This window comes from Pseudomarimonas arenosa, from assembly GCF_014841215.1.
GTDB classification, from domain to species: domain Bacteria; phylum Pseudomonadota; class Gammaproteobacteria; order Xanthomonadales; family Xanthomonadaceae; genus Pseudomarimonas; species Pseudomarimonas arenosa.
In genome coordinates this window covers 1-115,343 of record NZ_JACYTR010000009.1, presented here as the reverse complement: position 1 = coordinate 115,343, position 115,343 = coordinate 1, and the positions used below count along the sequence as shown (strand labels likewise).

Here is a 115,343-nt window from a genome sequence, read left to right as displayed (position 1 = left end):
CGTTCTTGACCCGCTTCTCCCATACCTTGTCCAGCGCGTCGCTGGTCTGTTCCCAAGGCAGATCTTCGCGTTTGAACACGTAGCTATCGTCGGACTCAAATTCAAACGGCTTGTTCAAGCGGGCACTGACGTAGTCGGTGCGCTCGGCGACCCGCTTGCGATACAGGTTGAAGATGTCGAACGCAGGCTGCAGATCGCCGCGCAGCAGCGCGTCATCCAGCTGCAGGCGCCAGGGCCGGAAGCGCTCGATGTCGCTGGCCAGGAAGAACAGCCGATCGCCATCAAGGGATTCCAGGTAGGCGTCGTAGATTTCCTTCGAAAGCTCATCGTCCAGCGCGCGCGGGCTGTAATGAAAGCGTGAGTTGCTGAGGAACTCGCGCACCCATCCGGCAGCAAAGCTCTGCCGGGCCTCGGGTTGCAGTCCAAGCTGGGAGATCGGCTCGGGCTTGGCCAGCACCGCCTGAGCCAATGCCAGACCAAATACGCTCAAGGCCACGACCCCGGCGCGCACGCTGCGATTGCTTTGCATTCTCTTCATTCTGCTGCCTCTGCCATGCTGCTGCATTGAGACCGCGACGACGGCCCCAGGTTCCACCATGCCGCGAATTGCCTCCGCTGACCAGTGACTTTGGTAGCAGACAGGCTCGTTACGGCGTGATGTAGCCAGCGTCTGCCGCCATGCGGTCGGCGTGATAGGACGACCGGACCAGCGGGCCCGAGGCGACATGGGTAAAGCCCATGGCCAGGCCCTGCTGTTCCAGCTCGGCAAACTCCTCCGGCGTCCAATAGCGCAGCACCGGATGATGCGCCGCCGAGGGCTGCAGGTATTGGCCGATGGTGATCATGTCGACCTGATGGTCGCGCAGATCGCGCATCGCGCTCAGCACCTGCTCCATCGACTCGCCCAGACCCAGCATGATGCCGGACTTGGTCGGCACCTTGGGGTGCGCCTGTTTGAACTCGGCCAGCAAGCGCAATGACCAGTCGTAGTCAGCGCCGGGGCGAACATTGCGATACAGCTCGCGCACGGTCTCAAGATTGTGGTTGAAGACATCGGGCGGCTGCCGCGCCAGCGCCTCCAGCGCCCGCTCCATTCGACCCTTGCCGCGAAAATCCGGGGTCAGAATCTCGATCCGCACCGCTGGCGACGCAGCCCGCACGGCGCGAATGCACTCGGCAAAGTGGCCGGCGCCGCCGTCACGCAAATCATCTCGATCGACCGAGGTGATCACCACATACTTCAGCCGCATGTCGCGAATGGTCTCCGCCAGCTGCGCAGGCTCGCTGGCATCAGGCGGCTTCGGTCGGCCGTGGGCGACATCGCAGAAACTGCAGCGCCGCGTGCAGACCTCACCCAGAATCATGAAGGTGGCCGTACCGTGGCTGAAGCATTCGTGGATATTCGGGCAGCTGGCCTCCTCGCACACCGTCACCAGCCGATTGGCGCGCAGCCGCTGCTTCAGCTCGGCCACCTGATTGCCCGAGGGGATACGCACCCGAATCCAGGATGGCTTGCGCAGGGTCGGCACCGCCTCGAACTGCACCGGGCTACGGCCGATCTTGTCGGCAGCGACCTGCTTCTCGCCCATCACCAGGGGGATCTGTTTCGCACTCGGGGTATCAGTCATGAAGCGCTTCTAGGGTAGAAATGGCGGGCACGTTCGGGTCGGCAGGCAGCACGCTCAGACCGAGCTGTCGCGATAGCTGCTCAATCAGCCGATCCTCGACGTCGGACAGCCGCAGGCCGGGCTGAAAGTCTAGCAGTTGGCAGACCTGCAGGCCCTGATAGCCGCAAGGATTGATTCTGGCAAACGGCTCCAGGTCCATGTCGATATTGAAGGCCAGGCCATGGAAGCTGCAGCCGCGCCGCACCCGCAGACCGAGCGCGGCGATCTTCTTCTCGCCAACATAGACGCCCGGCGCACCGCTGCGTCGATCAGCAGACACCGAATAACTGGCCAAGGTATCGATGATCGCCTGCTCGATGCGGCATACCAGCTCGCGAACCCCGAGCCCCAGCCGGCGCAGATCAATCAGCGGATAGGCGACGATCTGACCGGGGCCGTGATAGGTCACCTGACCGCCGCGATCGACCGGCACCACCTCGATATCACCGGGCGCCAGCACATGCTCCCAGCGCCCGGCCTGACCGAGGGTGAACACCGGCGGGTGCTGCAAAAGCCACAACTCGTCGGCACGGTCAGCGCCACGAGCATCGGTGTAGGCCTGCATGGCCTGCCAGATGCTGCGGTAAGGCTGCAGACCGAGTCGACGCACATGCCACTGCCGCGCCGCGGGCGCAGCGGTCTCTACAGCGTCCACTTCACATCCGGACAGGCACGCAGACAGCTATGTGCCAGCTCGTACTGCTGTCGATCATCGGCATGAAAGCTGATATGCACGGACACGTAGTTGCCCTTGCTGGAGGGTCGCTGACGCAGTGAATCGGCAACCAGACGCAGGCCGGCCGCCGACAGCAAAGCCGGCACGCGCAGTTCCAGGTCGGCATCGGCCGGGCCCATGGCGGAAATCTCAAACACGCCAGGAAACCGGAACCCGCGGTTGTCTTCGCTCTGCTCTGCCATGACTCAATCCGACTCCCACCACATCCAGAACCCATCATTCATGCGGCTGAAGAAGCCTGCCTCTTCCACTGCATTGCCGGCCAACAGCGGCACGTCGGCGACTTCCTTACCGTCAAACTGCAGGCTGAGCCAGCCGATTTCAACACCTTGCGAGATCGGTGCCACGACCTGATCCGGCAAGCTGATGCTCGCCTTGACCTCGCCGTAGCGCCCGCGTGGCAGCGTCAGCTTGAGCGGCTCGGCAACCACCAGAGGCAGGGCTTCGCTGACCCCTTTCCAGACCTTGGCTTCGCTGACCTTTCCACCGGCCGGATAGATCACATGGGTCTCGAAGAAGCGGAAGCCCCAGTTAAGCAGGGCAAGATTGCCCTCTTCACGCTGACGAAAGCCCTCCTTGCGCGAGCCTTCGATGCCCATCACCACCGAAACCAGGCGCTGCTCGCCGCGCTTGGCCGAAGCGGCCAGACAGTAGCCGGCCGCTGAAGTGTGGCCGGTCTTGATGCCATCCACGGTGGCATCCTTCCATAGCAGACCGTTGCGGTTGTACTGCTTGATGCCGTTGTAGGTGTACTCCTTGACCGAGTACAGCGCGTAATGCTCAGGAAACTGCTGGATCAGGGCCCGGCTCAACAAGGCCACATCGCGAGCGCTCATCCGGTGCCCATCGGCGGTCAGGCCGTGGGAGTTGACGAAGTGCGAGTTGTGCATGCCCAGCTTGTTCGCGTAGGCATTCATCAGATCCGCGAATGCCGCCTCGCTGCCGGCCACGTGTTCGGCCAGCGCAATTGCCGCATCGTTACCGGACTGGATCACCAGACCGCGCAGCACATCATCGAGTTTCACCTGGCTATTGACCGCCAGGGCACTGAACGAGCCATCGGTGCCGGCACCGCCCTGTCGCCAGGCGTTCTCGCTGATCAGCACCTGATCGTCGCCCGACACCTTGCCGGCGGCGATCTCGGCTGCCACCACATAGCCGGTCATGACCTTGGTCAGGGATGCCGGGTCCAGCGGCTCCTGCTCGTTCTGCCCGGCCAGAACCTGGCCGGTCTCGGCGTCCATCAGCACGTAGGCCCGGCCGGCAACAGCTGGGGCAGCGGGAATCGGCGTAGCCGCTGGCGCCGGCGTCGCCGGCATCGGAACCGGCTGAGCCACTGCCAGCGATGAAACAAGAACCAGGCCGCAGACCATCCAGCCGCACCATCCGGCACGTCGCCGAGAATTACTCACACCACCACTCCTTGCAACGAAAAGCATAAAAAACGAAACGATGAGTTAGCGCTGACCGCTGGACAAATCATGCGACAAGCGCTGCCCGGTTTGCTTACTGTGATCAAAACGCATGGACCTCACTCGGGAACCAGCTGCGGCTCGCCCAGACCCATGCCGCGCAGCGCCTGTTTGGCCTGCTCGATTTCAGACCATGCCTGATACGGCCCCAGGCGCACCCGCCAGACGCGTTGGTTGCCGACCCGCGCCGCCACCAGCTTCACGCCGTCGACGCCAGCATCCTGCAGTCGTTGCTGCAAGCGCTTGGCATTGTCTTTCTCGGCGAAACTGGCGATCTGCAGAAAGCGCCTGTCGCTGCCGCCCGCGCTGTTTGACCCGTGCCCTCCGCCCCGACTCGGTGCCGGCATGGCGGAACGATGCAAGGGAGGCGCCTGCTGCGCCATGCGCCGATCGCTCGGATCGATGGCTTCGACTTCGACGCTGGCGGTGCCCTTCAAATGCATGCCGAGGCGCACCGCTGCCGCGTAGGAGAGATCGATGATCCTGCCATCATGAAAAGGGCCGCGGTCATTGACCCGCACCACCACGCTGCGGCCGTTGTCGAGATTCACCACCCGCACAAAACTGGGCAAGGGCAGCGTCTTGTGCGCCGCGGTGAACTTGTACATGTCGTACGGCTCGAAGCTTGAGGTCGGCCGGCCATGAAACTTGTTGCCATACCAGGAGGCGATGCCGCGCTCACGATAGCCTTTGGCGGAGTCCATCACCCGGTAGGTCTTGCCCAGCACAGTGTAGGGTGATCGATTGCCGTAGCGAGCGCGCGGTTCCGGCACCGGAATCGGCTCGGGAATGCGCGAGATCTCCGGCGGCACCGGCGGCCCGCCATCGCGAATATGCGGCGCGTAGAGCTCGCCCGAGCGCGGCGGTTTGTTCGGCAGCGGGTGCGAGGCGCGCTTGGGTTGACCTGAACAGGCGATCAGCACCAGGCAGATCAGTGCGATCAGCCCCCGGGTGGTGCCCTTATTCAACACCCGACAAGACTCAGGGAACCTGGGCCAGCTGACCTTGATCGGCCAGGGCCTGGGCCAGCTGCAATACCGCCATCGAATACAAGGGTGATCGGTTGTACCGCGAAATCACGTAGAAGTTGTCAAAGGTCAACCAGTACTCGGGGCCGTCCTTGCCGTCCAGAGTGAGCACGGTCGCCGGCATTTCATCCGACAGCTCGCCCTGCCAGGCAACGCCGGCATCACGCAAAGCGGCAACGGTGAATTCCGGCTTCAAACCGGATGACTTCGGCGGTGCCTGTTCGCCTGGCCACTGCGCCGGCAGGGCCACTGGCTGACCGCTTTGCCAGCCGTGAGCTACGAAGTAATTCGCCACCGACGCGAAAATATCGGGCAGGGAACCAAAAAGATCGCGACGACCATCGCCGTCGCCATCCTTGGCATAGTGCCGGTAACTGGAGGGCATGAACTGGCCCCAACCCATGGCGCCCGCGTAGCTGCCCTTGATTTCGTCCAGGCTCAGCTGTTCTTCATTGGCCAACACAAACACGTGCGCCAGCTCACTGCGGAAGAACGTTTGCCGCGGCGGATAATGCGCGCCCAGCGTATACAGGGCGTCGAGCACCCGATAGCTGCCGGTGATCTTGCCGTAGTTGGTTTCGACGCCGATGATCGCGGCGATAAGTTCGGCGGGCACGCCAGTCTCGGTTTCGACCGCCGCCAGCGCCTGCTGGTGCTCAGCCAGGAATCGGCGACCGTCGCGAATCCGCGCCTCGGTCATGAAGATCGGGCGATAGGCGGACCAGGGCTTGGCCTCGGCCGGGCGAGTGATCGCATCGATGATGCTTTGCTGATACTTGGCCTTGCTCAGCAGGGGCAGGATCTGCTCGCTGCTGAGGCCGTTCTGAGCGGCAAGTTCGGCAGCCAGGGCGGCGCGATCAACGGTATCGGACGAATCTGCCAGCGCCGGTGCATTCACACCAAGCGCCAGCAACGGCAGGAAAAACAGCTTTGAAGTCAGCACAGGCATTGCAGATCAGAGCTAGGAAACCGGCGCAAGTGTACACGCCCAGGGACCAAGCTCGCGCGACAACGGTTCAGCCTGGCGCGGACTTACGCCGTCGGCGTAGCGTTTGAGAGCGCCCGCGGCGCCCGCGCAGACCGGCGGCCGGCAAGGACGCCCCTGACAGGGTAAGCGCAGCCGTGCGCATGACCAGCCGGCGTCGCGCACCTGGCTCGGCGGGCGCCATCCTGCGCCTACCGCCACCTACGTGCAGACCCAACAGGGTCAATAAAGGCATCCAAAGCCCATACACCGCCAGCGCGGCCTGCGTGTCGGCGGCGTCACTGGCTAGGGCAAGCAGCAGCGTGCCGCTGAGCAGCCACAGCCAGGCGAATGCCTGCGGCCCGGTCAGATACCACTCGCGTGTGCCGGGGCCTGGATCGTGCGACGCGGATTGCCAGTGCAGGACCGTCATGACCAACTCCTAAGCTGGGGTGTGTGGTCCAGACTGGCGAGCACTCGTCTCAGCGACTGCGACCGCTCGTTGCTGGGCGACTCAGTCGCGGCAACCGTGATCGGCGCACAATCAACTGCGACCGTTTCTGCTCCGACTCCGCTCGTTGGCCTGTGCCAGCGCCCGTTCGCCAGCCTCACGGCCGATCACAATAAGCTCCTCGGCCCGCCAGAACTCATAGAACAGGCAGGCATCCCGCGGCACCCGGATCAACAGGTCCGGCGGATCCATGGCCAGCTGCACGCGCGAAATCTGCGCCTGCACGGTATCCAGCGAGCGCGCCATCAGGTCGAGCAGTCCGGGCTGGGCCGGCTGTGCCGGACGGTCCGGAAACAGGCTCTCGAACCAGGCAGCCACACGCTCCTTCAGGCCGGGCTCGCCGTTCTCTGCCGACAGCGGATCGGTTGCCTGCGCCGCTTCTGCCGCGTGCGGTAGATCACGCAGGGCAGCCGGCACCCGATCATTGACATCCACCGCCACTACCAGATCAGCCTTATAGCGCCGCGTTGCGGCGATCGGCATCGGCGCCAGCAGGCCGCCGTCGACCAACTCCCGCCCGTGCAGGGTATGCGGGGTAAACACCATCGGAATGGCGATCGAGGCCCGAATGGCGTCAAACAGCGGCCCTTCGGTGATCCACACCTCGCGCTGACCTTCCAGGTCAGTGGCCACCGCGGTGAATGGCATCGACAACTCTTCGATGCAGTGCTCACCGACCAATTCCTTCATCGCACCGATCACCCGTTCACCCTTGATCAAGCCTGGGTGCCCAAAGGCGAAATCGAGCAGACGCAACACGTCACGCCGTTCCAACGCACAGACCCAGTCGCGATATTCGGCGAGACGGCCAGCCGCGTGGATGCCGCCGACCAAGGCGCCAATCGAGGTGCCGGCAATCGAATTGATCCGATACCCAGCCGCCTCGATCGCTTCGATTGCGCCGATATGGGCCAGTCCGCGCGCACCGCCGGAGCCCAGCACCAAGGCGACGGTAGGTTTGTCCTCTGTTGTGTTGGCCGACTTGCTCATGCGCTGTAGTTGGCTAGCGCCAGCTGCAGGGTGATCTTGGCCTCCGAGCGCAGGCTGGCCGGCTCGACGATCTCGGCATCCGGTCCGTAGCGCATCACATCCATGAGCAGTTCCTTCGGATTGGAGTAGGGCAGCCGCAACTCATAGCTACCATCGGCCAGCAGCTGACCCTGTTGCTTGGAATGCCAGTGTTCATCAGCCACCCAGCGTGCTGCATGGGGCGAGAAGCGAATCATCGCCCATCCCTTGGCGGCGCCGGAGAAGATGCCGTAGCTGCTAGCAAAGTGACTGTTAAGTTCGTCCTCAGCCAGATCGATCGCAGGCACTTCCTCACAGCGTGGCTGTCGCATGCGGTCGACGGCAAAGCTGCGCAGTGCTTCGCGGTCGTGATCGAAAGCGTCGAGATACCAGTTATCGCGATAATGGGTAAGCCGCTGCGGCGAAACGCGACGCGTGCTATTGGCGTCGGTCGAGCGCGCACGGTACTCGAAGCTGAGTCGCCGACGCTCCAGCACGCCGGTGGCGATGGCGCGGAAAGCGGCCTCGTCCAGATCGCGGGTTGCCGCGCCGATCACCCGCACACGCTCGACCGGAAAACGCTTGCCGCCGGCCTGCTCTGCCAGCAGGGCATCGATACGCGATTTCAACGGTGCCAGGGCAGAGGACAACACCCCGGGCCCGGTTCGCGCCAACAATTGATGCGCTGCCAGCAGGGCGTGTAGCTCGTCCGAGGTCAGCCACAGCCCGGGCAGTTCGAAGCGCTGCCCACCATCGTGCTGATAGTAGAACCCCTCGGGCTCAGTGCTTTTCTCGATCGGCGCCCCCAGCGCGTCGCGCAGGTGGGCCACATCGCGGTACACCGTGGCACGCGAGCATTCCAGCTCTTCCATCAGGCGCTGCAGCGACACCGGGTAGCGCGCCGCCGACAGCAGGCGGTGCAGAGACAATATGCGTTCGTAGCGATCCATCCACGCCGACTCCAGTTCATCTGCAGCCATTCTGCGCAGCCACGCGCCCGGTTGCCAGTGTAGAGTGAGGCGGCACCCGGTGGACTGAGTCAACAAAGCGATATTGGGACCTGCGGATTGAAGTCTTGGCGCTCGGAAACGCCGTAGCCTGACAGGCGTCCGCGAGTCGGGGCCGGCCTGGCGTTAGCCTGTTCAACGCCAGCGCACCCGCGTGACCTGAAGTTGAACAGGATGTTCAACGCCATCACACTGGATCAACAAGAGTGCGAGTTCGACCACAACTTCGACCACATGGAGTCACGTTGGCATGCCCATCGAAGCGTTGTTGACCTTGACAGTGTTGCTGGCAACGGTGCTGCTGTTTGTCAGCGAGCGGCTGCCGGTGGATGTGGTCGCTCTGCTTTCGCTCAGCGCCCTGCTTCTGCTGGGCCTGGTGAAACCGGAGCAGGCGCTGTCTGGCTTTGCCAGCGAGGCCACGGTCACCGTGGCGGCGATGTTCGTGCTCAGTGCGGCCCTGTCACGCAACGGCGCCTTGCGGGTGGTGTCGCGGCTGCTGTCGCGGTTGCAGAACGCCTCCATGTTTACCCTGGTCACCATGCTATGCCTGGCCGCGATGTCGGCCTTCGTCAACAACACGGCTGCGGTGGCGGTATTCCTGCCGGTGGTACTGATGGTGGCGGCACGCAACCGCTTTTCAGCCTCGAAAGTGCTGATTCCGATGTCCTATGCCGCGCAGATGGGCGGCGTCTGCACCTTGATCGGCACCTCCACCAACCTGCTGGTCAATTCGATTGCGCACGACCTCGGGCATCCGGGATTCACCCTGTTCGAGTTTGCGCCGTTGGGCCTGGCCTGCGCGGTTGCAGGCGTCGTCTACATCATGACGATTGGCCGCTGGCTGCTGCCCTCACACCGACAGGCTGAGCTGACCGACACCTATGGCCTGGCCAAGTACATCACTGAACTGCGTGTTCAGGAGGGCTCACCACTGATCGGACAATCGGTATCCGACGCCAAGCTGGGTGAGCGCTTCGGCGTGTATGTGCTGGAGCTGCTGCGCGGCGAGGAGGAGGTCTGGTCTCCGCGGGCGCAGAAACTGCAGGAAGGCGACACTCTGCTGGCACGCGGCGACTGGCCCAACCTCACCCAGATGCGCGAGGAGTACAAGCTCGACCTGCAGCCTGAGTTCAGGCTGCGCGATTCCAGTTTTGCCAGCAGCGAGTTGGTGCTGACCGAAACCATGGTGGCGCCGGGTTCGCGCTTCGCCGGCCATTCCTTGGGCGAGCTCGATTTTCAATGGCACTACAACGCCAGCGTGCTGGCCATTCAGCGCCGCAGCGGCATCGTCCGCAGCAAGCTGCGCGACGTGCGCCTGCAACTGGGCGACATTCTGCTGATGCTGGCGCCGGCCAGCGAAATGCCGTTTCTGCGCAGCAATGCCAATCTGATCGTTCTATCCGAGCGCGAGGACGAAGCGTCGAGCTCACGCCGCGCCTGGTGGTCGATCGCGGTGATGGCCGGGGTGGTCGGCGCCGCCGCCCTGCTCGACATGCCGATCGTGGTGTCCGCCCTGATTGGCTGCGTGGCCCTGATGCTGCTGCGTTGCATCGATCCGGAAGACGCCTACGAGGCAATTGACTGGCGGGTGATCATGCTATTGGCCGGCGTCCTGCCGCTGGGTATCGCATTGCAGCAAAGTGGTGCCGCCAGCATCCTGGTCGGCGCAGTGCTTGATGTGCTGGGTCGCGAGGATCCGCTGATCGTGCTGGCCGGCATCTACCTGCTGACTGCGGTGCTGACCGAAGCGATGAGCAATAACGCCGCCGCTGTGCTGCTAGCACCCATCGCCTTCGCCAGCGCAGTCTCGCTAGGGGTCAGCCCGACACCGTTTCTGATCGCCGTCGCATTCGCCGCCTCAACCAGCTTTGCCACGCCGGTGGGCTACCAGACCAACACCATGGTCTACAACGTTGGCGGCTATCGCTTCAGTGACTTCCTGCGCATCGGTCTGCCGCTGAACCTGCTGTTCTGGGGTCTGGCGGTGTGGCTGATCCCGAAGATTTTCCCGTTTTGAGCGCTGTGCTGCCCTGGTTGCGCCCTTTCGGCCACCATTTGTTCACTTGAGGCAGTCCGTATCGGGGTATCCTCCGGCCCGTTCGGCTCCGCGCTCGGCGGGCCATGGCATCGGCTGCCTCAGCGGCGCGTAGCGATGCCCTTTCCCATTGTCCTACTGAGAGAATCCTATGCGCATATCCTTGATTCCCTTTGCTCTCCTGCTGGCCGGTGGCGTCAGCGCGGCTGAAGAAACGGGTGGTTGGTCGGGCACCGGCGAGCTCGGCCTTGCGGTTGCCCGCGGCAATGCTCGCTCGGAGAACCTTAACACCAAACTCAATCTTGAGAACGAAGACGAGCGCTGGAAGCACAAGTTTCATCTGGCAGCGTTGCGCTCGAAAGGCGAGGTGAAGGGTGATTTCGATAACGATGGCGTACCGGACGAGCGTTTCGACCTGACCGCCAATCGCTACGAGCTCGGCGCATCCAGCGCGATCAAGATGAACCAGCGCGCCTACTGGGTTGGCGCAGTGCGCTACGAGCAGGACGACTTCGCCTCGTACGAGAACCAGACCACATTTGCTCTGAGCTACGGCTATCAGGCGATCGACAACGAGACCACCCAGCTGTCGGCCGAAGTCGGTCCAGGCTATCGCCGCGCCAAGGTGGCCAGCAGCGGTGAAACCGAGACCGGTGCGATTCTGCGCGGCCAGATCGACTACAAGCACCAGCTGACGGAAACCACCTCGATCGGCAATCTGTTGCTGGTGGAAAGCGGCGATGACAACACCTTCGCCCAGAACGACCTCGGTGTCAGCGTTGCCATCAACAGCCGCTTTGCCCTGAAGGCCGGCATTCAATGGCGCTACAACTCCGAGACCGACCCCGGCGTGCAGAGCAGCGACACCCTGACCACGGTGAATCTGGTCTACAACATCAAGTAATGCACCGGCAGATCAGCCGCCGAGCAATCGGCGGCCACCCTGCGCCAACAAGTGCTCGGCGACCTCGACACCAAGCGCCTCGGCCTGGGTCAACTCCTTGACCACGGCACCGGCGGCGGCCCGGACCAGTTCGCCGCTACCGGCATCGCCGACCAGCCCACGCAGTATGAAACGCTCGCCATCGCGTTCGGCATAGGCCGCCACCGGCACCTGGCAGCTGCCGTGCAGGCGGCGGTTCATGGCTCGCTCAGCGCTGACCTGCAGCCGGGTCTCGGCGTGATCCAGCTCCCTTAACAAGTCGATCCAGCGGACTGCGCTGTGATGGCATTCGATGGCGATCGCCCCTTGCGCCGGCGCCGGCAGCCAGTCGGGAGCGGCCAGGGTCTGGCGGATGCGCTCATCCATCCCCAATCGCTGCAATCCGGCGCAGGCCAGAACGATGGCCTGATACTGTCCTTCATCGAGTTTGGCCAGCCGGGTATTGACGTTGCCGCGCAGGTCACGCACCTCGACATCGGGGCGGCGGGCTTTCAGCTGTGCCTGGCGACGCAATGATGAACTACCGACCACGGCGCCGGCCGGCAAGGCCTGCAGGTCAGCAAATTCCGCGCTGACCCAGGCATCAAAGGGGTTGGCGCGCTGCAGGATGGCGGGCATCTCGAAGCCCGGTTCCAGCTCCATCGGTACATCCTTCAGCGAGTGCACCGCACAGTCGGCCTCGCCACGCTCCATGGCCAGTTCCAGTTCCTTCAGGAACAGGCCCTTGCCGCCTATGGCGGCCAGCGATCGATCCAGCACCTCGTCACCGCGGGTCGACAGCGGGACCAGCTCAACCTGCAATCCCGGCTCGATCGCTCGCAGGCGCGCGGCCACGTGTTCGGTCTGCCAGAGCGCCAGGGCGCTCTTGCGCGTTGCGATGCGCAGCGACCTCACAACTCAACCACACGTTTGCGCAGCTGGGGCAGACAGCGACGACTGACATCGAGCAACTCATTGACATGGCGAAGCCGCGCCCGGGTATGACCATCTGGGCCACGACGCAACTCCTGTAGTTCGTCCATCGCCACCAGGCAGTTGCGATGAATGCGCAGAAACCGGTCGGCAAATTCAGATTCCAGCGACTTCAGCGAATCTTCGATCAGATCCTCGCCATTGGCATGGTGGATCACCACGTACTTCTCGTCGGCCTGCAAGTAATAGATCTCTTCAATCGGGATCAAGCGCATGCTGCCGCGCAGGCGGGCGCACAGATGGCTGCGCCGCTTGTCCTGACCATCGGCCTTTTGCAACTGATCCAGGGCGGCAGGTGCCAACCGACGCGCCCGACCGAGCGATTCGCTGAGTCGCTCGGCGCGCACCGGTTTCATCAAGTAGTCGACCGCGCCGGCATCAAAGGCGGCCAGTGCGTGCTCGTCATAGGCGGTGCAGAACACCACGGCCGGGGCCGGATTGAGCGTGGCCATATGCCGCGCAGCTTCCAGCCCGTCCATCACCGGCATCGACACATCCATCAGCACCAGATCCACATTGCCCGCCATGACCCGTTCGCAGGCTTCGCGGCCGTTCTCCGCCTCCCCCACCAGTTCGATCTCGGGATGATCGGCCAGCAAATCGGCCAAGCGGTCGCGTGCCAGCGGTTCATCATCAACGATCAGCACCCGCATGAAATCTGTCCTCCCTCGGCCGGGCCCTCGCGGGCTGGAGCCACACCTGTGCCGATAATGCCACCATTGATCCGACAACTTGAAGTTTGAACGTCCTGTTCAAGCTCGAATCCGGCATCTTCGCCACCTGACCCGACCGCCCAACGCCGCGTCACTCGCGAGCAACCGCACCATGGCCCGACGCTGCCTGGCAATCGAGTCATCGTGAGCCGGACGACTCGCTCACCAGCGGAATCAGCAAGACACAATGATAGCTCCCGGATTCTTCATAACGCCGCAATGCTGCCTGATCGGCAAAATGGTACGCCAGTCGCTGCTCGATGTTCGACACGGCGTGCTGACTGCCGGTCGAGGCTTCGCGCTTGTCCGGCAACGGATTCTGAATGTGCACCTGCAACTGCTTGCCCTTCAGCGACAGCGCGATATGCAGCAGTCCGCCCTCGGGCAGTTTGGAAATACCATGATGTACCGCGTTCTCCACCAGCGGCTGCACGGTCAGCCGCGGCAACTGCATGTCCATTGGCACATCGGCGTCGATCTGCCATTCGACCTTCAGCCGGTGGGTGAGCCGCAATTGCTCGATTGCCAGATAGCGCCGACACAACGACAGTTCTTCCTCCAGCGAGGCAGTGCCCTGGCCGGCACCGAGGGCCGCACGGAACAGGTCGGAAAGATCCTCGATCGCCCACTCGGCGCTGACCGGGTCGCGGCGCAGCAGGCTGAGGATGCTGTTCAGGCTATTGAACAGAAAGTGCGGCCGGATACGGGCCTGCAAGGCATCAACCGCCGCCCGGGCCTGGGCGCGTTCGTTCTGCAGCCATTGCTCCTGCACGTAGTAGTAGCGCATCAGCGCCGCTGACAGGACCGCGGCCACCGCGCTTACCCGCCCGGCGAAGCCGCCACCGCCAGGAAAGGACTTCTCCAGATGAAAGCCAAACACCGGGTCGAGCAGGTACACCAGATAAGCGGCCAGAGCCGACAAACCCACCGGCAGGGCCCAGGCCAGACCGGCACCCAAGGGGGTCCATAGTCTGGCCAACCAGGGTCGCGCCTTGCACAGCACCAGGATCGACAACAACATCAACCACAGTGCCCAGGTACTGGCAGCGACGAACTCTTCCAAGGTCCAGGGGTCGGAGCGCCGTGGTGCCAGGGCCAGCACCACCACTACCAGTTGCGCCGCCACCAGACTGGTGAACAGCAGCGGTAGTCGACAGAAATCAGGCGGACGAAAGGTCGATCTCGCAGGCATGGCGCGAAGTGTGCGCTGCCGGCTCGATTCGCGCCAGTCGGCAACGACAGCCAGCAGCACAGCCGCGATCAGCGGTGCTCAGTCGGGGCGAGAATACTGGCGCCAGACGCAGCACGCCCGGCGCGAGGCCGGGCGTGCGATCAACGGCGAGCCCCAGTTCGGACTATTCGAACCAGGTCACGTCTGCAGACAGGGTGAACAGGAATCGACCGTCGGCCTGCGGCGTATCGTCGAGGTCGGTATCGGAGTAGCCGAGATAGGCACTGAACGGCCCCAGCGGATGAGAAACACCAATCTGGCCGTGGAAGAAATCCTCGTCAAGATCGGTCTTGTCGGTGTAGGTGCCTTCAAGATCCAGCGACCAGTCGTTGCCCAGGTCGAAGCTGTGCTTGCCTTTCACCCGATAGGCCTGGCCGGCGAAGACGTCATCGTCATCGGTATACCACAGCGAGAGCTCGGTACCCGAGGTCAGCGTGACGCCGACGGTGAACTCGGTGTAGTCATAGCCCTCGGACGGCGCACCGGCATAGGTGTAGTGGGCAAAGCCGACATTCCAGCCGAAGCCACTTTCGGTTTCAGCGGCGTAGCCGCCGTAGAAATCGACCTCCAGGTCTGCAGGATCGTCATCGCCGAAATCGACATTGGAGGCCCAGGTACCGACATACAATCCATTGTCCCAGGCATAGTCGAGACTGACCTGCAAGGCGGGATTGAAGTCGCCGTTGTCATCACCTTGCGTTTGGCTGACACCATCAAACAGGTAGTCAGAGGCGACAGTCACGGTGGAGGTCAAAGAACCAGCAGATGCGCTGCCGGCAAAGCCTGCAAGGGCGAGAAACAAAAGGGTCTTGCGCATACTTCCCCCTAACGGTTGGACTGGCAGTTTAAGTTGGGTGGTGCCTGTATCCGCCCGGCTCGGTGGCCTGCTCCCTACCCCCGACGGACACGGATCGGTGGACCGGCGGATCGATCTTGGCCCGCCGCAAACTCGTTTGCAATTCGTTAAACATCCCCCGCCTGGTGCAGTTTGCACCAAGTCTGGAAGGATTTCATCCAAACAATTGCCGCGCCAGTTCGTCAGCCGGCATCGGCTTGCCGAAGAAGTATCCCTGCCCGTCATCGCAGCCCATGGCCAGCAGTCGATCGCGCTGCTCGGCGGTCTCAACGCCCTCGGCGATCACCTGCAGATGCAGCAGATGCCCCATATTGATGACCAGGGCAGCAATCACCTGATCTTCGGCATTCTGGTTCAGGCCTGTGATGAAGGCACGATCGATCTTCAGCCGGTCGATCGGCAGTCGCTGCAAGTGACTCAAGGACGAATAGCCGGTGCCGAAGTCGTCGATCGCCACGCCAATGCCCATATCGCGCACCTGCTGCAGAATCGCGCTGAGCCCAAGGGTGTCTTCCATCATCAGACTTTCGGTCACTTCCAACTCTAGATGCTGGGGATTGATCGAGGTCTGTGCCACCACCTCGCGCACCATGCCGAGGAAATCCGGATCCTTCAGCTGCCGCATCGACACGTTCACTGCCATGCGCAGATCACGGCCATAGCGCTTGGCCCAGACCTGCTGCTGGATACAGCTTTGGCGCAGGATCCATTCGCCGATGGTGACGATGTGACCCGAGTCCTCGGCGGCCGGGATGAACAGCAGTGGCGAGACCAGTTCGCCCGGCGTGCGCTGCCAGCGCACCAGGGCTTCGACGCCGAATACTTCGCCCGAGGCCAAGCGCACCTGCGGCTGGTAGTACAAGCGCAGACACTTGCGCTCCACCGAGTAACGCAGCTCACGAATCGTTTGCAGGCGGGTCTGCAGCTCGCGCTCAAAGCGATTGTCGAAGAACTGGAACGATGAGCGACTGACCTGCTTGGCCTGCTTCAGCGCGATGCCGGCATTGCGGAACACCGCGCTGGCGCGATCGCCATGATCGGGGTACATCGCCACGCCCACCGACAAGGTCAGCGGAATATCGTTGCCCTCAACACTCACATTGTGTTCGAGTCGCTTGGACAGGTTGCGCAGGTCGGACTCCAGCTCACTGCCGCCGCCGAGGTAGACCATGGCGAAGGTGTCAGCCGAGGTGCGGGCCAGGAAGCAGTCGGTGCCAAATACTTCGCGCAAGATTCGCCCAGCCGCGCGCAAGGTGTGGTCGCCCACCTCGTGGCCCAGGCCATCGTTGACCGCCTGAAAGTTGTCGATGTCGGCCACCACCACATGAAACGAATCGTGCTCGCTGACGCGACGTTCGATCTCGCGCTCGAAGGCAGCTCGATTGGGCAGGCGGGTCAGACGATCCCAGTAGGCCAGGTCCTCCAGCGCCTCGAACAGATGCGCATTGTCGAAACCGACAGCGATATTGATCGAGAACACCTCCAGCAGTTTGCGATCGAGCTCGCTCAGTGGACGACGGGTGGTGATATGCACCGCCAGGCGCTCGCCGCGCGGCGAGCAGATGTAGAGCACGGTGCGATCGGGCTCGAACATATTGCGCTGCTCGCGCAGCACCTTCTCTATATCGTCGTGCAGAACACTGACGCCCAGTTCAGCCACGGCACGACCACGGAAATCAGCGAATCGTCCCGAGGCTGCGACCACCGTGGCCGGCTCTTCCGGCAGGCCCCCTGACTGCGCGCACAGCACGCCGTCCTCCGGCACATGCAGCAGCGAGCAGATCTGAATCAGCACACCGGCAGAGAAGCGCTCCACCGCCTGCACCGCCATCAGGTTGGACGCAGCGCCAACAATCTCTTCCAGACCGCGGCGACTCGCCTCGATGGTGCAGATCTGCTGATAGGAACGCAGCGCCGATGCCAGCGCGGTAATCAGTCGGGTCGAGGTCAACTCGGACTTCGACTTGTAGTCATTGATATCGTACTTCTGCACCACCTCAAGCTCAGGCGCATAACCCGGCTGTCCGGTTCGCAGTACGATGCGCACGGCTTCATCACACAGGGTTTCACGAATGAACCCGACCAGCCTGAGGCCGGCATCATCGGCTTCCATCACCACGTCCAACAGCACACAGCTGTAGCGCTTGTTGCGCAACTTCTGCCGCGCCTCTTCGGCCGTCATCGCCGAGTCGAACTCCAGCGGTCGATCAAACAAGGTGACGCCGCGCAGCGCAAACACCGTGGCGCGATGAATCTCTTCGTCGTCGTCAACAATCAGTATGGGCCAGGGCTCGGCTTCGGCCAGGCGCGCGGGAGCGACTTCGACTTCGTCGGCAAACTCCAGCAGATCCTCGTCATGCATGGGCGCCACGTTCCCCTCTAGTCCGAGCTCGGCAACGGCGCCACGCGCGGTATGGTGATGGTAAAGCAGCTGCCCTTGCCAAGTTCGCTGCTTACCGCAATTGTGCCGCCCAACACCGTTGTCACCGTAGTGTAGACCAAATTCAGGCCCAGTCCGGTACCCCCTCGGCCCAACTTAGTTGTGAAGAATGGGTCAAAGATTCGCGATTGATGCTGCTCCGGAATGCCGTTGCCATCGTCAATGAAGCGCAATTCAATGCTGTCCTCAGCGCTGCGCCCACCCTCGATGCGCAGCAATCCATGGCTGCGATCCTCGAACGCGTGATTGACCGCGTTGGTGAACAGGTTGGTGACCACGCCACCAAGAGGTCCGGGGTAGCTGTCCATCACGATATCAGCGGGAATCGCCAACTCAATCTGGATCGAGGTTCGGCGCAGACTGGGCCGCAGCACGCTGATCACTTCTTCGATCGTTTCCTGCAAGTCAAACTCGCGCCGCTGCGACGAGGTCTGATCAGCGGCGACCTGTTTGAAGCGGGCGATCTGAGCCGCTGCGCGTTGCAATCCCTTCAGCATCAGTTGACAGCCTTCATCCACCTCGGCAACGAAGCGATCCAAGGTAGAGCGGCGCAGGCCGCCTTCATGCAAGGCCTGACGAAAATCGATCAATTTGTCGGATAGCGCGCTGGCCACCGTCAGGCTACTGCCCACTGGCGTGTTCACCTCATGTGCAATACCGGCCACCACCTGCCCGAGTGCTGCCAGCTTCTCTGCACGCAGCAGGCTGTCCTGCGCGTGCTGCAGCTCATCCAGCGCTCGCTGCGTGTCCTGATAGGCAGCGGCCAATCTACGGTTGTTCTCGATGCGACTGCTGATGTCCTGAAACACCAGCAGCCAGCCGCCGCCGCATTCCGCCGGCAGGCGTGCCGAGTGCACGATAAAGGCCCGACAGCGCTCGCCCTGGGTAATCTCAATTTCCTCTGCAGCGCCTTCGTGACTGGGTGCCATCAAGGATGCCAAGGCCGGACAGGACAGACTTTCGATCAGCCGTTGTCCAGGTGAGCTGGCGCGCGGCCCGAAGGTCTGAATGAAGGCCGAGTTGCGCTCGGCAATCTGCTGCTGCGGATCGACCACCACTAGCGGAAGCGGCAACAATGCGTTAAGAGTGGAGTGCAGTAACAGTTGTGCATTGAGGTCGCGCTCGGCGGTCTGTTGTCGCTCCAGACCGGCATTGAACTCGCGAATGAATGCCCCGAGTTCGTCGTGCGCGGCATGCGTGACGGGAAGATACTGGCGCCTCTCGCGATAGGCGCGCACCGAATGCTCGGCACGGCGCAGCGGGGTGATGATCAGCCAGCGGAACGCCAGCATCACGCAGGCGATCAGAGCGATCAGCAGACCGCCGAGCATCCACAGCTGCGGCTCCATTTCACGCAGCAGGCTCCACGTGCCCAGTCGCTCGGCCACCGCCAGATGCAGACGACCGACTGGCGTCTCGCCCGGGGGCCCGGCCACATCCACCTCGACCCACTCAAGATCGGCGCCGGCACAGTCTCCTGCCTGCAGTGGACGATCCCGCCCGAGCACGTGCGTCAATTGCGCGCATTCGATCCGGCCGCCGCGCAGCGACTGCTCCAGCACCACCTCAGCCGAGGCCAGGTCGAGATTCCACAGCGGCAGGGACAAGAGGCGCGCATCACTCAGCAGATACTGCTGCAGTTCGGCCGCATGCAGCTGACTCAGCTCATTGGACCGTTGGCGCGCCAGCGCACCGATAATGACCGCCGCCAGCAGCAGCATGACCGGCAAGGTGAGCCAGAGAAACTTTGCACGTAGGCTGTTTATTCTCAGCACACCCGGGCTCCGTGTGATCGGCTGCCGTCGATCAGACCGATAGTTGAGCGTAGCAGTCGGCGCGACAAACAGCACCTCCCGCATAGGCTGAGAGGTTCCACAGGTCGGCACTCAGGGGCAGGCGCCCGCCAACGCTGGCGCTATTCCACGGCAACCGGTAGTTTTGGTACTGCTCGCCGGGTCGCTGGGCCCGGCGCATCAGCCAACAGGGGGAAGCCGTGGAAAAGATCTGGCTCAAGCATTACCCGGCGGGCGTACCGGCCACGGTGGCGGAAGATCAGTACCGGTCGGTGGTCGAACTGCTCGAAGAAAGCTTTCACCGCTACCGCCATCAGCCTGCCTACATCTGCATGGGACGACGTCTGAGCTTCGACCAGCTCGACCAGCTTTCCACCCGTTTCGCCGCTTTCCTGCAAAGTCGCGGCCTGCAACGCGGTGATCGTGTCGCGGTGATGTTGCCGAATGTCCTGCAATATCCGGTGGTAGCCGCGGCGGTACTGCGCGCCGGTCTGGTCTTGGTCAACGTCAACCCACTGTATACCGCACGTGAGCTGCGCCATCAGCTGCAGGACAGTGGAGCCCGCGCCATCGTGGTACTGGAGAACTTCGCCGAGACCGTGCAGAAAGCCGATCAGCCGCTGGACCTGGTAGTGGTGACCGGCGTCGGCGATCTGCTCGGCTTTCCCAAGGGGGCTATCACCAACTTTGCCGTGCGACGGATCAAGAAGCTGGTGCCCGCTTATTCGATACCCGGTCACGTGCGTTTCGGCTCGGCCCTTTCACAAGGCAGCGGGCAGCCACTCAGCAAAGTTGAATTGAAGCCAGACGACATCGCGGTGCTGCAGTACACCGGAGGCACCACCGGCGTCGCCAAGGGCGCCGTCCTGTTGCACAGCTCATTGATTGCCGCGCTGCTGGCATCGGAAGCCTGGATGCAGCCTGGCCTGAAGCGACGCCCGATGAGCGGCCAACTGACCATTGTCTGCGCCTTGCCGCTCTATCATGTGTTTGCCTTTGTCACTTGCGGCCTGCTGGGCATGCGCACCGGCGCGCTTAACATACTGATTCCGAATCCGCGTGATATCGGTGGCTTGATCGACACCATCAAGCCCTACAAGATCAATGTGTTCCCGGCGGTTAACACCCTGTTCAACGCGGTCGCCAATCACCCCAAGGCCAGCGAACTGGACTTCTCCGAGCTGCTGATCTCGAACGGCGGCGGCACGGCGATTCAAGAGCCGGTGGCCAAGCGCTGGCTTGAGCTGACCGGCTGCCCGGTGGTCGAGGGCTATGGCCTGAGCGAATCCTCCTCGGGTATCACCTGCAATCCGACCGATTCCGACACCTACACCGGCACCATCGGCATGCCCATGCCGAACGCCGAGGTGCGCTTGCTGGACGATGACGGCAACGATGTCGAGTTCGGTCAGCCGGGCGAAATTGCCCTGAAGAGTCCGCAGATGATGGCCGGCTATTGGCAGCGACCGGATGAAACCGCCAACTCGATGACCGCCGACGGCTTCTTCAAGACTGGCGACGTCGGCGTCATCGACGAACGCGGCTATCTGAAGATCGTCGACCGCAAGAAAGACATGATCCTGGTCTCGGGCTTCAATGTGTACCCGAATGAGATCGAAGCGGTAGCGGCCGGCTGCCCGGGTGTGCTGGAGGCGGCTGCGATCGGCATTCCCGACAAATCATGCGGCGAGGCAGTGAAACTGTTCGTCGTGAAGAAGGACCCGAACCTGAGCATCGACACGGTCAAGAGCTATCTGGCCGAGCACCTGACCGGCTACAAGAAGCCCAAGCACATCGAATTTCGCGATGAGCTACCAAAGACCAATGTCGGCAAGATCTTGCGCCGCGAGTTGCGTGATGCCGAGTTGAAGCGAGGGTAATTCGAGACCGCTGGCGATGCCATAGGGTGCGTCTTGGGCGCACCGTTACGATCTTGACCGATGCACGGTGGTGCGCCCAAGACGCACCCTATACATGCCATTTCACCTGGGCGTCTGGCTTAAAACTCAATCCGAGCACCCAGACTCCAGTACGCCTGTTCGGTATCGGCCAGTCCGAACAACCGTCGATAGCTGAGAAACGCCGACCAGCCGCCGGTGAACTGCATCGCCAGCGATGCCGATGCTTCGCCGTAGTCGGCGTCAATGGTCGACGTCGGCAGCAGAAAGTCCAGCGACTGCGGATCGTTGACGAAGCGCCCACGCAGGGATTCCGAGGTATCCTCAAACTGGTGCACCCAGGACGCTTCCAACTGCGGCAGCAGGATGCCATTGCGGGTTGAGACGGCCCATTGCGCGCCGAATCCCAATCGACCGATGAAGGACTGGATCTCCTGAGCATCCAGTTCCACTGCGAATGCATCAGATCCCTCGACCGCAGTTTCGGCGAAACGATCGACTTCCAGCTCGGCATACTCAATCGCCAGACGCGGGCCGAAGCTGGCATTTCGATACTGCCAGTCATAGCCACCCGACACGGTAGCGGTGAACAGGTCGACGTCGGGCGCGGCGCGCAGCACGTCGCGATTGTCGAAGTTCTCTTCGTCGGTGCTGCCTGAGAAGCTGGCGACGCGCGTCTGCACGATCTCGCCCCGTCCAAAGCCCAGGCTGCCATCGATCCAACCGCGCTCGAAGCTACGACTGAGATAGGCGACCAAGGTATTCTGGTCGAGTTCCAGCTGACCCGAGTCGCCCTCCAGATCGATATCCAGGGCGGTACGCGAATACGCCAGACCGGCCACCCAGTGAGCGCCGAAACGCTTGTCGACGCCGGCAAACAGGGTGTCGGAATCGCTGCCGTAGCCGCTTTCAAGATCGGTTGAATCGCGCTCGCCGCGCCCCACGATGATGCTGGCAAAGACGCCGATACCGCGACCGAGCAGTTCATCATCTTCGGCGGCCGCAGCCAGCGGCAGGAAGCCGTGGCGGGTCTGCAGACCGGAGTCGACCAAGGCCAGTCCAGCACCGCCGCCGCTACGCACTGCCTCCAGACGCCGCCCCACCGCACCAAGCTGGGTGCCGGCCAACATGCGGAAGCCACGGCGCTGACTGGAGAACTCTTCGCTGACCACGCCGCGCAGACTGGCAATCAATTGCTGCGCCGCCGACGGGTCGCGCAGTGCCAGACGCAGCAGCTGGCAACGCCGATCCAGTTCGCTGCCCGGCGGTGGGCGATCGGTGGCACACAGTCGGCCCAGCGAATCGATTTGCGAGGCCAGCAACGGATCCCCGACGGAATCGAGCAGCGCGCGCATACGATCGGCCAAGGCCCCCGGATCATCATCATCGTCGCGGATCAGCAAGGTGAATTCGCCTGGCATGCCGACCTCATAACAGTCGGACTGGGCGATTCGAATACGCAGGGTTTCGTCCTGCTCGGCCACGTTGTCGTCAATGATCCGAATCTCGACAAAGGCGTTCCGCGCACCCTCCGGAATTCTGGGTATCTGACTGTTAAGTACGAAATCCTCACCGGGCCGGGCGCTGCCGCCCGCCAGATCGACGTCGATACAGACGCCGCCGGAAGGCGCCGGCTGATCGAGCGACAGATCGACGCGCACCGGGCGCGTGCTGCCCTCTTCTGCGACGCCACGATCGACCGCCAGGCTGAGTACCGGCCGCGGCGTGGTCTGAGCGAGCCCGATCGCCGGCAAGCCAGCCAGCAGGAGTATCACCACACTGCGCGCCAGGGCGCAAAACGGCGTCTGCATCGTGCGTTCTCCCAACCCTCCCCCGAGGGTGCGAAGCTCGATCCTACGCCGTTCCGGCCGATCCCCCAAGCCCGCGGACCGTGGGTGAAACGGCGGGCTCAGGTATCACCGCTTTCATGGCAGCGGCCAGAATGCGCGAATCGCGGCAACCCCCTGCGCGCCATGGCGACGGGCCGTGGTCAGATCATCGGCGCAGAGGCCGCCGATGGCATAGATTGGAAGGCTGGAACAGGCGCGCAGCTGGGCGAATCCGGCCCAGCCCAGGGCGGCGCGGCCTGGATGAGTGGCGGTCGACATCACCGCACCCAACACCACGCAATCCACCCGCAGGGCCTCGGCCCGAGCGAGATCGGCAAGATCATGACAGGCAGCGGACAAGATCTGTCCGGACGCCAGTCGTGGTCGGGTCTGCTGCAGTTGCGCCGAGCGCAGATGCAGTCCGCAGCCCAGTCGTTCGGCTCCCTCGATGTCCCCATTCAGCAGCAGATCGGCAGCAAACTTGCGAACGTCAGGTAGCAAGGCGGCAGCCAGTTCTCGCTGTGCCGATGCATCGAGCTGCGGGCAACGCAACTGAATCAAGCGATGACCGGCCCGCAGCAGGCCAATCACGCCTTCAGCGACCGAGGGCGCAGCGATTCCTTCCGGGGTCACCGCCATGCGATCAGGCCGACTCAAGGCAGCCGCCGCAGGGCGATCGGCCTGTGGCAGCGGGTACTGGGCCAACGCCCGCCGCTCGACCCAGTGCAAGGCCTGATGCTCCAGCGCGACGGGAACACCGGCAAATCGGCTCACCTGGTAAACGTCAAGCTCGATCGGCCGTTGGCCTAGATCGAACGGGATGCAAATCAGCGGCTCGGCCGACTGCACCTCGATGCCCAGTTCCTCATGCAGCTCGCGACGCAGGGCCTGCAGGGGCGACTCATGCTGTTCGCGCTTGCCGCCGGGAAACTCCCACAGGCCGGCGTGATGATGGGTAGACGGCCGTTGTGCAAGCAGCACCCGTCCATCGGCATCGGTGAGTGCCGCGGCGACCACTGACAAGCGGCTTGCAGTCAGTGGCGCGTTCACAATCAAACCTCATCTCAGGGCAGCGAACCAGCCGGTGCTCGTTCGCGCTCGACTCAACCCAGCTGACCGTGGCAGTGCTTGAACTTCTTGCCGCTGCCGCAGGGGCAGGGTTCGTTGCGGCCGACTTTCGGCATATCGCGGGTCACCGGCTGTGCTCCGCCCTGCGCTGCCGCCACCTGTGCGGCCTCTTCGTCAGCACTGTAGCCACCGGCATCCTGGTGCTGGAACTGCATGTTCTGGGCACGTGCAAGCTGGCGGCGACGCTCCTCTTCCTCCAGTCGCGCCACTTCCTCTTCACTGCGGACCCGTACCCGGGCCAGCATGATCACCACCTCACGCTTCACCTTGTCGAGCATCTCGGCAAACAGCTCGAAACTCTCGCGCTTGTACTCCTGCTTCGGCTGCTTTTGCGCATAGCCGCGCAGATAGATGCCCTGTCGCAGATAGTCCATACGCGCCAGATGCTCTTTCCAGCTCTGATCCAGCACGTGCAACATCAGGTGCCGCTCCAGCTGGCGCATCATCTCGCCGCCGATCTGCTCTTCCTTGGCCTTGAACACCGAGGCGCCCAGCTCGGCGATGTTGTCGGCAATCTGTTCTGCGGTCAGCTCATGGTTGTCCGCGATCATCTGCTTTATATCCACGTGCAGGCCGAACTCCGACTCCAGTTCGCGCTGCAGGCCGTCGACATCCCATTGCTCGTCGACCGAGCCCGGGGGCACAAAGCGCTGCGCCGTCTCGATCATCACGTCCTGGCAGATGGCACTGATGGTGGCGTGCACATCCTCAGCTTCCAGCAGGTCATTGCGCTGCTCGTAGATGACCTTGCGCTGATCATTCGACACGTCGTCGAAATCGAGCAGGTTCTTACGCATGTCGAAATTGTGCGCCTCAACCTTACGCTGGGCCTTTTCGATTTGCCGGGTAACCAGACGATCTTCGATTGCATCGTCTTCCTTCATGCCGAGGAAGGCCATCGCCTTCTGCACCCAGTCGGCAGCGAAGATGCGCATCAGGTTGTCTTCCAGCGACAGATAGAAGCGCGACGAGCCGGGGTCACCCTGGCGACCGGAACGGCCACGCAGCTGATTGTCGATGCGGCGGCTTTCGTGACGCTCGGTGCCGATGATGTGCAGACCACCGGCGGCCAGCACCTGCTCGTGCGTCTTGTTCCAGTCGGCCCTGATCTGTTCGACCTGCTTTGGATCTGCCTCGGGCCCCAGCGCTTCCAGTGCTACTTCCAGATTGCCGCCGAGCACGATGTCGGTACCGCGACCGGCCATGTTGGTGGCAATGGTGACCGCACCCGGACGGCCGGCCTGCGCCACGATGTGCGCCTCGCGCTCATGCTGCTTGGCATTCAGCACTTCGTGCGCGATCTTTTCGTTCTTCAGAATGGTGGCAATCAGCTCGGAGATTTCGATCGAGGTGGTACCCACCAGCACCGGCTGCCCGCGCTTGTGGCAGTCACGAATATCATCGACCACGGCGCGGAACTTGGCTTCCCGCTTGAGGAAGACGAGATCGGGGTGATCCTTGCGCACCATCGGTCGGTGAGTCGGAATCACCGTCACTTCCAGGCCGTAGATCTGCTGGAATTCGTAGGCTTCAGTATCGGCTGTACCGGTCATGCCGGCCAGCTTCTTGTACATGCGGAAGTAGTTCTGGAAGGTGATCGAGGCCAGAGTCTGGTTTTCGCGCTGGATCGGCACGCCTTCCTTGGCTTCCACCGCCTGATGCAGACCATCGGACCAACGCCGACCGGCCAGCGTACGGCCGGTGAACTCGTCAACGATCACCACCTCGCCGTCGCGCACGATGTAATCGACGTCGCGCTGATACAGGTTGTGCGCACGCAGCGCTGCGTTCAGGTGATGAACCACGGCGATGTGCTGACCATCGTACAGACCATCGTCTTCACCGATGATGCCGGCACCGCGCAGCAGCTCTTCGACATGCACCATGCCCTGCTCGGACAGATGCACCTGTTTGCCTTTCTCATCGACGAAGAAGTCGCCTTCGCCCTCTTCGGTGGCCTGCCGGGTCAACTTGGGAACGATTCGATTGACCCGGATGTACAGCTCCGGAGACTCATCAGCCGGACCGGAAATGATCAACGGCGTGCGCGCTTCGTCGATCAGGATCGAGTCGACTTCGTCGACGATGGCAAAGTTAAGTCCGCGCTGGAAGCGGTCATCCTTGGCCAACGCCATGTTGTCGCGCAGATAGTCAAAACCAAACTCGTTGTTGGTGCCGTAGGTGATGTCAGCGGCGTAGGCGCCTTTTTTCTCGCCATGCGGCATGCCGGGGTAGACCACGCCAACGCTCAGACCAAGCCAGCTGTATACCTTGCCCATCCAGGCACTATCGCGCTTGGCCAGATAGTCGTTCACCGTCACTACATGCACGCCCTTACCGGCGATGGCGTTCAGATACACCGGCAGGGTGGCCACCAGGGTCTTGCCTTCACCGGTACGCATTTCGGCAATCTTGCCGCTGTGCAGCACCATGCCGCCGATCAGCTGCACATCGTAATGACGCATGCCAAGCACGCGCTTGGCCGCCTCGCGCATGGTGGCAAACGCCTCGGGCAGCAAGGCATCGAGCGATTCGCCGTCGGCATGGCGTTGCTTGAACTCACCGGTCTTGGCTTTCAGCGCCTCGTCGCTCAGCTGGCTGAGCTCCGCCTCCAGCCCATTGATGCGAGCGACGGTCTTGGACAACTGTTTCAGCTGGCGCTCGTTGCGACTGCCAAAAATACTGGTGAGAACTTTGTTGAGCATGAGGGGATTCCGAGTCGCCCGTGGGGCGCCGATTGCGAGACAAGCGAAAAGGCCGCCCAAGGCGGCCAGCTGTGCATTGTAACCTTGGGGCGCGATCGGAGCGAATCAAGCCCCGTTCGGCGGGCGGCGCCGGGCGCCGCCAGGTCGGCAAAGACCGCGGCTCAGCCGCGCGCTTTGGCGTTCTTCAGATAGGACGCTGGGTTGACCGGGCGGTCGTTCAACCAGACCTCGAAATGCACGTGCACCCCAGTGGCGCGGCCGGTCTTGCCCATTTTGGCGACCACATCGCCGGCGCGAACGCGGGTACCCGGCTCGACCAGATTCTTGTCGTTGTGGGCGTAGCGGGTCATATAGCCATTGCCATGGTCGATATCGACCATATTGCCGTAACCGGCGTAACGGCCCGAGAAGGTGACCACGCCATCGGCGACGGCCAGGATTTCGGAACCATGGGCACCGTTGAAATCCATGCCACGGTGAAATTCGCTGCGGGCAGTAAACGGATCGCTGCGCATGCCGAAGCCCGACGAGGCATAACCGGCGCGAATCGGAAGACCCGCCGGCAAATGGGCCGTTTCAACGTCACGGTCGAGCAACAAGGTTTCCAGCACATCGAGTTGGCGCGACTGCGATTCCAGCTTGACCGACAGCGCTTCCAGCGAGGCGCGCACACTGCGGTCGGCCGGCGCCCCCATGATATCCAGCGCTTCCGGTCCGCCCATGGCAGGCAGCACACCGAAATCGAACTCGCCATCCTCAAGCTGAGCCAGTCGAGTCAGACGGTCGCCGAGCGCGTTGAGACGGGTCGCTTGCGCCTGCAGCTCACCGAGGCGGACACCGAATGCGTTCAGCTCCATGTCAACCTGCTGTTTGGCGCGATCCAGATCCTGGGCCTGACCATTCAACTGGTCACGCATCGCCGCTACTTCCTGCAGGGCGCTGGCGCGCCCGTCGCGCAGCCAGAAGCCCACGCCAACGCCAATCCCCACCAAGAACACCACGAAACCGAACGTAGCAGCTAGCACTCGCGGATCCGTCAGCGAGAGTTTGCGCGGTGTTCGCAGCGATTTAGCTACGATAATGACATTCATCAACCGGCCATCCTGTCGTTAGCCCATGCAGCCTGCTGGACCTCATCACAAGCACCGCAACATCTCGGCCCTGGATCAGCTCCCGCAGAACCTGATCCAGCGCGCCCAATGGCTCAGTGCGCTCGATCATTTGCTGCGTCAGTCCCTGCCGCCGACGCTAAGAGACCAATGTCAGTTGGCCAATGTGCGCGGCAGCAGGCTTGTCTTTTTGGTTCGCAGTCCGGCCGTGGGCCCGAAATTGCGGTTGTTGAGCGCAAACCTGCTCTCAACAGCCCAACAGCTCGGGCTCACAGTCGACCAACTCACCGTAAAAGTGGCAACGATGGAGCCCGTTCCCCAGGACTCTACATCGCGAACACCCCTTTCCCCCGCCGCCCGCGAGAACCTGCGTGCAGCGGCTTTGACAGTCAGCGACCCGGAACTCCGCGATCAACTGCTGCGTATGGCCTCCATGGCCGATTCGTTCTTCCCGTGATGCCGCAGCCCTAAGACTGCAGCGGTAACGCTCAAAATCAAATCAAACCGAGGCCTGCGCCGGATGGGCGTAGGAGATCGGCGCATCGCCCGGATCGGTAAACGTGACCTCTTCCCAGGCCGACGTTTGCGCCCGCAGCTCGCGAAGCAACTGGTTGTTCAGCTGATGCCCTGACTTGTAGCCATAGAACGCGCCGATCAGGCTATGTCCCAGCAGATACAGGTCACCGATGGCATCGAGAATCTTGTGCTTGACGAACTCGTCTTCATAACGCAGCCCGTCTTCGTTCAGCACGCGATAATCGTCCAGCACGATGGCGTTGTCCATCGAACCACCCAAGGCGAGATTGCGCTCGCGCAGGTATTCGATGTCCTTCATGAAGCCGAAGGTACGCGCCCGGCTCACTTCTTTCACGAATGACGTAGTGGAGAAGTCGATCTCGGCACTTGAAGTCGACGAGGTGAACAGCGGATGGTTGAAGTCGATCGAGAAGCCGACCTTGAAACCATCGAAGGGCTCAAAACGGGCCCACTTGTCACCATCGCGTACCACTACCGGCTGCTTGATGCGAACAAAGCGCTTCGGCATGCTTTGCTCTTCAATGCCAGCGGACTGCACCAGGAAAACGAAAGGGCCTGCTGACCCATCCATGATCGGCACTTCCGCCGCCGACAAGTCCACGTAGGCATTGTCGATACCGAGTCCGGCCAGGGCCGACAGCAGATGCTCGACGGTGGCGACGCGTACGCCGTCCTGAATCAGGGTGGTTGAGAGACTGGTGTCTCCCACTTTTTCCGCGCAAGCGCGTATGTCCACCGGTTCGTCAAGATCGACCCGTCGGAAAACGATGCCAGTATCGACCGCCGCCGGACGCAAGGTCATGTAGACCTTTTCTCCGGAGTGCAGGCCGACGCCTGTTGCGCGAATTGTGTTCTTTAATGTTCTCTGTCTGATCATTCTTGTGCGTTCTCCGGGGCTGGAGCGCGACAAAAGCGACCGGAGAATAGCACACGCGTTTCAGAGAGCAACAGCAAAAACGACAAACCGGAACCGGTTTGTCGTTTTTTTGCAACACGAGTCATGCATTCTGAGTGATACCGCGCAATTCGGGCCGAGCCTGCCCGACTGTGCACGCTCAATCGGCCTGTCGACGCAGGAAAGCAGGGATATCCAGATAGTCCAAAGATCCGTCCGTGGCCGGAGTCACGTCGGCGCGCGCCGCTCGCGAGGGCACTGGTGCGGGCTCGGCGACCATGGCGGCTCCGGCATTCGCCATGGCGGCCATGTCGACCATGCCCGTGGTGGCATTGCGCACCAATTTCACCTGAGGTCGCTGCACCGCTTCCACTCGGGTTTCGTTGCGTACCGGCGCTCGCTGCGCCATCCGATTGAGTCCGGTGGCGACCACGGTGACCCGCACCTCGTCCTTCATCTCGGCATCCAGCACGGTGCCGATCACCACGGTGGCATCTTCCGAGGCGAACTCTTCGATGGTGCGACCGACTTCGTCGAATTCACGCATGGTGAAGTCGGGACCGGCGGTGATATTGACCAGGATGCCGCAGGCACCGGACAGATTGATGTCGTCCAGCAGCGGATTGCTGACCGCCGCTTCGGCAGCCGCCATGGCGCGGTCGTCGCCGCGGGCGTGACCGCTGCCCATCATGGCCATGCCCATCTCGCTCATCACCGTACGCACGTCGGCAAAGTCGACATTGATCAGGCCGGGTCGGACGATCAGGTCAGCGATGCCTTGCACGGCGCCCTGCAGCACATCGTTGGCAGCACGGAAGGCCTGCATCATGGTCGCATCGCGACCGAGCACGGTAATCAGCTTTTCGTTGGGAATGGTAATCAGTGAATCGCAGTGTTGGGCCAGCTCGTCAATGCCCTTCAAGGCAACCTGCATGCGGCGGCGGCCTTCAAACGGAAAGGGCTTGGTCACCACGGCGACGGTGAGAATGCCCATCTCCTTGGCCAGCTGCGCCACTACCGGCGCCGCGCCGGTACCGGTTCCGCCGCCCATGCCGGCGGTGATGAACACCATGTCGGCGCCATCCAACATCTCGACAATGCGCTCGCGGTCTTCCAGCGCCGCCTGTCGGCCGACCTCCGGATTCGCACCGGCGCCCAGACCCTTGGTGACATTGGCGCCGAGCTGCAGGATCTGTTTGGCTCCGACCCCCTTGATGGCCTGCGCATCGGTGTTGGCGCAAACGAAATCCACGCCTTCCAGCTGGCTGCTGACCATGTGGGCCACCGCATTGCCGCCGCCCCCGCCGACGCCGATCACCTTGATTACGGCGCTAGGTGCCGCTCTCTCAACAAACTCAAACATTGCTCTCTCCTCGCGACTCGTGTTGGTTCGTGTTTTCTTGTTGTTGGCTCGATGACTTGCAAACGCGGGACCGGTAACCGGCGCGATGATTGTCGCCGTTTTTCCGCCCGCGCGTAACGTCAAATTGTCCGAACGGCGACCTCCTGTCGCCGTTCGGACAGATCGATTGCACAGGCGATGCAACCGACCGTTGGCGAATCAACTGCTTAGACAATCGATTCACCCGCAACCGTTCCTCGGTTGCGAAAAACGTCGCTTCTGGTCGATCAAGCGACACTTAAAACTCCCCTCGATACCAGTTCTGGAAGCGCGACCACATGGTGCCGACTCGGCTGGCCGGTACGCTGGGACGGCGCGGAAACTCGGCCTGCGCCCCCCACAGCAGCAGACCAACACCTGTGGTGTAGACCGGGCTGCTGACCACTTCGCCAAGCCCGGTCACGTACTGCGGCACGGCAACACGCACCGGCATGTGCAGCATCTCTTCAGCCAGCTCGGCGACACCTTCCATGCGGGCAGCACCTCCGGTGAGCACCATGCCGGCGCGGACCAATTCCTCGAAACCGGCCCGGCGCAGTTCGGCCTGCACCATTTCGAAAATTTCTTCGTAACGGTTCTGCACCGCTTCGGCCAAGGCCTGACGGGCCAGACGCCGGGGCGGGCGGTCACCCACCGAGGGCACCTGGATTGACTCTTCGGCCGTGGCCAGCTGAGCCAGAGCGCAGGCGTAGCGCACCTTGATCTCTTCGGCGTGCGGCGTCGGTGTCCGCAACAAGTGAGCGATATCGTTGGTCACCTGATCGCCGGCAATCGGCAGAGAGGCCGAGTGGCGAATCGCACCCTGCACGAACACCGCGATATCCGTGGTGCCCGCCCCCATGTCGACCAGCACAACACCCAGTTCCTTCTCATCGGCGGTCAGAGCGGCGGCACTGGAGGCAATGGAGCTCAATACCAGATCATCGACCTGCAAGCCGCAGCGATTGATGCACTTGCTGATATTGGCTGCCGCAGATTGCGCTCCTACGATCAGATGGGCTCGCACTTCCAGTCGAACACCTGACATGCCGACCGGATGTCGAATGCCTTCCTGCGAATTGTCGACGATGTACTCCTGCGGAATCGCGTGCAGAATCTTCTGATCCGATGGAATGGCCACCGCCTTGGCCGCTTCCAGCACCCGCTCCATGTCACCGTAGGTGACCTCGCCGTCCTTGATCGGCACGATCCCCGGCGAGTTCTTGCACTGCACGTGGCTGCCGGCAATCGAGGCGTATACCGAGCGGATCTCGCAGCCAGCCATTAGCTCGGCTTCCTCCACGGCGCGCTGAATCGAGTTGACCGTGGACTCGATGTCCACCACCACGCCCCGTTTCAGTCCATGCGCACTGTGCGAGCCCATGCCGATGATTTCGATCGGATTGTCCGCGCTGTACTCGCCGACCAGGGCGACCACCTTGGAGGTGCCGATATCGAGGCCAACGATCAGCGATTTATCACCCTTGCGATTCATGTACCTGTTCCAGTTCCGGCATCGACATGTTCGGGTGTCGACGCCTCGCCCCAATGCAGGGCGAATCCATTGCCATAGCGAAAATCTGCACGAAGCAGAGGCCGTGCGTCGGCCTGGACCACCTTGACCAACAGCGGCCAGACTTCCTGCAAGCGGGCCATCGGTTCCACCCGCCCCAACATCAGTCGCGCATCACCCAGTCGCAGACTCCAACTGCCTCGTGCGGACAGTCGAACGCTGTCAAGCGGCAACCCGAGTTCCGCTACCAGAGGTTTGGCCTGCTGATAGAAGCGCAGGGTTTCCGCCAGGCGCGGGCGCGGGGAATCCAGGGTTGGCAAGCCTTCAGGCGCACCGCGCTTGGGCTCCTCGAATAGCTGTCCGTCCAGCGACACCAGGTAGCCCTCGCCCCAACGAGCAATCGGCTGGTGTTCGCGGATGCTGAGCTCCAATGCATTGGGCCAGCGCTTGCGCACATCAACCGAAGCCACCCAGGCCAGCGAGGCCACCGAGGCCCGCACCGCCTCCAGATCCACCGCAAAGAAGCCGCGCGCCACATGCGGCAGAACCGCTTGCCGAATGGCCTGTTCGTCAACGCGGCGATATTCGGCTTCGACGCTGAGGTGCTCGATTGGCCAGCGATCATTGGCGAACCAACCGTTAAGTACCGCCACCACCGGTAACAGGGCCAGGCCCAGGGCCAGGGTCCAGGCCAATGCGCGCAGGGCCAGGCTCATGGCGCAGCCACCGCAGCCAGCGTCTGACGCAGGATGCGCAGACACAGTTCCGAGAAATCGATGCCGAGCTGGCTGGCCGCTTTCGGCACCAGCGAATGACTGGTCATGCCCGGCGCCGTATTCACCTCTAACAGATAGTTCCGCCCGGAGCGGTCACGCATCACATCGACCCGGCCCCAACCGCGACAGCCGACCGCACGAAAGGCGGCCAGGGCCAGCTCGCCGAGCTCTGCATCGTCCTGCTGCCTCAGACCGGGACAGATGTACTGGGTATCCTCGGCGACGTACTTGGCGTGATAGTCGTAGTACTCGCCAGCCGGCACGATGCGAATGCTGGGCAGGGCCTGTTCGCCAAGGATGCCGACGGTCAGCTCATCGCCGACGATCAGTCGCTCAAGCAACAGCTCACCGGGATAGCGCTTGGCCAACGCCACCGCGGCGGCCAGATCCTCAGGCTTGAACACTCGACTGATGCCGACACTGGAGCCTTCACAGGCCGGCTTGACGATCAATGGATAACCCAGCGCTTCGGCCTTCTCCTGCAGATCCTCGCCTGGCCGCAAGACGCAGAACTCGGCAGTCGACAGCCCAAGGCTTTGCCACACTTGCTTGCTGCGCACCTTGTCCATGGCCAAGGCCGAGCCGAGCACGTCCGAGCCGGTGCAGGGAATGCCGTAGGCCTCCAGCAGCCCCTGCAGCACACCATCCTCGCCACCACCGCGACTGCCGTGCAGGATATTGAACACGCGGTCGACCGTGCCGGCCTGCAATTCTTTGATCAAGGCCGGCACGCCATCGATCGGTCGCGCATCGACGCCGGCAGCGACCAGCGACTCCAGCACATTGCGTCCGGAATCGAGCGACACCTCGCGCTCGCTGGAACTGCCACCGAGCAGAACCGCCACGCGACCAAACAACTGGCGCACATCCTGTGAATGGGCGGTCATGGCGCAGCTCCCGCGGCGGCAGCATTCAGGCCGTCGGCAATCAGCTGTTGTGCATAACGCCCAATATCACCAGCACCCAGCACAATCAGCAAATCGCCGTCCTGCAGTACGTTCGGCAGCACGTCATTGAACTCCTGGCATTGCCCCACCACCACCGGCTCCACCCGGCCTCGACTGCGAATGGCGCGCGCAAGAGCCTTGGCGTCGGCACCGGCAATCGGCGCCTCTCCGGCGGCATAGACCTCACTAAGCAGGACGCTGTCAGCCTGCGACAGCACAGCGGCAAAGTCGTCCAGAAGATCGCGCGTGCGGCTGTAGCGATGTGGCTGGAAAGCCACCACCAGGCGCCGCTCGGGCCAACCATCGCGGGCGGCCGAGAACACCGCCTCCAGTTCGCGCGGATGATGGCCGTAGTCATCCACCAGCAAGGCGTGTCCACCCTCGACGGCGAGTTCGCCCAACACATTGAATCGTCGACCGACACCCTGGAAGCTGGCCAGTGCCTTGGCAATGGCGGTAGCAGGCACACCGAGCTGCCAGCCAATGGCGGCAGCAGCCAAGGCGTTCAGCACATTGTGCTTGCCAGGCAGGTTGAGCTCGATATGTTGCTTTGGCTCATCAGGCAAGCACAGATCAAACGCAGTGACCGGGCCGCTCTGGCGCAGATTCTGCGCACGTACTTCAGCCTGATCACCCAGACCATAGGTGATCAGGTGGCGGGGCATCTCCTCGGCCAGCTTGGCCACCCAGGGATCATCGATGCACAGCACGGCCAGACCATAGAACGGCAAGCGATGGAGGAACTCCGAGAACGCCTGCTGCACACGTCCAAAGTCGTTGTCGTAGTTCTCCAGGTGGTCGGCATCGATATTGGTGACCACGGCGACCAGCGGCGTCAGGCGCAGGAAGCTGCCGTCGCTCTCGTCGGCCTCGGCCACCAGCCATTCACCCGCGCCCAATCTGGCATGCGTTCCCGCGGCCAACAGTTGGCCGCCGATGACGAAGGTGGGATCAAGACCGCCTTCGCTCAGCACACTGGCCACCAAACTGGTAGTTGTGGTCTTGCCGTGGGTGCCGGCAATGGCGATGCCGCGACGAAAGCGCATCAGCTCGGCCAGCATTTCGGCCCGTGGTACCACCGGGATCCGGCGCTTGCGCGCTTCCACCCACTCGGGGTTGTCACGCTTGATGGCACTCGACACCACCACCACGTCGACATCCTGCACATGACCGGCGGCATGACCGATCTCAACCCGCGCGCCGGCCTTGCGCAAACGTTGCACCACGGCCGATTCGCCCAGATCCGAGCCACTCACGGTATAGCCCAGTGTGCATAGCACCTCGGCAATGCCGCTCATGCCGGCGCCGCCAATGCCAATGAAATGCACCCGGCGAAACAAGGTGGCGAGATCTCCGCTGTGCTGCAGGCGCTTCATCGCTGCCCCTCCTTCAAACAGGCATCAGCGACCTTCTCAGCCGCCTGCGGCAGGAAGCGACTCCGCGCCGCCTCGGCCATCCGCAGCAGCTCGTTGCGATCTTGCAAATCGTTCAAAGTACGGGCCAGTTCCTGATGCAACTCAGCACCTTCGCGATGCAAACGGGCGGCACCGGCCTCACGCAGAAATTCGGCATTGGTGGTCTGGTGGTCATCGACCGCGAACGGAAATGGCACCAGAATCGAGGCCAGACCCACGGCCGTGAGTTCGGCCACGGTCAAGGCGCCGGATCGGCACACCACCAGATCCGCCCAGGCGTAGGCAGCGGCCATATCGTCAATAAAGGCATCGACCTGTGCCTCGATGCCGGCACGTTGATATTCGGCACGGGTTTCGTCCAGTCCGCTGACGCCGCTCTGGTGGCGCACCTCGAAGCGAGGCGCAAGCTCAGCCAGCGCCTTGGGCAGGGCTCGGTTCAGCGCTCGCGCACCCTGGCTACCGCCCAGAACCAGCAATCGCAGCGGGCCCTCACGACGGGCCAGACGCTCAGCCGGCGGCGGCAGTGCGGCGATTTCAGCTCGCACCGGGTTGCCCACCGCTTCGACGCAACGCAAGGTGCGGAACACGCCTGGAAAGCCGGTCAGCACGCGACGCGCCAGCCGCGCCAGCACCTTGTTGGTCAGGCCAGGCAGGGTGTTCTGTTCGTGCACCAGCAAAGGCGTACGTCGCAACCAGGCCACCAGCCCACCTGGCCCCGCGGCGTAGCCGCCCATCGACAGCACCGAGCGCGGCCGATAACGTGAGAACAATCGCCACGCGCTGATCGATGCGTTAAGCAGGCGCCAGGGCGTTGCCAGCCGCTGCTTCCAACCCTTGCCGCGCAGGCCGCCGATATCCAGTACTTCCAGCGGCAAGCCGGCCGCTGGCACCAGTCGATTTTCCAGTCCGCCGCTGGCACCGAGCCAGATCACCGGCACATCGCGCGCCTGCAGCACGCGAGCCACCGCCAACCCGGGGAAAATATGGCCGCCGGTGCCACCGGCCATGATCATGACCGGCGCATTCATGCGATCTCTCCCAGGCTGGGCTCGATCCGCAGACGACCGCGTGACCCCAGGCGCAACGGCTGTGGTGCCGGCCCGACGACGATCGGCTCGTCCATGACTACCGGCTCCGGCAAGGCGCGTGATTCCTTGTGCCTCGCCACCTGCCGCTCGCTGCGATCGAGCTCATAGCTCACCCGCAGCAGCAAGCCGAGAGCAGCACAGGACATCAGCACGCTGGAGCCCCCCGATGACACCAGGGGCAGGGTCAGTCCCTTGGTTGGCAACAGGCCGAGGTTGACGCCAATCGACACCACCGACTGCAAGGCCAGCCACAGGCCGACGCCCAGGGCGCAGAAGCCAGCGAATCCGCGCCCCATTTCCACCGCCCGCAGCCCGAGCCGAAACGCACGCCAGACCAGCAGACCAATCATCGCCAGCAAGCCGAGGATGCCGACGAAGCCAAGCTCCTCAGCCATTACCGAGAAAATGAAGTCGGTGTGCGCCTCGGGCAGATAGAACAGCTTCTGCACGCTGCCGCCCAAGCCCACTCCAGCCCATTCACCGCGGCCGATCGCAATCAGGGCCTGGGTCAGCTGGAAGCCATCATTGAACGGATCTTTCCACGGATCCATGAACGAAGTCAGGCGGCGTACGCGGTAGGACTCCGACATCGCCACCATCACCATCAAGGGCGCGATTACCGCTGTCGGCACCAGCACGTGCAACAGGCGCACGCCACCCAACCAGATCAGGCACAGGGTGATGCCAATCAGCAAGGCCGCTGAACCGAAGTCTGGCTGGGCGAGCAGCAGCAGCACCATCGCACCGACCACCAGGAACGGCTTGAACGCGGCGATCCACTCGCTTTGCACCTGATCGCGGTAGCGCGCCAGATAGCTTGCCATCCAGACGATCAGAAACAGCTTGACCGCTTCCACTGCCTGAAAGCCGGTAATGCCGAGATTGAGCCAGCGCCGAGCGCCATTCACGGTGCGACCGATGCCCGGAATGAACACCGCCAGCAACAGCAGGATGCCGATCAGCACCAGCAAGTGACTGTGCCGCTCCAGCTCGCGCAACTCGACTCGGGTGATCACCGCCGCCAGCACCGCGCCCAGCCCGAGGAACACCGCATGCCTGATCAGGAAATGGAATGGACCGACGTTCAAGCCCTCGGCCACCGCGATCGAGCTGGAGCCGACCATCACCAGACCGAAGGCCGCCAGCAGCACGCTGAGCCAGAGAATCGGCTGATCGAAGCGCCCCTCGATCTCATCAATCCGGGTTGCCTGCCGCGGCCCTTCATGCTGGCGATTGAACTCCATGTTCATCAGCGCACCTTCAAGGTGGCAAGGCCGATCAACACCAGCACCACGGTGATGATCCAGAAACGGACAATGACCCGCGGCTCGGGCCAGCCTTTGAGCTCGAAGTGGTGGTGAATCGGTGCCATGCGGAAGATGCGGCGACCGGTGAGCTTGAAGCTGGCCACCTGCAACATCACCGACAAGGTTTCGATCACGAAGATGCCACCCATGATCACCAGCACCAGTTCCTGGCGGACGATCACTGCGATGGCACCCAGGGCCGCGCCCAGCGCCAATGCGCCGATATCGCCCATGAATACCTGCGCGGGATAAGTGTTGAACCAGAGGAAGCCAAGGCCGGCGCCGGCGATGGCGGCGCAGATGATGGTCAACTCACCAGCACCGGGCACGGCAGGAATCTGCAGATAGTCGGCAAATACGGCGTGACCGGAGGCATAGGCGAAAATGCCCATGGCGCCGGCGACCAGTACGCAGGGCATGATGGCCAGCCCATCCAGACCGTCGGTGAGATTGACTGCATTGGAGAAGCCGACAATCCAGAAATAGCCCACCACGATGAACATCGCGCCCAGGGGGATGGCGACATCCTTGAACACCGGAATGAACAAGGTCGTTTCGACCGCGCTCTCGGCAGTCATGAACAAGGCCACGGCAGCGCCGGCGCCGAACACTGATTGCAGGAAATACTTGTGTCTGGCCGGTAAGCCCTTGGGATCGCGACGCACCACCTTGCGCCAGTCGTCGAGCCAGCCGATCGCGCCAAAACTCAGCAGCACACCCAGTACCACCCAGATAAAGCGGTTGCTGAGGTCGGCCCAAAGCAGGGTCGACAGAGTCACCGCCAGCAGAATCAGCGCCCCGCCCATAGTCGGTGTGCCGGCCTTGGAAAGATGCGACTGCGGCCCGTCGCTGCGGATCGGCTGGCCTTGCCCGCCTTTCAACCGGCGCAGCTGGCCAATCACCCGCGGCCCCAGCAGCAGCGACAGCATGAGGGCGGTCAAGGCGCTCAGGATGGCGCGAAACGTGATGTAACCGAACAGGGCGAATGCCCGATCCAGGCCTTTCAACCAATCCGCAAGTTCAAGCAGCATGTCCGTCCTCCCCGCGACCGAGCAAGGCGTCGACCACGCGCTCCATCCTGGAGCCTCTTGAGCCTTTCACCAGCACCACGGCATCGGCCGGCAAGGCCGAGCGCAGCGTCTCAATCAACACAGCCTGTTCGGCAAAGTGACGTGCGCCCTGGCCAAACGCCTCGGCTGCCGCCAGCATGTCGTCCCCCACCACCCATAGATGTTCGATGCCAGCGCGCTTGGCACGCTCGCCAACTCCGCGATGCAGCTCTCGGCTATCGGGACCCAGTTCGCGCATGTCGCCCAGCACCAACCAACGACTGCCGCCATGGCCGGCCAACCGATCGATCGCCGCCGCCACCGAAGCCGGGTTGGCGTTGTAGCTGTCATCGATCAAGCGACCACCAGCCGGCAGGGCAAAGCTCTGTTGCCGCCCGGCGACCGGTTGACTGCTGCACAGGCCTTCGACGATGGCGGCCAGCGGTGCACCCACCGCATGCGCCATGGCGGCCGCCGCCAAGGCATTGCTGACATTGTGGCGGCCGGGAAGCGGCAGCTCGACCTTGGCCGCTCCGGCCGGGGTCTGCAGCAGGAAACGGCTGCTGAATTCGGCCAGCTCAATAGCTTGCGCGCGGAACGGGGCATTGGCCTGCAGGGCGAACCGCAGCGTCTTCACACCATCGTGCAGCTTTTCGCTCTCGAACCAGGGCGCAAAGGCATCGTCGGCGTTGAGCACCGCCACGCCACCCGGTTGCAGCGCCTGATAGATTGCTCCCTTGGTGTCAGCGATGCCGAGCAGGCTGCCCATCCGCTCGAGGTGAGCCGGGCCGATGTTATTGACCAGGGCGACCTCGGGCAAAGCGATGTCAGCCAGATACTCGATATCGCCGGGCTGCCCGGCGCCCATCTCGTAGACCGCGAACTCAGCGTCTTCGGGCTGAGCGATCAGCGCCAAGGGCATACCCAACTCGTTGTTATGGTTGCCCGGATTGCAGTAAGCCGGCGCCACCCGCAGCAGAATGGCGTGTAACAGGGTCTTCACCGTGGTCTTGCCGTTGCTGCCGGTCAGGGCCAACACCCGGGTGCGGCGCTGCGCGGCGACCTGCCGGGCAATCCGACCGATCGCCAACAGCGGGCTGTCGACGATCAGCTGCGGCAGCGGCGACTCGACCGGATGCGCCACCAGGGCGGCCTGGGCACCTTGTTGTCGAGCGCGCTCCACAAAGTCGTGCCCATCGACGCGCTCGCCGGACAGTGCGACGAACAGATCGCCGGGAGTGACGCGCCGCGAATCGGCCACCACGCCACGGATCTCGCGCGCTTCGAGCGGCGGCGGCAGGCCCAGCCACTCAGCGATCGTGCTCAGCGTCGTCGGCTTCATGCAGCACGCTCCGCCAATGCCCGGCGCGCCACCACTCGATCATCGAACGGACGCCGCTGACCCTGCTCGTCTTGATACGTCTCATGACCCTTGCCGGCAATCAGCACGGTGTCGTTGGCAGCCGCCGCGCCGATCGCCTCGGCGATCGCCAACTCGCGGCGGCGCTGTACGCTGACCCGCTGCGGCAAGCGAAAGCCATGCATGATCTCAGCCACGATATGGTCGCCGCTCTCTGAGCGCGGATTGTCATCGGTTACCCAGAGCCGATCGGCCAGTTGCTCGGCGACTGCCGCCATCAACGGCCGCTTGCCTCGATCGCGGTCGCCGCCGCAACCGAACACGCAGATCAACTGCCCCTCGGTGTGGGCGCGCAGACTGCGCAAGGTCTGCTCCAGGGCGTCTGGTGTGTGGGCGTAGTCGACCACCACCAATGGTTGCGTGGTGGAAACCCGCTCCATTCGGCCCGGCACCGGCCGCAGTGCCGACAGGCGCCGCGCGATGTTCTCTGCCGACATACCCAGCGCCCGCAACGCGCCGGCAACGGCCAGCAAGTTGTCGACGTTGAAGCGACCAAGCAAGCCGCTGCTCACCGCATGCCTCTCGCCATCACAATGCAACTGAAAACTCAGGCCCTCGACATTGAGATCAATCCGGTCGGCGAACAGATCGGCCCGCGAATCACTGCTCGACAAGCGCAACAGGGGCAGCTGACTGGCCACCCGGCGGGCAAGATTGGCGCCGAATGGATCGTCGACATTGATCACCGCGGCGAGGCTGCGACCTTCGAGAAACAGGCGCGCCTTGGCGTCGCCGTAGGCATCCATGCTGCCGTGGTAGTCAAGATGGTCGCGGGTCAGATTGGTGAATACCGCCACCGCAAACTGCAGCCCATCGACCCGTCCCTGATCGAGGGCATGCGAGGACACCTCCATCGCCACATGGTCCGCACCACGCTGAGCCAGCTCGTCGAGCAGGCGATGCACCGACAGCACATCGGGCGTGGTCCGCTCGCCTTCGCGATGCCATTCACCCATGCCTACGCCGAGCGTGCCGATGTGGCCACAGTGAGCTGCAGAATCGAAATCCAGCGCCTGAGCCAGCAGTTGCACCGTCGAGGTCTTGCCATTGGTGCCGGTCACACCGATCAGACGCAGCCGACGACTGACATCGGCATAGCGCCGTCGGGCGATCCGACCCAGATCGGCGCGCAGATCGGCGATCGGCAGCAGATCCGCAGCGTCTTCGATCGAAGCCGGCAGCGGCGGTTCGTAGAGACAGGCGATGGCGCCGTTCTGTCGCGCCATAGACAGGTGCGACAGGCCATGCGTGCTGCGCCCGGCCAGCGCCACGAATACATCGCCTGGTTGCAGCGCGCGACTGTCGAGATGCAGATCGCCTACCGGGCGCTGGGCCAGGTCGGCCGGCAACACGGTCTGCGGCAGCAGTTCGCGCAAGTTCATCGCGGTGCTCATCGTGGCGCCACCGCACGCAGCAAATCATCGGGCACACCGTCAGCGGCGATGGTCTGATCGACGCCCGGCTCCGGCGGTACCGCCGCCAGCCACTGCTGCAGATTGTCCGGCGGCACGTCCATCACTCGCAGCGCGGCCTCCATCATTCGGCCAAACACCGGTGCCGCAACCTGGCCACCGTAGTAATTGGAACCGGTCGGGTCATTGATCATGACCACCACCGCAAAGCGCGGATCGCTGGCCGGTACCAGGCCGGCAAACAGACTGATGTAGCGCTTCTGATAACCGCCAGCCACCGCTTGCCGGGAAGTGCCGGTCTTGCCAGCGACGCGAAAGCCCGTCACCCGTGCGGTCTTGGCCGAGCCCTCGGGACCGGTGACCGTTTCCAGCATGGCCATCAACTGCTTGGCCAGGTGCGGGTCGATCACCGTGCGTTGCTCACCGCGATTGCCGTGCACGAAGCTCGGGCTGACCATCACCCCCTGGTTGCCGATCGCAGCATAGGCCTGGGCCAGTTGCAGAGCAGTCACCGACACACCGTAGCCAAAGGCAATGGTGGCCTTTTCCAGCGTGCCCCAGCTTTGCGGGCTGTTAAGTACACCGGCAGCTTCACCCGGGAACCCTGAACCTGTCGTTCGACCGAAACCGAAGCGGTACAACACATCGTGCATATGTTCGGCTGACATCTCAGCGGCCAGCTTGATTGACGCCACATTGGAAGACTTGGTCAGCAATCGCGTCGGACTGACGGTGCCGAAATACGAGATATCGTGCACCGTGTGGCCGCCGACAGTGATGTAACCGGGCGCGGTTTCAATCGGCGTATCGGGGCTGAACTTGCCGGTCTCCAAGGCGGCCGTGACCGTGAACGCCTTGATCACCGAGCCCGGCTCGAACACGTCGGTGACGGCACGATTGCGGCGCGCCGCCGGCTCGCCGCCATCACGGGCATTCGGATTGAACGACGGCTGGTTCACCATCGCCAGGATTTCGCCGGTCTTGATGTCGAGCGCCACCACCGAACCGCTGCTGGCCGAATTTTCCAGGATCGCCGTCTTCAGCTCGCGATAGGCCAGGTACTGCAGCCGTCGGTCGATACTGAGAGTCAAGTCGTGACCGGGCTCGGCCGGACGGATCAAGTCGACGTTCTCGACGATGCGACCGCGGCGGTCGCGAATCACCCGCTTCAGCCCGGGCTCGCCGGCCAGCCAATCATCAAAGGCCAGTTCCAGGCCTTCCTGGCCTTGATCGTCGATATTGGTAAAGCCCAGCACGTGGGCCATCACCTCGCCCTGCGGATAAAAGCGGCGAAACTCGCGCTGGCTGTAAACCCCAGGAATTTCCAGCGCCAGAATGCTGTCGGCCTCATCCGGATTCATATGCCGACGCAGGTAGACGAACTCACGATCAGCGCGTTGCGAGATGCGCGCTTCGAGTACCGCCTGATCGATGTTCAGTGCCGTCGCCAGCTCGGCGAAACGCGACCGACTGGCCATCAGCTCTTTCGGATTGACCCAGATCGACTCCACTGGCGAGGACACCGCCAGCGGCTCGCCGTTGCGATCGGTGATGGTGCCACGCGAGGTGGCAATCGGCAGGTCACGCAGGAAGCGGGCGTCGCCCTGCTGCTGATAGAACTGGCTGTCGACAAACTGCAGATCGACCGCACGCACCACCAAGGCGGCGCCGCACAGGCCGAGCGCCGCCGCCAGCGCGTACAGTCGCGGCCGGGTGTCGGTACGGTGAGTACGCGGCTTCATTGGCCCACCACCCGCAATTCCTCAGCACTCGGATACTTCATGCCGAGCTTGTTCAAGGCCAGATTCTCGATCCGGGCCGGATCAGCCCAGGTCGCCTGCTCGAGCTGCATTCGCCCAAACTCGATGTTGAGATCGTCGCGCTCCTGCTCAAGATCACTCAGCGCAACGAACAGTTGGCGATGCTGATGACGGGTCTGCACCACGGCCACCGCAGAGATCACCACCGCAATCAGCAAGGCGAGAATCAGGAAAGCACGCAGGCTCATGGCAGCTTCTCCGCCACGCGCAGCACGGCGCTGCGGGCACGTGGGTTGGCCTTCAGCTCAGCCTCCCCGGCCGTTTGCGCGCCACCAATCGCTTTCAGGCTGGGCCTGAACTCCTCGCTCGGGGGCAAGCGGCGGTCTGCCGGCGGCGGCTTGGCGTGGCGGGCGATGAATTGCTTCACGCGTCGATCTTCGAGCGAGTGAAAGCTGATCACCGCCAGGCGCCCTCCCGGCTTGAGACGCTGATGAGCCGCCGCAAGTCCGGCATCAAGATCATCCAGTTCGCGATTGATGAAGATGCGCAGGGCCTGAAAGCTGCGCGTGGCCGGATGCTTGCCCGGCTCGCCGCGGCCGACCACCGAGGCAATCAGATCGGCCAGCTCGGCCGTTCGGCCGATCGGCTGCCCCTGGCGCCGCGCCACGATGGCGCGGGCGATACGTCGGCTTTGGCGCTCTTCGCCGTAGCCGAACAGGACATCGGCGATCTCGCGCTCATCGGCGCTCGCCAGCCACTCAGCCACACTCTGACCTGAGTCCGGGTCCATGCGCATGTCCAGCGGGCCATCCTGCATGAAGCTGAAACCACGCTCGGCCACATCGAGCTGCGGCGAGGACACACCAAGATCCAGCAGCACGCCGTCCAGCCCCGCAGCCGTGGCATCCCAGTCGGCCAGGCTGGCAAAGCTGCCACGGCGCAGCGACACCCGGGCGTCGCTTGCTGCCAAGCGCTCGGCCTCACCAATCGCCTCTGGGTCCTTGTCCATTACTAGCAGTCGCCCTGCCGTCCCCAACCGCGCCAATACGCCACGGGCATGCCCGCCGCGCCCGAAGGTGCCGTCCAGATACGTTCCCTGTTCCACCACCCGCAAACCATCCAGGGTTTGCTCGAACATCACTGGGATGTGGGCCGGGGCTGTGCTCTCAGCGCCCATCCCCGGACCTACAGCGCGAGATCGAGCATGTCCTCACTGACATCTTCATCGCCTACGGTTTGGCGAATCTGAGCCAGATGCGACTGCTCGCTCCAAAGTTCGAATTTGTTGCCCATGCCCAGCAGCACCGCCTTTTTTTCCAGTCCGGCTGCATTGCGATGACTGGTCGGCAACAACACTCGGCCATTGCCATCGGCTTCGATGAAGGTGGCGCTGCCGACCAGTTTCAGTTGCAAGGTGCGATGCACTCGCTTGGCCATCGGCAGGGCATTCACCTGGTCTCGCACTTCCTCCCAGACCTTCACCGGGTACAGCCATAGGCAACCGGATTCGTAGGGGTTGTAGGTCACCACCAGGCGGCTTTCGCATTCACGGGCAACAAGCTCCCGGTAGGCGGTGGGAATCGCCAGCCGGCCCTTGTCATCAATCGTGATAGCGGTTTCGCCCTGGAACATAAGACACCACGGGGACCCACTTTTTCCCCTATTTTTCTACAGGAGCCCACCTTATGACTGCCCCTTTGCAGTGTCAAGGAAAACTATTCACTTAAGGAGTTCAGCTAACTTGCTGCCCCGCTTGGAGTTTTTGCCCAAAACGCCCGTCTTTCTGATTACCTGTTGCAATACAGCAAGTTATTGAATTTTGCTCATGCAATGTCTTCAGATCGGCCAGAAAATGCCCGCACCGCGGTTAGTAGGCTGCTGAGGCTTGTTTCAGCGGCCTGTCCAGGCGCGCCAAGGATGGCGCGCACCAGCATCGAACACGACCAGTGTTTGATTCTCGGCACACCATTCGACAGGCTCACGGCGAAATCGGCTTTGAAAGCGAACTGGGCCAAGGCACCACGTTCTGGTTCTGGGTGCCGTTGGCAGGCTGCTGAGAGCAGTTTTTCGGCTGCCCGGCAACTGAACAGGTGGATTGACGTAGCGAGGTCACAAGGATCTAATCGACCGCGTCGCAGTCCACAACCATCCGGTTCCCCTGACATGCCCTTTCGCCACCATCGGTTTCCTCTATTGGCCGCCGCAGTTCTGGCAGCAGGCTCGACCTGGGCCAACGAGCACCTGCTGCTGATCGATGCCGAAGTGACTGTGGCAGCCGATGGAACGGTGAGCGAAGCCAGGCTGAGCGGTCCGCAGCTGCCGCAAGCCATAGCGACAGCTGCGCTCGACAATATCCATAACCTGCACTTCAAGCCCATCGAAGTGAATGGCGCAGCGGCCACGGTCACCTCACAACTGCGCTTTCACACCTGCCTGCGCGCCAGTGAGCAAGCGGCCGCGCTGCAGTTCGCCATGCAGCTCAAGGCGATCGGACCGCAGCGGATTGATCGAGCGCCGCCGCCCATCACACCCGCTCTGTTGCACGGCGCCGAACGCACCGAACTGAACATCAAGTTCGCGGTCAACCCAGACGGCAGCGCCAGCTTTCATGGCCTGGACATGGACCCGGCTCGACTAGGCCGCCGCGATCGAGCAGCAGTGGAAAAACAGTACCGCCGCTGGATCGAATCGGCACGCTACACCCCGGAACGGGTCAATGGCCTGCCTGTGGCGACTCATATGGAGTGGCCCATCACCGTCACCGTGAGCCGATCGCTCAGCCCGCCTGAGCCAGAGAGCGTGCAGACTGCCTGCGATCTGGCCGAACCAGCCGACAGCGCGCCGCGCGTAGCCGGTGAGCAGGCACGTCTGCGTCTTTTATCGGAGGCCGGCTGACGCCGGATCGGCTCCTGGCCTATCCGGCCGGCAGATTTCCAACCTGCCCGGATCGACCGTACAACAGCGGACCTACATGTTCTGATAGTTCGGCCCGGCACCGCCTTCCGGCGTCACCCAATTGATGATCTCGTACGGGTCCTTGATGTCGCAGGTCTTGCAGTGCACGCAATTGGCGGCATTGATCTGAAGGCGCTTGACGCCCTCCTCTTCGACCATTTCGTACACGCCCGCCGGACAGAAGCGGGTGCAGGGATTGCCGTATTCTTCGGCGCAGCGGCTGACGCAGATCGAGGTATCGGCCACCTTCAGGTGCACGGGCTGATCTTCATCGTGCTCGGTGGCGGCGAAGTACACGCCCGCCAATCTATCACGCGGAGCGAGATCGCGCTCGACGTAGTCGCGCTTGGGCGATTCCTGATCGGCCAGCTTGTTCAATGATGCGTAGTCGGGCTTGTTGCGCCAGGTCCACGGCAGCGCCCCGCCAAACAGCGTTTCCAGCCCCGCATTGATCAGGCCGAACCACAGGCCCTTCTTGAAGCCGGGCTTGATATTGCGCACCTTCTTCAGCTCAGCCATCGCCGGTGAAGCACGCAGCCTAGCATCCCAGCCGACCGAGCTCAGCGACTGAGCAATGTGTTCAGCGGCCAGCATGCCGGAGCGAATTGCCTGGTGTGTGCCCTTGATCTTCGGCACATTGAGCAAGCCGGCAGTGTCACCGATCAGCAGGGCGCCCGGCATCTCTGCCTTGGGCAGGCTTTGCCAGCCGCCGGTGACGATGGCGCGGGCGCCGGCCGAGAGGATGGTGCCGCCTTCCAGCAGGGGTTTGACCGTGGGATGGTGTTTCCACTGCTGGAACGCTTCGTAGGGCTGATAGTTCGGATCGCGGTAATCGAGACCGGAGACATAGCCCAGGGCGACCTGATCGTTCTCCAGGTGATAGAGAAAGCTGCCGCCATAAGTGCGGCTGTCAGCCGGCCAGCCCAGGCTATGCACGATCTTGCCCGGCGACACCCGTCCCGCCGGCACCTGCCACAGCTCCTTGATGCCGATCGAGTAGCTCTGCGGATCGGATTCAGCGTCGAGGTTGAACTTCTTAACTAGTTGCTTGGTGAGATGTCCGCGCGCACCTTCGGCCAGCACGGTGAGTTTGGCCCTGATATCGATGCCCTGGGTGTAACCCGGCTTGTGACTGCCATCCTTGGCGATGCCCATATCGCCAATACGCACCCCACCAACCGAGCCATCTTCATTGAGATAAGGCTCGGCGGCGGCAAAGCCGGGATAGATTTCCACCCCCAGCGCCTCGGCCTGCGGCGCCAGCCAGGCGCACAGCGCGCCCAAGCTGACGATGAAGTTGCCGTGGTTGTTCATCTGCGGCGGCACGATCGGAAACTTGAACCCGCCGGTCTTGCTCAGGTACCAGAACTCATCGTCCTTGGCGGCCACGCAGATCGGCGGCGGGTTGTCGCGCCAGCCCGGCAGCAGCGCATCCAGAGGCTGTGGCTCGATCACCGCACCGGAAAGAATGTGTGCGCCAATGGTGGACGCCTTTTCGATCACGCAGACCGACAGCTCCGGATTGACCTGCTTCAAGCGAATCGCGAAAGCCAGGCCGGCCGGGCCAGCGCCAACCGTGACCACGTCATATTCCATGAATTCGCGTTCGCTCATTTCCAACGTCCTTGGGCTAGGTGGCTAAGGAGATTATAGAAGGTGCGGGATGATTGACTTCTCGGCTCAGGTCATAATGCCTCGGCGGAGCCCACACGATGCGGAACTGAGGCCCAGCCTCACTGACTCAAAGGAACGAAGCTGGATGAAGCACGACCCGCAGAACCTGCGCCACTCCTCGATCTGCCGCCAGCTGGCCTTGCTGGCCTGCGGCGAGATCAGCTCGCAGCAGCTGACCGAGATCTATCTCGATGCCGCCGAAGCGGAGAATGCGCACAGCCGAGCCTATATCTGGATCGACCGAGTCGGTGCTCTACGTGCCGCCAAGGCCTCCGACGAGCGCCGCGCCAGCGGCCGTGCGCTGGGCCGGCTCGATGGCATTCCGCTAGCGGTCAAGGATAGTCTCGACGTCCAGGGACTGGTGACCACGGCCGGTCTGGCCGGTCGCAGCAAGCGCGTGGCATTGCGTGATGCCGCGGTGGTCAGCCGGCTGCGCGGCGCCGGCGCGGTGATTCTCGGCAAGACCAGTCTGGACGAGGGCTCGCTGGGCGCCATGGGGCGCACCGCCCATCAAGGCGATGTGCCCAATCCACGCCATCCGGGCAAGGTTGCTGGTGGCTCCTCGGCCGGTTCAGCCGTGGCGGTAGCCCTGGGCCTGGCCAGTGCCGCGATTGGCAGCGATACCATGGGTTCGGTGCGCATTCCAGCAGCGTTTTGCGGCGTGTTCGGCCTGCGCCCAACCATGGGCGAAGTCTCCAGTGCCGGGCTTTGGCCCTGCCTGCCGCGGCTTGACTGCATCGGCCCGATCACCCGCTCGCTGGACGACCTCACCCTGCTGCTGCAGACCCTCAGCGGCTATGACCCGAATGATCCGCGCACCCGTCAACGGCGAGTGCCGTTTGCTGCACCGGACTGGGAGCCTGGCCGGCTGCGCAGCGGCATGGTGCGCGATCTCGACCGTCTTGGCGCCAGTGCTGCGGTGCTGAAGAGCTTCGAGCAGGCGATCGCCGCCGCCGCTCCGGCCCTGGGCCACACCCAGCCGGTGTTGCTCAGTGATTTCGAACTCAGCCGCGCGCGTCGCGCCGCCCTGTTGATGATGGAAGCCGGCATCGCCCTGGCCGACCCTGAAGACCTGGCCGATTGCTCGCAACGGCTGCGCGCCATGCTCGACTTCGCCGAGCGGAAAAGCGCAGTCGACTACGCCCGCGCCGAACGCCGTCTCGACAATGCGGTGGTGGCCACCCGACGCCTGTTCGACAGCATCGACGTATTGCTGCTGCCGACCACACCGGATCTGCCGCCGGCGATCGATAGCGAAGAACCCGACCATCTGGCCGATTTCACCGCTTTCGCCAGCCTCGCCGGCTGTCCAGCACTGAGCATTCCGCTCGACGGCGGCGCCGGCCTGCAATTGATCGGGCCACGCGGCAGCGATCTGCGCCTGTTGGAGCTGGGTGAGATCGTGCATTCGCTGATCGGCTGAACTGAGTGATACTCGGGCCTGGCCGGCCGCGGGCGAGCTTCGCGCTGAAAGCAGCCGTGACCGACGATCTGTTCGCGCCCGCCGTCGACTTTGAGCCGGTGCCACTGACGTCAGCCCATGTCTGGCTGATGCGACAGTTCATTGCAGCCGACCGAGCCGAATCGCTGCTCGCACAGCTGACCGCCGACACGCCATGGCGTGCCGACACCCTCACCCTGTTCGGCAAGCAACATGCTCAGCCGCGCTTAACTGCTTGGTACGGCGACCCGGGCTGCAACTACAGCTATTCCGGACTTGCCATGCGGCCACTGCTCTGGACTGGACTGTTGCAGCGGCTACGGGCAGAGGTCGAGCACGCCTGCAGACAGCAGTTCAACAGCGTGCTGCTGAATTACTACCGCAACCAGCGTGACAGCATGGGCATGCACAGTGATGATGAACCTGAACTCGGCCCCGCCCCGGTCATCGCCTCGCTCAGTCTGGGCGAACAGCGGACCCTGAAATTCGCGCCCCGCAACAACCCTCAGCTCAGAGCCATCGGCCTGCCGCTACCCTCGGGCAGCCTGTTGCTGATGCAGGGCGATACCCAACGCAACTGGAAGCACGGCATTGCAAAATCCACTCGCCCGATGGGTCCTCGGATTAGCCTGACGTTTCGCTGGATTGGCAAACCTGGAAAAATCTGATCTGGCTGGCACAGCATGAGCCGACCCGAAGCGGACGATGGCTTGCCCTGTTCGCACTGGGAGACAGCCCGAAGGGCGGATGAGAGTCCGAGCGCGGTAGCGATGGAATCGCCTTGACGCACCCTGAGCCTGTCGAAGGGTGCCTCCACCGAAGCGAGCCCTGAAGGTGCCCACGCGAGCATTGAGGTTGCAGTGCTGGGTCGGCTGGCTTCGACAAGCTCAGCCAGCGTGGCGGCGACCCGAATCGGTCCCCCTTCTCGGGAGAGGGGCCGGGGGTGAGGGCCGGGTGTCCTCAACAGTCGTTCGCAACCACACCCACGGCGTATTCGTACCCTCATTGGCCCTTCGGGCACCTTCCCCCCAAGGGGAGAAGGACAGCAAGGCGCCACCGACCGCTTCTGGCCGCAAGCCCAGATCAAGTTGCTACGAATACCAATCAGCCAATCTCAGCCCTCAAACCCATCTTTGGCCGCACTAACACGTCGCTTAACCGCCTCTGCCCGCAGCCAGACTGCTGCCTGCTCAGACTGATCGTTCAACAAGGCTAGAAGCGTGACTGCGTGCGCCTGGCCACGTTGCGCGCTGCCCGGGTCGCCGACCTGCTCCAGGTCGCGCGCTGCGTTCAAGGTATGCACGGCCAATACTCGGCCGCTGGCGGCATCAAGCAGGCGCAGATCCAAGCGAATCGCCGCCCGCCCGCCTGCATCGCCATAATCGAGCTCAAAACGCGACAAGCTGCTAAGCAGCAGCCAATCGCTACGACTGCCATCGCCGGGCCGGCCAACGCCACGCAAACCCGCGCGCGCCTGCAGCGCTTCGATCAGACGAGTCTGAACCAGTGCACTGGTTTGGTCGGCCAGCACCACGCCCTGCAGAGCACCGAGCTCGCCTTCGGGCGTGCGCAGCAACACCCGATTGTCCTGCCATACCGAGAGCATTTGTGGTTCGGCAACGGTCAGTTGCAGGTCGAACTCGGCCGCGCGGCCGACTTGGTCAATGGCGTATGCCGAGTGCACGACGATGGGCAACGGCCCGGGCTTGAGGCTGGCGCAGCCGCTACAGAGCGCCAGCAGAGTGAACACGACCATGCAGCGAGTGGCATTCATTGCGCGGGATACTCCTTCAGTGACGACCGCCCCATCACCACGTCGAGCGGGCGCTGCTCCAAACGACGTGATAGGCGGTCAAGATCACGAGCCAGGCGTTTGACTTCCTGCAAGGTAGGGCCGACCTGCGATAGGCCGTCACGACTGAAGCTGTCAATCGAGGCACGATTGTCGGTCACCAGCTGGTCCAGCTGCTGCCCCACCCGCTCGATCGAGGTCAAGGCTGACTGCAGGCGCTCGAAGATCGCCGGCATCTCGCTGGACAGGGCCTGATCAGCGCGAACGATGCCCTGATCAATGCGTTGCATCACGGACTCGGCACCATCCAACAGGTTCGCCAGGCGTTCGCTGGCCGCGGCCGCCTTGGCCAACACGGTGCGAATGTCGTCGTCGCCTTCGGCTGCCGCTGCAGAAATCGTCTCCAAGTGATCGAGCGTGGCACCGACCCGGCGCATGTTCTCGTCACTTAACAGATTATTGATGCGCACCATTACCTGGCTGGTGGCGCTGGCAATGTCTTCGCTGCTGGACAGCAGGGCGCTGATCGCCGACTGCTGGGCGACGATCTCTGGTATGCCATTACCCTGCACGGCCAGACGCGGCGCTTCGATCGAGCCGCCGCTGAGTTGGATCAGGGCGACGCCGGTCAGGCCGGTGAAGGTGAGTCGCGCCTCGGTATCGGTCTTGACCGGCACTTCGCTACCGATACGCACTTCAGCCAACACCCGGCTCGGGTCATTGGGATCGAGCGACAAGCGCCGCACCTCGCCGACCTGAATGCCGTTGTATTGCACCGCGCCACCGACCGTAAGCCCGGTGACCGACTCGGTGAATACAATCAGGTAGGGCTGCCATTCGCGGTCCAGACTGCTCTTGCCCACCCACAGAGCAAAGGCCATGGCCGCCGCCACCACCACCAGGGTGAACACACCAATCAATACATGATGAGCCCGGGTTTCCATAACATCAGACTCCAGTGAAATAGTCGGGGAACGAGCGCTTAGCCATGCGACACCGCGGTATCCTGGCGCCGCGCAGCACTGGACTGTGCCGCACGCGCCCGTGGTCCATGAAAGTAATCGCGCACCCAGGCGTGCTCGTAGTTCTCAACCTTATCCGGCGTATCGACCACGACCACCTGACGATCGGCCAGCACGGCAATACGATCGCAGATTGCATACAGACTATCGAGATCGTGCGTCACCAGGAACACGGTCAGGTTCAAGGCCCGCTTCAGGCTGAGGATCAGCTCATCGAATTGTGCTGCGCCGATCGGATCAAGGCCGGCCGTTGGCTCATCGAGAAACAACAGCTCCGGATCAAGCGCCAGGGCACGGGCCAGGCCGGCCCGCTTGCGCATGCCGCCAGATAGCTGCGAAGGATACTTGTGCGCAGCGTCAGCTGATAGGCCGACCAGCCGCAGCTTCAGCGCCACCAACTCATCCAGTAATTTCGCCGACAGCCGGTGATGTTCGATCAGCGGTACGCGAATGTTCTCGCCCACGGTCAACGAAGAGAACAGGGCACCGTCCTGGAACAGCAGGCCGCAACGCTGCTCGATCAATCGCCGCTCGCGATCGCTGGCGCGCGCCATATCAACGCCCAGCACGGTAGCACTGCCGCCTTCAGGCTTGCGCAGCCCGACGATGCTGCGCAGGAGCACCGACTTGCCGGTGCCTGAGCCGCCGATTACACCCAGCACTTCGCCGCGCCTGACATCAAGATCCAGCGCATGATGAACCACCTGCCGACCAAACTGACTGTGCAGGCCGCGCACCTCGATGATGTGCTCCGCGTTCGTGCTCACCAGTCCATCTCCATGAAGAAGATCGCGAACAGCGCATCGAACAGAATCACCAGAAAGATCGCCTGCACCACGGACGATGTGGTGTGCTTGCCGACAGACTCCGCGCTGCCGGCCACTTTCATGCCCTCCAGGCAACCGACCACGGCGATCAGAAAGGCGAACACCGGGGCCTTGACCATACCGACATAGAAATGTCGCACCTCGGTCATTTCGTGCAGGCGCGAAAGGAACATGCCGGGCGAAATATCCAGGGCCAGGCTGCCGACCAGGGCGCCGCCCAGCAGACCCGACAGCATGGCGACGAAAGTGAGCACCGGCAGCATCAGCAGCAGGGCAAGCAGGCGCGGCACAACCAGCAGCTCCACCGGATCGAGCCCCAGGGCGCGCATTGCATCGAGTTCCTCGCGACTCTTCATCGCGCCGATCTGGGCGGTGAAGGCGCTGCCTGATCGACCCGCAAGCAGGATCGCCGTCAACAACACGCCGAACTCACGCAAGAACGAGAACGACACCAGCTCGACGGTAAAGATCGAGGCACCAAAGTCGCGCAGCACGGTAGCCCCCAGGAAGGCCACCACCGACCCGACCAGAAAGCTGAGCAAAGCCACGATCGGCACCGCATCGAAGCCGGTCTGTTCCATGTGATGCACGGTGGCGGTCCAGCGCAGGCGGCGCTTGCCGATCAGCACCCCAGCCAGAGTCTGCAAGGTAAGCCCGACAAAACCGAGCAAGGCGATCGCGTCATTGCGCAAGGTCAGCACGGCAAGGCCGATGCGTTCAAGCACTCGCATCCAGGACTCACGCTCAACGCTGGGCGGCGCCTCGCCCTTGTCGGCCTGGGTGACCAGATCAAACATGGTCACCACCTCATCGCGCATCTGACCGTCGCGCAGGTCCTCCAGTCGGGCTCCGCGCGAACGGGCCGCTCGCCAAAGGCACAGCGCGCCGGCACTGTCCATCGCCTCCAGTTGCGACAGCTGCCAGCGCCAGCCGCTCAGCGATGCCGGCAGACGATTCAACTGCGCCTCGACCTCTGCTATGGCCGCCAGAGTGAAACGGCCGCTGAGCCGTACCTCCCCCGGTTCGCCCTGCGACGATTGAATATCGACCTGTACCGATCCCATGGCCGGAGTCTAGCGGTTTCCCTTCGCGGTCAACCAATGCGCCGTTTGGCTGGCTTCAGAATCGCGCGCAGCTGAACGGCGAGCGTCGGTGGCGGGTTGGCGTGACTTCAAGGCTCCAACGCAACGTGCGACCCTTGCGCCCCTCCCGAAGACAGCGGTACATCTGCGCCCATGAGCCCGAACGAAAGCCAGCACGATCGCACCGAGTTCGTGGTCGAGCTGTCGCGTCGATTGCACGCCTATGGCACCACCGCGCAGCGCCTGGAGGCTGCGGTCGGCAAGGTCGCCAAGCGACTCGGCCTGGCCTGCGAGATCTGGGCCAACCCGACCGGCATCATCATCAGCTTCGGTGGCGGCGTCGGCGCCGGCGGTGGCCCGGAAAATACGCGTGTGCTGCGCATGGCCCCCGGTGATATCGACCTCGCCAAGTTATGCGAGGCCGATGCCATCGCCGAACGGGTACTGGCCGGACAGATGGGCGTGCGTGACGGCGCGGTGGCGCTGCGCGCGTTGGACCACCCGGAGACCGCGGCCTTTCAATGGCTGACCGTGGCCTGCTTTGGTCTGACCTCGGGCTCAGTGGCCGCCTTGTTCGCCACCGGCCCCGCGGCCATGTTGACCTCGACCTTGATCGGGTTGCTGATCGGCCTGCTATGCCTGTTTGCCGCCGGACGGCCGCGGCTGGCTGAAGCGCTGGATGCGTTGGCGGCGCTAGTCGCCACCACCATTGCCTTTGCCGTTTCCCACTTCATCACCCCGCTGCCGCTGAACTCGGTGGTGATCGCCTCGATCATCGTGCTGCTGCCGGGTCTGACCTTGACCACCGCCGTGTCGGAACTGGCGGCGCAGCAGTGGGTGGCAGGAACAGCACGTTTCGCCGGCGCCGTCACCACCTTGCTCAAGCTCACCTTCGGCGCCGTGGCGGCGATGCAGCTGGGCCGGGCACTGGGCTGGCAGCTATCCGACCCGATGGCCGTGGTGCACCCGGAATGGCTCACCGGCTTGGCCCTGGTGGCCGCCGCCTTCGCCTTTGCCGTGCTGTTTCGCGCCAAGTTGAGCGACTATCCACTGGTGATCGGCGCCGCTTGTCTCGCCTTCCTGGTGACGCGCTTTGCCGGCCAGGCCTTTGGCAGCGATGCCGGCGTGTTCTTCGCCGGGCTGATCATCAGCGCGGCCAGCAATCTGTATGCCCGCTTGAGCAACCGCCCCGGCGCCATCATTCGCGTGCCGGGCATCATCCTGCTGGTCCCAGGGAGCACCGGCTTCAAGAGTTTGTCCTTCCTGTTCGAACGCGATGTCTTTCTCGGCCTGGATGCAGCGTTCACGGTGATGACCGTTCTGATCTCGCTGGTCGCCGGCTTGTTGTTCGGCAATTTGCTGGTGCCGGCGCGCCGAAACCTCTGAGGCGGTGCTCAGCGATGCAGGTCAGCGGCGCACCGTGGACGAACGGAGCGAAGCGTGGCAGTGACGGCAGCCAAGCGCTGCTCGCTCGCGTTAGGATCATGGTCTCGCTCTGCGGAAACACACCGTCATGACTGCGCGCACCCGGCACACCCGAACTGTCCCTCGTTTCGCCTGGATGCTCGGCCTGCTGCTGGCGCTGAACGGTACAGCGCACAGTGCCGATGACTCAACGGCACCCTGGCAACTCAGCCTGCATCTCAATCCGGGCGTACTGGAGATGTGGCAGCTGGAGTTTGCCGGCGCGGCAAAAAGCCAGCCCAGCCAGCGCTTCGATGGATATCAGGCTTATCTGCTGAACACTCAACAAGGCAAGGTCACCGAGGCCAGCTTCGACTGGTCGGTACGACTACGCAGGCCGGGCTACGAGGTCGACATCACGCAGTTGAACGTCGCTGTGTCGAGCGAACTCAATGCCATCACGCTTCGCGATCAGCGCGGCCGCAGCCTGTTTGTGGCCGATATGCCGCATCGACACCAACAGGCCACCGGCCTCGACTGGCGCTACATGAATCTGCGCCCCAGCGAATGGCTGGCCAAGCGCCTGGGGCAGTCGCTGCTGGCCGAGCAGGTGATCGGTTCGGTGGATCTGCGCGGGCCGCACCCCATCGAGAGCAAGGGCAATGCCGATTGTCGCTCGACCACCCTTTGGCCCTCGATGGCGGCGCCGGCCGATATCCAGCTGTTTCAGATTGGCGGCGTGCAGGCCATGCGCTGCCAGGGCTGCAGCACGGTCAGCACGACCGGTCAGGTCGTGGTCGCGCCCGACGCCACCTTGCTGAATGTCGGCCAGAGCGATGTGCCCTGGTACAGCAAGTTCACCGCGCCACAGCCGCCTTACAACAATGATCAACACCCGATGCTGGTCTGGGCGATGTACCGAATCGATGCTGACGGCGGCCTGCATCCCCTGGGCAGCTCGGGCGTCAAGCACGCCTTCTTCGCCCAGAACGACATGTGCGCCTGCGCGGGCGACAACATCCTGTACCGCGGATGCAGCGATCTGTATTCGCGCTCGACCAACGACGTCAATTCCCTGCTCGGCCCGCGAGACGAGATCGCTCCGCAGCCAACGCTGTGGGGTCGCTGCGGCTCGGTGTTCGATCCCGATTGCAACAGCGTCGAGAATAGCAGCGGCTTTGCCCAAAGCCTGTTTGACCGCCGCCTGCTGGTCACCGAATCGCAGATGCAGAACCACCCCGGCGCCAGCTACTGGATCGAGGCCTGGTATGTGGTGCGTGAGGACAGCAATCTCGACAACAGCCTGGCGATCCGGCAGATCATCCCGACCAAGGTGGGCTCGGCCTGGAACATCGCGGTCAGTGGAAGCCTCAGCAACGGCCCCCTGGTCAGCCAATGGGTCAATCCGGCCGATGCCGATCCGCTCACCGACAACCAGTTAGTCGATACCGCCGACGGCCGCCTGCGCCTGGCGGTGCGGGTGCAAGACCTCGGCAATGGCAACTGGCGTTATCGCTATGCCCTGATGAATCTCGACTATGCCGATGCGGTGTTCTCCGGCAGCGAGCCTGGCCTGTTGCGCCTGCTGTCGCAGATCGGTGCCGTGCGTCTGACCTGGCCGTTGCTGCGCGACGATGCCAACGCACCGACCTGGCGTGACGAAACCGGTGATGCCAGCCCATCCTGGCGCCTTGCCACTGACACCCTGCTGCAGGTCGAAGCGACCACGGCGCTGGGACTGGGCTGGGGCCGCCTGCTGGTGGTCGAGTTCGACAGTCGATTTGCGCCGCAGAGCGGCAATATCGATCTGGGCCTGGGCGACGGCGATTCCGTGGCGGTCTCCTCGCTGCTGCCGGTGGTGGTCGATCGCATCATGCGCAACGGATTCGAATAGCACGCTCGCTTTTGCTCAGCGCTACCGGGATTCACTCAGGCTCTGTACACTGAATGAATCTGCGGAAATTCGGATTCGACACGCTTCATGGGCCTGCTTGACGATCTGGAAAAAGAAGCCGAACGGCAGCGCGAAGAAGAGGCGCGAATTGCGCAGGCGCGCGAGGAAAAGCAACAGGTATGGCAAGACCAGCTGCTGCCCGCGATGCAGAAGCTCGACGCCTACATCAAGCGGCTGGTCGATAATCTTGCCTTCCTGAAGAAGCGCACCAAGGTGTCATTCCCGGCGCACGGCTATGGCGACGTGATCGCAGCCATCGATCCGCCCTTTATCCTGCGCAGCGAATCGGGCAAGGCCAGCTATGAGATCGTGCTGGAAATGGTCGGCCAGGTCATCCCCGAAGAGAGTCCGGTGGTCCATGCCGACAACATGGCCAAGGTGCGCACCTTGTCGGCAGTGATGCGCCAGCATGGCCTGGGTGGCATGTCGGATACCAAGAAGAACGCCAATGGCGATGTGGTCGCCGCGCGCTTTCAGGCCCGTGGCAAGATCGCCATGAACCTGAGTATCCGCGCCGACCTGGAAAGCGGCATGGCCCGCTTTGCCTTCAACAATATGGAAGGCTTCGGCCAGAGCAGCCGTAGTTTCACCCCGGAACAACTCGACGACGCGCTGTTCGACGAACTCGGCCGCTTCCTCACCCGCGAGCAGGACCGCTTTGCCCAGGAAAGCGTGGCCGACGATGTGCGCAAGCAATGGCAGATGAAACTGCAGCGCGACCAAATGCGCCGTGACTGGGAAGAAAAACTCTCGCGCCAACTGGGTACCGACGAAGCCAAGGTCATCGAGAGCCTCGACCCCGCCGCCCGCCCAGGCTGGTTCCTGGGTCGCCTGCGGCTGCTCTCGGTCAAGCTGTTCGGGCGCTAGAGCCGCTTAGCGCCTCGGCGCTGCCGGCATCAGCAGCCAAAGCAGCAGATACACCAGAATCCCAGGAAACGCCGCGCTGGCGATCGACAGCACAACGTAAACCAGCCGAGTAGCGTTGGGCGACCAGCCGAGATACTCAGCCAGGCCGCCGCAGACGCCCAGCAGCCAGCGGTTTCGCGAGCGCGTGAGGCGACCGCTCATCCCAGGCCCAGCCGCTGCCACACGTCTTCGCGACTCAACGCTTCCGCCGCTTCGGCCCGGCGCGAGCGATATTCAAACGTCCCGGCCTGAACACCTCGTTCCGACACCACGATGCGATGCGGGATGCCGATCAGTTCCATGTCGGCAAACATCGGGCCGGGGCGCAGACCGCGGTCGTCCCACAGCACATCGACCCCGGCTGCCTGCAGATCGGCGTACAGCTGCTCGACCACTTGGTTCACCGCGGCGTCGTTCTTCGGATTGATCACACAGATCGCCACCCGCCAAGGCGCCATCGGCTCGGGCCAGCAGATGCCGCGATCGTCGAAGTTCTGCTCGATGGCGGCAGCGACGATGCGCGACACGCCAATGCCATAGCAGCCCATATGCATGACCTGGGATTTGCCCTGCTCGTCGAGCACGGTGGCGCCCATGGCCTTGGCGTACTTCTGCCCAAGCTGGAACACATGACCGACTTCAATGCCGCGGGCCAGTTTGATCTCGCCGCCGTCGGCAGCGCGATCGCCGGCCAGCACACTGCGGATATCGGCCACCACATCGGGTTCCGCCAGGTCGCGACCCCAGTTGACGCCAGCCAGGTGATAGCCGGCTTCGTTGGCACCGACCACGAAGTCGGCCATCGCCGCGACCTCGCGGTCGGCAACCACACGAATCGGTTTCTTCGCGCCGAGCGGGCCGAGGAAGCCCGGCTCGCTGCCCAGGTGCTCGAGGATCTCGGCCTCGCCGGCCGGGCGATACTCAGTCAGTCCGGCCACCTTGGCCAGCTTGATCTCATTGACGCTGTGATCGCCACGCACCAGGGCCAGCACAAAGCCGTCTTCGCCAATCACCGCCACCGACTTCACCGTGCGCTGCAACGGGATGCCCATCAGGGCAGCGACTTCTTCGCAGGTTTTCTGCGTCGGCGTGTCCACTTTACGCAGGGTTTCGGCGGCGGCCGGGCGCGGGCCGGGCGCGGCGGCCTGGGCAGTTTCGACATTGGCGGCGTAGTCGGAACCGGTGGAAAAGGCCAGCGCGTCTTCGCCTGATTCGGCCAGCACATGGAACTCCTGCGAGGCATCACCGCCAATTGCCCCGGAATCGGCCTGCACGGCGCGGAAAGCAAGGCCGAGGCGAGTGAAGATGCGGGTGTAGGCCGCCTTCATGTTCTCGTATTCGCGGGCCAGATCATCTTCGCTGAGATGAAAGGAATAGGCATCCTTCATCAGGAACTCGCGCGCTCGCATGACGCCGAAACGCGGCCGGATCTCGTCGCGGAACTTGGTCTGGATCTGATAGAAGTTCAGCGGCAGCTGCTTGTAGGACTTCAGCTCATTGCGGGCGAAGTCAGTGATCACTTCTTCATGAGTCGGGCCGTAGCAGAAGGCGCCATCCTTGCGGTCGCGGATCTTCAGCAGCTGCCCGCCAAACTTGGCCCAGCGATCGGTTTCTTCCCACAGCTCCTGCGGCTGGATCGAGGGCATCAGCACCTCAATCGCACCGGCGGCATTCATCTCTTCCCGCACCACCGCCTCCACCTTGCGCAGCACGCGCAGGCCGAGCGGGCTCCAGGTGTAGATACCGGCGGCCAGCTTGCGGATCATGCCGGTGCGCAGCATCAGCTGATGGCTGACAATCTCGGCATCGGCGGGGGTTTCTTTGCTGGTACTGAGGTGGAAACGGGACAGGCGCATGAGCTCAAACTGCTGAAGGCGAAAGCCCGGCATTGTAGCGGCTGTCGGCCCACCATGACCGGCGTTGGCGGCTCGCGATATGCTTAGCGGCCCGTCAAGGGGAGATGAACCTTCGTCCGGGCTGCCGGTCCGAGACGAGATCGAACACAAGGAGGGTGCGGCATGCAGACATGGTTGGTCACCGGCGGCGCCGGCTTTATTGGCGGCAATTTCGTGCTCGACAGCCTCAAGGGCTCGGGGCTGCGCATTGTCACCCTGGATGCGCTGACCTATGCCGGCAACCTCGACACCCTGGCGCCGGTCGCCGACAACCCCGATCACGTCTTCGTGCGCGGGTCGATCGGCGATCGCAGCCTGGTCAACGATCTGCTGCGCGAGCACAAGCCCGACGCGGTGATCAACTTTGCCGCGGAAAGTCATGTCGATCGATCCATTGACGGCCCGGCGGCCTTCGTCGAGACCAATGTGGTCGGCACCCTCAGCCTGCTGGAGGCCAGCCGAGACTACTGGCGCGAACAGCCGGAGGCCAAGCGCGGCGCCTTTCGCTTCCTGCACGTGTCCACCGATGAGGTGTACGGCTCGCTGGGTGACACTGGCAAATTCAGCGAAACCACGCCCTACGCGCCGAACTCGCCCTACTCGGCCTCGAAGGCAGCGTCTGACCACTTGGTGCGCGCCTTCCACCACACCTATGGCCTGCCGACCCTGACCACCAACTGCTCGAACAACTACGGGCCGTACCAGTTTCCGGAAAAGCTGATCCCCCTGGTGATCGCCAAGGCGGTGGCCGGTGAGCCACTGCCGGTCTACGGCGACGGCAAGAATGTGCGCGATTGGCTGTATGTGCTCGACCACGTCAGCGCGATCCGCGCCGTGCTCGGGCGCGGCCGTGTCGGCGAGGTGTACAACGTCGGCGGCGACGCCGAGCGGCAGAACATTGAGGTGGTCAACGCGATCTGCGCCCTGCTCGATCAGCGCCGTCCGCGCAGCGACGGCCAGCCGCGCAACTCGCAGATCAGCTTCGTCAAGGACCGCCCCGGCCACGATCGGCGCTATGCCATCGACTCGTCAAAGCTGCAGAGCGAGCTGGGCTGGAAGCCGTCGCTGGATTTCGAGACCGGCATTGCCCACACCGTCGATTGGTACCTTGAACACACCGCTTGGGTGCAGAAGATTCTGGACGGCAGCTACCGGCTGCAACGCTTGGGAGAAAGCGCGTGATTCCGAAGGGCATTATCCTGGCCGGCGGTTCCGGCACCCGGCTGTATCCGATCACCCAGACGATCAGCAAGCAACTGCTGCCGATCTACGACAAGCCGATGATCTACTACCCGCTCAGCACCCTGATGCTGGCCGGTATCCGCGACATCCTGATCATCAATACCCCACACGAACAACATCTGTTCCAGTCCCTGCTCGGCGATGGCTCGCAATGGGGGCTGCGCATCGAGTACGCGGTGCAACCCAGCCCCGACGGTCTGGCCCAGGCCTATCTGATCGGTGAGGAATTCGTCGGTGGTGAACCCAGCTGTTTGGTGCTGGGCGACAATATTTTCTACGGCCATGGCTTTTCCGAACAGCTGCGCCGCGCCGCCACCCATGTCACCGGCGCCACCGTATTTGGCTACTGGGTAAAGGATCCGGAGCGCTATGGCGTGGCCGAATTCGACAGCAAGGGCACGGTGATCGGGCTGGACGAAAAGCCGAGCCAACCGAAGTCGAACTACGCCGTTACCGGGCTGTACTTCTACGACGGCCGGGCCAGCGAATTTGCCCGCACGCTGAAACCTTCGGCTCGCGGCGAACTCGAGATCACCGACCTCAACCGCTGCTATCTGGAAGAAGGCTCGCTGCGCTTGGAAAAGCTCGGCCGTGGTTACGCCTGGCTGGATACCGGCACTCATGAGTCCTTGCTGCAGGCGGCCAATTTCATCGAGACGATCGAGGCCCGGCAGGGGCTGCGGGTCTGCTGCCCGGAGGAGATCGCCTTTATCAATGGCTGGATCGACGCCGCCCAGCTCGAAGCCCTGGCGAAACCACTAGTGAAGAATGGCTACGGCCAGTACCTGCTGCAGATTCTGCGCCAGGGCCGGGTGAACTGATGCGTGTAATCGAAACCAAACTGCCCGGCTGCCTGGTGATCGAACCGAAGGTGTTCGGCGACCCGCGTGGTTTTTTTTACGAACAATGGAACCAGGCCCGCTACGCCGAGCACGGCATCGTCATGGACGCCGTGCAGGCCAATCTGTCGCGCTCCAGCCACGGCGTGCTGCGCGGCCTGCACTACCAGTTGCCCAATCCGCAGGGCAAGCTGGTCTCGGTGCTCGAAGGCGAGGTGTACGACGTAGCGGTGGATATCCGCCGCGGCTCGCCGAGCTTCGGCCAGTGGACCGCCGTGGTGCTCAGCGCCGAGAACCAGCGCCAGTTCTGGATTCCACCCGGCTTTGCCCATGGCTTCGTGGTGACCTCGCAGCATGCGCTGTTCCACTATTTCTGCAGCACGCCCTACGATGGCCCGGCCGACAAGGGCGTACGCTGGAATGATCCGGATCTGGCCATCGACTGGCCGCTGGCCAAGCCCTCACTGTCGGCCAAAGACGAGCAGGCGCCGCGCTTGAATGAAGTGGCGGTGGATGCGTTGCCGGTGTTTGCGTAATGCGCTTTGCAACCGTGCTGTCATCCCGGCGCACAGTGGGAAACGCCACCAGCTCCTCAACACATGACGTCACCCAATGACCAAGATCCTCCTTACCGGTGTCGATGGCCAACTCGGTTTTGAGCTGGCGCGCAGTCTGGCGCCGCTCGGCGAACTGCATTGCGCCACACTGAGCGGTCGACTGCCCGGTGGCCAACCCTGCCTTCCGCTCGACCTCAGCAAGCCAACCGCCATCCGCCAGGTCCTGGACGAAATCAAGCCGCAGGTGGTGGTGAATCCGGCCGCCTACACGGCAGTCGACAAGGCCGAATCCGAGGCTGATCTGGCGCATGGCATCAATGCCGTGGCACCGGCGACCCTGGCGGCCTGGTGCCGTCAGCACAACGCCCTGCTGCTGCACTACTCGACTGACTATGTGTTTCCCGGCAATGCCGGCCGGCCCTGGCGGGAAGAGAGCGTCACCGGGCCACTCGGCGTCTACGGCGCCAGCAAACTGGCTGGCGAAGAGGCGATTCGCGCCAGCGAATGCCGCCATCTGATCCTGCGCACAGCCTGGGTGTATTCGGCACGCTTCGCCAACTTCCTGCTGACCATGCTGCGAGTGGGTCGCGAGCGTGACGAACTGCGGGTGGTGTCCGACCAGATCGGCACACCCACCACTGCCCGCGGGCTGGCCTCGATATCGGCCGTGCTGTTGGCCAGGTCCGCTCAGTTCGGCGCAGATGAACTCGGCACCTTTCACTGTACGCATGCAGGCCAGACCAGCTGGCATGGCTTTGCCGAGGCCATTTTCAGGCAGGCGCAACAGGCCGGAATGATCGAGCGTGCACCGAAGGTCCAAGCCATTGCCAGCAGCGACTACCCGACCCCGGCACGCCGCCCAGCCTATTCGGTACTGGATAACCGCAAGCTGACCGATGTACATGGCCTTGCCCTGCCCGATTGGCGGATCGGCCTGTCGCAGGTGATCGACGAATTGTGCACGGTGGCCCGCTGATGCGTATCGCCCTGGCCACCGCTATCGCCGCCTACGCCCGCGATGACGATCTAGCGCCACTGCTGCGCGCATTTCGCGAAGCGGGGGTGCCGGCCGAGGCGCTGGCCTGGGACGACCCAACCGTCGAATGGTCGCGCTTTGACGCTGTCCTGCTGCGCTCGACCTGGGACTACACCCAGCATCTGCAGCGCTTCTTGAGCTGGTGCGAGCGGATCGACCAATGCAGTCTGTTATTGAATCCCTTACCGACGATTCGCTGGAACATCGACAAACACTATCTTGGCGAGCTGGCCGGCAAAGGCGCGCCGGTGATCGAAACTCACTACTTCGAGCCCGCTCAGGGCACGATCGACGCTGAGGCCCTGACCCTGCTCGGCAACGCCAGCGAGTTCGTCATCAAGCCCTGCGTCGGGGCCGGCTCGCGCGATGCTCAACGATTTCAACGGCAGCAGATGGACGCTGCCCTGGCCCATGCCAATCGGCTGCTGGCGCGCGCTGAATCGATCATGCTGCAGCCCTACCTCGGCAAGGTCGACGAAGTGGGAGAAACCGCACTGATCTATCTGGGTGGGCGCTACAGCCATGCAATTCGCAAAGGCCCACTGCTGAAGCTCAGCACGTCCGCCTCGGATGATCTGTTCCTTGCCGAAGATATTCAGCCGCGGATTGCCAGTCCTGCCGAGCATGCGGTGGCCGATGCGGTGATCAAAGCGCTGCCTGAGCTGCCGTTGTATGCCCGGGTGGATCTGCTGCCCAGCACCGAGGGGCCGCGTCTGCTGGAGCTGGAGCTGGTCGAGCCCTCGCTATTCTTCGAGCACAGCGAAGACGCCGCCGAACGGCTGGTAAAGCTGGTGTACGAGGCGGTGCAGGCAGCCGAGGCCATGCCGGTTCGGCAATCCTCATAACCGATCAAGCCAACCTCATGCCTGCCGCGGCATTGTCAGCACCGGCCGGCATGCGCACACTGTCGCCCTGAATTCGGGTCCCATGAGTCCATGACTGCTGCGTTGTCTCACCTCGATCGGCTGGAAGCCGAGTCGATCCACATCCTGCGCGAGGTCGCCGCCGAGTTTCGCAACCCGGTGCTGCTGTATTCGATCGGCAAGGACAGCACTGTCCTGCTGCATCTGATGCAGAAGGCCTTCCATCCGGCCAAACCGCCGATCCCACTGCTGCATATCGACAGCACGTTCGAGTTTCGCGAGACCTACGCCTTTCGTGACTTGGTGCCCGAGCGCTGCGGCGTGGAACTGCGGGTGCATATCAATCAGGACGGCCTGGCCCAGGGCATCAATCCGTTTATCCACGGCGCCACCGTGCATACCGATGTGATGCGCACCCAGGGCCTGCGCCAGGCGCTGGAGGCCGGACGCTACGACTGTGCCATCGGCGGCGCGCGTCGCGATGAGGAGAAATCACGCGCCAAGGAACGCATCTTCAGCTTCCGCACCGCGCAGCATCGGTGGGATCCGAAGAACCAGCGGCCTGAACTGTGGAACCTCTACAACACCAAGATCCACCGCGGCGAAAGCGTGCGTGCCTTTCCGATCTCGAACTGGACCGAACTCGACATCTGGCTGTACATCTTGCGCGAGAACATCCCCCTGCCGCCGCTGTACTTTGCTCGCGAGCGTCAGGTGGTGGAACGCGATGGTGTGCTGATCATGGTCGATGACGAACGCATGCCGCTGGCCGAGGGTGAAACCCCGGCGATCAAGAAGGTGCGCTTTCGCACCCTCGGCTGTTATCCCTTGACCGGCGGCATCGAATCCGATGCCGAGACACTGGAACAGGTAGTTCAGGAGATCGTGGCCGCCCGCACCTCCGAGCGCCAGGGCCGAGTAATCGATCACGACCCGACCGCCTCGATGGAAAAGAAAAAACAGGAAGGGTATTTCTGATGAAGCCGGGATTCGAGATTGGGGATTCGGGATTCGTAGAAGCGGGTCCCGCGATCGCCGTTCTTAGCGGCCATCGTAGGGTGGGCGTGTCGCCCACCGTCGCGGCCTCATTACTCTCCGCTGCGCTGAGGTCGAGAGCGATTCGATGAACGATATGCTGATGGAGCCGGGATTCGAGATTCGGGATTCGGGATTCGTAGAAGCGGGTCCCGCGATCGCCGTTTTTAGCGACCATCGTAAGGTGGGCGTGTCGCCCACCGTCACGGCTGCAGGCCATCGTAGGGTGGGCGTGTCGCCCACCATCGCGGCCTCATTACTCTCCGCCGCGCTGGAGTCGAGAGCGATTCGATGAACGACATGCAGCCACCCACCACCATCGCCGATTTCCTCCAGGCCCACGAAAACAAATCGCGGCTGCGCTTCATCACCTGCGGCAGCGTCGACGATGGCAAGAGCACCCTGATCGGCCGCCTGCTCTACGACAGCAAGCAGTTGCTGGAAGATCAACTTGGGGTGCTGGATCGCGACAGCCAGAAATTCGGTACCCAGAACGGTGAACTCGACTATGCGCTGTTGGTCGATGGCCTGGATGCCGAGCGCGAGCAGGGCATCACCATCGATGTCGCCTACCGTTACTTCGCCACCGACCGGCGCAGCTTCATCGTCGCCGACTGCCCGGGCCACGAGCAGTACACCCGCAATATGGCCACCGGCGCCTCGACCGCCGATCTGGCCGTGGTGCTGGTCGACGCGCGCAAGGGCCTGCTGACCCAGACTCGCCGCCACAGCTGGATCTGCGCCCTGTTCGGGGTACGCGAGATCGTGCTGGCGATCAACAAGATGGATCTGGTCGATTTCGACGAGCGTGTGTTCACTGCCATCCTGCATGACTACCAGGAACTGGCCAGCGCTCTCGGATTGCCGCGGGTCACGGCGATTCCGCTGTCGGCGCTGCAAGGTGACAACGTGATCACCCGCAGCGAGCGCATGCCCTGGTATTCCGGCCCAGCCTTGCTGCCCTGGCTGGAGCAGGTGGAACTCCAGGTTCAAGAAAGCAATAGCGGGTTCCGCCTGCCGGTGCAGTGGGTGAATCGCCCGAATCAGGATTTCCGCGGCTTTACCGGCACCCTGGCGAACGGCATCGTGCGCCTGGGGGATTCGGTGGTCACCCTGCCTTCGGGCCGGCGCTCGACCGTCAAGCAGATCCTGATCGGTCAGCGCGAAGCCGAGCACGCGGTGGCCGGGCAGTCGATCACCCTCAGCCTGAACGACGAACTCGATATCAGCCGCGGTGACGTGCTGGCCGCCAGCAATGATCCGCCGGAAGTGGCCGACCAGTTCGCCGCCCATCTGCTCTGGCTCGACCACCAATCCCTGCTCCCCGGACGCAGCTACTGGTTAAGGCTGGGCAGCAGCCAGGCCGCTGCCCAGGTCACCGAGATCAAGCATCGAATCGACGTCAATACCCAGGAGGCCCTGGCCGCGAAACGGCTGGAGTTGAACGAGGTGGCAGTGGTCAATCTCAGCCTGGATCGCGCCATCGCCTTTCAGCCCTACGCCGAAAACCGCGCGCTCGGCGCCTTCGTGCTGATCGACCGGCAAACCCATGCCACGGTCGGCGCCGGGGTGATCGACTTTGCCCTGCGCCGGGCCAGCAATCTGCATTGGCAGGCCACCGACGTCAACAAAGCGGCCCGCGCCGCACTGAAGGGGCAATCGCCCAAGGTTCTGTGGTTCACCGGCCTGTCCGGCTCGGGCAAATCGACCATCGCCAACGAGGTCGAACGTCGACTGCACGCCTCGGGCCACCACACCTACCTGCTCGACGGCGACAACGTACGCCATGGCCTTAACCGCGACCTTGGCTTTACCGATGCCGATCGAGTGGAGAACATCCGCCGCGTCGCCGAAGTGGCCAAACTGATGGCTGATGCCGGCCTGATCGTGCTGGTCAGCTTCATCTCACCCTACCGCAGCGAGCGGCAAATGGCCCGCGAACTGATGGCGCCGGGTGAATTCTTCGAGATCTTCGTCGACACCCCGTTGGAAGAATGCGAACGGCGCGACATCAAGGGCCTGTACGCCAAGGCCCGCGCCGGCCAGATCCCCAATTTCACTGGCATCAGCGCGCCGTATGAGGTGCCGGAGCAACCCGAGCTGCATTTGCAGACCGGCGGCCGCAGCGTGACCGAGCTGGCGCAGGCGGTGATCGGTCAACTCAGTTAGGAAGTATCCGGGCTAGATGGAATCGCCTTGACGCACCCTGAGCTTGTCGGGTGCCGCACCGAAGCGAGCCCTGAACGTGCCCACGCGAGCATTGAGGTTGCAATGCTGAGTCGGCTGGCTTCGACAAGCTCAGCCAGCGTGGCGGCGACACGAAGCGGCCGGGTGTCGTCAACGTTTGTTTGCAACCACACCCACGGCGTAATCGTACCCTCATCGGCCCTTCGGGCACCTTCTCCCACAGGGAGAAGGGAACAGCCCTGACGGTCCGCTCCTCGCCGAACTGAGTCGCTCAATCAAGAGCAGCGAACAAAGTGAGCAAGCGGCCGGATGGGCTGCGCACCGCTCCCGAAATGCGCAGTCAGGAAACGAGTTTATTCCTTAAAGGGAAGGACATTGCTCCCTAGCTACAACTCTCCTGGGCGATGAGTGGCGCTCTTACTCCACCGTCACCGATTTGGCCAGGTTGCGCGGCTGATCGACATCGGTGCCGCGCAACACGGCGACATGGTAGGCCAGCAGTTGCAGCGGTACGTTGAACACCACTGGGGCGGCGATTTCGCCGCAGGGCGGCAGCTCCAACACATGGCCTTCGCCCATGCCGTGGCGGATGCTGCGATCGACGAACAGGAACAGCTGGCCGCCGCGGGCGCGGACTTCTTCCATGTTCGATTTCAGCTTGTCGAGCAGGGCATCGTTGGGCGCCACCGCCACCACCGGCATGGTCTCATCGACCAGGGCCAGCGGGCCGTGCTTCAGTTCGCCGGCTGGGTAGCCTTCGGCATGGATGTAGGAGATTTCCTTCAGCTTGAGCGCGCCTTCCAGGGCGATCGGGAAGTGCGTGCCGCGGCCGAGGAACAGCGCGTGCTGCTTGTCGACAAAGGACTCAGCCATTTGCTTGATAGCGTCGTTCAGTTCCAACGCTTCGCGGATCAGGCCCGGCAGTGATTCCAGATCGGCCACGCAGCGGGCGTGCCGCTCTTCGCTCAAACCCCGTGTTTTGGCCAACTGCACCGCCAGTAAGGCCAAAGCGGTGAGCTGGGTGCTGAAGGCCTTGGTCGAGGCGACGCCGATCTCAGGGCCGGCCCGGGTCATCAGCACCATGTCGGATTCCCGCACCAGGGACGATTCCGGCACATTGCACACCGCCAGCCGGGCGAGATACGAGCGCTCCTTGGCCATGCGTAGGGCGGCCAGGGTGTCGGCGGTTTCGCCGGATTGCGAGATAGTGACGAACAGGGTGTCGTCGGCCACCACCGGTTGGCGATAGCGAAACTCGCTGGCGATCTCGGCGTGACAGGGAATGCCGGCCAGGGCCTCAATCCAATAGCGCGCCACCAGACCAGCATGGAAGCTGGTGCCGCAGGCGATGATCTGCACCTGCCTGACCTTGGCCAGCAGCTCGTCGGCACCGCTGCCGAAAATGCCCGGCATCACCTTGCCGTTGGCAATACGGCCCTCTAGAGTGTCGGCCACCGACTGCGGCTGCTCGTGAATCTCTTTCAGCATGTAGTGGCGGTATTCACCGCGCTCGACCGCGTCCAGACTGAAGCTCGATTCCTTAACCGGCCGCTCCACTGCAACGCCGTCCGCGTCGAACACCTGCACACCGTCACTTTGGATGGTGACGACATCGCCTTCGGCCAAGTAGACAAAGCGGCGGGTCAGCGGCAACAGGGCATGGATATCCGAGGCCAGATAGTTCTCGTCATCACTCAGGCCCAGCACCAATGGAGAGCCGCGCCGTGCGCCGACCAGGCGCTCGGGTTCACGCTTGCTCATGGCGACGATGGCATAGGCGCCGTGCAGGCGCTGGGTGGCGCGCTGTACCGCCTTGAGCAGGTCATCGCCGGCGTTGAGATAGTGCTCGATCAGGTGGGCGATTACCTCGGTGTCGGTCTGCGAGTGAAACTCGAAGCCAACAGTCTTCAGTTCGGCGCGCAGCTCGTCATGATTCTCGATGATGCCGTTGTGCACCACCGACAGGCCATCGCCCGACACGTGCGGATGCGCATTGACCTCGCTCGGAACGCCATGCGTCGCCCAGCGGGTGTGGGCGATGCCAATCGGACCGGCCAATGGCTGCTGTTCCAGGCGCTCCTGCAGATCACGCACCTTGCCCTTGGCGCGGCGGCGATCCATGCCGTGTTCGGCGATGATCGCCAGACCGGCGGAATCGTAGCCGCGATATTCCAGGGCCTTGAGGCCGGCGATCAGATCGCGACTGACATCGCGACCGGCAGTGATTCCCACGATTCCGCACATGATCTTGCTTCCTTGCGGCCAACGGCCGACTGTTCAAACGAGACCGCCGCCCAGCGGGCGGCGGCGTGACCCATTGTTGTTTGGGCTCAAAGCGCCTTTTCGAGTTCCGGTACCAGGGTGAACAGATCGCCCACCAGACCGATATCGGCGACTTCGAAAATCGGCGCTTCCGGATCCTTGTTGATTGCCACGATGGTGCCGGCGTCCTTGATACCGGTGAGATGCTGAATGGCGCCGGAAATGCCGATCGCCACATACAGTTCCGGCGCAATGATCTTGCCGGTCTGCCCCACCTGCATATCGTTCGGCACGTAACCGGCGTCGACCGCGGCGCGCGAGGCACCGACGCCAGCGCCCATCTTGTCGGCCAGCGAGTAGATGACCGCAAAGTTCTCCGCCGAACCGACGCCGCGACCACCGGAAACCACGCGGCTAGCTGACTGCAGGTCGGGGCGATCGCTCTTGCCCTGCTTCAGTTCGACGAACTTGGTGTGACCTGGCAACTGAACATCGACATTCGCCGACTCAATCGCCGCGCTGCCGCCTTCGCCGACTGCCGGCCACGAGGCGACACGAATGGTCGCCACCACCGGGTGTCCAGCCGGGGCCTCGACGCTGATGATGGCATTGCCGGCATAGATCGGCCGCTTGAAGCCATGCGAGCCATCCACCGCCATCACATCGCTGACCTGATTGACGCCGAGCAGGGCGGCGACGCAGGGCATCAGGTCCTTGCCGGTGGTGGTGCTGGGCCCGAATACGTGGCTATAGCCTTCTGCCAGCTTGGCGATCTGCGGTGCCCAGACCTGGGCCACGCAGTGGCTGTTAGCGGGGTTGGCAACCGTGACTACGCGCGCCACGCCATCGAGTTTCGCTGCCTGTTCAGCCACGCTGGCCGGGTCGGCCGCCAGCACGGCGATGTCGATCGTGGCGCCGTCAATGGCCTGGGCTGCGCTGACGCACTTGGCGGTGGCCGCGTTCAATTTGCCGTCGAGGTGTTCGGCAATGATCAGGATCTTGCTCATGGAAAGTCCTTTGTGCTCTCTCACCTCTCCCACCGGGAGAGGGGCTGGGGGTGAGGGTCGGGTCTTGTACCGAGTTGGGTGATCAGAGACTCAAAGCAGCCCCTTGGCCTTCAACGCCGAGATCAGCTCCGGCACGTCCTTCACCATCACACCGCGCGAGCGCTTGGCCGGCGGGGCGTAGTGGGTGACCTTCAGCTGCTCGCCCGACTCAACACCAAGATCCGCCAGCTGCAGGGTTTCCAGCGGCTTGGACTTGGCCTTCATGATATCCGGCAGCTTGATGAAGCGCGGCTCGTTCAGGCGCAGATCGGTGGTAATCACCGCCGGCAGCTCGACGTCCAGGGTTTCCATGCCAGCATCGACTTCGCGATCGACCACGGCGCGACCATCGGCGATGGCGACCTTGCTGGCAAAGGTGGCCTGCGGCCGGCCCCACAGGGTGGCCAGCATCTGGCCGGTCTGGTTGGCATCGTCGTCGATCGCCTGCTTGCCCAGAATCACCAGGCCCGGCTGCTCCTTTTCGATCAATTTGAGCAGCACGCGAGCGGCGGCCAGCGGCTGCACCGCCTGATCCGACACCACATGAATGGCGCGGTTGGCACCCATGGCCAGCCCATTGCGCAGATGCGGCTGGGCATCGGCCGGGGCAATCGTTGCCACAATCACTTCACTGGCCACGCCCTTGTCACGCAGGCGCAGCGCCTCTTCCAGGGCGATATCGTCGAACGGATTGGCCGACAGCTTGACACCGTCGGTGACCACGCCGGAGCCATCCGGCTTGACCTGAATGCGGACGTTGTAGTCCACCACGCGCTTGTAAGCGACGAGAATCTTCATTGGCGAAGCTTCCTTAGAGGATCAAACGAGCGATGCCGGGGCATCGAACCCCGCATTCTACCCTGAAGGGCTGGAGAGCTGGCTCGATGGAGGTACTGGCAAGCTGCCGGGCTAGATTTGCCAATGCTGTGCCCGACCAGAAGCTATGCTCCGCCAGCTCGCATTGCCCGGGGACGTTCCGTTGGTCTCCGGTGAACGTGCCGTGTATACCGCCATTTTCGGTGCCAAGCACGATTTATAGCGGCTTCCTTACTCGCCGGACTACGACCTTTGGGTGTTTACCGACGGCGATCGGCGGGTGCCGTCCCACTATCGGCTGATGCGATGCCGCAGGCGCTTCAATGACCCGACCCGCGATGCGCGCTGGTACAAAGTGCCTTCCCACCAGGCGCTGGCTATGCCTATTCGGTTTGGATGGATGCCAACGTCGAGTTTTATGCTGAGGATCTGCGCACCCGCTTGAATTCGGCGTTGGCCTCGCCGCCACGCTGGCTGAGCTTGTCGAAGCCAGCCGACCCAGCATTGCAACCTCAATGCTCGCGTGGGCACCTTCAGGGCTCGCTTCGGTGAGGCGAGGCACCCTTCGACAAGCTCAGGGTGCGTCAAGGCGATTCCATTGCTGCAGCTCTCGGACTCTCATCCACCCTTCGGGCTGTCTCTCAGCGCGAACAGGGCAATCGTCCGTCTCGGGTACGAATAGGTGGGTGTGCTTGCAAATAGACGTTGACGACACCCGGCCGCTTCGTGTCGCCGCCACGCTGGCTGAGCTTGTCGAAGCCAGCCGACCCAGCATTGCAACCTCAATGCTCGCGTGGTCACCTTCCGGCTCGCTTCGGCGAGGCACCCTTCGACAAGCTCAGGGTGCGTCAAGGCGATTCCATCGCTACTGCCCTCGGACTCTCATCCGCCCTTCGGACTGCCTCTCAGTGCGAACAGGGCAAGCGATCGTCCGTCTCGGGTACGAATAGGTGGGTGTGCTTGCAAACAAACGTTGACGACACCCGGTCCTCTCCCACGGGGAGCGGGGCCGCTTCGTGTCGCCGCCACGCTGGCTGAGCTTGTCGAAGCCAGCCGACCCAGCATTGCAACCTCAAAGCTGGCGTGGGCACCTTCAGGGTTCGCTTCGATGAGGCGAGGCACCCTTCGACAAGCTCAGGGTGCGTCAAGGCGATTCCATCACGCGCACTGGCTCATCCGCGACCTGCAACCTCCCGAAATCGACTGTGTTCTGAAGAAATTGCGCTGCATGAGCCTGTCCAATGGAGGGGGCGACCACTGTCCAAAGTCAGGGGACGACAGCGCTCGGATCGGTTTCACTGAGCGCGTCCGCATCACCACACGATGGTTGCGCGGACGTGGCCTGGTCAGGGTGCGCCCTGACCAGGGCGCACCCTCCGAGTCGATGAGAAGAGTCTAGCCATGAAGATCACTCCATTGCGCTGCGCGCTCGCTGCGTCCGCGGCGCTGTTGTTCTGCATACCTGCCGCCGACGCGGCGACCAGTGCCGGCTTTGCCGCAGGCACCCTGACCGTAAGCAGCGACGCAGCCGATCCACTGGTATTGAGCTGCAATGCCGGTTCCGTGCAACTGAACGCCTCGCCGGTGGCAGGCCCGGTTGCCTGTGCCGATGTGATTCAGATCGCCGTGACCGGTGGGCCGGGTGACAATCTGATTGACCTGTCCGCGCTGCAAGCCACCGACTTCACCGCCCTGGTACAGACCGATCTGATCGGCGGCCCGGGCGCCGATACGTTTATCGGCTCCTTTGCAGCGGATCGCATGGTGTGGAACCCAGGCGATGGCTCCGACACCATGGACGGACGCGCGGGCAACGACCGCAGCGAGGTCAACGGCAGCACCGGCAATAACACCTTCACCATGGGTACGGCCGGTGTGGCGCCGGGCTTTGACCTACGCTTTGTCGGCCCGTTCACCATCGATATCGTCGGCACTGAGGTGCTGGAAGTGAACGGCGGCGACGGCGATGACACGCTCGACGCTAGCGGTTTGCCGGCAGGGCTTATCGCCGTCGAACTCACCGGAGGTGCCGGGAGCGATACGGTGATTGGCAGCGCCGGCGACGACACCCTCATCTGGAATCCAGGCGATGGCTCGGACACAAATGACGGCGGCGATGGCGACGATCGCGTGGTGGTCAATGGCAGCAGCGGCAACAACGTGTTCAGCGTGGGCACGGCGGGTGTAGCGCCGGGCTTCGACCTGCGCTTTGTCGGCCCGTTCACCATCGACATCGTGCGCAGCGAAGTGCTGGAAGTGAACGGGATGGAAGGCGATGACTCGATCAACGCCTCCGGTTTGCCGGCTGGCCTGATCGCCCTGGAACTGACCGGGGGCCCGGGCAGCGACACCCTCATCGGCAGCGCCGGCGACGACACCCTCATCTGGAATCCAGGCGATGGCTCGGACACGAATGACGGCGGCGATGGCGACGATCGCGTGGTGGTCAATGGTAGCAGCGGCAACAACGTGTTCAGTATGGGCACGGCGGGCGTAGCGCCGGGCTTCGACCTGCGCTTTGTCGGCCCGTTCACCATCGACATCGTGCGCAGCGAAGTGCTGGAAGTGAACGGGCTGGGCGGCGACGACTCGATCAATGCCTCCGGGTTGCCGGCTGGCCTGATCGCACTGGAACTGAACGGCGGTGCGGGCAACGACCAAATCACTGGCAGCGCAGGCGACGATGTGCTGCGCGGCGGCGACCAGAATGACACCCTGGTGGGCCTCTTGGGCACCGATCAGGTGTTTGGCGAAGACGGTAACGACACCCTGATCTGGAACCCGGGCGATGCCAGCGACCTGAACGACGGCGGCAGCGGCGTTGATATCACCCGCGTGGTGGCTGCCGGTGCCAGTGAGACCTTCGAGATTGCGCCGGTGGCCTGTGCGGCACCCGACGTCGACCCCTGCGCGCGTATCCGGCGCACGCTGCCGAGCGCCTTCGAGGTCACCTTCGTTCGCGTCGAACAGCTGGACCTTCAGGCGGGCGGTGGTCGCGACAGCGTGTTCACCCGGGCGCTGGATGGCGTGCAGCAACTGCTCGATGGTGGCGGCCCCGATCTGGGCGGAATCGGCGTCGACTTCTTCCCGGTCGATACGCTGCAGATAGAGGGCTTCAGCGATCCGCGCAGTTCGCCGGTCAGCGTGCCTGGCATGGGCGAGATCCATCACGCCAACTTTGAGTTCGCGCCGACCATGGCACTGGCCTCGCTGGCAGGTGAGGCCGGGCACACCTCCGCCCTAGACGGCTCGCAGGAGGTACCTCCGGTGAGCAGCAGCGCTACCGCCAGCGGAAGCGTCGTGTTGAGTGCCGACGGAACCCGCATCGTCGTGCGCCTGGCATTTGAGGGGCTGAGCAGTGCCAATACCGCGGCGCATATTCACGGGCCGGCGCCGATCGGGGTGAATGCCGGGGTGATCTTTGGGCTGGGTAACAGCGGGGCCACCTCGGGCACCTTGGGTCCGCTGGAGTTTGCGGTCAACGCTCAACAAGCAGCCGATCTCAAGGCCGGCCTGTGGTACTTCAATGTGCACAGTGCCAACCATCCCGGAGGTGAAGTGCGGGGTCAGATCCTGGCCGATCAGGTGTTCCAGGCCGATTTGAGCCCGGATCAAGTGGTCGGCGATCCGGTCACCTCTCTGGCCCAGGGCATCGGCAGCGTGATCTTGTCCGGCACCGGCGACAGCATCGTCGCCAGCCTTAGCTACCAGGGGCTGACCGGTGAGGGGGTGCCCGGCGTAAGCACCGGCGTTCGCCTGCGCGGTCCCGCAACCCGCGGCGCCCAGGGCCCCGAACTGATTGACTTCCCTCTGCGCGTGTCAGGCACCGCCAGCGACACCTTTATCACTCAAGCCTATCCAATTACGCCTGAGGAAGCTGAAGATCTGAGAGCGGGCCGGTGGTACTTCGAGGTCGAGTCGACAGAGTTCCCCGCCGGCGAATTGCGCGGCCAGTTGGACAATCAGGTCTTTTGCAGCGGCTTTGAACAGCAGGACTGCTGAGCCGAGCACAGACACCCGCCTCTGCCGGCGCCTGCCGGCAGATGGCGGCGCAACTGAACTGACGGTTTCGTCGGATCACGCCTCGACTTATTGCTCCGGCGAGTCAAAACATTAACTCGCCGGAGCAATAAGTCCCAGCTTTCCCCATTTCCGGACGCGGCCGGTAGCGCTTCGCTATGCTCCGGATTCCGCAGAGATGCACACGGCGCAGGATTCATGGACACGATTCCGCCAGACCCACAGGAATCATCACAGGATCTGCTCCGACACTTCATCGAGGAGATCAGCGGTGAGCTTCAGCTGGAGCCGTTGCTGACGCGCATCGTCGAGTATGCCTGCCGTCTGATTGGCGCGGACGACGGTACCATCGGATTGTATAACTGGCACCGCGGGGTGATCCGCACCGCCGCGGTCTATCGCATGCCAGAAGGCGAGCTAGGCGCCGAGATGGGGCCTGGGGTGGGTTTGGCGGGCCATGTACTGCAAACCGGCGAGCCTCTGCAGGCGCGCTACGGTGACATTGCCAGGATCACTCTGCCCGAGTTGGCAGACAACCAGGTGATCGGGATGCCGATCCATCGCAAGGGCGAACTGACGGGGTTCTTCGGCATTGGCGTCGCACCGCCAAAGCAGCTGCCGGAGGGCGCGTTGCAGACGCTGGAACTGTTCGCCCGTCATGCCGGCATCGCGATCGAGAATGCCAGACGCTACGAGCGGGCGCGCCGACGCACCGCGCGTTTCGAGCTGGTGGCGCGGGTCGCACAGATCATCAATGCCGGTAGCGACCTCAAGCTGATGCTGCAGCAAACCGCCGATGCCATCCATGACGTACTGGAATTCCCCAACGTAGACATCCCGCTGCTGGACCCGGACGACCCGGAGGTGCTGGTGGTGGAGATTCGCGGGGGCGGCTACAAGCAGCAAATTCAGGGCGTGGACCGACTGCCGATCAGCGTCGGCGTGATGGGAGCGGCGATCCGACAGCGGCGCGCTCAGCGAGTCGACAACGCCCGCGTCGATGACCGCTACATCACCCCGCCGAGCACCCAGGGCTCGCGCGCTGAGCTGGCTGTGCCGATCCTGGTTGCTGGCCAGGCGGTCGGCGTGGTCAATGTCGAAGGCGAGCAGCCCTATGACGAGTTGGACCAGCTGACCATCGAGATCATTGCCGACCACCTCGGTATCGCTATCCAGAACGCCGGACTGCATGAGCAGAACCGCGAAGCCGCCGTGTGGCAGGAGCGCATGCGTCTGCGCCGCGAATTGCATGACTCAGTCACCCAGATTCTGTCCAGCATCAGTCTGCTCGCCCAGGCACTGCCATCGGCCTGGCGTAGCAGCCCGGAAGAAGGCGAACGCCGTGCGCAGCGCCTGGCCGAGCTGGCGCAGACCGCGTTCGCCGAGATGCGCGCCCTGCTGCGTGAGTTGCAGCCGCCAAATCAGAACTCATCGCACATTTCGCGGCGCAGCCGCAGCTTTCTCGGGCTCGAGCGCCTGCGCGATGGCGGTCTCGGCGCGGCCCTGCCGCGCTTGCTGGAAGCTATGATTCCGGAGTCGCTCGGTCGGCGCTATCGCTTCGACCTCTACGTGCCGCAGCATCTTCCACACGAGGAGGCGCTGTATCGTGTCTGTCAGGAGGCGGTTTCGAACGTCATTCGTCATTCCGGCGCGCAGCAGGTGAATGTCGAGGCCCATGTTGATCAAACCCACGTCTGGCTGTTGGTGCGCGACGATGGCGGCGGGTTGCCGGCCGACGCCCAGGGCGGGATCGGGCTGAAGAGCATGCGCGAGCGGCTGGCCCGTCTGGGTGGCGATCTGGCGCTGCGCGCAGCGCAACCCTCCGGCCTGGAAGTGTTGGCGCGACTGCCGCGCCGTGACCGTCGTCTGGAGAGTCCATGAATAACCCACCGTTGCGCCTGATGCTGATAGATGACCATGCGGTAGTCCGCGAGGGCTTGCGCGCCGTGCTCGAAGACGGCAACGGCTTTACCGTGGTGGCCGAGGCCGATTCGGGCCTCGACGCATTGCGCCAGGCTGAAGCGGCCGCGCCCGAGGTCATCCTGATCGACCTGATGATGCCGGGCCTGTCTGCCGCAGAGAGCATCCGCAGGCTGAAACACGTGCTGCCTGGCTGCAATATCATCGTCTTCACCAGCTTTGCGGAAGACGAGCTACTGCGTGAAACGCTGCAGTCGGGCGCCATCGGCTACTTGCTGAAAGACGCCTCAAAGCACGATCTGGTCAGCGCAGTCCGCTCCGTGGCCCTGGGCCAGCCGTGGCTGCATGAATCAATGCAACGCCAGCTGGTCGAGCTGCTCCGCAAGCCGCCGCCGGTGGACCCGTACGCTGCGCTCACCCCGCGCGAACGCAGCGTATTGGCCTTGATCGGCGAGGGCTTGAGCAATCGCCGAATTGCGCAACGACTCAGCCTGACCGAGGGCACGGTCAAGGGCTACGTGAGTGCGGTACTAGAGAAGCTGGGTCTGAGCGACCGCACCCAGGCGGCGCTGTTCTTCAACCGTCACAGCACATAACAGGCTGCTGAGACTGATTTCAGCCGCCTGACAGTTCCAGCATGGGAACAACTGCAAGTCGGCGCAGGCGAAGCCGGCGACTCTGCCCCCTTACTTTGGTGAGTGTCAGCCACCCACCTTCTGCACTGTCCGCCGATCAGCCTCGGGACAACACTGGCTGCCACGGGTCGGACGACGTCGTCGCGCCGGCCCGCCTTTCACGTCAGCGATGAAAACCTGCCATGCCTATCCGACTACTGTCCCGCTTTTGCCGCCCTGCTGCGGTTCGTCATGCCTCCACCTCGCTGATCGGGCAGTGCCAGCACTCCTGCGTCGGGCAAGGCGTTCTGCGGGAGATCACTCATGCTGCCCGCTGAGCGTGGTGTGTTCGCGGGAGCTAGGTGTTCGACCAAGCCGGGCCGCATCCAGCCGGTGGCGATTGTCGAAGTGCTGGACGGCTTGCCGCCGTTGCGCCTGGCACCCAGTGATGCCGCCGAAGTCGTCATGCGCATTCAGCTACAGCCTGATGATGTCGAACGCTTGGTCGCCTCTGGGGTGAATGTTGTCGTGCTGGACCTGCGCGGCCTTTGCACCTCGCATATCCGTCCCTCAATGCGATTGCTGCGGCTCCTGGTGAGCAATCTGCGGGTGGTGGCCGTCACTGATGCGGGGGACGATGCTGCAGCGCAAATGGCCATCGCTGCCGGAGCCATCGCGCATTTGAGCCGGGACACCTGCCCGCTCCGCCTGTTGCGGGCGGTTCACGCAGCCAGCCGCGGCACCCCGCATCTGGGCGAGACCGGCCAACGCGCCGTCGCGCGCCTGACAGGCTGCTGAGACTGACTTCAGCGGCCTGACAAGTCGTCTGGAAGAGCACGCCCGACCGTTGATCGGGCAAACCGAGCCGTTGCTTGCCGAGCGCCAAGACATCACCTTGTCAGTGCCGACAGCAGCCTTGAACATGCACGACGGTCGCGGTTGGTCGCCACTAGCGACTGATCGTCCGTCAAGGGGAAGCGGAATGTTTTGGTTAAGGGCCACCATGGATCGCCTTTCGCGTCGACCGGCACCGATGCCTCATGCGCATCTGCCGCTTGGCGGCGCCGTGTTGCCGTCGCTGCGTGTTCGAGTCGTAGCGCCACGCCAGCTGCCCTACCGCTGCCCCAAATGCGCCACCACCCTGAGTCGTCATCAGACTCGGCAGCGCGATTGCCCCTGCTGTGGCGAGTTCTAACAGGCTGCTGATGAGTCTCAGCAGCCTGCTGCTAAGGCCGGGCGCCTCGACCGGGTTAGAATTGGACGCCAGCTAGCAAGCTGAGGCCGGGAAGGCGTTTCGGCCAGCTGCCTGGTCTCCGGTCATCAGGCCGGGGTTCACCTACCGACCGTGCTGCTCCCATGCTTGCTGCGACTGCTGTTTCCGACCCCTACCAAGGCACCAACAATCTGGCGCTGATCCGCGGGCCGCTTGAGCGACTGCTCAGCGTTGGGCCGCAGGACGCGCTTTCGGTGGAAGACTTTCTGCGGCGGGTGAACGGCTTGGCCGCGCTACTGCAGCAGCAGGCGCCGACAGCAAATCAGGTGCTGAACTTGTGCGAGAACCGCCAACGGTTCTTGCTGGTACTGGGTGCCGCACTCAGCCGCGGCCTGCCCTGCCTGTTGCCGCCTTCGCGCGCACCCGATGTGATTGGCGAGATGCTGGCGCGTTATCCCAACGCCATTGCCATGGGCGATGACCGCCACGATGACGGGGTACGCCTCGACGCCCTTCCTGAACGCTATGTTTCACTGCCGATCGAGCTGCCATCGGCAGCTGCTGAGCGTCCCATCATCGCTGCCGAGCAACTGGCAGTGATCGGCTTTACCTCTGGCAGCTCGGGCCCGCCCAAGCCACAACCCAAGCGCTGGGGCAGCTTTTGCCTGAGCACCGGGCGCAATCTGGATCTGCTTCGTCGCTATGTCGATCGGCCGCTGCATGCGGTGGTGACGGTGCCGCCACAACATATGTACGGCATGGAAACTTCGGTGTTGATGCCCTTGCTGGGCGAGATCAGCGTCGATCAAGGCCGGCCGTTCTTTCCGGCCGATATTGCCGCGGCGCTGAGCGCGGCGTCGAGCCCGCGAGCCTTGATCACCACCCCGGTACATTTGAAGAGCCTGCTTGAGAGCGAACTGCTGTTGCCGCAGATCGATCTGATTCTCAGCGCCACCGCACCCTTGAGTCAGTCCCTGGCCGTGAAAGCCGAACAGCGCACCGGCGCCGTGGTGCTGGAGTTGTTCGGCAGTACCGAGACCTGCGTCATTGCCTACCGTGAGACCGCCCGCGAGCAGGGCTGGCAGCCGCACCCCGGCGTTCATTTCAAAGCCGAGCCGAACGGCACCTGGGTCAAAGCACCCTGGATCGACGAGCCGGTGCTGCTGCATGACCGCATGCAGATCGATGCCGATGGCCGCTTCTACTTAACAGGTCGCTGCAGCGACCACCTGGAGATTGGCGGCAAGCGCGCCTCACTGCAGGAAATCAATCAACGTCTGCTCGCCTTGCCAGGGGTGCAGGATGCGGTGGTGTTCATTCCCGAGGGAAGGGCCGGGGTCACCCGGCTGGCCGCCCTGGTGGTCGCCCCCGGCTGCAACGCACGCGACCTGCTCAAGGCCCTGCGGGCGTCGGTGGATCCACTATTTCTGCCGCGACCGCTGCGTCTGGTCGAACGACTGCCGCGCAACGACACCGGCAAGCTGCCGCGTGAGGCGCTGCTGGCCGCGCTGCGAGCGACCGAGGACTGACCTGACCTCTTCGCTGCCGCTATGTAGGTGGGCCTGCGGCCCACCACTACAGCGTTAGACAACGCTCCGATGTTCGCAATCAATCCAAAGCCTGCAACTGCAGACCCCGGTTCAGATCGACCACCACGTTGTTGACCCAGCTCATGTAGTTCTTGTGGATGTAGCGCTCGCCCTTCTTCTCTTCGAACTTCAGGTTCTCCGACGAGACGTAGGCGACGCTGATACGCTCGGCGTCATAGCTCACCGCAATGCGGGCAACGTGGTCGCGCAGATTGAGTGTCGAGTCGATCCGTCCCTGCTGCTCATTGGTGATGGTCCAGTTGCGGCCGATCAGGGCGCGCTTGATTTCCTTGACCACCTGCTCGCCGCTCAGGCCCTGCGGAATCATGATCGGATCAGGATCGTTCAGCGGCGCCTGACGCGCCCCCATCAGCAGCAACATCAAGGGCAGCAGAACGATCAACCAGGAACGACGAATTTGCATTGAGACAGACCTCGACAGTGAAGAGCCGGTGAGGATAGGCCAAGTCGGCGCCAAACGGCAGCCCTGCAGTGCACCCTAACCCGGATATTTCATGAGGTCGCGCCGAAAGATCCGGCAATTCCAAGCGGGGCGAGAGTTTCGACCGATGGTGTTGAGATAACAGAGTGTTGGCGATCTTTCGGCGCTGGCACGGCCCTCATTCGGCCGCTGCGCGGCTAAGCAGGGCATTCGCCCTGAGGTCCTTTGCGCCGATTGCCGCGTTGCTTCTCGCCTTGCACTCGACGCAAAGTCCTCGGTGATCATCCGCGCCCCCTCATGAAATATCCGGGCTAACTGACCTTAGCCAGCATGCGTTGATGGCCGATCAATTTCGCCCAGCGCCGACCGATATCGATCCACATGCAGTACAGCGCTTCCAGCAGCAGCTTGCCGGTGTCTCGCCAGGGCCACACAGCTTCGGCGGCGCATAGCCGATGCGGCATGCCCAGGGCCTGGGCAAACAGCGCGCAGCGTGCCAGATGGTAGCGATTGCTCAGCAGGTAGATGGGTGTCTCATTGGTGCCCAGCAGAGCACGGGCGTGACGAAGGTTCTGCAAGGTATCGCGGCTCTGATCCTCAAGTTGCAGCGAGACCGTCGCCGGCAGGCCCGCCGCCTGCAAGGCGCGCCGCGCCACCTCAGCCTCACTGGGTGCCGGTCCGCCGCCAAGCAAGAGCAGTTGCAATTGTGGATAGCCTCTGGCCAACACCAAGGCGCGTTCGATTCGCAGGCGAAAATCGCTATCTGGCCGTCCGCTCGGACTGTGCTTGCCGAACAGCAACACCCGCGGTTGCGCCTGGACGCTAAGCAAATCGGCAGACGCAGTGTGCGCGGTGCGCGCCACGCGCCATAGATAGATCAGGAAAACCAGACCACCGGTGAGCAGGCAGCACAGGCTGGCGACCAGCAGGCCATGGAGGGCGTCGAGGTCGGCGGCGATCGATCGGCGGTGCGCAGCGCGGCTGGAACCGGCCTGATCGACCGCGGTTGCCGACGGTCGACCGTCTTGAAGTCCAGAATTCATCCGCACAGTGTGCGCGAAGCCCATCGAGATCCCAAGCAGGCGCCAGCGCAACGGCGATAGAGCAAGACCTGCGTCGGAAGCTCTCCTATACTCGTCCTCTTTAGCTTTTTCAGCTGGGTTTCATGCGTTCGATGTCCCCTCTGGCCGTGATCGCGGCCACTGCCACCACCGCCTGCGGGCCCGGGCTGGCAGCCCTGCGCCAGGCCCTGCAAGACCAGCGCACAGGTTTGCGTCAGAACGACTTTGGCGATCAGCCGCTGGTCACCCATATCGGCCGGGTTGACGGACTGGAGGAGGCCGCCCTGCCGGCTGATTGGAGCCAGTGGGACTGCCGCAATAATCGACTGGCCTGGCTGGCATTGCAGCAAGACACCGTATTGCAGGCCGTGCAGCAGGCAATCGAGCGCTTCGGCGCGGCGCGGGTGGCGCTGGTCATCGGCACCTCCACCTCCAGCATCGGCGCTTCGGAAGAGGCCTACCGGCGACTGCAGGCAGACGGTCAGTTTCCCAGCGATCTGCAACGACCCATTGTGCATACCCCGCATTCGCTGGGCGATTTCCTGCGGCACGCCACCGCTATCCGCGGCCCGGCGGTTACCGTGGCCACCGCCTGCTCGTCCAGCGCCAAGGTGTTTGCCCAGGCCGCGCGGATGATCGAGGCAGGGCTGGTCGATGCCGCCCTGGTTGGCGGGGTCGACACTCTCTGCGGCAGTGTGCTGTTCGGCTTCAACTCGCTGGGACTGGTATCGCAACAACCGTGTCGCCCGTTCGATCGTCAACGTGATGGCCTGTCGCTGGGCGAAGCCGGTGGTTTCGCCCTGCTGCAGCGCACCGAGCCCGATGAACATGCCGGCCCCTGGTTGCTGGGCTACGGCGAATCGAGTGATGCCCACCATATGTCCAGCCCACATCCCGAAGGTCTGGGCGCGCGGCTCAGCATGCAGGCGGCGCTGGATCGCGCCGGATTGCCCGCCGAGCTGCTGGATTACCTCAACCTGCATGGCACCGCCACACCGAAGAACGACGAAATTGAAGCCGCTGCTGTCGCCGCGCTATTTCCGGCCCGACTGCGAGCCAGCTCCACCAAGGGTTTCACTGGCCATACGCTGGGCGCAGCTGGCATCGTCGAATCGATCATTGCGCTGTCTGCGCTGGAAACCGGCCTGATGCCGGCAACCCTGAACTGCATTCAACCCGACCCGACCTGCAGCCAGCAGCTGCTGTTGGCCAATCAGTCGGGCAGTGTTCGCTATGCCATGAACAACTCGTTTGGTTTTGGCGGCAACAACTGCAGCCTGCTGTTTGGCGCCGGAGCCACGCCATGAGCGGCCTGCCGAGCTTGCGAATCGAGGGCATCGGCGCCTGGGCAGCGGGCCTGCCGGACTGGCCCAGCATGGCGGCCTACGCGCGCGGCGAGCAGGATCGACTCAGCGACGCACCGCGCCGCCCAGCGCCCAGCCTGCTGCCAGCCAATGAGCGCCGGCGCGCGCCCGATTCGGTGCTATTGGCCTTGCAGGTGGCGCAGGAGGCCTGCGTCGCGGCCCAGCGCTCGCCGCGCGATCTGCCCTCGATCTTCACCTCGACCCATGGCGATCTGGCCATCACCGACTACATGTGCCAGACCTTGGCCTCGGCGCCCACCGAAATGTCGCCAACCAAGTTCCATAATTCCGTGCACAACGCTGCGGCCGGCTACTGGACCATTGGCACCGGCTGCCACCAGCCGGCCACTGCGATCTCCGCTTACACTGGCAGTTTCGCCCAGGGCCTGCTTGAAGCGGCGCTGCAGCTGGCGGCTGGCGCCGAAGCCGTGCTGCTGGTGGCCTACGACGGCCCCAGCGTCGGCCCGCTCACCGGCATCTCCAGGAGCGAGGGCCTGCTCGGCCTGGCCCTGGTCCTGAGCCTCGCCCCTGAACACAGCGATTCGCCCAGGGTCACGCTGCACTGGCACGATCGAACCGTGACTGCCGCCACGCCCGGCCCACTTCGCACGGCCCTGCAGGCCAATGCCATGTCAGCAGCCCTGATCCTGGCTGAAGCTCTGGCCAGCACCGATAGTCGCTGTGAGCTTCCGGCCGGGCCTGAGCAGTGCCTGCAGATCGAGACCAGCCAATGATCGATAGCACGGCCATTCTGATTCCGGCCCTGAACGAAGCGTTGCGCATTCGCGAAGTTGTGCAGGGCGCGCTACAGCACTGTCCGCGGGTGATCGTGGTCGACGACGGTTCCACCGACGGCACCTGCGATGAGATCGAGGACCTGCCGATCACCCTGATCCGTCACAGCGAGCGCCGCGGCAAGGGCGAGGGACTGCGCACTGGCTTTCGCGCCGCATTGGAACTGGGCGTTCAGGGCGTGCTGACCATGGACGGCGATGGCCAGCACCTGGCCAGCGACATTCCACGCCTGCTGCAGGCCGCCGCACATCACCCAGAGCATGTGGTGATCGGCGCCCGCCTGAAGAAGCGGGCACAGCAGCCAATTCATCGGCGCCTGGCCAACGAGTTCGGCGACTGGGGCATCGCCTGGGCGACCGGGTACCGAATCGCCGACACCCAAAGTGGCCAGCGCTACTATCCACGCGCCGTCTGCGAACTGGCCGACGTCACCGGCGAGGGTTTCGTTTTCGAGGCCGATATCCTGATCCAGGCAGCGCGCCGTCTGCACACCCGCTGCGTGTCGGTGCCGATCGAATCGCGCTACGCTGGCGATGGTCTGGCCGGACAGTTTCGCCGCAGTCACTTCAAGCCACTCAGCGATCTGTATCGCATCACCTCGCACGTGGTCGGTCGCGTCTGGACCTATGGCCGGGTAATTCCGCGTTATATCGAAGCGCGGCGCAGTCACGCATTGATCTACGATCCGGGCGCATGCCAGGAGTTCCTAGCGCAGGCGCTACCGGGCACATCAAGCGATGGGCGCACACCCAGATGACGCCTGAGGCGCCGTCAGCCGATGCGCAGGATGTCACCATCCTCGGCGGAGGCCTGGCCGGCCTGTGCCTCGCCTTGCAGCTGCGCCAGCGCCATCCTGATCTGCGTATCCGCGTGCTGGAACGGCGGCAGCACCCGGTACCGGAAGCGGCGTTCAAGATCGGCGAGTCCAGCGTCGAGATCGGCGCCGAGTATTTCGGTCAGGTGCTAGGACTGCAGCCGCATCTCGATCACGACCATATCATCAAGTTTGGTTTTCGTTTTTTCTTTTCCGACCAGCAGAATGAGATCGATCGCTGTGTCGAGCTCGGCGCCAGCCAATCCCTGCCGACCGGCTCCTGGCAGATCGATCGCGGCCGCTTTGAGAACTTCCTCGCCGGGCGCGCGCGCAGCCAGGGCATCGATCTGCGCACGGCAGCCAGTGTGCGCAGCTGGCGGCTCGGCGATGATAAGCAAGCGCATTCGGTGACCTGGCAAGAGGGTGATCGAACTGAGCAGGCCGAAACCCGCTGGCTGGTTGATGCCAGTGGCCGCGCCGGACTGCTGAAGCGTCAGCTGGGCCTGGCCGCCGACAACGGTCACCGAGTGAACTCGGTCTGGTTCCGGGTCAAGGGCCGGATTGAAATCGACACCTGGTCCGACTGCAGCGAATGGCAGGCACGCTGTCGTCCCCCTGAGCGCTGGCGTTCGACCAACCACCTGGTCGGCGATGGCTATTGGGTGTGGCTGATCCCGCTGGCCTCGGGTTCGCATTCGGTCGGCATCGTCTGCGATGCCGACAAGCACCCACTCGAGCGCATGCGCAGCTTCGAGCTGGCCATGGCCTGGCTGGCCGAGCGCCAGCCCCGCCTGGTCAGAGCGCTTGAGCCGATGAAAGAGCAGGTTCAGGACTTCGGCTTCTTGCGCCACCTCAGCTATGGCTGCAAGCAGGTGTTCAGTAGTCAGCGCTGGGCGCTTACCGGCGAGGCCGGGGCCTTTCTCGATCCGTTCTACTCGCCGGGCAGCGACTTCATCGCCATTGCCAATACCTATATCTGTCGCTTGATCGAAAAAGACCTGGCCGGCGAGCCCTGGGCGCCGTATGCCCAGGTCTACGAACAGCTGTTCTTCAGCTTCTATGACAGCACGCTGGCAATGTACAAGGGCCAGTACCACTTGTTCGGTCGGCCAGACGTACTGCCGCTCAAGGTGCTGTGGGACTACAGCTACTACTGGGGCGTGCTCGGGCCGATGTTCTTTGCTCGCCGCCTCGATGACCTGCCCAGCCTGTCGCGACTGCGCGAGGACCTGGCCGGAGCCAAGGCACTTAACCTGTCGATGCAGCACAAATTCGCTGAGTGGGGACACCGAGCAGCGGCAGCGAGCGGCACAGCACCCAGCGCCTTTCTCGATCAGGCCTCGTTGCCCTGGTTTGCCGAACTCAACCGAGCGCTGCGCGATCCGCTCAACGATAGCCAGTTCCGCGCGCGGCTGCGGGACAACCTGCAAAGACTGCGTGACCTGGCGGCAGAGATCGAGCAATCATTCAACCAGCGTCCGAGACGGACGCCGCCAGCAGCATCGATTTCGCCGAACGGATTACTTCCGCCGACCTGGCGGACGTAGCCGACTTGTCCAGGCGCCCAGGCTGGCGGTGCCTGTCGGCGCGAGCTCATGAAGTATCCGGGCGAGAGCAAGCGCGACGTTTCGGTTCACCCCATGCCGCCATTCACCCCAATCACCTGACCATTGATATAGCCAGCCGCATCACTGGCCAGAAAGGCCACCAGGGCGGCGACTTCTTCCGGTTTGCCGGCGCGTGCCGCTGGAATCATCTGTTTGATCTGGTCGGGGCTGAACAGGCTGTCGCTCATCGATCCGGCGATCAAGCCCGGCGCGACGACATTGCAGGTGATGCCGCGGCTGGCCATCTCCCTGGCCAGCGAGCGCGTCGCGCCGTGCAGACCGGCCTTGGCGGCGGCATAGTTGGTCTGACCGCGGTTACCCAGCACGGCGGCGACCGAGCTGATCGATATGATCCGACCAAAGCGAGTGCGCGCCATCGGCAGCAGCAAGGGCTGGGTGATGTTGAAGAATCCGTGCAGGCTGACATCGATCACCCGCTGCCACTGTGCCCGGCTCATGCCAGCCATCGGCGCATCGTCGTGCACGCCGGCGTTGTTGATCAGCACTTGCACCGCGCCCTGTTCCAGAATGGTGTTGAGGGCGGCCAGGCAGGCATCGGCATCCACCACATCGAATTGCACCGATTCGGCCGAGCCGCCGGCCTCCTGGATATCGGCAACTACCCTCTCCGCCCGTTGCAAGCCGCTGTTGGCATGCACGATGACGTGCAGGCCCTGGGCGGCCAGGGCCAGACAGACCTGCCGTCCAATATCACCGCTGCCACCGGTGACCAGGGCGCGTCGCTTGCTCATGCGGCTTCTCCGGGGTCCTTGATCACTGCACAGCGACCGCTGGCCAGCAAACGGCCCTGTGCTTCGATGCGAAACCGACTCTGCCAGCCGCTGCCGCTATCGACCACATCCTCAACATGCACATCCAGCGGCTCGGCAATCTGCTCGATGCGATCGCAGTGCAGCTCCACGCCGCGCAGCGACACCAGCCAGCCGGCCGCTGCGCGCTGCCCGGCCTGCGCGGCGCACAAGCCGCCGTGCACGGCCATGGCCTGCGCACCGTACTCGCAGAGATGCACGGCTGCGAGTGCCGCCCCCTCGCGCAAGGGATGGTCCGGGGAGCGATGCGAATCTGCCTGCGCATGCAGGCCCTGTTGATCGAAGGCAAGCACCCGATCGAGCAGACACATGCTGCCGCGATGCGGGATCAGCGCTTCGACCTCGACTCGGGTGGCGGGGAGCTTGATCATCGACGGTTCTCCGGAGCAGGGCCGGGTGCGCCAAGCAGAAAGTAGGATGCCCCGAAATGGGCCACAACGCCGAGCGCTACCGTAACGCCCAAGTGGCGCAATACCGGGATCTCGGACAAGGCCAGCAAGGCGAACACCCACAGCGTTGAGGTGGCACATAGCACCAGCGCGTGCAGGGTCTGGCCGCGCTCAGCCGAGGCCTGCCTGGCGCGCTCAAAGAACAACGCGTAGTCGAGGCCGAGGCCGGCACCCAGCACCATCGCCACCAGATGGAACAGCGACAAGGGCACGCCGGCGCTGTGCAGAATAGTGACCACAAACAAGGTGCCCAGCGCCACCGGCAGCAGCACTCGACTGGCACGGCGAAGCGAGCCCAAGGATATCGCCACCAATACGCTGAGAATCAGAGCCGCCAGCAACATTGCCCATAACACCTGGGTTCGCCAGGCCGAAGCGAGAGAGTTGGCTACCGATTTCAGATCGATCAGAGCAAGGTCCGGATGGGCGTCGGCAAGCGCCTGCAGCGCGGCCAGGTCCGCCGGCCCCTGCAGCTGCACCAGCGCGGAATGACGCGACGCACCGGCAGCGCTTTGCGGCGCCAGCAGCAGGCCGCCAAGGCGCAGCTCCAATGCCGTTCCCTGCAAGGCTTCGACTTGCAGCGGTGGCAGCTGTCGGGCACGCTCGAGCGCCGCCAGGAACGGCGCAAAGGCATCGGCCTTGAATGGCAGCCCCTGGCTGGCGGCACGCAAGCTCGCACGCAGCTGATCGGCCGCTGGCAGCGCGGCCTGACGTTGCAACTGGCGCTGCGCCGAAGGCAGATAGCGCGCAGCAAGATCGTAGCCAGTGATCGCTCCTTGCTGCACCAGCTGATCGAGCGCCGGCATCAGCGCCTCACTGGCCTGCAGCACGCTATCGGTCGAGTCGCCCTGCAGCTGCAACAGCCAACGCACATCGGGGGCCGCCAAAGCCTGGCGCAACTGGCGGTCACGCTGCAGCAATTCCGGCGGCAGCGGCGTCAGGGCGGCCAGGTCCTCCTGCCAGCCGGGTGACGGCAACCCAAACAGCATGGCCAGCAGCACTGACGCCACGCCCGCTGCAAGCCCGACTCGACGACGCGGAGAAGCCATCGTCGGCCTCTCGGACAGGGTGATACTCGGCACCTCGGCGGGCAGCGGCAGCAACCAGGGCAGCACGAAACGTGTAGCCAAGGCGGCCAAGGCCAGACCGGAAACCGTCAGCACGGCGAGCTGCTGTAGACCGTCGACGCCAGTAAAGAAGAACACCAGATAGGCCAAGGCACTGGAAAAGGCGCCGGTGGCCAGGGTCGGCCAGATCCGCCGCACCGACTGCTGTGCCGGCTCACCGGCACGGCGGTGGCTGAACAGGTGTACCGGGTAGTCCTGTGCCACGCCGAGCAAGGTCAGCCCGAAAGCCAGGGTGATGCCGTGCACAGTGCCAAACAGCCAGGCGGTGACCAGCAATCCGCCCAGCCCGGCAAACAGCAGAGGAATGATCCCGACCAGGGGCAGCCAGACACTGCGATAGGCCAGCAGCAAGAGGACAAACAGCCCGAGCCCGGCCAGGCTGCCGTAGAAGCTGGCATCGCCGCGAGTCCGGTTCGCCATCCGTTCGGCGAACGCACCCGGACCACTCACTTCAAGGCCAAGATCAAGCGCCACTTCTGAACTCATGGTTTCATCGCAGCGCCCGGCCGCGGCCGACTCCGCTTCGAGCACGGCACAGTAGGCCTGCCTCAGCGCTTGCAGCGCTGCCTGCTGCCCACTGGGATCGAAGCCCGGTGCAGCGGTTTCCAGCACCAGTAGCGCCTCACCGGCCCTGCTCATCCAGACGCCATCGTGGCGCTCGGGCTCAGCAGCGGGCTGCCAGGTCTCGATGACGCGCAGCGTCTCCAGGGTGGGATCGGCGGCGATCAGTGGCGCAATCATCGCCGCCGCCGGCGAGGCCAGGTCGAGCAGACGCTGCTCCAGTGCATGCCTCAGCGCCGGTTCGGCAAACACGCCTTCGCCTGCCCCGGGTGACAGCAGATAACGATAGTCGAGCAGCGCTTCGGGCAGCGCATCGAGCCCCTCGTCACCATTGCCCGACCAAACAAAGTGATCAGAGTCGACGAGCGCCTCACGCAGGGCGCGCGAGCGTTCGGCCAACCGATCGCGCTCGTCTCCGTGCAGGGCGACCAGCAGCAGTCGCGCCCCCGGCCCTTCGCCAAGCTGTTCGATCAGCAGTCGTTGGGCGTCGCTGCGCGGCGCCGGCATGAACAGACGCAGATCACCGCTGAGCTGCAATCGCGAGGCCAATGCCCAGGCCAGCAAGCCCAGTACGACCAGACAAATGGCCAGGCGAGCCACATGCCGCCCTTGCACGGCGCCTGCCTTCGGCTGGCTCATTGCGCCGCCGGGTGCGCCTGACACAGGGCGTCGCGCGCCGGTTCGCTTTCGGCCCGAGCGGCGGCGGCGGCGACCTCGCCCAGCCACATGCGGCTGGCCTCGCCATTGCTGAGCTCGAGATCAAAGCAGTGCCAATCGCTGCCGCTACCTTGCAGGCGCAGCGCTCGCACTCGTTTTGCCAGACGCGCCTGCCGCGGCAACAGCTCGATCTGCCAAGCCTCACTCGGGCCGGTCAAGTGGATCTGGTAGTGCTGTGCCAGTCGTTGCTGATCACCCGCCAGCAGGGCATCGAAGCTGGCCGCCAACACCGCCAGTTCCGGCGCACGACGCAAAGAAAAGTTGCGCGTCGCTTGCCCCTCGCGCTCGACCCGCACGCGATCAGCAGCAATCTGCATCGTTTCGCTGGGCGGCCCGTCGATCTGCTTGATCAGCACATCAGCCGCCGGCCGCCGCAGCGCACCTTTCAGCAGCAACGGCTCGGCCAACAGATTCGACTCACGGCGCTCGAAGAATGCGGTCTCGGCCGGTACCGGCTCGGCCAGCGCAGCGATCAGCGCATCGAGCTCAGGCGCGACCTGAGCCGTGACCGACGTCGACAGCAGCAGGATCAGCAGCAGAGCGATCCGACTGCGACACGCTTTGCGTTTGCCAGAAATCATAGAAATTGAACCAGTTGAGCGGTGCCAGTCGAACATAGTGTTCAAGTCGTTCCGCATAGCGAGCCTGCAACGCCAGCAAGGCCGAGGCGCGTTCTCGCCGCGGCACCTGAATTTCGGCATCGAACATTTCGAAATACAGATCGTAACGCCGTCCGCCCCGGTACAGGCCAAAGCAGAGCAGCACGGGAATCTTCAACGCGGCGGCGATCAGCCAGGGCGCCGACGGAAACGGCGCCGGCTCACCAAGGAAGGGCACGCGCTGCATCGGCTCGCCGGCACGCGCACGATCAACCAGCAGGCCGATCAGGGCGCCTTGTTCGGCTGCCGCACCGATGGCCAGGGCGATCTGAGCACCGTCCTGCCGCGCATCGATTACCGTCGCCGCAATCTCCGGGCACAGCTCGTTCAACAACTGGGTGATGGCTGCATTCTGCCCCGGATCCATCACCACTCGCACGGTGACGTCGTTGCGTTCGCGCGACAGTACACGCAAGGCCTCGAAGCTGCCGTGGTGAGAGCCGAACAGCAGCACACCGCGCCGCTGGGCAATGGCGGCGTTCAACTGCTCCCGGCCATGTACGCGAATATCGAAGCGCCCGAACTGGCCCGACAGCATGAATACCCGGTCGAGGATGGTGGACGCAAAGCTGTGGATGTGGCGGGCAACCTGCCAGGCGCTGGCCGGCCTGCCGTACACCCGGCGCAGAAAGGCGCGCGATGCACGGCGCTCCGGGCCGCGCACCAGAAAGAAGTACAGGGTTATCGGAAACAGGCAAAGCCGGGCGATCATCCGCCCGCCGAACTGGGCAATGCTGCGGATCAGCCACAGCGCAAAGCGGCCACCGCCCTCGGGCCGCTGTTTCCACTCAGCAGCCATCGTCCGCCTCGGCCTGCCGCAACAGCAGATCACCACGAGCAATCAGCTGCGCACCATCTACCACTTCGAACTTAACGCGCACATCCGCCTCGTGATCGGCAGCCTGCCAGTGGATTTCGGCAGGCTGATCGGGCAGCAGAGGGCGCAGAAATTTCACCTGCGGCAGTCGGCAAAGTCGCAGATCGCCGCGCACGGCACGCACCGCCGCGACCACCCGATCAAGAATCAACACCCCGGGCACCAGCGGCTGCTGCGGAAAATGCCCCGGCAGGCAGGGATGGTCGGCCGCGATGCACAGCGGCGTCGAGGCCTGGCTTGCCGGGGTACTCATCGCGCCCGCCAGAATTCCGGGCCGAGTGCACTCATCCGCCGCAGAAAGGCGATCAAGCCACCGTAGTCGTGCTCGGGGAAGCGCCATTGGCGATAGCCGTACTCCAGCAGAAAGAAGCCAGCAATCAGCACGTAGTTCAGCACGTTGGCAAACAGCGACCACCAGCTGGCCGGCAGACCTGGCCCGTCCCAGCCCAGGCCAATCAACCAGCCGCCGGGAACGGCAAACACCGCCAGCAGCAGATTGATCGCCGCCAGACTCAGCAACAGGGTCGCCCAGACCTGGGTCAAGCGGCGTGCATAGGCTGGCACCTCGGGATGACGCACCTGACCATCGTTCAGGGCCCGCACCATACGCTCGATCAAGGGCATCGCCCCGGGCCTGAGGCTGCGTGCAAAGTACAGGCCGACCATGGCATTCAGCACGACCGGCGGCAGGGTCAGCAGCAAACGCAGCCGATCCATCGCGGCCAGGCCAACCAGCAGGGCCGTGCCCAGCAACAGCAGCAGGCTGGCGCGGCCGGGTCGATCACGCAGGGGCATGACGACGAGCAGCAACAAACTCATCGACGCCGCCATGGTCAAGGCCGGCGACTGTAAGGTCACTGAAGCATGCGCCAACACCGGAAAGGCCAGCGCCAGCAGCACGGGCAGCATTCGACTCAAGCTGGATTCCGCCGCTGGACGCGCCCGACAGTGTGTCTGCAACGACGAGCTACGCAGCCCAGGCGCGTCATCGGGCGTGTAGCGGCCCTCACCCGCCGAGTGAGGTAGGCGACGTTGGAACATTCGAACTGCATTAACGCTTTGCTCGGAGATGCAAGCGGTCAAAGGCGGAATCTAGCTTCATGCGGCGCGCTGCTGCTCGATGTGCGCCGACAGCGCCGACAGCGAACCGAAGATGCGTCGGTTATCTTCGTTGTCCGAGCGCAGCTGAAAGCCATAACGCTTGGAAATGGCCAGCGCCAGTTCCAGCGCATCGATCGAATCCAGGCCCAGGCCATCGCCGAACAGCGGCTGCTCGGGATCAATCGAACCTGGTTCGATATCTTCCAGATTCAGGGCCTCGACCAGCAGATGGGCGAGCTCATTTTGTGCAGGGGTTTGCTTCGACATGGGATACACAGGATCGTTGCGGGCCAGAACAGCACGGCCGGAGTAAAGCGCGGCAGTGTATCATTCGTGAAACGCTGGTTGCTTGGTTTCACTTCGTCGTTTTCGGCTTTCCTGCTTACATGAACCCTCACTCTCGCCCGGATAAGGATGTCATCGTGATTGGCGGGGGCCCGGCAGGCAGCACGGCCGCCATCGCCCTCGCGCAGCGCGGCTGGCGCGTGCTGCTTTGCGAAAGGCAGCAGCACCCAAGGTTTCACATAGGTGAATCACTGCTTCCGCTGAATCTGCCCATCTTTGAGCGACTCGGTGTGCTCGAACGCGTCGCCGCGATCGGCGTGCGCAAACCGGCAGCGGATTTTCTTGGCGAGTCGGGCAGCCACAACGGCTTTCGCTTCGAGCGTGCCCTGCAGCCGGTAGCCGATCACGCCTTTCAGGTGCGCCGCGATCAATTCGATCAGCTGCTGTTCCAGCGCGCGGGCGAGGTCGGCGTCGATACTCGACAGCTCTGCACAGCCACACGAGTGGAACGCCTACCCAATGGCCATATGCAGGTGGAACTACAGGTTCAGGGCGAATCGCAGCGCATCAGCTGTGGCTACGTGGTCGATGCCAGCGGGCGTGACACCTTGCTGGGCCGCCAGCAGCAGCTGAAGCAGCCACACCCGCGACATCGCTCGGCAGCAATCTATGCGCACTTCCAGGGCGTGGAACGGCGACCGGGCGAAGACGCCGGCAACATCTCGATCTATCGGCTGCCGCAGGGTTGGATGTGGATGATTCCGCTGCCCGATGGCGTGATGAGCGTGGGCGCAGTGTGCTCACCGGAGTATCTGAAGCAGCGTCGCAGCGAGCTTGATCAATTCCTGCTCGACACCGTGCGCGCGCACCCGGAGGCGGCCCGCCGAATGCGCGCAGCGCAGGCGAGCAGCAGCGCCGAAGCCACCGGCAATTATTCCTACCTGTGCACGCAGATCGCCGGCCCGGGCTGGGTGATGGCAGGCGATGCCTATGCCTTTGTCGATCCCATCTTCTCCTCCGGTGTATTCCTGGCCATGCACGGCGCCGAGAGAGCGGCCGATATGGTCGACCAATGCCTACGCCAACCGCGCGCCGAAGCGCGCCTGCAGCGTGTTTATCGGCGCCATATGGATGCCGGACTACGGACCTTTTCCTGGTTCATCGAGCGCTTCACCACGCCAGCCATGAAGTACCTGTTCGAGCATCCACGCAATGCCTGGCAGATCGAGCAAGCGGTGATCTCCATGCTGGCCGGCGATGTGTTCGACAACAAGGCCGTGCTGCGGCGTCTGATCGCCTTTCGCCTGCTTTTTCGGGCGACCGCACTGGCGCTGCGCTGGCAAGCCTGGCGACTGGCGCGGCGACCGCTGATCAAGGGGACGGTCGGCGGATGAGCGCACGCGCACTACCGATGCAGAAGGCCGGCCTCAGCCCGCGCTACCTGCGCTGCCAGGATCCGCGCCAGCTGCTCGCTCCTGACGTGTTGGCGGTGTTCGGCTTTGGCCGGGCCGCGCCGGCCGATATCGGCGATCCGCGCTATCTGCGGGTTGATCTGGAGCCGCTCAACGAGGCTCAGCTGTTTGAGGTCTGGACGGTCGATCAACCGGTGCGCACCTGGCAGATCGGCAACGCCCAGGGCGCCTGCAGTGAAACGCTATGTTTTGGCTGGATCAACCAGACCGAAGGCAGCGGCGCGCCTGAGCTCACCATCCGCGATGCCGCCGAGCAGGCCTATCGCAGTCTGATGCAGGCGGTGCAGGCCAGCGATCATCGCCACCTGTTGCGCATCTGGAACTACTTCGATGCCATCACCGAAGGTGACGACGATCGCGAACGCTATCGGCAGTTTTGCGTCGGTCGCGCTGCCGGGCTGGCGCTGGAGATCGACCAGCTACCCGCCGCCACCGCGATTGGCGAGCACAGTCAGCCGCGGCAACTGCAGGTGTACTGGATCAGCGCAGGCCAGCCGGGCATCGCCATCGAGAATCCCCGGCAGACCCCGGCCTATCACTATCCGCGCTGCTACGGGCCAAAGTCACCCAGCTTTGCCCGCGCCATGGCCGCTGGCAGCGAGCATCCGATGCCGCTACTGATCTCTGGCACCGCCTCAGTGGTGGGCCACGATTCGCATCACCGCGAAGATCTGGCCCTGCAGGTGGCTGAGACCTTCCGCAACTTCGACGCCCTGCTCGGCAGCGCCTGTCAGCGCGGGCTCAGCAGCCGGCCGCGTTTCGATCAGTCCAGTCTGCTCAAGGTCTACCTGCGCGATCCGCGGGACCTGCCGCAGGCCGATGCCCTGCTGCGCCAGTACCTCAGCGACGATGTGCCGCGGCTGTTCCTGCACGGCGACATCTGCCGGCGCGAACTGCTGATCGAAATCGACGGCTTTCACGGTATCAGCTGATCGATTCGCCCGACCGGCCCTTTCGATAGATCTCCGGCCGGTGAATCTGCATCAAGGGCCGCGCATCAGTCACCGACTGAAAACCAAACGATGTGTACAAGGCATGGGCATCGCGGGTGGCCAGCATGATCCGGCGCAAATTCGCCACATCGGGATGCGCCATTGCCGCCGCAATCAAGCGTCGTGCAATGCCGCCACCGCGAAACGCCGGCAACACAAACACATCGGCCAGATAACCAAAGGTGGCATAGTCGGTAACCACGCGGGCAAAGCCGACCTGCTGCGCTTCAACGTAGGCGCCAAAGCACAGGGCATGATCAATTGACCTGTCGACCAGGTCGCGCGAGATTCCGGCTGCCCAATAGCTTTGCTCACTGAGAAACCGATGAATCATGGCGCGATCGAGTCGATCTCGATCGCTATCGATATGCACTGCTGCGCTCGCCATGGGCTGACCTCGGGTCGACTGCGCGCATCATCGGCACCCACTGCCCGGCTGGCAATATCCCCTCTGAGCCAACCAGACAAGCACGGCGGGCGTCGCTGCATCCATCCCCGCGCCAGCTGCGGAAGCCAAAAACTGGCAATCGAATCTGGCACGAGTATATTGGCCATAGACGCTCGCTCCGCTTCCCATGACCAACTACCGAACAGGAGTTAGCAGTGAAAGCGAAATCGCCCCTCACCGCGCGCAGCGCCGCGCTCGGCCTGCTTTTGTTTGCCGTAGCCGCCCCCTCCTTCGCCGCCTGCGACGGCCCGGCGTGGCTGAAGCTGGAAATCGTCGCCAGCGAAATCGCCGGCAACCCGATCGGCGAGTGGATCGAAGTCGACGCCAACGGCTGTGTGCTGAGTCACTATCCGTATTGGCAACGGCAGTCCGGGGTCTACCAGCGGCAGCTGGACGCCAAGGAACTCGATCAGCTGCGTGGCATAGTGAGCCAGAACCAGCTGCTGCAATTCGACACCAGCCGTGAACGCGAAGCCCTGCAGCAAGCGGATCGCGACTTGGCCAAGCGGAGTGGCGAGTACAGCTGGTTTTCAATGGAAGGGGCGAATCTGTACCGTCTGCAGGTGGTCGAGGACGAGCGCAGCAACCTTATCGAGTGGGCCACGCCGGCTGGCGAACTGAAGCTGCGCCAAGTGGCACTGCAACAGAAAGGCTTGCGGCCCGAGGGCATGCAGGGACTGCAGCGTCTGGTTGAGTCGATTCGCTCACTGCGCAGCATCGCCGCCGACCCGCGCAAGCAGAAGATTGCGGAGGTGACGCCATGAACTCTCTGCGAGTTTGTATCGCGGTTGCCCTGTGCCTGAGTGCCGGCTCCGCGCTGGGCGGCGCATTCACCGCCAGCAGCAATACCGGCTTTCCGATCACGGCAGTGATGCACCCGAAGGGCTATACCGGCAGCGGAGGCAACGTCAATAACACCGTCTGTCTGGATACCCGGGTGCTGCCGACCGGGGTCAGCGCAGCGACCGTCGAAGCTACCGTGCAGAAGGCGGTCAGAACCTGGAATCGTCAGCGCGCAGTGACCGGCAACCTCAGCCTGCCATTCGGCAACAACGACGTCACGGTCTTCCCGCAGATCGACTACGAGTCAACCCTGGCGCATGAGATCGGCCATTGCGTCGGCCTGGCCCACCCCAATCTGGCCACCGAATCAGGCCTGCCCAGCGCTGATCGCAACTACACCCAGGCCCGGGTCGGCGTGAACACCGTTTTCGACTTGGACGCTGGCACCGACACGCTGAAAGGTTCGTCCGATGATGTGCGCGGGGACGACGTCAATCGGTTCTGGTTCCGCAAGGGCAACAATGACCCGATGGCCTTTCCCAGCATCATCGATCCCAGCACCTTCTCGGTCTCATTGAGCGATCTGCCAATGGGGCACAGCTATGCCGCCAACGGCGATCGCGATGTGTTGAATGCACTCGGCTACCCGAATACCGAGTCAGTGATGCAGCAGGGCCAATTCAACAACGAAGCGCAGCGCAGAATCACCCCCGAAGATCAGTCCACTCTGCGCATCGGCATGGCCGGTGTCGACGAAACACAGGGCACGGGCGACGACTACACCCTCAGCCTGAACTACATCGGCCAGGTCTCCTCGGACAACGCCTGCGATATTCAGATCAACTTCAACCCCGACGGTGATTTCGCCTACTGCTCGTTTGGCGCGACGACGATCAACAGCTCACATCTGCGCATCACCGTGGCGACCGTGAGCCTGGATCGCGACACCGACTGGTACTTCAGCCCCACCGAGAACACCCAGATCAGCGTCAGCACCAATCCCAGCCCACCGGCGACCGGCACCAGCAATACCATGACCGTCTTCGTCGATCGCCTGTTCGGCGGCATGACCGGCACCCCCGACGGCAATTTCGAAGTGCAGCTCGGCAATCAGACCTGCACCGGCACGCTCAGCGCCAGCGACACCGATACCAGCACCGGCAGCTGCTCCATCACCCCAAGTTCCACCGGCACGCAAACACTGAGCGCCTTGTACCTGGGCAATGCCGGCTTTGATGCCTCGGTCGTCAGCCAGTCGGTGACGGTGGGCAATGCTGCCCCTGCCGATCAGGTGTTCTACAGCGGATTTGAGGGCTGAGTACGAAGAAGCCCCGCCGAGGCGGGGCTTCCCTTTCAGCCTGAACGTGTCGATCAGCTGCGACGCGAGACCAGCACCACGGTGAAACCCATCAGCAGGGTCAGGATGGCGAGACCAAAGCCATTCATGGTCGGAATCACCGCTGCCGAGGATCCAACCGAAACCGTGCCGGCCGCCGGCCCGCTATTGCCGAGGTTGGAAGTCAGATCGCCGGAGCTGATCGACAGGATGCCCGCCGTGGTGGCCACGACGTTGGCGCTGACGGTGCAGCTGGCACCCGCCGCGACCGTACCACCGGTCAGGCTCAAGGTAGTGCCACCGGCCGCCGCCGTCACCGTGCCACCGCAGCTGCTGTTGCCATTCGGCTGGGCACTCAGGGTCATACCAGTCGGGAAGGTGTTGCTGAAGGCCAGGCTGTTGGCCGGTACGCCATTGGCACTGTTGTTGATGGTGAAAGTCACCGTACCGACCACATTGGCCGGCAGCGGCGATGGCGATACCGCGACGCTGAACAGCGGCGGAGTACCGACCACGGCGCAGGGGATATTCTGCATTTCGTAGGCGAAATTGCAGATTTCCTGTGCAGAGGTATTGGTGACGACCAGGATCAGGCTGCTCATTGCCGGCACTTCGGCGCTGAACGAATCGGTGATGCTGGAGCCGACGTCGCCAACATAGTTGGCCGACTGATTCGTCGGGTCGTAGCTGCCCACATAGAGCGAGGCATGCGCATTGGTGTCGCAATCGGTGGCCAGATTATTGTCGGGATTGGGATCAAAGTTCACCGTCACGCACTGCGCAGTGCCGCCGCTGTTGGTGAAGGTGAATGCTTCGTAGTTGTAGGTCGTGCCTGGATTGAAGATGCCCGGATAGGCCTTGCTCGGGCAGGAGCTCGGAATCGCATCGCGGAAAATTCGTCCCATCTGGGTATTGCTGCCGGTGAACGCGGTGGTGGCCGAACAACTCGGCAGACCCGCCTGAACAACCGAACTTGCGCCCAGCAGAACCGCACCCAACGCCATCGTTCTCAACATCATTGACCTGATCCCCTTCGGTGATGAAACACGACGCCCAGGGCCAAGCCATGCAGGCTGCAACCCGAGCGCAAACTTGGCGAACGCATCCATTGCCGTGTCTTGGCGACACTCGCGACCAGCTCCCGCCCGATCGCATCCTGTGTGGCGAGCTTACGCCGGTTTGGCGCTTCACGCAGCCTTGCACCTTGCGGCAACCTGGCAAGGATAGGGATAGCGGGTTGGAGACCAAGTGAAAGTCGATTGAGCGGCTTGACGGTTGGCGCGGCCTCAGCGGTCACAGCTCGGCTATCATCGGGCCTGGGGATCCAAGCGCCCGCTTTCTCGGCCACTGCAGGGCGCCGTCTCGTCCGCGCTACGTCGCCAGCTCAGGGGATCGATCATGCCCAAGCCACATTCGCTTGCCATTGCCTTGTCGCACGCACTGGTTTCCCAAGCTCTCGCCGGCGGCACGACGATCACCGTCACCACCGAAGCCGACGAACAGAACGTCAATACCGCGTGCTCGCTGCGCGAGGCCTTGATCAATGCCGCCAGTGACGACCAGTCAGGCAGTACCGACTGCCCGACCGGCGCGGGCGTGGATACCATTGCCCTGCCGGCCGACCAGACCATAACGCTCAATTCAGCCCTGCCAGATCTGCAAGGCTTCTTTAGCCTGAATGGCAACAACAGCACCATCACCCGCGGCGGCGGCTGTAATCTTGACGGCACAACGGATGCGGGTGAGTTTCGGCTGTTGACGGTTGGCCCAGGCGAAAACCTGGTGCTGAGCCAGATCACCTTGAGCAACGGCTGTGCCGACGGCAGCCTGAGTGCCGGCGAGGGCGGCGCCGTCTATGTCGGCTATGGCCAACTGACCCTTAGCAGCAGCACTTTGAGCAACAACTCGGCGATCGGCGGCGGCGGCGCGCTGGCCTGCCGGTCGAACGGCCTGCACAGTTGCAGCGCCAACGACAGCCTGTTTCAGGGCAATGTTGCCACCCTGGGCGGCGCGATCTACACCGATGGGGCGAACGGCAATTCGTTCACCAGTCGCTTTCTCAGCAACACCGCCAGTTCCCACGGCGGCGCCTTGCATCATCAGGGCGGCAGCCGTTCGCTCAATTTCGCCTATCTTTCGGCCAATGTCAGCGGCGGCAACGGTGGCGCGGTCTGGTTCGACGGGCCGGGCACCTATGACGAACTGTTCATCGATCGCGGCGTTTTTGTCGCCAACACCGCTGTGAATGGTGGTGCTGCTTTCCTTAGCGGCGACATCCGCGTCGATATCACTACATTCAGTTCCAACAGCGCGAGCGGCAATGGCGGCGCCCTGTACCTGGACAATGCCAGCGCCAGCCTGACCCTGCGTGACAGCAGTCTGATCGACAACGGCGCAGGCAGCGGCGATCAGCTGTTCATGAGCAGCGAATCGAGCGCCTCGATCAGTCATAGCTTGCTGGTCGGTCTTGAAAGCGACAACTGTGCCGGCGCGCTGACCTTGCTCAGCGGCAGCCACAATCTCACCACCGATGATTCCTGCCAACGCAGCGGCATCGATCTGGTCGATCGCAGCGCCCTGGCACTGGGCCCCTTGGCCGACAACGGAAGCTCACGGCTTACCCATGCACTGGGGCCCAGCTCGGCAGCCATCGATGCTGGCGATACCAGCTGCCTTGGCGTGGATGCCCGCGATGTCGCGCGCCCGATTGACGGCAACAATGACAGCACGGCGCTGTGCGATATCGGCGCCTTCGAATTCGAGAACGCCGCGCAAGCCGGGCCCGATTTCGTGGTCAATCGCCTCAGCGATATCAATGATGGCCAGTGCACTGATGGTCTGGATGGCTGCTCGCTGCGCGAGGCAGTGATCGCGGCCAATGGCAATGGCGACGACTCCGTCATCAGTTTCGATCCCGACGTATTTGCCGGCACCCTCACCAGCACCCTCACCCTGGGCCAGATCACGATCAGCACGCCGGTGACCCTCACCGGACCGGGCAGCGAGCGCCTGACCCTGGATGCCAACTCAGCCTCGCGCCACTTCAATATCAATGGCGCTGGCCTCTTTGCTGCCGCGCTGTCCGATCTGCGTCTGATCGGCGGCAACAGCGCCGCCAGCGGCGGCGCGATCAATTCGAACGAGGGTTTGAGTCTCAGCCGTATGCGCTTCGAGGGCAATACGGCGACCGACAACGGCGGCGCTGTCGCGGCCAACGGTGTTAGCCCGACCATTATTCAGTTCGCTGACAGCACCTTTGTGTCCAACCAAGCCGAGGGGACGGGCGGGGCTGTCCATATCAGCATCTTCAACACCTCGTCGAGCATTGATATCAGCAACAGCAGCTTCAGCAGCAATCAAGCATCGAGTGGCGGCGGGCTCTATATCACTGCGAGTGAATCGAGCCTCAGTCTCAGCAGTTTAACTATCAATACCAACACCGCCACCAGCGGCTCTTATACCAACGGCGGGGGAATTTTCTTACGATCCGGAGACAACAATGCCAGCCTGCAGGGCCTGCAGGTGCTGGGGAATCAAGTACATTCCACCGGCGGGCCTAGCTATGGTGGCGGACTGGCCCTCATTTCGCTCTACGGCACGCTTACCCTCAGTGACTCGACAGTCTCAGGCAATAGCGCCACTAGCGACAGCGATGCCTCCAGCGGCGGTGGCCTGTTCATCTACGGATACGAAAGCAACGTCCTGATCGAGCGAACCACTATCGACGGCAATTCAGCTACCAGCTTCGGTGGCGGCGCAAGCCTCTATAACGGTCGCAGCGCTTCCACCACCATTCGAAGTTCCACCCTTTCCGGCAACTCGGTGGATGGGTTCGGCGCCGGACTCAGCACTAAGGTTGGCACGCTCGCTCGGGTCACCTTGGAGGGCAGCACCGTCACCGCCAACATCGCCGACAACGACGACAACGCCAGTGGTGGCGGCGGCGGCCTGTACCTGGATATCGACAGCGTCAATACGGTGTCGCTGCAAGGCAGTGTTGTGGCGGCCAACCAAGACCTGAACGCTGGCGCGGCGCCCGACATCCAGCGCAACGGGCGCAACCTTGTGCTTAACAACAGCATCATCGGTGACAACGCCGGCTCCGACCTCATCGAAGCGCCGATCGGCAGCCCCAATCTTGGCTTCAACCTGATCGGCTCGGCCGCAGGCGGCGGGGTGATCGACCCCATGCTTGACCCTCTGGCCGACAACGGTGGTGCCAGCTTCACCCACTTGCCCGCTGACGCCTCTCCGCTGATCGATCACTACTTCGTCTGCAGCGGCAGCGACCAACTCGGCCGCACCCGCGGCATCGATGCCGACGGCGAAGTCGGCAACGACTGCGATGTAGGTGCGGTGGAACTCGCCGACACCATCTTCCGCGATGGCTTTGAGAACGGTGTAATCACCAAGCGCTTCGAACAGCGCAACATCGTGTTGAATCGGGCGGAGATCGCCGCCCGGCTCGGCCCAGCACGCTCGCAGGCCTTGCTGATGCGGGCCGGCAGCGCCAAGCGCAACGGTAACTTGGTGTTATTGCACGCACGCCAGATTGGCGACCAGATCCAGCTGCAGCTCAATCGCTACGAGCACGGCGAATGGACTCAAGGCGCCTGGCAGACCATGCGCAGCGAGACTGTACAATTGCGCTGGTAGCCAGATACCGCGAGCCCGGGTGCATCGCGCAGCGCTGGCGCACTGAACCATAGGGTGCGCCTTGGGCGCACCGACTCGTCCTGCGCCATTCGTCCGCGCATCGACGTGGTGGCTACTGTACTTTTGCCGTCCCTCAGTGCGCCGCACGTGTCACATCGGCGTCTCGAAGGACCCACCACGAACTGCGTGAGAAGTGCGGGCTGTTCATCGCCGACCGCAGCCATCACTGCGGATTCGAGGCAGGCTATCAGCGCCGATGACGACAACACGGGCACCCTGCCCGAGTCGATCGACGACACGAACACTGATAGCAAGATCGCTCAGGCAATGACGGGCGAGTGCATCGGGATGAATCGGCATTTCGATGGCGGGGCAATGCCAACCTTACTGGGCTATCATCCAGCCAGGGCTCCCGGTGCCCATTGAGATCACACAGCTCAACGACGTCGCCAGTTCAGGGGATTGATCATGCCTAAGCCGCAGTTGCTCGCACTTGCCTTGTCGCAAGCACTGGCCTCGAATGCCATCGCCGGTGTCATCATCGACGTTACCACCACCGCTGATGAGCAGAACACCAATGGTCAATGCTCGTTGCGCGAGGCACTTCTGAATACCGCCAGCGGCGACCAAAGCGGCAGCACGGATTGCCCGGCCGGCGCCGGGGCCAATGCAATCAACCTGCCTGCGGATCAAACCCTGACCCTGAGCTCGGCCTTGCCCGAACTCGACGGTTTCGACGCGCTCAACGGCAACAACAGCACCCTCACCCGTGCCGGTGGCTGCAATCTGGACGGCAACACCGATGCTGGCGAGTTCCGCCTGTTGACGGTCGCGGTCGGCAGCACGCTATCACTGGCCAGCCTCAGCTTAACCAATGGCTGCGCTGATGGCGGCAAGGGCGATGGTGAAGGCGGTGGCATTCTGGCCGAAGGTGCCGATCTCACGCTCACTGACGTGACGCTGAGCGGAAATTCCGCGTTCACTGCCGGCGGTGGCCTTTCGTGCAAGTTGACCACCAGCTGCGGCGGCGTCGGCGTGGCGTTCGATAACAATCGGGCGGGTGGAAAAGGCGGCGGGCTTTATATTGAACAAGCGACCGGAACGCTTAGCGGCGGCCGCTTCAGCGGTAACTCGGCCGGGGCGAACGGCGGCGGGCTGTACCTGCGCGGCGGCTTTCTCAGCGTGGCGCAAACCTCGTTCAGTGGCAACGCGGCGGCGGCCGATGGCGGTGCCGCGATGGCCGAGCTCGTCGCCCCTGGCGATCGCCTCAATCTCGATCAGTCCCTGCTCAGTGGCAATACTGCCATCCGCGGCGGCGGCGTCTTTCTGCGCGCCTATTCCACCCTCAGCAACAGCACGCTGAGCGGCAACAGTGCCGCCTATGGCGGGGGGCTGTATGTCGACACCTCGAACGGGTCGCTCAGCCTGACCGATAGCAGTCTGGTCGACAACATCGCCAGTATCGCCAACGCGCAGCTGCGCACCACCGCCGAGTCGACCATCAATCTGATTCGCAGTCTGCTGGTTTCGGACGGCACGACGGGCTGCAGTGTCGCTGGCATCACCAACGAAAACTCCAGCAGCATGACCACCGATTCGAGCTGCGTGGTCAGCAATGTCACCCTGCAATCGCGCAGCGCGCTGCAGATCGGCGCGCTGGCTGACAATGGCGGCCCCTTGTACAGCCATGCACTGGGCCCGGCCTCGATCGCCATCGACGCCGCTGGACTCACCTGTTCAGGGCAGGATGGCCGTGGTTATGCACGCCCGGTAGACGGCAACAACGATTCCAACGCGTATTGTGATGTGGGCGCGTTCGAGTTCCAGAACGCGCTGCAGTCGGGGCCCAACTTCGTGGTCAATCGCGTCACTGATATCAATGACGGCCAGTGCACCGAGGGCATTGATGGCTGCTCGCTGCGCGAGGCGGTGATCGCTGCCAACGGCAATGATGACCTGTCCGAAATCACCTTTGATCCGGATGTGTTTGCCAGCAGTCAAACCAGCACGCTCACGCTTGGATTCATCAGCATCGTCGAATCCGCCACGATTACGGGTCCGGGAGCAGATCTGCTGACCCTTGATGCCAACGACGCTTCCTTTCATTTCGGTGTCAATATTCCCGGGGTCGGCACGGCCACGCTGTCGGACCTGCGCCTGATCAACGGAACGAGTGGCAGCGGCGGTGCGATCAGTTCATTCGACAGTCTCTTCTTGAGTCGGATGACCCTGGAATCCAATACCGCAGGCAATGCCGGCGGTGCGCTGTCTGCAGGTGGGTTCGGCGATGTCACCATCTCGATCACCGACAGCCGCTTCATCAACAACAACGGCGGCAGCGGCATCGGTGGCGGCCTGACCATCAACACCTTTGGCAATACCAACATCCTGATCGATGGCAGCGACTTTAGTGGCAACTCCGCCTTTGGCGGCGGCGCACTGCACGTCGACGCCGATGACGGCAACGTGACGATCAGCAACAGCACCATCACCGGCAATACCGCTACCTGTGCTGGTGGCTGTGGCGGTGGAGGTATCTTCATTGGCGGCTCAGTCGGCACCACCACGCTGCAGAATCTGTTGATCAGTGGCAACCTGACCAGCTCGACCGGTGTTCGCGCCTTTGGCGGCGGCCTGGCCGTCGAATCCTATAACGGTCATGTGGTGCAACTGCTGGATTCCACCGTCTCGGAGAACACGGTCACCAACACGTCCGGTCCGGCCTTTGGCGGCGGCATCGCGGTGAACGGCAACGCCAGCAGTTTCATCGTTGACCGCTCCACGATTAGCGGCAATGCAGCGGAAGAATCGGGCGGCGGCCTGGACGTGACGGTGCTGTACGGCGGCAGCACGAGCATTCGCAACTCCACCGTTTCCGGCAATCGGGTCGATGGCTCGGGCGGCGGCATGCGTACCATGGTCGGCAATCTGTCGCGCGTCAGTGTCGAGGGAAGCACCATCACCGGCAACATCGCCGATAACGATACGAACGGCAGTGGTGGCGGTGGCGGCCTGTCGCTGAACATCGACAGCGCCAATACCGTGTCACTGCAGGGCAGCGTGATCGCCGCGAACCAGGATCTCAATGCTGCCGCTGCGCCCGATATTGAGCGCAATGGTCGCAGCCTCACCCTTGCCAACAGCTTGATTGGAGACAATGCCGGCAGCGGGCTCAACGAGGCACCTATCGGCAGTCCCGACCTTGGGTTCAACCTGATCGGCTCGGCCGCCGGCGGCGGGGTGATCGACCCCTTGCTCGGCCCCCTGGCCGACAATGGTGGTGCCAGCTTCACCCACTTGCCAGCTGACACCTCCCCGCTGATCGATCATTTCTTCGTCTGCAGCGGCAGCGACCAACGCGGCCGCCCACGCGGCGCCGATGCCGACGGCGAGGCCGGCAATGACTGCGACGTCGGCGCGGTAGAAGTGGTCAACACCGTCTTCCACGACGGCTTTGAAGACGGGATCATCACCAAGCGCTTCGAACAACGCAACCTCGTGTTGAGCCGGGCGGAGATCACCGCCCGACTCGGTCCGACGCGCTCGCAGGCCTTGCTGATGCGGGCCGGCACCATGAAACGCAACGGCGATCTGGTGTTGGTGCACGGGCGTCGGATGGGCAACCAGATCCAGCTGCAGCTCAATCGCTACGAACACGGCGAGTGGACCCAAGGCGCTTGGCAGACGATGCACAGCGAGACAGTACAGTTGCGCTGGTAGAGGATTCTGAGGGTCCAGGTGGGCCTGGGCGCACCTCCTCAGGCCCAACACCTCGTACGTGCATGGCGTTCGGCGTCCGGCTCCACACTTGCTGCACATTTCCCCCCTAAGGTGCAGGCGTCTTCGATCAACGCCTGGACCCGCCATGCCACGCCATCACGCCCTGTTCCTTGCCCTGGCCCAGCTCGGATTCGCGTCCGGCGTCGCCGCTGACACCATCACGGTGGATTCAAACCTCGACGTCAGCGCCGATGACGGCGTCTGCACCCTGCGCGAAGCGATCGAGAACGCCAACACCGACTCTGACAATGGCCGCACCGCAATGGGCGAGTGTGCGGTTGGAACGGGCGCCGACGACATCCTGCTGCCGGCCGATCAAACCATCACCCTCAGCGCTTCGCTAAGCCTGAGCAGTGATATTCATGTGATCGGCAACGGTGCGCGGGTCGAACGCAGCGAGAGCAGCTGCAATCTGGATGGCGTCACCGATGCCGGCGAGTTTCGTCTGCTCACCGCCAGCAACGGCGGCGACACCATCAGCCTGAGCAATTTCACCCTGGCCAATGGCTGCGCCGATGGCAGCGGCAACCTCGGTCGCGGTGGTGGGCTGTACTCGTTTACCAATTACATCACCCTTCAAAGCATGCGATTTGAAGGCAACCAGGCCAGGAGCTATGGCGGCGCCCTGTCCAGCTTTGCCGAAGGCATCAGCAGCCTGGCGATCAGCGACTCGGTGTTCAGCGGCAACACCGCCGGCTCGCAGGGCGGCGCGATTCGCAGCAACAGCGTGTCTCCCTTCATTGAGGACAGCACGTTCAGCAATAACGTGGCTGCGTACGGCGGCGCGATTCATCATCGCTACGGCAACCCGACGATCGACCGCAGCAGCTTTGTCGGCAACTCGGCCAGCGGCCAGGGCGGCGCGCTTTCGTTCAGGCGCCATCCTTCCTCGCCCGGCCAGATGCTGAGCCTCAACAGCAGCACGCTGGACGGCAACAGCGCCGACAAGGGGGGCGGTATCTACGCCGCCGGTTCGGTGTCCTTGCAGAACAGCACGGTGAGTGGCAACAGCGCGACGTCTGGCGGTGGCTTCCATCTGAGCACCCTGGGTGGCCTGGCCATGAGCGACAGCTCCGCCGTCGACAACAGCGGTGCCGGCGGCAGCCAGATCTTCTGGTCAGAAGGCAGCACGGTCGACGTCCGCCGCTCACTGCTGGTTGGGAGTGCGCCGGCCTGCAATACCGGCAGCACCGCTGCCAGCGGTAGCGACAATCTGTCTACCGATGCCAGCTGTGCGCCGGTCGGCGCCAGCGTGGTCACGCGCGAATCGCTACAGCTGCAAGCGCTGAACAATCAGGGCGGCAGCACCTTCACCCATGCGCTGGGGCTTGGCTCGGTGGCGATTGATGCCGGTGGAACGGCGTGCTCTGCAACGGATCAGCGCGGCGAGTCTAGGCCATTTGGCGCCGCCTGCGACATCGGCGCTTTCGAAGTCAACGAGACCCTGAGCAGCGGCAGCGACTTCGTCATCAATGCGTTGGGCGATGCTGGCGATGGCATCTGCGGCGCCGCCAGCGGAGAATGTACGCTGCGCGATGCGTTGCTGGCGGCCAATAGCGATCCCGACAGCTCAGCAGTTAGCTTCGACAACGCCGTATTCAGCGACATAAACACCCTGACCCTGGCGGCCGGCCAACTGCGCATCAGTGCTCCGCTCACGCTGACCGGCCCGGGCAGCGACCGGCTCACCCTCGATGCCAATGCTGCCTCGCGCCACTTCAATATCGAGCGACCGAGCTTTCCCGGCACGCCCTTGCTCGCCACACTCAGCGATCTACGCCTCATCAACGGCGCCATCACCGGTGACGGCGGTGGATCGATCAAGAGCTTTGAAAACACCGTCCTGCGTAACCTGATCCTGGAAAACAACGAGAGCGCCCAGGTGGGCGGCGCCGTCTGGGTGCAGGTCGATAACGCCACCGACGGAGAAGTGCGCCTGGAGGCCGTCAGCTTCGAGAACAATCGGGCCGTGTTCGGCGGAGGCGGCGCCGACCTGTCCATTGCCGGCATCGGTGGGACGATCAGCGTCAGCGACAGCCTGTTCGTTGCCAACGAATCGAATGCCAGTGGTGGTGGACTCAGCATCACCGGCAATGATGAGATTATCGAAGTATTGAACAGCGAGTTTCGCGACAACCTGACCTCCAGCGCCGGGAGCATGACCGGCGCTGGCCTCGTGGCCTTCCTGCAGGATTCGACGGCGACTATCCAGAACAGCCGCTTCCTCGACAATCGCACCGAAATCGGCGACGGCAGCGGCGCTGGTCTTGGCGTCGTGGTCAACGGCGGCTCGCTGGAAATGAGTGACCTGATCGTGTCCGGCAACTCCGCCAGCGGCACCATCTATACCGGCGGCGGGGTGTATCTCAGCACCTCCCAAGACGCTACCGTTGCGTTGCGACGAAGTCAGATCGTTGACAACCGCTCGAACGGCTCGGCCGGTGGCATTCGCGCCAGTCTGTACGACAGCAGTTCGGTCAGCATTGAAGGCAGCACGATTTCCGGCAATACGGCAGGCGGCGATGGCGGCGGCATCTGGTCCTACCTGTACGCCCCTAACACACAACTCAGCCTGGTCGACAGCACGCTATCCGGCAACGCGGCCAACGGCTCCGGCGGCGGATTTTTTGCCTATCCCTATACCGACGGCCCGGTGATCGAACTGCGCGGCACCACGGTCACCGACAACACGGCCGACGCTGATACCGATACCTCGGGCGTCGGCGGCGGTCTGGCCTTCGAGGCCCGCGGCGTGGGCACGGTATCGCTGCAGGGCAGCGTGGTGGCCGGCAATCACAGTCCGCCCGGTGCCGCCGCTGACTGGTTCGATGGCGGCCAGACGCGCAGCCTCAACAACTCCCTGCTCGGCGACAACAGCGGCGCCGCTCTACCCGAAGCGCAAATCCCCGATGTCAACAACAACCTGGTTGGCTCGGCCAGCGGTGCCGGCGTTATCGACGCCAAACTCGGCATTCTCAGCGACCACGGCGGCAGCACGTTCACCCATCGGCCCAGCGGTGATTCGCCCCTGGTCGATCACTACGACGGCTGCACCGGCAACGATCAGATTGGTCGTGCCCGTGGCTTCGATGGCGATGGAACGCCTGGCAACGACTGCGATATCGGCGCAGTCGAGTTTGTGCCTACCGTATTCCTCAGCGGTTTTGAGAATGCGCTGATCGTCAAGCGCTTTGAGCAGCGCAATGCAACGCTAAGTTCGGCCCGGCTGATGGATTCGCTGCGGGCCAGCGGCAAGCCCAGCCTGGTCCTGCGCGCGGCCTCCGCCGACGGCAGCTCCGCTCTGTTGCTGGTCCATGCCCGCCGTATTGGCACGCGCATCGATATCCAGCTCAATCGCTACGAACATGGCGAGTGGACCCAGGGGCAGTGGCGCTCGGTGGACGGAGACGCCGTGCAGCTGCGTTGGTAGGAATGCGCCGACGTCGGTGCGCCCGAGGCGCACCCTACGGTTGCGTCGCGCATAGGGTACGCCTTGGCCGCACCGTTGTGGCCGAATGGTAATACGCCTCAAACGAATGCCACTCCACACTCGCTGCACAATTCGTCGCTAAGGTTCAATCGTCCCCGGCTTCTGATCGGAATTCCCATGCCACGCCGTCACGCTCTGTTTCTCGCCCTGGCCCAACTGGGTGTCGCCTCCTCGGCCTCCGCCGTCACGATCACAGTCAACTCAACCTCCGACGGGATGGCCGACGACGGTGTCTGCACCCTGCGCGAGGCGATTGAGAACGCCAACAGCGACAGCCAGAATGGCCGCACTGCGGAGGGCGAATGCGCGGCGGGCAGCGATGCCGATGAAATTCAGCTGCCGGCAACGCAAACGATCAGCTTGCTCAGCGCCCTGCCCAGCATCACCGCTGAAACGACCCTGACCGGCAACGACGCCCGCGTCGAACGCTCGACCACGCTCACCGCCTGCACCTTGGACGACAGCGTGGGCGGCGACGAGTTTCCGGTGTTGAGCATTGTCGCCAGCGAACTGGTGACGATTTCCGATGTCACCCTGGCCAACGGCTGCGGCGATAGCGCAGCTGTCACCGAGGGTGGTGGCGGCATCCGCAACACCACCGGACCGCTGACCCTGAACAACGTCACCCTGAGCGGCAACAGCGCTCGCAACGGCGGTGGACTCTCATTCGCCACCGCGGCCAGTGCCGCCCTGACTGTCAATAACAGCCGGTTTGAAAACAACACTGCCAGTCGCTATGGCGCCGGCATCCACGTGCGCGATTTCAGCAGCGAGAGCGACGTCTTCCAAACCGACTTCAGCAACAATTCCGCCACCCTGGCCGGCGGCGCAATCGACGGCCGTGGCACGCTCACCCTCAGCCGCAGCACCTTGCGCAATAACTACAGCGGCGACGTCGGTGGCGGCCTGCGCCATAACGGCACCCTGGTGATGCTCAATTCCACCCTGTCCGCCAACACAGCATTCGATGTCGGCGGTGGTGTGTTCGCCGAGGGTGGCTCGCTCGATTTCGATGACAACACCCTGATCGACAATATCGGCAGCGGTGGCACCCAGATCGCCACGCCCGGCACTCAGGCCGGCACCATCGATCGCACCCTGTTCGTCGGCTCGGGCGACCATTGCGACACGCCGTTTGCCATCAGTGGCAACAACAACCTGTCGACCAACAACACCAACTGTGCTGGCAGCGCCCGTGTGAGCCGCGAGTTACTCATGATCGGCGCATTGGCCGACAACGGTGGACCGACCTTAACCCACGCCTTGGGTGGCGGATCGATCGCCATTGACGCCGGTGGCGTCGGCTGCAGCGCGACCGATCAGCGCGGCGTTCTCCGTCCTTTCGATGGCAACGGCGATGGTAATGCGCTGTGTGATATCGGCGCGTTCGAATCTGATCGCGTTGCGCCGTCCGGCCCCAACTTTGTGGTGAATGCGCTGGGCGACGCGGGGGACGGCTTTTGCGATCCCTCACCGAACGACTGCACGCTGCGCGATGCCATTCTTTCGGCCAATGGCGATGGTGCTGCCTCAACCATTAGTTTCGACCCCACCGTCTTCGCCAGCGCGCAGACCATCAGCTTGACCCAAGGCGAGCTACGCATCGCGCGCGATCTCATCCTGAATGGTCCCGGCGCCGAGCTGCTGACCGTCGACGCCCAAGATGCCTCTCGCCACTTCTTGATCAATCCACTTGCCTCATCCGATCCCGACATCGTGCTGAGTCTCGGCAACCTGAAGCTGATCAACGGGCTGACTAGCGGAGATACCGCCGAGTTTGGCGGTGGCGCGATCGGCGGCCGGGGCCAGATCGTGCTGCATGATCTGGTGCTGGAAGACAACGAAGACACCAGCGACGGCGGTGGTGCGATCAACCTGATCGGGCTGGGCACCGACCCGCAGCTCAGCCTGAGCAATATCCAGGCCAGGCGCAACCTCGGCGTCGGTAAAGGGGGCGCTGCGCACCTGCGCGGCGACAGCGTCAGCATTGCGGGCAGCGTGTTCGAGAGCAATACCGCCAGTGCCGCCTCGTCCAGCGCTGGCGGCGGGGTGCGTGTGCAGGTCAACAGCGGCGTCATCGATATTGCCGACAGCACGTTTAGTTCCAACCGCTCGGTGTCGTCGAGCAATGCCGCGGGCGGCGGCCTGAGCATCGGTTCCAATGGCTCGGACATCACGCTGCAGCGTTTGGCGCTGAACGACAACGCAGCGATCGGCGTGGGCGCCGACGGACTGGGCGGTGGCATCGAGTTCTCGGTGCGCGATGGCTCGCTGCTGATGGACGATCTCACCGTCTCGGGCAATTCGGCCACCGATGCCTTCGGCTTTTCCGCCGCTGGCATCTACTTGAGCGCGCTGGGTGACAACTCTTCCACCCTGCGCGACAGTCGGGTGCTGAATAACGTGTCAGACGGCTCGGCCGGCGGCATGCGAATCAACTTGTACGACAGTGCCCTGGCCAACATCGAGCGCAGCACGATCAGTGGCAACACGGCGGCCGTCGACGGCGGTGGCGTGTTCAGCTATCTCTACTACGCCAGCAATCAGCTCAGCATCAACGACAGCACGATCAGCGGAAACACCGCCGGTCGCTCGGGCGGCGGCGCCTACGTCCGCACCTACGGCACGAACACGCAGTTCTTGCTGTTCGGCTGCACAGTGACCGACAACACCGCTGATAGCGACAACAACGGCACCGGCGATGGCGGCGGTCTTGCCTTTGAACCGGGCGTCAACGGCACGGTCAGCCTGGCGCGCAGCGTGGTGGCCGGCAACGCGGACCTGGGCGGTGACATCCCTGACTGGCGCGACGGCGGTCAAACCCTGGTGCTGAGCAACTCACTGATCGGCAGCAATGCCGGCGTCATGCTGACCGAAGCGCCGCCGTCGGCACCCGACAACAATGGCAACCGGATTGGCGGCCCGATCAACGGCGTGATCGACGCCAAGCTGGGATTGCTTAGCGACCACGGTGGCGACAGCTTCACTCATCGCCCCGCTGGCGACTCGCCCCTGGTCGACGCCTTTGATAGCTGCCCCGGCAACGATCAACTCGGCCGTGCGCGCGGCGTGGATGCCGATGGCACCCCGGGCAATGACTGCGATATCGGCGCAGTGGAGTTTGTGCCCAGCATCTTCTACAGCGGTTTTGAAGACGACCTGATCGTCAAACGATTTGAGCAACGCACCGCCGAGCTAAGTCGATCACAACTGCGATCACGCCTGCCTACCATCGGCAAGCCGGCCGTGGTGCTGCGCGCCGCTTCCAGCGATGGCAGTGCCGGCCTGCTGTTGGTGCACGCCCGCCGGAGCGGCGAGCGCATCGAGCTGCAACTCAATCGATTCGAGCAAGGAGAGTGGACCAAGGGCGAGTGGCGCGCGGTCGATGGAGACGCCGTACAACTGCGTTGGTAGGAATGCCGGGCGGGAATTAGCGAGGTACTGACGAACCTCCATCCTTCCTCCATCTTTGCCTGTCAAGGTGCTCGCACATGGGGGCCATCACAGGCCTTCATTGCTCAAGGATCCATTTTCATGTCTAAGCGCACCCAGCCGATTGATTCGTCGCTGTCGAGGCACCCGGCAGTGCTCCCCGCCCTTTCTGCCCTCGCCGGCCCCGCCAGCACCAGCTTCGCTGGCATCCGCCTCACGGAGACCGAGCGGGGCGTGCGGGATAGCAGGCCGGCGCAACTCGCTCCAGTGAGTTTCGCTTCGGCGCCCTGCCGCGGCCAGCTGCTGCATCCGGTTCCGCCGAGTGATCCAGCGCAAGGCTTGCACACAGATGCGCAGCCCGCGGGCATCACCTGGCGCACCAGGAGTTGATCAGGACGAGTGACGTTTAACCCGGATATTTCATGAGGGGGCGCGGATGATCACCGAGGACTTTGCGTCGAGTGCAAGGCGCGACGAGCCCAAGTGGTGGGCCCACTTGGGCGAGATCGGGACGCAGTCCCGCGTAGCT

The 115,343-nt window shown here is 63.4% G+C and carries 92 protein-coding genes (1 of these 92 running past the window's edge); 35 read left to right on the top strand and 57 right to left on the bottom strand.

All coding sequences use genetic code 11. The features are described 5' to 3' along the window. From IFO71_RS06995 to IFO71_RS06950, 10 genes are all read right to left on the bottom strand, one after another. A protein-coding gene (locus IFO71_RS06995) for a carboxy terminal-processing peptidase (RefSeq protein ID WP_192028857.1) crosses the window boundary here: on the bottom strand, positions 1–529 show its beginning. It extends 1,646 nt beyond the left edge of the window; 529 of the gene's 2,175 nt are visible here — the first part of the coding sequence; it begins with the start codon at positions 527–529; its stop codon lies beyond the left edge, outside the window. A 118-nt stretch (positions 530–647) separates the two neighbouring features. Next, positions 648–1,628 (bottom strand): lipoyl synthase, encoded by a 981-nt coding sequence (gene lipA, locus IFO71_RS06990; RefSeq protein ID WP_192028826.1) that lies wholly within the window; start codon positions 1,626–1,628, stop codon positions 648–650. Further along, complete coding sequence (gene lipB / locus IFO71_RS06985; protein WP_425502876.1) at positions 1,621–2,349, bottom strand: lipoyl(octanoyl) transferase LipB; 729 nt, start codon at positions 2,347–2,349, stop codon at positions 1,621–1,623. Before lipB ends, lipA begins: the two co-directional genes overlap by 8 nt. Further along, complete coding sequence (locus IFO71_RS06980; RefSeq protein ID WP_192028825.1) at positions 2,310–2,585, bottom strand: DUF493 family protein; 276 nt, start codon at positions 2,583–2,585, stop codon at positions 2,310–2,312. The genes lipB and IFO71_RS06980 overlap by 40 nt, the downstream gene beginning before the upstream one ends. A 3-nt stretch (positions 2,586–2,588) precedes the next feature. Further along, positions 2,589–3,776 (bottom strand): D-alanyl-D-alanine carboxypeptidase family protein, encoded by a 1,188-nt coding sequence (locus IFO71_RS06975; RefSeq protein WP_192028855.1) that lies wholly within the window; start codon positions 3,774–3,776, stop codon positions 2,589–2,591. A 158-nt stretch (positions 3,777–3,934) separates the two neighbouring features. Next, positions 3,935–4,846: a septal ring lytic transglycosylase RlpA family protein gene (locus IFO71_RS06970; protein ID WP_332309337.1), complete on the bottom strand. Its 912-nt coding sequence runs from the start codon at positions 4,844–4,846 to the stop codon at positions 3,935–3,937. A gap of 10 nt (positions 4,847–4,856) precedes the next feature. Beyond that, complete coding sequence (gene mltB, locus IFO71_RS06965; RefSeq protein WP_192028824.1) at positions 4,857–5,852, bottom strand: lytic murein transglycosylase B; 996 nt, start codon at positions 5,850–5,852, stop codon at positions 4,857–4,859. 67 nt (positions 5,853–5,919) lie between these two features. Further along, positions 5,920–6,300, bottom strand: a complete 381-nt coding sequence (locus tag IFO71_RS06960) for a hypothetical protein (RefSeq protein ID WP_192028823.1) — start codon at positions 6,298–6,300, stop codon at positions 5,920–5,922. A gap of 111 nt (positions 6,301–6,411) precedes the next feature. Then, positions 6,412–7,368 (bottom strand): patatin-like phospholipase family protein, encoded by a 957-nt coding sequence (locus IFO71_RS06955; protein ID WP_192028822.1) that lies wholly within the window; start codon positions 7,366–7,368, stop codon positions 6,412–6,414. Beyond that, on the bottom strand, positions 7,365–8,336 hold the full coding sequence (locus tag IFO71_RS06950) for a helix-turn-helix transcriptional regulator (RefSeq protein WP_192028853.1): 972 nt from the start codon (positions 8,334–8,336) through the stop codon (positions 7,365–7,367). The genes IFO71_RS06955 and IFO71_RS06950 overlap by 4 nt, the downstream gene beginning before the upstream one ends. A gap of 307 nt (positions 8,337–8,643) precedes the next feature. Between IFO71_RS06950 and IFO71_RS06945 the strand changes: the two genes are divergently transcribed. Then, positions 8,644–10,410 (top strand): SLC13 family permease, encoded by a 1,767-nt coding sequence (locus IFO71_RS06945; RefSeq protein ID WP_192028821.1) that lies wholly within the window; start codon positions 8,644–8,646, stop codon positions 10,408–10,410. A gap of 169 nt (positions 10,411–10,579) precedes the next feature. Then, positions 10,580–11,332, top strand: coding sequence for a DUF481 domain-containing protein (locus IFO71_RS06940; protein WP_192028820.1), 753 nt, complete (start codon positions 10,580–10,582; stop codon positions 11,330–11,332). A gap of 12 nt (positions 11,333–11,344) precedes the next feature. On the opposite strand, the gene hemC is transcribed toward IFO71_RS06940, so the two are convergent. From hemC to IFO71_RS06910, 6 genes are all read right to left on the bottom strand, one after another. Beyond that, complete coding sequence (gene hemC, locus IFO71_RS06935) at positions 11,345–12,265, bottom strand: hydroxymethylbilane synthase (protein ID WP_192028819.1); 921 nt, start codon at positions 12,263–12,265, stop codon at positions 11,345–11,347. Next, complete coding sequence (locus IFO71_RS06930) at positions 12,262–12,996, bottom strand: LytR/AlgR family response regulator transcription factor (protein ID WP_192028818.1); 735 nt, start codon at positions 12,994–12,996, stop codon at positions 12,262–12,264. The genes hemC and IFO71_RS06930 overlap by 4 nt, the downstream gene beginning before the upstream one ends. Positions 12,997–13,195: 199 nt before the next feature. Continuing rightward, positions 13,196–14,248 carry a sensor histidine kinase gene (locus IFO71_RS06925; protein WP_192028817.1) on the bottom strand — a complete coding sequence of 351 codons (1,053 nt, stop codon included), beginning with the start codon at positions 14,246–14,248 and terminating at the stop codon, positions 13,196–13,198. Between the two features lie 163 nt (positions 14,249–14,411). Then, on the bottom strand, positions 14,412–15,104 hold the full coding sequence (locus IFO71_RS06920) for a TorF family putative porin (RefSeq protein WP_192028816.1): 693 nt from the start codon (positions 15,102–15,104) through the stop codon (positions 14,412–14,414). Between the two features lie 193 nt (positions 15,105–15,297). Next, positions 15,298–17,505, bottom strand: a complete 2,208-nt coding sequence (locus IFO71_RS06915) for a GGDEF/EAL domain-containing response regulator (protein ID WP_192028815.1) — start codon at positions 17,503–17,505, stop codon at positions 15,298–15,300. A 17-nt stretch (positions 17,506–17,522) separates the two neighbouring features. Continuing rightward, complete coding sequence (locus tag IFO71_RS06910) at positions 17,523–19,358, bottom strand: ATP-binding protein (RefSeq protein WP_192028814.1); 1,836 nt, start codon at positions 19,356–19,358, stop codon at positions 17,523–17,525. A gap of 218 nt (positions 19,359–19,576) precedes the next feature. On the opposite strand from IFO71_RS06910, the gene IFO71_RS06905 reads away from it, so the two are divergent. Further along, entirely contained in the window at positions 19,577–21,256 is a 1,680-nt protein-coding gene (locus IFO71_RS06905) for a long-chain-fatty-acid--CoA ligase (protein ID WP_192028813.1), read from the top strand. 119 nt (positions 21,257–21,375) lie between these two features. On the opposite strand, the gene IFO71_RS06900 is transcribed toward IFO71_RS06905, so the two are convergent. The 4 genes from IFO71_RS06900 to IFO71_RS06885 form a co-directional block, all read right to left on the bottom strand. Continuing rightward, a complete protein-coding gene (locus IFO71_RS06900) occupies positions 21,376–23,085 on the bottom strand; it encodes an autotransporter domain-containing protein (protein ID WP_192028812.1) in 1,710 nt (569 codons plus the stop codon). Between the two features lie 114 nt (positions 23,086–23,199). Further along, complete coding sequence (locus IFO71_RS06895) at positions 23,200–24,153, bottom strand: Nudix family hydrolase (RefSeq protein ID WP_192028811.1); 954 nt, start codon at positions 24,151–24,153, stop codon at positions 23,200–23,202. Between the two features lie 53 nt (positions 24,154–24,206). After that, complete coding sequence (gene secA, locus IFO71_RS06890; RefSeq protein WP_192028810.1) at positions 24,207–26,936, bottom strand: preprotein translocase subunit SecA; 2,730 nt, start codon at positions 26,934–26,936, stop codon at positions 24,207–24,209. Between the two features lie 161 nt (positions 26,937–27,097). Continuing rightward, positions 27,098–28,027, bottom strand: coding sequence for a M23 family metallopeptidase (locus tag IFO71_RS06885; RefSeq protein ID WP_192028809.1), 930 nt, complete (start codon positions 28,025–28,027; stop codon positions 27,098–27,100). Between the two features lie 25 nt (positions 28,028–28,052). Here IFO71_RS06885 and IFO71_RS06880 point away from each other — a divergent pair, with 25 nt between their 5' ends. Then, positions 28,053–28,502 carry a DciA family protein gene (locus IFO71_RS06880; RefSeq protein ID WP_192028808.1) on the top strand — a complete coding sequence of 150 codons (450 nt, stop codon included), beginning with the start codon at positions 28,053–28,055 and terminating at the stop codon, positions 28,500–28,502. Positions 28,503–28,544: 42 nt separating this feature from the next. Here IFO71_RS06880 and lpxC read toward each other — a convergent pair whose 3' ends face one another. The 15 genes from lpxC to mraZ form a co-directional block, all read right to left on the bottom strand. Continuing rightward, the gene (lpxC, locus tag IFO71_RS06875; protein WP_192028807.1) at positions 28,545–29,459 is read right to left on the bottom strand and encodes a UDP-3-O-acyl-N-acetylglucosamine deacetylase; all 915 of its coding nucleotides are present in this window, start codon (positions 29,457–29,459) and stop codon (positions 28,545–28,547) included. 178 nt (positions 29,460–29,637) lie between these two features. After that, positions 29,638–30,840: a cell division protein FtsZ gene (gene ftsZ, locus IFO71_RS06870; protein WP_192028806.1), complete on the bottom strand. Its 1,203-nt coding sequence runs from the start codon at positions 30,838–30,840 to the stop codon at positions 29,638–29,640. A 277-nt stretch (positions 30,841–31,117) separates the two neighbouring features. Then, positions 31,118–32,353, bottom strand: a complete 1,236-nt coding sequence (gene ftsA / locus IFO71_RS06865) for a cell division protein FtsA (RefSeq protein ID WP_192028805.1) — start codon at positions 32,351–32,353, stop codon at positions 31,118–31,120. Further along, a complete protein-coding gene (locus IFO71_RS06860; protein WP_192028804.1) occupies positions 32,350–33,087 on the bottom strand; it encodes a cell division protein FtsQ/DivIB in 738 nt (245 codons plus the stop codon). Before IFO71_RS06860 ends, ftsA begins: the two co-directional genes overlap by 4 nt. Beyond that, a complete protein-coding gene (locus IFO71_RS06855) occupies positions 33,084–34,034 on the bottom strand; it encodes a D-alanine--D-alanine ligase (RefSeq protein WP_192028803.1) in 951 nt (316 codons plus the stop codon). The genes IFO71_RS06860 and IFO71_RS06855 overlap by 4 nt, the downstream gene beginning before the upstream one ends. Continuing rightward, the gene (gene murC / locus IFO71_RS06850) at positions 34,031–35,470 is read right to left on the bottom strand and encodes a UDP-N-acetylmuramate--L-alanine ligase (protein WP_192028802.1); all 1,440 of its coding nucleotides are present in this window, start codon (positions 35,468–35,470) and stop codon (positions 34,031–34,033) included. The genes IFO71_RS06855 and murC overlap by 4 nt, the downstream gene beginning before the upstream one ends. Continuing rightward, the gene (gene murG, locus IFO71_RS06845) at positions 35,467–36,537 is read right to left on the bottom strand and encodes an undecaprenyldiphospho-muramoylpentapeptide beta-N-acetylglucosaminyltransferase (RefSeq protein WP_192028801.1); all 1,071 of its coding nucleotides are present in this window, start codon (positions 36,535–36,537) and stop codon (positions 35,467–35,469) included. The genes murC and murG overlap by 4 nt, the downstream gene beginning before the upstream one ends. After that, entirely contained in the window at positions 36,534–37,847 is a 1,314-nt protein-coding gene (gene ftsW, locus IFO71_RS06840) for a putative lipid II flippase FtsW (protein ID WP_225444455.1), read from the bottom strand. The genes murG and ftsW overlap by 4 nt, the downstream gene beginning before the upstream one ends. Further along, a complete protein-coding gene (gene mraY, locus IFO71_RS06835) occupies positions 37,847–38,935 on the bottom strand; it encodes a phospho-N-acetylmuramoyl-pentapeptide-transferase (protein ID WP_192028800.1) in 1,089 nt (362 codons plus the stop codon). The genes ftsW and mraY overlap by 1 nt, the downstream gene beginning before the upstream one ends. Next, positions 38,925–40,295, bottom strand: a complete 1,371-nt coding sequence (locus tag IFO71_RS06830; protein ID WP_192028799.1) for a UDP-N-acetylmuramoyl-tripeptide--D-alanyl-D-alanine ligase — start codon at positions 40,293–40,295, stop codon at positions 38,925–38,927. The genes mraY and IFO71_RS06830 overlap by 11 nt, the downstream gene beginning before the upstream one ends. Next, on the bottom strand, positions 40,292–41,755 hold the full coding sequence (locus IFO71_RS06825) for a UDP-N-acetylmuramoyl-L-alanyl-D-glutamate--2,6-diaminopimelate ligase (protein ID WP_225444454.1): 1,464 nt from the start codon (positions 41,753–41,755) through the stop codon (positions 40,292–40,294). Before IFO71_RS06825 ends, IFO71_RS06830 begins: the two co-directional genes overlap by 4 nt. Before the next feature lie 8 nt (positions 41,756–41,763). Further along, positions 41,764–43,527 carry a peptidoglycan D,D-transpeptidase FtsI family protein gene (locus IFO71_RS06820; protein ID WP_192028797.1) on the bottom strand — a complete coding sequence of 588 codons (1,764 nt, stop codon included), beginning with the start codon at positions 43,525–43,527 and terminating at the stop codon, positions 41,764–41,766. Next, positions 43,524–43,793: a cell division protein FtsL gene (gene ftsL, locus IFO71_RS06815; RefSeq protein WP_425502873.1), complete on the bottom strand. Its 270-nt coding sequence runs from the start codon at positions 43,791–43,793 to the stop codon at positions 43,524–43,526. The genes IFO71_RS06820 and ftsL overlap by 4 nt, the downstream gene beginning before the upstream one ends. Then, positions 43,790–44,722, bottom strand: coding sequence for a 16S rRNA (cytosine(1402)-N(4))-methyltransferase RsmH (rsmH, locus tag IFO71_RS06810; protein ID WP_192028796.1), 933 nt, complete (start codon positions 44,720–44,722; stop codon positions 43,790–43,792). Before rsmH ends, ftsL begins: the two co-directional genes overlap by 4 nt. Positions 44,723–44,730: 8 nt before the next feature. Continuing rightward, positions 44,731–45,177: a division/cell wall cluster transcriptional repressor MraZ gene (gene mraZ / locus IFO71_RS06805; RefSeq protein WP_192028795.1), complete on the bottom strand. Its 447-nt coding sequence runs from the start codon at positions 45,175–45,177 to the stop codon at positions 44,731–44,733. 531 nt (positions 45,178–45,708) lie between these two features. Here mraZ and IFO71_RS06800 point away from each other — a divergent pair. Beyond that, complete coding sequence (locus IFO71_RS06800; protein WP_192028794.1) at positions 45,709–46,440, top strand: hypothetical protein; 732 nt, start codon at positions 45,709–45,711, stop codon at positions 46,438–46,440. Positions 46,441–46,512: 72 nt separating this feature from the next. On the opposite strand, the gene IFO71_RS06795 is transcribed toward IFO71_RS06800, so the two are convergent. Then, the gene (locus tag IFO71_RS06795) at positions 46,513–48,114 is read right to left on the bottom strand and encodes an electron transfer flavoprotein-ubiquinone oxidoreductase (RefSeq protein WP_192028793.1); all 1,602 of its coding nucleotides are present in this window, start codon (positions 48,112–48,114) and stop codon (positions 46,513–46,515) included. A gap of 145 nt (positions 48,115–48,259) precedes the next feature. Here IFO71_RS06795 and IFO71_RS06790 point away from each other — a divergent pair, with 145 nt between their 5' ends. Further along, positions 48,260–49,597, top strand: coding sequence for an amidase (locus tag IFO71_RS06790; protein WP_192028792.1), 1,338 nt, complete (start codon positions 48,260–48,262; stop codon positions 49,595–49,597). Between the two features lie 56 nt (positions 49,598–49,653). Continuing rightward, positions 49,654–50,283, top strand: coding sequence for an alpha-ketoglutarate-dependent dioxygenase AlkB family protein (locus IFO71_RS06785; RefSeq protein WP_332309336.1), 630 nt, complete (start codon positions 49,654–49,656; stop codon positions 50,281–50,283). A 446-nt stretch (positions 50,284–50,729) separates the two neighbouring features. Here the strand turns inward: IFO71_RS06785 and IFO71_RS06780 are convergent, their stop codons facing one another. The 4 genes from IFO71_RS06780 to IFO71_RS06765 are packed head-to-tail and all read right to left on the bottom strand — an operon-like array spanning position 50,730 to position 54,320. Continuing rightward, positions 50,730–51,389, bottom strand: a complete 660-nt coding sequence (locus IFO71_RS06780; RefSeq protein WP_192028791.1) for an ABC-type transport auxiliary lipoprotein family protein — start codon at positions 51,387–51,389, stop codon at positions 50,730–50,732. Continuing rightward, on the bottom strand, positions 51,386–52,351 hold the full coding sequence (locus tag IFO71_RS06775; protein WP_192028790.1) for an MlaD family protein: 966 nt from the start codon (positions 52,349–52,351) through the stop codon (positions 51,386–51,388). Before IFO71_RS06775 ends, IFO71_RS06780 begins: the two co-directional genes overlap by 4 nt. Positions 52,352–52,389: 38 nt before the next feature. Next, on the bottom strand, positions 52,390–53,199 hold the full coding sequence (locus IFO71_RS06770; protein WP_192028849.1) for an ABC transporter ATP-binding protein: 810 nt from the start codon (positions 53,197–53,199) through the stop codon (positions 52,390–52,392). Next, positions 53,193–54,320, bottom strand: a complete 1,128-nt coding sequence (locus IFO71_RS06765) for an ABC transporter permease (RefSeq protein WP_192028789.1) — start codon at positions 54,318–54,320, stop codon at positions 53,193–53,195. The genes IFO71_RS06770 and IFO71_RS06765 overlap by 7 nt, the downstream gene beginning before the upstream one ends. A gap of 171 nt (positions 54,321–54,491) precedes the next feature. Between IFO71_RS06765 and IFO71_RS06760 the strand changes: the two genes are divergently transcribed. The 3 genes from IFO71_RS06760 (at position 54,492) to IFO71_RS06750 (ending at position 58,563) form a co-directional block, all read left to right on the top strand. Next, a complete protein-coding gene (locus IFO71_RS06760; RefSeq protein ID WP_192028788.1) occupies positions 54,492–55,724 on the top strand; it encodes a threonine/serine exporter family protein in 1,233 nt (410 codons plus the stop codon). A 127-nt stretch (positions 55,725–55,851) separates the two neighbouring features. Then, the gene (locus IFO71_RS06755) at positions 55,852–57,636 is read left to right on the top strand and encodes a hypothetical protein (RefSeq protein ID WP_192028787.1); all 1,785 of its coding nucleotides are present in this window, start codon (positions 55,852–55,854) and stop codon (positions 57,634–57,636) included. 87 nt (positions 57,637–57,723) lie between these two features. Further along, positions 57,724–58,563: a hypothetical protein gene (locus IFO71_RS06750; protein WP_192028786.1), complete on the top strand. Its 840-nt coding sequence runs from the start codon at positions 57,724–57,726 to the stop codon at positions 58,561–58,563. 6 nt (positions 58,564–58,569) lie between these two features. Here IFO71_RS06750 and IFO71_RS06745 read toward each other — a convergent pair whose 3' ends face one another. Continuing rightward, complete coding sequence (locus IFO71_RS06745) at positions 58,570–58,764, bottom strand: PspC domain-containing protein (protein WP_192028785.1); 195 nt, start codon at positions 58,762–58,764, stop codon at positions 58,570–58,572. Then, positions 58,761–60,458 carry a proline--tRNA ligase gene (locus tag IFO71_RS06740; RefSeq protein ID WP_192028784.1) on the bottom strand — a complete coding sequence of 566 codons (1,698 nt, stop codon included), beginning with the start codon at positions 60,456–60,458 and terminating at the stop codon, positions 58,761–58,763. Before IFO71_RS06740 ends, IFO71_RS06745 begins: the two co-directional genes overlap by 4 nt. Before the next feature lie 162 nt (positions 60,459–60,620). Between IFO71_RS06740 and rfbB the strand changes: the two genes are divergently transcribed. The 8 genes from rfbB to cysN all read left to right on the top strand — a co-directional run bounded on the left by rfbB (position 60,621) and on the right by cysN (position 68,238). Continuing rightward, positions 60,621–61,679 carry a dTDP-glucose 4,6-dehydratase gene (gene rfbB, locus IFO71_RS06735; protein ID WP_192028783.1) on the top strand — a complete coding sequence of 353 codons (1,059 nt, stop codon included), beginning with the start codon at positions 60,621–60,623 and terminating at the stop codon, positions 61,677–61,679. Then, positions 61,676–62,560 (top strand): glucose-1-phosphate thymidylyltransferase RfbA, encoded by an 885-nt coding sequence (gene rfbA, locus IFO71_RS06730; protein ID WP_192028782.1) that lies wholly within the window; start codon positions 61,676–61,678, stop codon positions 62,558–62,560. Before rfbB ends, rfbA begins: the two co-directional genes overlap by 4 nt. Continuing rightward, a complete protein-coding gene (rfbC, locus tag IFO71_RS06725; RefSeq protein WP_192028781.1) occupies positions 62,560–63,114 on the top strand; it encodes a dTDP-4-dehydrorhamnose 3,5-epimerase in 555 nt (184 codons plus the stop codon). Before rfbA ends, rfbC begins: the two co-directional genes overlap by 1 nt. A 76-nt stretch (positions 63,115–63,190) precedes the next feature. Further along, a complete protein-coding gene (gene rfbD / locus IFO71_RS06720) occupies positions 63,191–64,111 on the top strand; it encodes a dTDP-4-dehydrorhamnose reductase (RefSeq protein WP_192028780.1) in 921 nt (306 codons plus the stop codon). After that, on the top strand, positions 64,111–65,016 hold the full coding sequence (locus IFO71_RS06715; protein WP_192028779.1) for an ATP-grasp domain-containing protein: 906 nt from the start codon (positions 64,111–64,113) through the stop codon (positions 65,014–65,016). The genes rfbD and IFO71_RS06715 overlap by 1 nt, the downstream gene beginning before the upstream one ends. Before the next feature lie 90 nt (positions 65,017–65,106). Continuing rightward, entirely contained in the window at positions 65,107–66,012 is a 906-nt protein-coding gene (gene cysD, locus IFO71_RS06710; protein WP_192028778.1) for a sulfate adenylyltransferase subunit CysD, read from the top strand. Between the two features lie 145 nt (positions 66,013–66,157). After that, positions 66,158–66,364, top strand: coding sequence for a hypothetical protein (locus tag IFO71_RS06705; RefSeq protein WP_192028777.1), 207 nt, complete (start codon positions 66,158–66,160; stop codon positions 66,362–66,364). After that, the gene (gene cysN / locus IFO71_RS06700; RefSeq protein ID WP_192028776.1) at positions 66,361–68,238 is read left to right on the top strand and encodes a sulfate adenylyltransferase subunit CysN; all 1,878 of its coding nucleotides are present in this window, start codon (positions 66,361–66,363) and stop codon (positions 68,236–68,238) included. The genes IFO71_RS06705 and cysN overlap by 4 nt, the downstream gene beginning before the upstream one ends. Positions 68,239–68,673: 435 nt before the next feature. Here the strand turns inward: cysN and glmS are convergent, their stop codons facing one another. From glmS to IFO71_RS06685, 3 genes are all read right to left on the bottom strand, one after another. After that, the gene (glmS, locus tag IFO71_RS06695) at positions 68,674–70,500 is read right to left on the bottom strand and encodes a glutamine--fructose-6-phosphate transaminase (isomerizing) (RefSeq protein ID WP_192028775.1); all 1,827 of its coding nucleotides are present in this window, start codon (positions 70,498–70,500) and stop codon (positions 68,674–68,676) included. 86 nt (positions 70,501–70,586) lie between these two features. Then, the gene (locus IFO71_RS06690; RefSeq protein WP_192028774.1) at positions 70,587–71,525 is read right to left on the bottom strand and encodes an electron transfer flavoprotein subunit alpha/FixB family protein; all 939 of its coding nucleotides are present in this window, start codon (positions 71,523–71,525) and stop codon (positions 70,587–70,589) included. A 90-nt stretch (positions 71,526–71,615) separates the two neighbouring features. Beyond that, on the bottom strand, positions 71,616–72,362 hold the full coding sequence (locus IFO71_RS06685; protein WP_192028773.1) for an electron transfer flavoprotein subunit beta/FixA family protein: 747 nt from the start codon (positions 72,360–72,362) through the stop codon (positions 71,616–71,618). 1,419 nt (positions 72,363–73,781) lie between these two features. On the opposite strand from IFO71_RS06685, the gene IFO71_RS06680 reads away from it, so the two are divergent. The 5 genes from IFO71_RS06680 to IFO71_RS06660 all read left to right on the top strand — a co-directional run bounded on the left by IFO71_RS06680 (position 73,782) and on the right by IFO71_RS06660 (position 81,676). Continuing rightward, on the top strand, positions 73,782–76,382 hold the full coding sequence (locus IFO71_RS06680) for a CHRD domain-containing protein (RefSeq protein ID WP_192028772.1): 2,601 nt from the start codon (positions 73,782–73,784) through the stop codon (positions 76,380–76,382). Positions 76,383–76,598: 216 nt separating this feature from the next. Next, positions 76,599–78,281, top strand: coding sequence for a GAF domain-containing sensor histidine kinase (locus IFO71_RS06675; RefSeq protein WP_192028771.1), 1,683 nt, complete (start codon positions 76,599–76,601; stop codon positions 78,279–78,281). After that, positions 78,278–78,916, top strand: coding sequence for a response regulator (locus IFO71_RS06670; RefSeq protein ID WP_192028770.1), 639 nt, complete (start codon positions 78,278–78,280; stop codon positions 78,914–78,916). The genes IFO71_RS06675 and IFO71_RS06670 overlap by 4 nt, the downstream gene beginning before the upstream one ends. A 342-nt stretch (positions 78,917–79,258) precedes the next feature. Beyond that, positions 79,259–79,732, top strand: a complete 474-nt coding sequence (locus IFO71_RS06665) for a hypothetical protein (RefSeq protein ID WP_192028769.1) — start codon at positions 79,259–79,261, stop codon at positions 79,730–79,732. 612 nt (positions 79,733–80,344) lie between these two features. Further along, a complete protein-coding gene (locus IFO71_RS06660; protein ID WP_425502874.1) occupies positions 80,345–81,676 on the top strand; it encodes an AMP-binding protein in 1,332 nt (443 codons plus the stop codon). Positions 81,677–81,755: 79 nt separating this feature from the next. Here the strand turns inward: IFO71_RS06660 and IFO71_RS06655 are convergent, their stop codons facing one another. Together IFO71_RS06655 and IFO71_RS06650 are read right to left on the bottom strand one after the other, a co-directional pair. Continuing rightward, the gene (locus tag IFO71_RS06655; RefSeq protein WP_192028767.1) at positions 81,756–82,160 is read right to left on the bottom strand and encodes a hypothetical protein; all 405 of its coding nucleotides are present in this window, start codon (positions 82,158–82,160) and stop codon (positions 81,756–81,758) included. A 329-nt stretch (positions 82,161–82,489) separates the two neighbouring features. Further along, a complete protein-coding gene (locus tag IFO71_RS06650) occupies positions 82,490–83,221 on the bottom strand; it encodes a YdcF family protein (RefSeq protein ID WP_192028766.1) in 732 nt (243 codons plus the stop codon). 131 nt (positions 83,222–83,352) lie between these two features. Here IFO71_RS06650 and IFO71_RS06645 point away from each other — a divergent pair, with 131 nt between their 5' ends. From IFO71_RS06645 to IFO71_RS06630, 4 genes are read left to right on the top strand one after another with little or no spacing between them, the layout of a single operon-like run. After that, a complete protein-coding gene (locus tag IFO71_RS06645) occupies positions 83,353–84,546 on the top strand; it encodes a beta-ketoacyl-[acyl-carrier-protein] synthase family protein (RefSeq protein ID WP_192028848.1) in 1,194 nt (397 codons plus the stop codon). A gap of 5 nt (positions 84,547–84,551) precedes the next feature. Continuing rightward, complete coding sequence (locus IFO71_RS06640; RefSeq protein WP_192028847.1) at positions 84,552–85,337, top strand: beta-ketoacyl synthase chain length factor; 786 nt, start codon at positions 84,552–84,554, stop codon at positions 85,335–85,337. Continuing rightward, on the top strand, positions 85,334–86,155 hold the full coding sequence (locus tag IFO71_RS06635) for a glycosyltransferase family 2 protein (protein WP_192028765.1): 822 nt from the start codon (positions 85,334–85,336) through the stop codon (positions 86,153–86,155). Before IFO71_RS06640 ends, IFO71_RS06635 begins: the two co-directional genes overlap by 4 nt. Further along, the gene (locus IFO71_RS06630; RefSeq protein WP_225444453.1) at positions 86,092–87,759 is read left to right on the top strand and encodes an NAD(P)/FAD-dependent oxidoreductase; all 1,668 of its coding nucleotides are present in this window, start codon (positions 86,092–86,094) and stop codon (positions 87,757–87,759) included. The genes IFO71_RS06635 and IFO71_RS06630 overlap by 64 nt, the downstream gene beginning before the upstream one ends. 86 nt (positions 87,760–87,845) lie before the next feature. On the opposite strand, the gene fabG is transcribed toward IFO71_RS06630, so the two are convergent. Genes fabG through IFO71_RS06590 form a run of 8 tightly spaced genes read right to left on the bottom strand, consistent with a single transcriptional unit; the run spans position 87,846 to position 94,407 of the window. Next, positions 87,846–88,571, bottom strand: coding sequence for a 3-oxoacyl-ACP reductase FabG (fabG, locus tag IFO71_RS06625; protein WP_192028764.1), 726 nt, complete (start codon positions 88,569–88,571; stop codon positions 87,846–87,848). Further along, on the bottom strand, positions 88,568–89,020 hold the full coding sequence (locus IFO71_RS06620) for a hotdog family protein (protein ID WP_192028763.1): 453 nt from the start codon (positions 89,018–89,020) through the stop codon (positions 88,568–88,570). The genes fabG and IFO71_RS06620 overlap by 4 nt, the downstream gene beginning before the upstream one ends. After that, positions 89,017–91,425: an MMPL family transporter gene (locus tag IFO71_RS06615; RefSeq protein ID WP_192028762.1), complete on the bottom strand. Its 2,409-nt coding sequence runs from the start codon at positions 91,423–91,425 to the stop codon at positions 89,017–89,019. The genes IFO71_RS06620 and IFO71_RS06615 overlap by 4 nt, the downstream gene beginning before the upstream one ends. Next, positions 91,422–92,084, bottom strand: a complete 663-nt coding sequence (locus IFO71_RS06610) for a LolA-related protein (protein ID WP_192028761.1) — start codon at positions 92,082–92,084, stop codon at positions 91,422–91,424. The genes IFO71_RS06615 and IFO71_RS06610 overlap by 4 nt, the downstream gene beginning before the upstream one ends. Next, complete coding sequence (locus IFO71_RS06605; RefSeq protein WP_192028760.1) at positions 91,990–92,961, bottom strand: lysophospholipid acyltransferase family protein; 972 nt, start codon at positions 92,959–92,961, stop codon at positions 91,990–91,992. The genes IFO71_RS06610 and IFO71_RS06605 overlap by 95 nt, the downstream gene beginning before the upstream one ends. Beyond that, positions 92,951–93,292, bottom strand: a complete 342-nt coding sequence (locus IFO71_RS06600; RefSeq protein ID WP_192028759.1) for an ApeI family dehydratase — start codon at positions 93,290–93,292, stop codon at positions 92,951–92,953. Before IFO71_RS06600 ends, IFO71_RS06605 begins: the two co-directional genes overlap by 11 nt. Continuing rightward, on the bottom strand, positions 93,289–94,080 hold the full coding sequence (locus tag IFO71_RS06595) for a COG4648 family protein (RefSeq protein WP_192028758.1): 792 nt from the start codon (positions 94,078–94,080) through the stop codon (positions 93,289–93,291). The genes IFO71_RS06600 and IFO71_RS06595 overlap by 4 nt, the downstream gene beginning before the upstream one ends. A gap of 57 nt (positions 94,081–94,137) precedes the next feature. Then, positions 94,138–94,407, bottom strand: a complete 270-nt coding sequence (locus IFO71_RS06590) for a phosphopantetheine-binding protein (RefSeq protein ID WP_192028757.1) — start codon at positions 94,405–94,407, stop codon at positions 94,138–94,140. A gap of 155 nt (positions 94,408–94,562) precedes the next feature. Here IFO71_RS06590 and IFO71_RS06585 point away from each other — a divergent pair, with 155 nt between their 5' ends. After that, positions 94,563–95,819 (top strand): NAD(P)/FAD-dependent oxidoreductase, encoded by a 1,257-nt coding sequence (locus tag IFO71_RS06585; RefSeq protein WP_332309333.1) that lies wholly within the window; start codon positions 94,563–94,565, stop codon positions 95,817–95,819. Then, positions 95,816–96,829, top strand: coding sequence for a chorismate transformation FkbO/Hyg5 family protein (locus IFO71_RS06580; RefSeq protein WP_225444452.1), 1,014 nt, complete (start codon positions 95,816–95,818; stop codon positions 96,827–96,829). Before IFO71_RS06585 ends, IFO71_RS06580 begins: the two co-directional genes overlap by 4 nt. Here IFO71_RS06580 and IFO71_RS06575 read toward each other — a convergent pair. Next, the gene (locus IFO71_RS06575; protein ID WP_192028755.1) at positions 96,822–97,277 is read right to left on the bottom strand and encodes a GNAT family N-acetyltransferase; all 456 of its coding nucleotides are present in this window, start codon (positions 97,275–97,277) and stop codon (positions 96,822–96,824) included. The genes IFO71_RS06580 and IFO71_RS06575 overlap by 8 nt on opposite strands. Before the next feature lie 215 nt (positions 97,278–97,492). On the opposite strand from IFO71_RS06575, the gene IFO71_RS06570 reads away from it, so the two are divergent. Further along, a complete protein-coding gene (locus IFO71_RS06570; protein ID WP_192028754.1) occupies positions 97,493–98,101 on the top strand; it encodes a hypothetical protein in 609 nt (202 codons plus the stop codon). Then, positions 98,098–99,438 (top strand): Ig-like domain repeat protein, encoded by a 1,341-nt coding sequence (locus IFO71_RS06565; protein ID WP_192028753.1) that lies wholly within the window; start codon positions 98,098–98,100, stop codon positions 99,436–99,438. Before IFO71_RS06570 ends, IFO71_RS06565 begins: the two co-directional genes overlap by 4 nt. Before the next feature lie 53 nt (positions 99,439–99,491). On the opposite strand, the gene IFO71_RS06560 is transcribed toward IFO71_RS06565, so the two are convergent. After that, the gene (locus tag IFO71_RS06560) at positions 99,492–100,475 is read right to left on the bottom strand and encodes a DUF7933 domain-containing protein (RefSeq protein WP_192028752.1); all 984 of its coding nucleotides are present in this window, start codon (positions 100,473–100,475) and stop codon (positions 99,492–99,494) included. 379 nt (positions 100,476–100,854) lie between these two features. On the opposite strand from IFO71_RS06560, the gene IFO71_RS06555 reads away from it, so the two are divergent. From IFO71_RS06555 to IFO71_RS06540, 4 genes are all read left to right on the top strand, one after another. Further along, positions 100,855–104,112 carry a CSLREA domain-containing protein gene (locus IFO71_RS06555; protein ID WP_192028751.1) on the top strand — a complete coding sequence of 1,086 codons (3,258 nt, stop codon included), beginning with the start codon at positions 100,855–100,857 and terminating at the stop codon, positions 104,110–104,112. 468 nt (positions 104,113–104,580) lie between these two features. Continuing rightward, positions 104,581–107,832, top strand: a complete 3,252-nt coding sequence (locus IFO71_RS06550) for a CSLREA domain-containing protein (RefSeq protein ID WP_192028750.1) — start codon at positions 104,581–104,583, stop codon at positions 107,830–107,832. 145 nt (positions 107,833–107,977) lie between these two features. Next, positions 107,978–111,322, top strand: a complete 3,345-nt coding sequence (locus tag IFO71_RS06545; RefSeq protein WP_192028749.1) for a choice-of-anchor Q domain-containing protein — start codon at positions 107,978–107,980, stop codon at positions 111,320–111,322. 177 nt (positions 111,323–111,499) lie between these two features. Next, positions 111,500–114,796, top strand: a complete 3,297-nt coding sequence (locus IFO71_RS06540; protein ID WP_192028748.1) for a choice-of-anchor Q domain-containing protein — start codon at positions 111,500–111,502, stop codon at positions 114,794–114,796. The last annotated feature ends 547 nt before the right edge of the window (positions 114,797–115,343 follow it).

What these genes read in the sequence shown, in the direction of transcription:
- lipA (WP_192028826.1), bottom strand. Translation starts at nt 1,628, where the DNA reads ATGACTGATACCCCGAGTGCGAAACAGATCCCCCTGGTGATGGGCGAG.
- IFO71_RS06980 (WP_192028825.1), bottom strand. Translation starts at nt 2,585, where the DNA reads ATGGCAGAGCAGAGCGAAGACAACCGCGGGTTCCGGTTTCCTGGCGTG.
- IFO71_RS06975 (WP_192028855.1), bottom strand. Translation starts at nt 3,776, where the DNA reads ATGGTCTGCGGCCTGGTTCTTGTTTCATCGCTGGCAGTGGCTCAGCCG.
- mltB (WP_192028824.1), bottom strand. Translation starts at nt 5,852, where the DNA reads ATGCCTGTGCTGACTTCAAAGCTGTTTTTCCTGCCGTTGCTGGCGCTT.
- IFO71_RS06960 (WP_192028823.1), bottom strand. Translation starts at nt 6,300, where the DNA reads ATGACGGTCCTGCACTGGCAATCCGCGTCGCACGATCCAGGCCCCGGC.
- IFO71_RS06955 (WP_192028822.1), bottom strand. Translation starts at nt 7,368, where the DNA reads ATGAGCAAGTCGGCCAACACAACAGAGGACAAACCTACCGTCGCCTTG.
- IFO71_RS06950 (WP_192028853.1), bottom strand. Translation starts at nt 8,336, where the DNA reads ATGGATCGCTACGAACGCATATTGTCTCTGCACCGCCTGCTGTCGGCG.
- IFO71_RS06945 (WP_192028821.1), top strand. Translation starts at nt 8,644, where the DNA reads ATGCCCATCGAAGCGTTGTTGACCTTGACAGTGTTGCTGGCAACGGTG.
- IFO71_RS06940 (WP_192028820.1), top strand. Translation starts at nt 10,580, where the DNA reads ATGCGCATATCCTTGATTCCCTTTGCTCTCCTGCTGGCCGGTGGCGTC.
- IFO71_RS06930 (WP_192028818.1), bottom strand. Translation starts at nt 12,996, where the DNA reads ATGCGGGTGCTGATCGTTGATGATGAACCGCTGGCACGCGACCGCTTG.
- IFO71_RS06925 (WP_192028817.1), bottom strand. Translation starts at nt 14,248, where the DNA reads ATGCCTGCGAGATCGACCTTTCGTCCGCCTGATTTCTGTCGACTACCG.
- IFO71_RS06920 (WP_192028816.1), bottom strand. Translation starts at nt 15,104, where the DNA reads ATGCGCAAGACCCTTTTGTTTCTCGCCCTTGCAGGCTTTGCCGGCAGC.
- IFO71_RS06915 (WP_192028815.1), bottom strand. Translation starts at nt 17,505, where the DNA reads ATGCATGACGAGGATCTGCTGGAGTTTGCCGACGAAGTCGAAGTCGCT.
- IFO71_RS06900 (WP_192028812.1), bottom strand. Translation starts at nt 23,085, where the DNA reads ATGCAGACGCCGTTTTGCGCCCTGGCGCGCAGTGTGGTGATACTCCTG.
- secA (WP_192028810.1), bottom strand. Translation starts at nt 26,936, where the DNA reads ATGCTCAACAAAGTTCTCACCAGTATTTTTGGCAGTCGCAACGAGCGC.
- IFO71_RS06885 (WP_192028809.1), bottom strand. Translation starts at nt 28,027, where the DNA reads ATGAATGTCATTATCGTAGCTAAATCGCTGCGAACACCGCGCAAACTC.
- IFO71_RS06880 (WP_192028808.1), top strand. Translation starts at nt 28,053, where the DNA reads ATGCAGCCTGCTGGACCTCATCACAAGCACCGCAACATCTCGGCCCTG.
- lpxC (WP_192028807.1), bottom strand. Translation starts at nt 29,459, where the DNA reads ATGATCAGACAGAGAACATTAAAGAACACAATTCGCGCAACAGGCGTC.
- ftsZ (WP_192028806.1), bottom strand. Translation starts at nt 30,840, where the DNA reads ATGTTTGAGTTTGTTGAGAGAGCGGCACCTAGCGCCGTAATCAAGGTG.
- ftsA (WP_192028805.1), bottom strand. Translation starts at nt 32,353, where the DNA reads ATGAATCGCAAGGGTGATAAATCGCTGATCGTTGGCCTCGATATCGGC.
- IFO71_RS06860 (WP_192028804.1), bottom strand. Translation starts at nt 33,087, where the DNA reads ATGAGCCTGGCCCTGCGCGCATTGGCCTGGACCCTGGCCCTGGGCCTG.
- IFO71_RS06855 (WP_192028803.1), bottom strand. Translation starts at nt 34,034, where the DNA reads ATGACCGCCCATTCACAGGATGTGCGCCAGTTGTTTGGTCGCGTGGCG.
- murC (WP_192028802.1), bottom strand. Translation starts at nt 35,470, where the DNA reads ATGAAGCGCCTGCAGCACAGCGGAGATCTCGCCACCTTGTTTCGCCGG.
- murG (WP_192028801.1), bottom strand. Translation starts at nt 36,537, where the DNA reads ATGAATGCGCCGGTCATGATCATGGCCGGTGGCACCGGCGGCCATATT.
- ftsW (WP_225444455.1), bottom strand. Translation starts at nt 37,847, where the DNA reads ATGAACATGGAGTTCAATCGCCAGCATGAAGGGCCGCGGCAGGCAACC.
- mraY (WP_192028800.1), bottom strand. Translation starts at nt 38,935, where the DNA reads ATGCTGCTTGAACTTGCGGATTGGTTGAAAGGCCTGGATCGGGCATTC.
- IFO71_RS06830 (WP_192028799.1), bottom strand. Translation starts at nt 40,295, where the DNA reads ATGAAGCCGACGACGCTGAGCACGATCGCTGAGTGGCTGGGCCTGCCG.
- IFO71_RS06825 (WP_225444454.1), bottom strand. Translation starts at nt 41,755, where the DNA reads ATGAACTTGCGCGAACTGCTGCCGCAGACCGTGTTGCCGGCCGACCTG.
- IFO71_RS06820 (WP_192028797.1), bottom strand. Translation starts at nt 43,527, where the DNA reads ATGAAGCCGCGTACTCACCGTACCGACACCCGGCCGCGACTGTACGCG.
- ftsL (WP_425502873.1), bottom strand. Translation starts at nt 43,793, where the DNA reads ATGAGCCTGCGTGCTTTCCTGATTCTCGCCTTGCTGATTGCGGTGGTG.
- rsmH (WP_192028796.1), bottom strand. Translation starts at nt 44,722, where the DNA reads ATGGGCGCTGAGAGCACAGCCCCGGCCCACATCCCAGTGATGTTCGAG.
- mraZ (WP_192028795.1), bottom strand. Translation starts at nt 45,177, where the DNA reads ATGTTCCAGGGCGAAACCGCTATCACGATTGATGACAAGGGCCGGCTG.
- IFO71_RS06800 (WP_192028794.1), top strand. Translation starts at nt 45,709, where the DNA reads ATGCCCTTTCGCCACCATCGGTTTCCTCTATTGGCCGCCGCAGTTCTG.
- IFO71_RS06795 (WP_192028793.1), bottom strand. Translation starts at nt 48,114, where the DNA reads ATGAGCGAACGCGAATTCATGGAATATGACGTGGTCACGGTTGGCGCT.
- IFO71_RS06790 (WP_192028792.1), top strand. Translation starts at nt 48,260, where the DNA reads ATGAAGCACGACCCGCAGAACCTGCGCCACTCCTCGATCTGCCGCCAG.
- IFO71_RS06780 (WP_192028791.1), bottom strand. Translation starts at nt 51,389, where the DNA reads ATGAATGCCACTCGCTGCATGGTCGTGTTCACTCTGCTGGCGCTCTGT.
- IFO71_RS06775 (WP_192028790.1), bottom strand. Translation starts at nt 52,351, where the DNA reads ATGGAAACCCGGGCTCATCATGTATTGATTGGTGTGTTCACCCTGGTG.
- IFO71_RS06765 (WP_192028789.1), bottom strand. Translation starts at nt 54,320, where the DNA reads ATGGGATCGGTACAGGTCGATATTCAATCGTCGCAGGGCGAACCGGGG.
- IFO71_RS06760 (WP_192028788.1), top strand. Translation starts at nt 54,492, where the DNA reads ATGAGCCCGAACGAAAGCCAGCACGATCGCACCGAGTTCGTGGTCGAG.
- IFO71_RS06755 (WP_192028787.1), top strand. Translation starts at nt 55,852, where the DNA reads ATGACTGCGCGCACCCGGCACACCCGAACTGTCCCTCGTTTCGCCTGG.
- IFO71_RS06750 (WP_192028786.1), top strand. Translation starts at nt 57,724, where the DNA reads ATGGGCCTGCTTGACGATCTGGAAAAAGAAGCCGAACGGCAGCGCGAA.
- IFO71_RS06745 (WP_192028785.1), bottom strand. Translation starts at nt 58,764, where the DNA reads ATGAGCGGTCGCCTCACGCGCTCGCGAAACCGCTGGCTGCTGGGCGTC.
- IFO71_RS06740 (WP_192028784.1), bottom strand. Translation starts at nt 60,458, where the DNA reads ATGCGCCTGTCCCGTTTCCACCTCAGTACCAGCAAAGAAACCCCCGCC.
- rfbB (WP_192028783.1), top strand. Translation starts at nt 60,621, where the DNA reads ATGCAGACATGGTTGGTCACCGGCGGCGCCGGCTTTATTGGCGGCAAT.
- rfbC (WP_192028781.1), top strand. Translation starts at nt 62,560, where the DNA reads ATGCGTGTAATCGAAACCAAACTGCCCGGCTGCCTGGTGATCGAACCG.
- rfbD (WP_192028780.1), top strand. Translation starts at nt 63,191, where the DNA reads ATGACCAAGATCCTCCTTACCGGTGTCGATGGCCAACTCGGTTTTGAG.
- IFO71_RS06715 (WP_192028779.1), top strand. Translation starts at nt 64,111, where the DNA reads ATGCGTATCGCCCTGGCCACCGCTATCGCCGCCTACGCCCGCGATGAC.
- cysD (WP_192028778.1), top strand. Translation starts at nt 65,107, where the DNA reads ATGACTGCTGCGTTGTCTCACCTCGATCGGCTGGAAGCCGAGTCGATC.
- IFO71_RS06705 (WP_192028777.1), top strand. Translation starts at nt 66,158, where the DNA reads ATGAACGATATGCTGATGGAGCCGGGATTCGAGATTCGGGATTCGGGA.
- cysN (WP_192028776.1), top strand. Translation starts at nt 66,361, where the DNA reads ATGAACGACATGCAGCCACCCACCACCATCGCCGATTTCCTCCAGGCC.
- glmS (WP_192028775.1), bottom strand. Translation starts at nt 70,500, where the DNA reads ATGTGCGGAATCGTGGGAATCACTGCCGGTCGCGATGTCAGTCGCGAT.
- IFO71_RS06690 (WP_192028774.1), bottom strand. Translation starts at nt 71,525, where the DNA reads ATGAGCAAGATCCTGATCATTGCCGAACACCTCGACGGCAAATTGAAC.
- IFO71_RS06685 (WP_192028773.1), bottom strand. Translation starts at nt 72,362, where the DNA reads ATGAAGATTCTCGTCGCTTACAAGCGCGTGGTGGACTACAACGTCCGC.
- IFO71_RS06680 (WP_192028772.1), top strand. Translation starts at nt 73,782, where the DNA reads ATGAAGATCACTCCATTGCGCTGCGCGCTCGCTGCGTCCGCGGCGCTG.
- IFO71_RS06675 (WP_192028771.1), top strand. Translation starts at nt 76,599, where the DNA reads ATGGACACGATTCCGCCAGACCCACAGGAATCATCACAGGATCTGCTC.
- IFO71_RS06670 (WP_192028770.1), top strand. Translation starts at nt 78,278, where the DNA reads ATGAATAACCCACCGTTGCGCCTGATGCTGATAGATGACCATGCGGTA.
- IFO71_RS06665 (WP_192028769.1), top strand. Translation starts at nt 79,259, where the DNA reads ATGCTGCCCGCTGAGCGTGGTGTGTTCGCGGGAGCTAGGTGTTCGACC.
- IFO71_RS06655 (WP_192028767.1), bottom strand. Translation starts at nt 82,160, where the DNA reads ATGCAAATTCGTCGTTCCTGGTTGATCGTTCTGCTGCCCTTGATGTTG.
- IFO71_RS06650 (WP_192028766.1), bottom strand. Translation starts at nt 83,221, where the DNA reads ATGAATTCTGGACTTCAAGACGGTCGACCGTCGGCAACCGCGGTCGAT.
- IFO71_RS06645 (WP_192028848.1), top strand. Translation starts at nt 83,353, where the DNA reads ATGTCCCCTCTGGCCGTGATCGCGGCCACTGCCACCACCGCCTGCGGG.
- IFO71_RS06635 (WP_192028765.1), top strand. Translation starts at nt 85,334, where the DNA reads ATGATCGATAGCACGGCCATTCTGATTCCGGCCCTGAACGAAGCGTTG.
- IFO71_RS06630 (WP_225444453.1), top strand. Translation starts at nt 86,092, where the DNA reads ATGCCAGGAGTTCCTAGCGCAGGCGCTACCGGGCACATCAAGCGATGG.
- fabG (WP_192028764.1), bottom strand. Translation starts at nt 88,571, where the DNA reads ATGAGCAAGCGACGCGCCCTGGTCACCGGTGGCAGCGGTGATATTGGA.
- IFO71_RS06620 (WP_192028763.1), bottom strand. Translation starts at nt 89,020, where the DNA reads ATGATCAAGCTCCCCGCCACCCGAGTCGAGGTCGAAGCGCTGATCCCG.
- IFO71_RS06615 (WP_192028762.1), bottom strand. Translation starts at nt 91,425, where the DNA reads ATGAGCCAGCCGAAGGCAGGCGCCGTGCAAGGGCGGCATGTGGCTCGC.
- IFO71_RS06610 (WP_192028761.1), bottom strand. Translation starts at nt 92,084, where the DNA reads ATGATTTCTGGCAAACGCAAAGCGTGTCGCAGTCGGATCGCTCTGCTG.
- IFO71_RS06605 (WP_192028760.1), bottom strand. Translation starts at nt 92,961, where the DNA reads ATGGCTGCTGAGTGGAAACAGCGGCCCGAGGGCGGTGGCCGCTTTGCG.
- IFO71_RS06600 (WP_192028759.1), bottom strand. Translation starts at nt 93,292, where the DNA reads ATGAGTACCCCGGCAAGCCAGGCCTCGACGCCGCTGTGCATCGCGGCC.
- IFO71_RS06595 (WP_192028758.1), bottom strand. Translation starts at nt 94,080, where the DNA reads ATGTTCCAACGTCGCCTACCTCACTCGGCGGGTGAGGGCCGCTACACG.
- IFO71_RS06590 (WP_192028757.1), bottom strand. Translation starts at nt 94,407, where the DNA reads ATGTCGAAGCAAACCCCTGCACAAAATGAGCTCGCCCATCTGCTGGTC.
- IFO71_RS06580 (WP_225444452.1), top strand. Translation starts at nt 95,816, where the DNA reads ATGAGCGCACGCGCACTACCGATGCAGAAGGCCGGCCTCAGCCCGCGC.
- IFO71_RS06575 (WP_192028755.1), bottom strand. Translation starts at nt 97,277, where the DNA reads ATGGCGAGCGCAGCAGTGCATATCGATAGCGATCGAGATCGACTCGAT.
- IFO71_RS06565 (WP_192028753.1), top strand. Translation starts at nt 98,098, where the DNA reads ATGAACTCTCTGCGAGTTTGTATCGCGGTTGCCCTGTGCCTGAGTGCC.
- IFO71_RS06560 (WP_192028752.1), bottom strand. Translation starts at nt 100,475, where the DNA reads ATGATGTTGAGAACGATGGCGTTGGGTGCGGTTCTGCTGGGCGCAAGT.
- IFO71_RS06555 (WP_192028751.1), top strand. Translation starts at nt 100,855, where the DNA reads ATGCCCAAGCCACATTCGCTTGCCATTGCCTTGTCGCACGCACTGGTT.
- IFO71_RS06550 (WP_192028750.1), top strand. Translation starts at nt 104,581, where the DNA reads ATGCCTAAGCCGCAGTTGCTCGCACTTGCCTTGTCGCAAGCACTGGCC.
- IFO71_RS06545 (WP_192028749.1), top strand. Translation starts at nt 107,978, where the DNA reads ATGCCACGCCATCACGCCCTGTTCCTTGCCCTGGCCCAGCTCGGATTC.
- IFO71_RS06540 (WP_192028748.1), top strand. Translation starts at nt 111,500, where the DNA reads ATGCCACGCCGTCACGCTCTGTTTCTCGCCCTGGCCCAACTGGGTGTC.